Consider the following 113,745-nt stretch of genomic DNA (forward strand, 5'->3'; position numbering starts at 1 on the left):
GTCATCAGTGCCAGCAGGCCGCCGAGCGAATGGCCGACCACGGCCGGACGAACCAGCCCCTGCTCGACGATGTACCGTTCGATCTCCGCCGCCACCGACTCGAGCAACGGACCGGGCTGGGCATTGGCGAGCGGCGGAGCGCCGGCAAACCCGGCAACCTGGACCAGGTGATAGCGATAGCCGGGAACGGCGGCGACGGTTCCCGCCCAGACGTTGCGCGAAGTGGCCAGGCCGGGGATCAGCACTACATCCGGGCCCGACCCGGCGACGGTCACGGAAATGCGATCGGAAACGAACCTGCTCGGCGCCGGAAACAGGGTCGTGCACCCGCCGGTAAAGCTGGCTGCGGCGACTGCCCCGGCAGCCAGGAATAAGCGTCGGTCGATCATCGCGGAGCCCCCCGTTTCCGGCGGCCAGCCTATCGCATCCGAGACAGGGCGCAATGGCGCAGCGGCGGGTCGAACGCGCACTGCCCTTGCTGCGACCGAACTAGCCGCTACACCCGCGCCCATGCCATCGCCGGACCAGCGCCTGCGCTGATGCAGGATTCCCTGCATCTCCTGAAGACCCGGCGCTTCCTGCCCATCTTCGTCACCCAGTTCCTGGGCGCAGCGAACGACAACCTGTTCCGCACCGCCGCGGTGATGCTGGTGATATACGGCATTTATGGCGACGCCACGCAGGAGGCGACCTTCAGCGCCATTGCTGCCGCGCTGTTCATCCTGCCCTTCTTCCTGCTGTCCGCGCTGGCCGGGCAGCTCGCCGATGCCGGCGACAAGGCGCGCATCGTGCGCATCGTCAAGACGGCCGAGATTGCGATCATGGTCGTCGGCGCCGGCGGCCTGCTGCTGCAAAACGTGCCGCTATTGCTCGCCGCAGTCGGTGCGATGGGGGTCCATTCGACCTTTTTCGGGCCGATCAAATACGCCATCCTGCCGCAGCATCTGGCCGACAATGAAGTGCTTGGCGGAACCGGCCTGGTCGAAGCCGGCACCTACATCGCGATCCTTGGCGGGACGATCCTGGGCGGCATCCTGGTCGTGCAGGACAGCAGCGGCGATTTCCACGGCTTGTGGGCCGCGGTCGGCGTGCTCGTGGTGGCGCTTGCCGGCCGGTTGGCCGGCGGCATGGTCCCGCCGGCACCCCCCGATCCGGCGGCGCCGCCGCTGACCATGGACTGGCACATCGTCCGCGCCTCGATCGCCTTGGTCAGCGCCACCATGCACGTGCGCCGGCTGTTCCTCGCCATCCTGGCGATCAGCTTCTTCTGGGCGATGGGGACCGTCCTTGCCGCGCAATTCCCGCCGCTGGTGAAGAATAGCCTGGGCGCCGACCAGGCCGTTGCGACGCTGTTCCTCGCCATCTTCTCGGTCGGGGTCGCGATCGGCTCGGTCGCGGTCAATCACTTGCTCAAGGGTCAGGTCGCCGCCCGCTACGCCCCCGCCTCCGCGCTCGGCATGGGCCTGTTCGTCCTCGACCTGTTCCGGCGGGTCCACTTCTGGCCCTCGCCCGCCGGGGAACAACTGGTCGGGATCCAGCAATTCCTCGCCATGTCCAATGGGCCATGGGTGGTCGTCGACCTGCTTGGAGTCGCGATTGCCGGCGGCATGTTCGTCGTGCCGCTCTATGCCTTCCTGACCATCACCGTGCCCAAGGCGGAAACCGCGCGCACCATCGCCGCCAACAATATCGTCAATGCCGGCTTCATGGTCGCTGCGACCTTGGTGCTGGCCGCCGCCATCCAGTTCGGGGTGACCGTTGCCGACAGCCTGCTGATCGTCGCCATCGCCAGCATCGTCGCCGCCTGGCTCGGCTGGAAACTGCACCAGGCCTGCGATTAAGCGGCCGGGCCTCCCAGGCTCAGGCGAGAACGATCGAGATAAACAGGAAGCCCGACGCGAAGGTCGCGGCGAACAGCTTCAGGTCGTCGGAAAGACCGGCCCGCGGCTGGTCCTCCTCCGCCTCGGAAAGCCACGCCCGTCCGCGACCGAAGCCGCGGGCATGGCGATGCCTGGGCGCGCCAAACCGGCGCAGGGCGGCCATATTCGGCCGGGCGGAGCGAGTGTGCGGCAAGCGCATCGTGGATGTATTAATAGCCATTTAACCACGTTCAACGGCTTTATCGCGGAGCGGCTCCCGCCGTCCCAGGACGGGACGGGTGGAACTCCTCCGGCTCGCTTGGGTGCGGTTAGCGCTTGCGCCCAGTCCTGAACTTGAGCGTGAACGGGGCGATCGCGACCCCGTTGGCTCCGCTGAACTGGCTGGTCAGGAAGGTCGCTTCATAATTGGTGTTCGGCTGCAGCCGGACCTTCACCGTCAGCATGGTGCGGCTGGCGTCGAACGCCGGGCTGCTCAGCTCGGGCCAGGCGCCCATGTCGCCCGACCGCGGTTTCCAGCCCCAGCTTTGCCGCATCGGCCGGTCAAATCGGACGGTCATGGTGGTCGTCGCCGGATTGACGTTGACCGCCCCGTTTTTCGGACTGGATTCGACGACCTTGGGCCGCGACGCATCAAGCGCCGATTTCATCGTCGGCAGGCGCGCCGGCAGGGCCTGGAAATAATCGCGCAGCACCGGGTAGAATGACCTGATGTCGGGATAGCGGGCGCGGTCCCGCTCGTAATCGCCGAGCAGCTTGTAGAGGTCGTCGATCCACACGAAGCCAAGATTGCGCTGGGCGGCCAGCTCCCGCTCCGCCGCCGCCGGCCCGACCCGCTGCCCGCGGTAATGCGCGACGCCCGCGCGAATGATCGATTCATGGATGATGGTCGACCCTTCGCTATATCCCTGCGGCCCCATCTCGCCGCCGAAATTCTCAAGCAACGCGTCGCCGGCGGCCTTCAGGTCACGATCGTAATGTTCAAGGATCAGCGGCGTGACGTAGGAATGACCGAATTCATGGGCCAGAAGGTTGGCGACCCCGATCGGGAAGACCGGGAAACCGTCAACGTCCGTGTCCATCGCCGTGATGATCGAATAAAATTCCCGCTCCCCCGCAGGACCGAAGTAGCGCGATCCGTAATAGACTGTCCCGTTCCCGGGCGCGGGCACGATGAAGAATTGCTCCTTGCCGGTACCGCCATAGAAACGCTGGACCCAGTTCAGGTCAGCCTCGTCTTCGGCCAGGCTGCGCAGGCGGCGCTCGGCGGCCGCGTAGAGCGGCCGCTGCTCGACGAAGAAGCGGTGGAAGTCGGTGACCCGGGCGAAGTCGCGGGCCTTGGCGGCGAAGTCGCGCGCCGCTTCCGGCGTCCAGCGCTTGTCCATCTCCGACCGCTCCAGCGGCACCCGCTCGACCAGGTCCGGCAGCGGCCCGAACTGGATCGCAAGGTCGACCACCGCATTGTAGGCGACGCCGCGCGACGAGCGCAGGCCGGCGACCGCCTTGACCGCCGCATGATCCTTGAACGGCGCGAAGTGCTTGTCGATCGCCTTGGCGTAAGCTGGGACGAACCGGGTGCTATATTCGTCGGCCCCGGCCAGGCGGAAGATGGTCGCGAACAACTCGACCCGTTCGTCGGCCGCCACCGTCACGGGTAGCCTGGCCTCGGCAGCCGGCGCAGCTGGCGGCGCCGGCATGACCGGGGCCAGTGGGCTGATCGAACAGCCTGCCACGCAGCTCACGATCCCGACCAAAAGCCTCTGACGCCACTGCCTACCCATCTGCACCCTCCCGCAAGATGGCTAGACGGCTATCACCTGCTCAATCATCGGTCTAATGCACATGCGATGGGTGCATCATTCCAAAATCGCATGAGCGGCCTGACCGTTCGCCATGTTCGCGCCTTCCTGGAGGTTGCGGAGGTTAGCCATTTCGGGCGGGCGGCGGCGCGGCTCGACATCGCGCAGCCGTTGCTCAGCCAGATGATGCTTCGCCTGGAACAAGTGGTCGGCACGCAGCTCCTCGTCCGCCGCCCGGCGGTTCGCCTAACGCCCGCCGGCGAGATGTTCCTGCCCTATGCGCGCCGGGTGATCGAGGAACTGCAAAGCGGCGTCGAGGTCGCCAACAAGACCGGCGCGGGGGAGCTCGGTCACCTGCAGCTTGGCTTCCCGACCTTGCTTTCGCTCTCCTGGCTGCCGCAGGCGATCGCCGACTATCAGCGCGCCTATACGTCGGTTCAGGTCACCTATCTCGACCTGACCACGGCGGGCCAGTTGCAGGGCCTCCGCGCCGGCCTGATCGACGTTGGCTTAATTCGCCAGGACGGCAGCAGCAGCGGCGATCTGAAGATCATTCCAATCGACCGGGAGCCGTTGCTGCTGGCCGTAGCGCCGGGCCATCGGCTCGCGGATCAGGCGGTCATCGAGGCCCGCGACCTCGCTGCCGAACCGTTCATATTGTTTCCGCGAATGACCGCGCCGGCGTTGTTTGATTCGATCCTGGAAGACGCGCGGCGTGCCGGCGTGCAGTTGAACATCGCCCGCGAAGGGCGGGACTGGCTGGCGGTGCTTGGGCTGGTCCGCGCCGAGGCCGGAATTTCGTTCGTGCCGCAATCGCTCGGCACGCTTGGCCTATCCGGGCTCGTTACGCGCGAGGTGGCCGGGTTGGCCATGACGACGACGCTGTCGCTAGCCTATCTCAAGAGCAGCGAAAATCCGGTGGTCGAACGCTTCGTCGAGACGATGGCGGCGGCATCGCGCGCGCATTCGCCAGATACGGGAAAGCGGTAGGCGGATCGCGCTGTTGCACTGCGATCGACGGCTTCGCCGATCCCCCGGATCGGCTGCAGGCGGATCGCGCTACTCACCAGTCCCCCGGACTGGTTCCGCTGCGCGATGGTGCGGACGGTGGGAGTCGAACCCACACTCCCTATCGGGAAGAGGATTTTAAGTCCCCAGCGTCTACCGTTCCGCCACGTCCGCTTAAGCGACCGAGCGCAGCGTAACTGCGCGGAGAGATCGCGCAAGCCGGCCAGCGCGCGAAGCAGCGACTGACGTCAGGGGGCTCATCCCCATGACGACCTGCTTACTCCGCAGTCACTTCCTGTAAGTTCAGCCGCTCGCGCATTTCCTTACCCGGCTTGAAGTAGGGCACGCGCTTGGCGTCGACCTGCACGGCTTCGCCGGTGCGCGGGTTGCGGCCCAGGCGGGCATCGCGGCTGCGGGTCGAAAAAGCGCCGAACCCGCGCAGTTCGACTCGGCCGCCGCGCGACAGTTGCTCGGTGATCGAATCGAAAATTGCGCCGACGACGCCTTCGACCTCACGCTGGGTAAGGTCGGGAAAATCGTCGCACAGCTTCTGCACGAGTTCGGATCGAATCATCGTATCCCCCGGAAATTCAACACGAAATCCTGCCCTCCCCGGCAGGCAAGGTGGCCACGCTGTCATCAAACGCGTGGCCACGCAAGTGCCTACTTCTTTGCCGATTCTTTCTGCTTGAGCGCTTCGCCCAGGATATCGCCGAGCGAGGCACCGCTGTCGGACGAACCGTACTGCTGGACCGCCTGCTTTTCCTCGGCGATCTGCAGCGCCTTGATCGAGAAGTTCGGCTTCTTCGACCGGTCGAAACCGATCACCATCGCGTCGAACTTCTGGCCGACCTGGAAGCGTTCCGGACGCTGTTCGTCGCGGTCGCGGCCAAGGTCGGTGCGCTTGGCAAAGCCGGTCGGACCATCGTCGCCGACCTGCACGTCCAAGCCGCCGTCCTTGACGTCGAGAACGGTGACGGTGACGACATCGTTCTTCTTGACCGAACCGCCGGCGCCGACCGTGGTGACGCCAACGCCGCCACGCTCAAGCTGCTTGATGCCAAGCGAGATGCGCTCCTTTTCGACATCCACGTCGAGCACGACGGCTTTGACCGTCTCGCCCTTGTGGTGAAGGTTGAGCGCTTCCTCGCCCGACACGCCCCAGGCGATGTCCGACATGTGGACCATGCCGTCGACGTCGCCGGGAAGCCCGATGAACAGGCCGAACTCGGTCGAATTCTTGACTTCGCCCTCGACCTGGCTGCCGACCGGATGGGTGTCGGCGAATTCGGCCCAGGGGTTGGCCTGCGCCTGCTTGAGGCCCAGCGAGATGCGACGCTTCTCCTCGTCGACCTCGAGCACCTTGACGTCGACTTCCTGCGAAGTGCTGACGATCTTGCCCGGGTGGACGTTCTTCTTGGTCCAGCTCATCTCGGACACGTGGACCAGGCCTTCGATGCCCGGCTCCAGCTCCACGAAGGCGCCATATTCGGTGATGTTGGTCACCCGGCCGCTGAACGATCCGTCGATCGGATACTTGGCGGCGGCGCCTTCCCACGGATCGGTTTCAAGCTGCTTCATGCCCAGGCTGATGCGCTGCGTCTCGCGGTTGATGCGGACGATCTGCACCTTCACCGTGTCGCCGATGTTGATCACTTCCGACGGGTGGTTGACCCGCTTGTAGCTGATGTCGGTGACGTGCAGCAGGCCGTCGATCCCGCCGAGATCGACGAACGCACCGTAATCGGTGATGTTCTTGACCACGCCGTCGATGACCTGGCCCTCGGCCAGGCTCTGGATCAGGCCGCTGCGCTGTTCGGCGCGGGTTTCTTCCAGGATGGCGCGGCGCGACACGACGATGTTGCCGCGGCGGCGGTCCATCTTCAGGATCTGGAACGGCTGGGCCATGTCCATCAGCGGCCCGACGTCGCGGACCGGACGAATGTCGACCTGGCTGCCCGGAAGGAACGCCACTGCGCCGCCGAGGTCGACGGTGAAGCCACCCTTCACGCGGCCGAAGATGACGCCTTCGACGCGGTTGCCGGCTTCATGCTCCTTCTCGAGCGTGTCCCACGCGGCTTCGCGGCGGGCGCGGTCGCGCGACAGCATCGCTTCGCCCGAAGCATTCTCGACCCGGTCGACATAGACTTCGACTTCGTCGCCGACCTTCAATTCGGCCTTCTGGCCCGGCGCCGCGAATTCGCGCAGCGCAACGCGCCCTTCCGACTTCAACCCGACGTCGATCACTGCCAGATCGTTTTCGATCGCGGTGACCGTGCCCTTGACGACCTTGCCTTCGAAGGTTTCGTTTTCGCCGCCGAGGCTCTCGTTCAGGAGCGCCGCGAAATCGTCGCGGCTGGGGAATGCCGTAGTGGCCATAAGCTTGTAGATCTTTCCAAGTTCAAACGGGCCTGCCGCGTGACCTGCCACCATGGCGGGCCTTCACATGCGGACCTGGTTGCATGCACTGCCGCAGCGGCACCATGCCGAAGCGGCGTCCGGAAAAGTACGAAAGCCGCAACGCGAAAGGCGCGTCCGTGGACCGGCGGACTGCCGGAACCGAGACGCGCTCGCAAGTAAGCGGGCTTTCCGCGAGCGACCTTGGTACCCGCCGGACGGCGCCGCCTATACTGGTTGGGTGTTTATAGGGCAAGTTCTCGCGCCGGTACGGGAATGTTATGCAATGCTCATGAATGGTGATGAACTGTTGGCCGCGCTTCGCGCTTGGGGCCTGACGCTTCCCGGAGCGCACAAGAAATCGCCCTGGCCCGACCATGACGACCTGGCGGTCAAGGACAAGACCTTCGCCTATCTGCCCAAGCGAGGCGCGCCTTTCTCGCTGTCGTGCAAGCTGCCCTACACCGGCAGCGCAGCGCTCGAATTGCCGTTCGCGGAGCCGACTGGCTACGGCCTGGGCAAGAGCGGCTGGGTCAGCTTCAACCCCGGTCCGGACGCGCTCCCGACCTTGGACCAGCTCAAGGAATGGGTGGAGGAAAGCTACCGCGCGCAGGCCCCGCGCAGGCTCGTCAAGCAGCTCGACGAACGGGACGGCTAAAGCGCGCCGATAGGTTTTTTCCTATTGCGGCACAGGAACAAATAGGGAACAATGCGGCTGCTCGGAGTCGCACATGCTCGTTCTCGATCCTGCCCTGCTCATCGCCCTCGCCGCCCTTATCAGCAGCCTGTCGACCCTCGTCTGGGCCGTGCGCCGCAAGCCCTAGGGCGATTGAATTGGCCGCAGTGCCGCCCATTTGGGGTGAATGATCCCGCTTTCCGTCCTCGACCTCGCCCCGATCCCGGAAGGGAGCGATGCCGGCCGGTCGCTGCGCAACTCCGCCGACCTCGCCCGCAATGCCGAGCGGTTCGGCTACAAGCGCTTCTGGATGGCCGAGCATCATTCGATGCCGGGGATCGCCAGCGCCGCCACCTCGGTGGCGCTCGCCTATGTCGGCAGCCAGACCAGCAGCATCCGCATCGGCGCCGGCGGCATCATGCTGCCCAACCACGCGCCGTTGGTCATTGCCGAGGAGTTCGGCACGCTCGAAGCCCTCTTCCCCAATCGCGTCGACCTCGGCCTCGGCCGGGCGCCCGGCACCGACCAGGCCGCCGCCTATGCCCTCCGCCGCAACCTGGCGTCCGACGAGCATCAATTCCCCAACGACGTGCTGGAGCTCCAGGGATATTTCCGCGGCGGGAACGGCCGGGTCCGCGCCATCCCCGGCGAAGGCGCCGACATTCCCTTGTGGATCCTCGGCTCAAGCCTGTTCGGCGCGCAGCTCGCGGCGCAGCTCGGCCTGCCCTATGCCTTCGCGTCCCACTTCGCGCCGCAGATGATGATGGAGGCGATCAGTTACTATCGGGAGCGGTTCCAGCCGTCGGAGCAACTCGACAAGCCCTACGTCATGCTCGGCTTCAACGCCTTCGTCGCCGATACCGACGAGGAGGCGCAGTTGCTGGCGACTTCGGTGCAGCAGGCCTTTGTCGCCTTGCGTACCGGCCAGCTGATGCAGCTGCCGCCGCCCAGGGCCGGCTATGAAGAGACGCTGCCGCTGAACGCCCGCGCCATTCTACGCAGCGTCCTGTCCTGCTCGGCCATCGGTACCCCGGAAACGGCGCGGGAGCAGGTGCAGGCCTTCGTCGCGCGCACCGGCGCCGATGAACTGATGGTCACCGCGCAAATCTACGATCATCAAGCGCGGGTGCGCTCTTACGAGTTGTTGATGCAGGCGGTGCGTTAGCCGCGAAGCTGCAGCGATCGCGGCGCGGCCAGCCCGCCGTACCGCCGGTCGATCTTGCGCAACATTTCGCGGGCCGCATTCGGGCGCTTCTGCGCGAGCGCTTCCGCACTTTCCAGTTCGCCATCGATGCGCGCGTACAGGGCGTCGCGGCAGCGCCGAAGCTGCGCGCCCGGCTCACGGGGCCGGTCAAGGAAGGCGATCGCCTTGTCCAGCGACCGACCCGACATGACCTGATGCCCTTCGCCCCGCCGCCGCTCGACGAGGATCCGGCCGAGACAATGGCGGCGCAGGCTGGCGGCGGCCTGGTCCGCTGCATCCCGGTTGAAATCGTCGTCCCCGCCGCTGCTAAGGACGATCGCAGTGCGACTGAGGGCACGCTCGAACAGCGCCCGGCCTGGCAGCGAGACATGCTTCGACCCGATTGGGAAGGAACTGCCATCGGCAATGACGCCGGCGAAGATGTCCGGATAAGCGATCGCCATCTCCTCCGCGACGCGAGCGCCGCCGGAAAAGCCCCCGATCCACACGCGGTCCGGATCGACCGGGTAGCTGCGGACGACATGGGCCGCGCCGGTCAGCGCCAACGGGATGCGCCGTCCAAGCACCGACCGCTGATTCCCGCTCCGCGCCGCGGTGACGAAGATGACCCCGCGGTGCTGGAGCACTCCGGCCCATCCGGCCGGAAGCTCGGCTTCGTCCATGGGCGACACCCAGACTAGCAGGCCATAGCCTTTCGCCGGCTTGTTCGACTCGGGAAGGAAAAGCCCGAAGCGTTCGGCCCGGGGATCGATCGGGAATGCGTCGAGCGTAGCAGCGCGGTTCCTGCCGACCAGGTCCGCATAAGCGAACGGTGTCGACAGCCGCGCCAGCAGTTCCCCGTTCCTTGCCAGCGGCGTGTTTGCGGCGGTGGGGACGATGCGGAAACCGGCGCTGCCTTCGGCGGCCGCTGCGACAGCGCACAGAGCGGCCAGCGCACCGAAGGCTTTGAGCATCATTGGCCCAGGTTAAGTCTCGCGGTTGGCAGCGTCCACCTTGCCGGCCGCCCGAAGCCGGTCTTCCACCAACCGGATTGCGGCCGCGACCGCGGCTTCGCGGTCGAGGTCGCTGGTGTCGAGCAGGACTGCGTCCGGGGCCTGTTTCAGCGGCGCATTGTCGCGCCCGCTGTCGCGTTCGTCGCGCACCTTCAGGTCCAGCAGCACGTCCGCATAATGCGCCGGAAGGCCCCGCCCCATCAGTTCGCGGACCCTGCGCTGCGCCCGGACTTCCGGCGAGGCGGTGACGTACAGCTTGGCGTCGGCGTCGGGCGCGATGACAGTGCCGATGTCCCGGCCGTCGAGCACTGCTCCGCCATATTGCGCGGCAAACTCGCGCTGGCGGTCCAGCAAGGCGGCGCGCACCGACGGATAGGCCGAAATCGCCGACGCGATCTTGCCGACGGGCTCGCTTCGAAGCTCGGGATCGTCCGGGTTGACGCCAAGGTCTTCGCAGGCGCGCAGCGCCTCGAACTCGCTCGACGGATCGCCGCCCCAGCGCCACAGTTTGAGCGCCACCGCCCGGTAAAGCGCGCCGGTGTCCATGTGCGGCAGGCCGAAATGGTCGGCCAGCGCCCGGGCGATGGTGCCCTTGCCGCTCGCGGCCGGGCCGTCGACCGCGATCAGGATGCGCTGCTGCGCGCGCTCGTCATTTGCTGGCGTGCCGGTCAAGCGGCGCGCTTTGACAGCGCCATGGCCCTATGGCAAGGCGCCCGCCGCACGCTGCCGGCCTGCAAATTCCGGCGCGAAACATCCTGATTGGAGCAATGGACCAGATGGTCAAACCCGAATGGGGCTCGAAACGCACTTGTCCCAAATGTGCGACTCGCTTTTACGATCTCACCGCCGACGACCCGGTGCATTGCATCGAATGCGGCACCGAGTGGGTGCCCGAGCCGGTGCTCAAGTCGAAGCAGCCGCTTGCCTTTGAAGCCGCCGCGCCGGTTAAGGAAAAGGCCAAGGACGACGACCTTGAAGCCGAAGATCTGGCGATCGACGAAGACGAAGAGCCGAGCGCTGACGACGAAGTCGACCTCACGACCGACGACGACGACCTGGGCGTCGAAACCGGCGCCAAGGACGAAGACGTCTAGCCTCTTACCGGCGTCTGCGGGCCAGCGGTTCGCAGACGCTTTAAGCCCCGTTCGTCGGAGCGGGCTTGGCTCCGGCGATGCCTGGGCTATGGCGTCCCCACATCATTGGGGGTGCATGAATGTCGGTCGATTTTGACGGGGCGGCGCGATGAGCGCGCTTAGCGTTGATCAGGTAACCAAGCGCTTCGATCGCCTGACGGCGGTCGACGACCTCAGCTTCTCGGTTCCCGAAGGCCAGGTATTCGGCTTCCTCGGCGGCAATGGCGCCGGCAAGACCACCACCTTGCGGATGGTCCTGGACATCATTCGCCCGACGTCGGGCAAGATCAGCGTCCTCGGGCGCCCGCCGGGACGCGAGAACGCCCCCGCCATCGGCTTCCTGCCCGAAGAGCGCGGCCTTTACCGGCAGATGTCGGCGATCGACACCATCACCTATTTCGGCCGGCTCAAGGGCATGGCCACCGCCGATGCGCGCGCCGAAGGCCTGGCGCTGCTCGACCGCTTCGATCTTGGCGCCTTTGCTAAAAGCACCATCGACAAATTGTCCAAGGGCATGGCGCAAAAGGTCCAGCTGGCGACCGCCATCGTCAACCGGCCGCGCCTCTTGATCCTCGACGAGCCCTTCTCCGGCCTCGATCCCGTCAACCAGCGACTGCTTGAGGATGAGATTCGTCGCGCGGCCGACGGCGGCGCAACGGTCGTTTTCTCCACCCACGTGATGCAGCACGCCGAGCGGCTGTGCGACCGGCTGCTGTTGCTCGGCAAGGGCCGCAAGCGCTTCGAAGGGACGCTCGACGAAGCCCGCGCGCAATTGCCCGCGCGCCTCGCGGTCGTCGCTCGCAAGCCGCTGGATGGGATCGATGGGGTCCGCAGCTGCGAAGCGCGCGGCTGCGCCGTGGATGGCTGGCAGGAATATGAGGTCGAGCTGGAGCCGGGCGTCCGCTCCGGCGACATGCTCCAGCGCTTCAGCGAGGGCGGCGTCCCGCTGCGCCGGTTCGAGGAACGGCGGGTCAGCCTGCACGACGTTTTCCTGCACATTGTCGGCCCCGCGGAGGCGCGCTCATGAAGAACATCCTGATCATTGCCGCGCGTGAATTCCGGCAGATCGCCTCGATGCGCAGCTTCTGGCTGACGCTCCTGATCCTGCCGGTGGCGCTGGCGGCGGGGCCGCTCGCCTCGCGATTCCTTGAGGACAATGAGCCGGACCGGGTCATCATCGTCGACCGGACCGGCGGCGGCGAAGCGCGCTCGATCCAGCAGCGGTTCGCCGCCGACCAGGACCGCGCCACCCTGCAAAAGCTGTCCCGCTACGTGCGCCGCCACAAGCTGGAACAGGCCGATCCAGGCGCTGCATGGGCCGCGCACGACCGCTGGTACAGCGATGCCGACATCGCGCAGTTCCGAAGCTCCGGCGGGCTCGACGCCGCGCTGGCGAAAATCGAGCGCGTGAAGGCGCCGGACACCCCTGAATTCAAGGATCCCGACACCAGGTTCGAAGTCGTCGCCGCCCCCGTGGCGCTCGCCGCAACGCCCGACGAGCGCCTCGACGCGGCGGTGCAGGGCTACCTCAAGCCGGCCGGCAAGGACGCCAGGCCGATCGATTACGTGCTGATGATCCCGCGCGATTTCGGCGCCAGCCCGGTAGTGCGGCTGTGGGCACGAAGCGAAGCTCGGTCTGACTTCGTCACCGCCGTGCAGGATGTCCTCACCCGCGACCTGCGGGCCCGCTTCCTGCAGTCGCAGGGCGTCTCGGCGACCGCTGCCGAAGCTGCCGGGACCATCGCGCCGGCGCTGTCGATCTCGACTCCTCCGCCGGGCGGCGGCGCTCGCGAGGCGATGCTGGTCCGCTCCATCGTCCCGCTCGCCCTGTGCTACCTGCTGATGATGAGCCTGATGCTCTCGGGCAGCTGGATGCTCCAGGGCACGGTCGAGGAACGGTCGAACAAGCTGCTCGAAACGGTGCTCGCCTGCGCCAGCCCCGAACAATTGATGTACGGCAAGCTGCTCGGCACCATTGCCGTCGGCCTGTCGATGATCCTGTTCTGGGCGCTGTGCGCGATCGGCGCGGCCTACATGACGCATGGCGCGATCGCCGACATGATCCGCCCGGCGCTGGAGCCGCTGACCTCGCCCGGCACGATCCTGACGATGATCTACTTCTTCATCGTCGGCTACATCCTCCATTCGATCATCTTCCTGGCGATCGGGTCGATGAGCGAATCGATGCGTGAAGCGCAGGGTTATTTGATGCCGGTCCTGCTCGCCGTGCTGCTGCCGATCACCTTCCTGATGCAGGCCATCATTGCCGGCGGCGGCGGGATGATGATCAAGGTGCTGACCTGGGTCCCGTTCTGGAGCCCGTTTGCAGTGCTTGCCAGGCTCGGCACCGGCATTGCCGCATGGGAAGTGATCGGCAGCGGGCTCGTGCTCGCCGCCTTTACGGTGCTGATGATCGTCATGCTTGGCCGCCTGTTCCGGTCGAGCTTGCTGGCGCAAGGCCAGCGGCCGAACCTGAAGGAAGCGATCGCCCGGATGCGCCGGGGCGACGGGGAGGATCGCAAGCCCGCGCGCGCCAGCTAGCGGCAAGCGGAAATTTGGGGGTTTGCGCCGGGGCAACTTGTGCCTAAAGGCGCGGGAACGTCGTCCACGGATTGGGGCCTTAGCTCAGCTGGGAGAGCGCCTGCATGGCATGCAGGAGGTCAGCGGTTCGATCCCGCTAGGCTCCACCATTCCACTTCGCCCAACGCGACGTCGCCGCCCGGCCTTGCGCGCAGGTGAACATAATCCCGCAACCAATCGTTGGCTGGTGACCGGATAGTTTTCCGGCACAGGAGGTCGACCCGTGGCTCCGATCCATGCGCGCAACTTACATCCGATCCACCCTTTTCACGCTTTCCTGCTGGCGGGGTCGGCCCCCCTCTTAGTCGGCGCATTGCTGGCCGATTGGGCCTATTCCAGCAGTTTCGAGCTCCAGTGGAAGAACTTCGCGTCGTGGCTGCTGGTCGGGGGCTTGGTCCTGTCCGGCTTCGTCTTGCTCTGGGCGGTCGTCGACCTGCTGAGAACCGGGCTCCCGGGGCGTTCCGGCCTGCTCTATCCGGGCCTGCTGCTGGCAACCTGGGTGATCGGCCTCATCGACGCGCTGGAGCATGCCAAGGACGCATGGGCGAGCATGCCGGCCGCGCTGATCCTGTCGCTGGTCGTCGCCATCCTTGCGGCACTGTCGGCCTGGCTTGGCCTGCGAACCTTCAACCGGGAGGTATGGCCATGACGAAACGGGCATTCCTCGCGGCCGCGATCGCCGCCCTCCTCGCCGGTTGCGGCAGCGATCCCGCGCCTTCGCAATCCGGTCCTAACCCGCAGCTTCCGGAGCCGGAACGCGGGCTGTTGCCGTCGATGAAGATCGCCAACCCGACCGGATGGGGAGACCGCTTGCCAGTCGTCCCGGCAGGCTACCGGATTTCCGCCATCGCCAGCGACCTTGGCATCCCGCGGCAGATGCTGGTCCTGCCCAACGGCGACATCTTGGTTGCCGAGGGCCGCGGCGGCGGTGCGCCCAAGCTGGTGCCCAAGGACGTCATTGCCACCTTCATCAAGGCCAAGGGAACGACGCAGGTCAAAAGCGGCAATCGGCTGACCTTGCTGCGCGATGCCGATGGCGACGGCCGCTACGAAGGCCGCACCGTCTTCGCCGACGGGCTCAACGCCCCCTACGGCCTCGCGCTGATCGGCAACCGCCTGTACGTCGCCAACCAGGATTCGCTGGTCAGCTTCGACTATGCGGTCGGCCAGACCAAGGCGAGCGGACCGCCGGCCAAGGTCACCGACCTGCCCTCGCGGATCAACCACCACTGGACGAAGTCGCTGGCCGCCAGCCCTGACGGCCGCTTCCTCTATGTCGGCATCGGTTCGAACAGCAACATCACCGAACGCGGCCTGGATGTGGAGCAGGATCGGGCGATGATCTGGCAGGTCGACGCCGCCACCGGCGCCCACCGGCCCTTCGCAACCGGGATCCGCAATCCCACCGCCCTCACTTTCCAGCCGGGGACCGGCCAGTTGTGGGCCGCGGTGAACGAGCGGGACGAGATCGGGCCGAACCTGGTCCCCGACTATGTCACCTCGGTGAAAGAAGGGGCCTTCTACGGCTGGCCCTATGCCTATTGGGGCCCGAACGAAGACTTGCGGGTGCGGCCGCGCAAGCCGGAGATGGTCGCGAAGGCGATCCGGCCGGACTATGCGCTCGGCTCCCACGTCGCCGCGCTCGGCCTATCGTTCTCGAACCCCGCAGTGGGCGGGGCCTTCGCCGAGGGCCTGTTCGTCGGGGAGCATGGCAGTTGGAACCGCAAGACCCCGGTCGGTTACAAGGTCGTCTTCATCCCCTTCCGGGGCGGCCGCCCGTCCGGCGCGCCGATCGATTTCGCCACCGGCTTCATGGTCGACGGCAAGACTTTCGGCCGGCCGGTGGGCGTGACGGTCGACCCGCGCGGCGCGCTGCTGATCGCCGACGACCTGTCCAACACGATCTGGCGCGTGGTGCCGGAACGAACCGCCCGGCCCGCTGCTACGCCGGAAGCGCGGCTTCCAGCGCCGGCGTGACCCGGTCGACGGTGTAAGGCTTCTCGATCACCGGCACGTTGAGGAATTCCGCCGGTGGCGGTTCGACGTGGCCGCCGGTCGCGATCACGAACGGGATGCCCTTTTCACGCAGCTTGTGCGCGACCGGCCACGCCGTCTGGCCGTTAAGGTTGACGTCGAGGATGGCGAGCTCGAACCCGCCCTGTTCGATCTGGCTGAGGGCGTCGGCAACATTCTCGCACGATGCGTGGACGTTGTGTCCCAGCGACTCCAGGAAGTCCTCCAGCATCATCGCAATGAGCGGCTCGTCTTCGACGATCAGAATGCTACGCGACACGGACATCCTGCGTTCGAATAAACACGCGCGTGGAGCGAGCAAGTTTTATTTGCCAAAGACTTGGCGCGCCTATTCCGCCGCCGTCTCGGCCGCGTCCTGCAACGGCTTGGGCTCAAGCGCCTTGCGCGCCGCCTCCGCCAGCTCCTGGACCGAGAAAGGCTTGGGCAGGAAGGCGACGTTGTCGAGGTCGATCGACCGGCGCAGCTGCTCCTCGGCATAGCCGGACATGAACAGGATCGGCAGCTCCGGCCGGTCCTTGCGCGCTTCGCGGACCATGGTCGGCCCATCCATCATCGGCATCACCACGTCGCTGATCAAAAGGACGATGTCGTCGCCGCTGTGGCTCAGCACTTCCAGCGCTTCTTCGCCGTTGTTGGCGGTCATCACCGTATAGCCGTGGCGGGTGAGCGCCCGCTCGGCGACGGTGCGCACCATCGGCTCGTCCTCGACCAGCAGCACGGTGCCGCTGCCCCACAGTTCGTTGGGCTTCGGCTTGGCCACCGGCGCGGCCTTCGAAGCGTCGGCTTCGACCTGATGGACTGGCAAGTAAATGACGAAGCGGGTCCCTTCCCCAACCTTGGAATCGGCGAAGATGAACCCGCCCGATTGCTTGACGATGCCATAGACGGTGGACAGGCCAAGGCCGGTCCCCTTGCCGATTTCCTTGGTGGTGAAGAACGGTTCGAACACCTTGCCCAGCACCTTGGGCTCGATGCCGCAGCCGGTGTCGGTGACCGACAGCGCGCTATAGTCGGCGATCGGCAGGATGTCGGAGCCAAGCTCGGCCACCTGGTCGGACCGCACCGCATAGGTCTGGATGGTTAGCGTTCCGCCGCCATTCTCCACCATCGCGTCGCGGGCATTGACCGCCAGGTTGATGATGACCTGTTCAAGCTGCCCCGGGTCGGCCCGGATGGACCCAAGGTTGCGGCCGTGCTTGACGACCAGCTTGACCGTCTCGCCAAGCAACCGCTTCAACAGGTGCGAAACCTCCGCCACGACATCGGTCAGCTGCAGCACCTGCGGCCGCAGGGTCTGCTGGCGGGAGAAAGCGAGCAGCTGCCGAGTCAGGCCCGCCGCGCGGTTGGAATTGAGCTTGATCTGCTGGATGTCGTCATAGTCGCTGTCGCCCGGCGTATGGCGCATCAGCATCAGGTCGCAGTGGCCGATGATCGCGGTCAGGATGTTGTTGAAATCGTGGGCGACGCCGCCGGCAAGTTGGCCGACCGCTTGCATCTTGGTCGCCTGCGCGACCTGCCGCTTCAGCTTGGCTTCCTCGCTATTGTCTTTGAGCAGGAGAAGCACCGCCGCGTCGCCAAGCCCGCGCAGGCCGGCAATGGTCAGCGCGACCGGTTCCTTCGGGCTGCGCGCGAGCCGGATCGCAAGGTCGCCCGACATGGCCGGGCCGCGGGCGTTGCGCCGGACGGCGTCGGCCACCGCCGCTTTATCCTCCTTGACCACCATGTCGCCGGGATAGACAGGCCGCGCCCCGCTCTTCAGGCCGGCGGCGGCGCGGAAGGCGTCGTTCATCGTCAGGAAGCGCCCGTCCCGGTCGACCAGGGCAAGGCCGATCGGCAGGATGTCGAGCATCGACTGCAAGTGCGATGAGCTCGACAGCGGCAGCGAATCCGGGCTGTCGAACAGATAGAAAATGCCGTGGCCGTCGGGCGCGGGCGGATCGAGCGGGATGTGGACGGCCCGCAGCGGCCGCGCCGCTTCCCCTTCCGCGAGCAGCCGGATGTGGCCGTCGTCGTCCATGCTGACGAGGTTGCCGAACAGCGTTCCTGCTCCCGGATCGGCGCCGTCGAGCGCGCGCGTCACGAACGGGCGGTTGGCGGAGACGATCGCGCCTTCACCATCGGTCAGGGCGGCCAGGATCCCGGCGCGGCCGAGCTTCTCGCCAGTCGCGCCGCTAACCCGGCTTGCCGCTAGCGCGACCGGATCGTCGCTCTGGCGCCGCGGAAAGCGCCACAGCAAAAGGTCGCCGCGAGCGCCGATGCGCTCGACTTCGACCGCGACCGGCCCGGCGCTGGTCGCGATCCCCGCCGAACAGCCGGCGCCGTCGCGCCACGCCATCGACACCGCGACTCCAAGCGCCTGACGGGATTCGTCATCCACGGCCAGGCGCGACGGCGGCGGTCCGCCTTCGAACTTTTCGCGATAGGCGTCGTTGGCAAGCAGCAGGCTGCCCTGCGCGTCGCAGATGGCAATCGGGTCCTTGGCGAGCGCCAGGGTCGAGCCGACGACCGAAAAGTCCGGGACCGCCACCACCTGCCGCAAGTCGACTGCCGGAGTCCTGACCCCCGCCGCAGCGGCGGCAATCAAGCCAGCGATGGCCGCGGCGCTGACCAACGCGGCGGCAACCGGATAGCCGCCGAGCCAGAGCAGCGAGGCGATGCTGATCGCCGCCGCCGCGGCAATCGCCGGAAGCAGCCACGGCTCGGCCCGGCTTAGCGGCCGGTTACCGGTCCGTGGCAGCTCCGGTTGCAGCATCCCGTCCTCAGCGCCCCCTTTACCAGATGCGGACGCGGTCGGCCGGCGGCAGGTACAATTTCTGCCCCGGCTGTACAGTGAAGGCCGGGTACCAGGGGTCCATGTTGCGCACGATGTCGGTCCGCTGCGGCGACGGCGAGTGCGGATCGGTCAGCAGCCGCTGCAGCAGGTTGGCTTCGCGATAGTTGCGCCGCCACACCTGCGCCCAGCCCAGGTAGAACCTCTGGTCGCCGGTGGTGCCGTCGATGACCGGCGGCGCCTTCCCGCCGAGCGAGGCGATATAGGCGTCGTGGGCGACGGTAAGGCCGGCAAGGTCGGCGACGTTTTCGCCCATCGTCAGCTTGCCCTGCACATGCTTGCCCGGAAGCGGCTCGTACGCGTCATATTGCGCACCGAGCTTGTCGAGGCGGGCGCTGAACGCCTTGGTGTCACCCGGGGTCCACCAGTCGACCAGCCGGCCGGTCAGGTCGTACTTTGCGCCCTGGTCGTCGAAGTGGTGGCTAAGCTCGTGCCCGATGACCGCGCCGATGCCGCCGTAATTGACGGCCGGGTCGGCATGAGGATCGAAGAAGGGCGGCTGCAGGATCGACGCCGGGAAGACGATCTCGACCATGCCGAAGTTGGCATAGGCGTTCACCGTCATCGGGGTCATGCCCCATTCCCAGCGATAGATGGGCTTGCCCAGCTTGTTGACCTGGTATTCGTGGCCGAACTGGGCCGAGCGCATCGCGTTGCCGAGCGCGTCTGTGCGGTCGACGACCAACCCGCTCATGTCGCGCCAGCGGTCCGGATAGCCGATCTTGGGCGTGAAGGCCGCCAGCTTGGCGTGGGCCTTGACCTTGGTTTCCGGCGCCATCCACTCAAGCTGGTCGATCCGGCGGTCCATCGCCGCGATGACGTTCTTGACCAGCTGGTCGGCAGCCGCCTTGGTTTCCGGCGGGAAAAAGCGTTCGGCGTAAATCTTGCTGACGTCGTCACCAAGCGCCGAAACGGTGAAATCGACGCCGCGCTTCCACCGCTCTTCCTGCTGCGGCGTGCCACCCAGCGCCTGGCCGTAGAAGCTGAAGGTTTCCTTGTCGAAGGCCTGCGGCAGGTAGGCCGAATAGCCGTCGAGGGAGCGCACCATCAGCTGGTCCTTGAGCACCGCCAGGGGCGTGCTTCGGATCAGTGCCGCTTCCTTGGCGATTGCGCTCGGCTGGGCGACGATGACGCTATCGACGTCGACCCCGATGCCCTTGAACATAGCCGCAAAGTCGAAGCCTGGCGCACGGCGCTTCAACTGGGCCAGGGTCATCTTGTTATAGACCTTGTCCGCATCGCGGCTTTCCGCCTGGGTCCAGTGCCCGCGCGCGATTGCCGTTTCCAGCGCCAGGATCGCCTTCGCCCGAGCGGCAGCGTTCGGCTGGCCGGCGAGGTTCAGGACGTTGGTCAGGTGCTGCAGGTATTTGGCGCGCGTGTCGGCCAGCTTGGGATCGTTCGACAGATAATAATCGCGGTCGGGCATCCCCAGGCCGCTCTGGCTCATGAACAAAGCGTATTCTTCAGGGGACTTGTCGTCCTGGCCGACGCCGGCTCCGAACGGGCCGGAGATCGAAAGCCGGTTCGCCTGCGCGTAAAGGCCGGGAAGCTGGTCCTTGCTGCTGACTGCGGCGATCTGGCTCAGCCACGGCTGGAACGGCGCCAGGCCCTTCGCCTCGATCGAGCCGGTGTCCATGAAGGCAGCGTAAACCGCGCCGATACGGCTGTTGGGGTCCTTCGCCTGCTCTTCGATGATGGCCCGGGTCCGCTGCCGCGACAGGTCGTCGAGGACGGTGAACATGCCGTAATTGGATTTGTCGGCCGGAATCGGCGTGGTCTTCGCCCACGTGCCGTTGGCGAAATTGTAGAAGCTGTCGCCGGGGCGAACGCTGGTGTCCATGCCCGCGGTGTCGAAGCCGAAGGTGCCGTAGGTCGGCTTGGGCGCAGCGACGACGGGGGCTTCCGGCACGCCGGCTTCCTCGACCGGGGGCGCCGGCAGGACGATTGGCGCAGTGGCGGCGCAGCCGGCCAGGATGGTGCTTGCGGCGAATACGCTGAACAGTCGGATCATCAGAAGCTTTCCCTCGAAGGTGCGGAGCGGTGCGGCCACCAGCGGCCAAAGTTTACGGCGCGAAGGAGTAATACGCGCGAGGCCAACGCACAATCGTCTGGGCGTGCGCTCAACCGCGGTCGCGCAGCAACCGCTGCTTTTCGCGATTCCAGTCGCGTTCCTTGATCGTGTCGCGCTTGTCGTGGTCCTTCTTGCCCCGCGCCAGCGCCAGCTCGACCTTCGCTCGGCCGCGGCTGTTGAAGTAAACCGACAGCGGGACCAGCGTCAGCCCCTTGCGCGTGACCGCGCCGTTAAGCTTGTCGATCTCGCGCGACTTGAGCAGCAGCTTGCGTGCCCGGCGCGGCTGGTGGTTGAGCCGGTTGCCGTGGCTGTATTCGGGAATGTGGCTGTTGATCAGCCAGACCTCGTCGCCTTCGACCGCGGCGTAGCTTTCGGCGATCGATCCTTCGCCGAAGCGCAGCGACTTCACTTCCGTGCCGGTCAGCGCGATTCCGGTCTCGATCTTGTCCTCGACATAATAATCGTACCGCGCGCGCCGGTTCTCGGCGACGATCTTGGCTTTGTCGAACGGTGGTGGAAGCGGCTTGGCCATGGCGCCGCGCATAGAGAGCGGCGGGGGAAAGGAAAAGCGCTGCGGCCGGTCTCAGCGCCCGAGCGAGCAGGTGGTGTAGTCTGAAACCACTCCCCAGCCTTGGCGCGCATATACGGGGCGTCCTGCGGCCGTGGCCACCAAAGCCCCTTCGGTTGCGCCCCGCCTTACAGCTTCGGCCTGCAACCGGTCCACGAGCGCTGCGGCAAGGCCCCGGCCGCGATGCGCGTCATCCACCACCAGCCGGTCGATCACTGCAAGGCCGCCTTCGATCAGCAGGCCGGCGCGGCCAACCTCCACGCCGTCCGGGTCGTTGGCCATGGCTTTCCACCCCCAGTCTTCGTCGGCGAGCTCGATCCGATTTCCCGCGGGCGCACACGCTGCCTCCGCCCGGCGCAACTGCGCTGTCATGAAGAAACGCGGCGTGCCGAGGCGCCAAGCGGAGGGGATCAGCGCGCGGACCTCCGCCGCGCTGGCGCAAACCTTCACCTGGACGTTCGGATCGGCAATCGTCCGCGTCAGCGCGACGAGGCCGGGGCCGACCGAGCCGAAGACCCAGCGCTCGCTCTGTCCTGCCTCACCGACCCATGTCCGAAGCGCGTCGCCGTCCCAAACGGGCGGCTCCACATTGCGAGAACGCGACCACAAGCGGCACCATGTTTCGAGCAGGTGCGGCTCAACCGCCATTCCTGCTAGATCAGCCCGGCATGTTCGAGCGCGGCGTCCACCGCCCGCTTGGCGGCGTCGCTCGGCTCGGTCAGCGGCAACCGGAGGTCAGTTGGAAAATCCGTCCGCACCCGGCTGAGGGCATATTTGGCCGGCCCTGGCGAAGCGTCGGCGAACATCGCGGCATGGAGGGGGTAGAGCCTGTCCTGAAGCTCCAGCGCGCGGTCCCAGTCGCGCTCGGCGGTCGCTTTCTGGAAGTCGGCACAGAGGCGCGGCGCGACGTTGGCGGTGACCGAAATACAGCCGACCCCGCCCATTGCGTTGAAGCCCAGCGCCATGTCGTCGTTGCCGCTGAGCTGGCAGAAATCGGTGCCGCAGGCGAGCCGTTGCGCGGTGACCCGGGCAAGGTTGCCGGTGGCGTCCTTGATGCCGACGATCTTCTCATGGGCGGCGACCTTGGCCAGCGCCTCCACCGAGATATCGGCGACCGTCCGGCTGGGCACGTTATAGACGACGATCGGCAGCGGCGAGGCGTCGGCGATGGCCAGGAAATGCGCTTCCAGCCCGGCCTGGCTCGGTTTGTTGTAATAAGGCACGACGACCAGCGCGGCATCCGCACCGGCACCGGCGGCGGCGCGCGTCATCTCGATCGCGTGGGCGGTCGAATAGCTGCCGCAACCGGCGATCACCGGCACTCGCCCACCGGCCGCCTCGACCACGGCGGCGATGACCTCGCGATGCTCCTGGGCGGTCAGCGTCGCCACTTCGCCGGTGGTCCCGCACGGGACCAGGCCGCTCGAGCCCTCGCTCACTTGCCACTCGACGAATTCGCGGATCGTCCCGTTATCGACTCGTCCTGCCGCAAACGGCGTCACCAGGGCCGGTATCGAGCCGAAAAACATATATCGTTCCTTCACTTGGGGCGCTTCGGAGGACTTCGGGCCGCTCCTATTCAGCGAGTGATAAGGACGCGTAGTTCACTATGTCCAGCATGACACCAATCGCACGCTTGTTCCCGATCCTCCTGCTGTTCGCCACTTCGGCCTCGGCGCAGGCTGCTCAAACCTATGCGCCGGTCGCAGCATCGGTCGACGTCGGCCGTTCCTTCGCGGATTGGCGGCAGCTCCGGCAAAGCAGCGGCTACCAGTTCGCCGACTACGCCCGCTTCCTCATCTACAACCCCGGCTGGCCGGGCGAAGCAGCGATGCGCCGCAATGCCGAAAAGGCGATGCGCCCGGGTGAGAATAACGCCACTGTCCTCGCCTTTTTTCAGGCCGAAAAGCCGACCACCGGCACCGGCTGGGCGCGCTATGCCGATGCGCTCAGCGCCGCCGGCCGTGGCGCGGAAGCGATTGTCGCGGTCAAGGAAGCCTGGGCGTCTTCCGACCTTGGCGCCACCGACGCTGCTGCCATGCTGGCTCGCTTCGGCGGCTATCTGACTCCGCAGGAGCATAACCGCCGCGTCGACGCCCTGCTGTTCGACAAGAAGCCGGCCGACGCAGCGCCGTTGCTCGCCTGGACCACGCCCGACCGCCAGGCGGCGTTTTCCGCGCGGGTGGCGATGCAATCGCGCGCCGCCGATGCCGAATACCGCTTCCGCGCCGCCGCCCATCGCATCGGCAGCGATTCCGGCCTGCTGATGGACCGCCTGCGCTACCTTCGCGATGGCGGCAATGAGCAGATGGCGCGCTCGCTCGCCGCCCAGCCGCACAATTTCACCGACCGGCCGGCCGACGTCGAACGCTGGTACGAAATGCTGCTCTTGCTCGCCAACGGCGCTGCGGAAAGCCGCCAGTTCACCACCGCTTACAATATCGCGCGCCAGCTTGACGATGCGCTTCCGCTCGGCACGGACATGACCAGGCAGCCGCTCGGCGTTCGCGACGATTACACCAGCCTTGCCTGGCTCGCCGGCAGGATGGCGCTCGACCGGGTCAACAGCCCGACCAACGCGGTCGCCATGTTCGACCGCTACGCGCGTGGCGGCAAGTCGCTGCAAGTGCTGACCAAGGGGCATTATTGGGCGGCCCGCGCCGCGCTTGCGGCGGGCCAGCCTGCCGCGGCCAACGCCTACCTGCAAAGCGCCGGCGGCTACCCCGACCTGTTTTACGGCCAGCTCGCGCTCGAGCGGCTCGGCCGGGCAATCCCGCAGCCGAGCGCGCTTCCGACCGTCGCCGCGACCGACATCGCCCGCCGCACCTTGCCGTCGAGCCGGCTGCTCGCGGCCGCCCGTTATGCGATGCGCAACGGAAGCTCGGTCGAGCAGACGATGTTCATTCGCGCCTTTGCGGAGGGCCTCGACAGCTTCAGCGAGCGCGCCGTGGCAACGGAGCTGTCGCGCCAGCTTGGCCGGCCGGACATGGCGGTGTGGGTCGCCCGTTCGGCGCGCAACAACGGCGCCACCTTCTATTACCAGGACGCCTATCCGCGGCTTGGCACCGGCACCATCTATTCACCCTGGTCGCTCGCCCACGGGATCACCCGCCAGGAAAGCTCGTTCGAGCCCTATGCGGTCAGCCACGCCGGCGCGCGCGGGCTGATGCAGCTGATGCCCGGCACCGCTCGGGAGCAGGCGGGCAAGATGGGCATGGGCTACGACCCCAATCGGCTGATGAGCGACAAGGCCTATAACGTCATGCTCGGATCGGCTTACTTCCAGCGGATGCTGAACACCTGGAACGGCAGCGTCCCGCTGGCGGTGGCAAGCTACAACGCCGGCGCCGGCAACGTGCGCAAGTGGATCAACCGCTACGGCGACCCGCGCACCAACCAGGTCGACATCGTTTCCTGGATCGAGGCGATCCCGTTCAGCGAGACCAAGGGCTACGTCCAGCGCGTGGTCGAAAACAGCGTCGTCTACGACCAGCTCAACCCGCGGCCGCAGCAACGCACCGCGCTCCACGTTTCGCGCTATCTTGGGAAGTCGCACCCGGGCTAAGCGGCGCGGATGGCCGATCGTCCCCGCTTCATCACGCCCGAGGGCTTTGCGCGCATCCGGTCGGAATATGAGCAATTGTTCGGGATCGACCGGCCCAAGCTGGTCGAGACGATCTCCTGGGCGGCGGCCAACGGCGACCGGTCGGAAAATGGCGATTACATCTACGGCCGCAAGAAGCTGCGCGAGATCGACCGGCGCCTGGGTTATCTCGCGAAGGTGATGAAAGCCGCGAAGGTCGTCGATCCAGCATCGCAGGACACCGACCAGGTCCGCTTCGGCGCGACCGTCGAGCTTGCCGATGAAGACGACAATCGCCGCACGCTGTCCATTGTCGGCGACGATGAGGCCGACGCTTCGTCAGGCCGGATCGGTTGGAGCGCGCCGATCGCCCGCGCGCTGGTCGGCGCGAAAGTCGGCGACGAGAGGATCGTGCGCCTCCCCGCCGGCGAGAAAAGCTACGAGGTGATGGCGATCAGCTACCCGCCGGCGAACTAGGCTTGCGGTTTCGCGGGCGCGCCTTCGCCGACGATCTTGATCCCAAGCTCTTTCAGCTGCTTGGGAGTCACCGGGGCCGGGGCGTTCATCATCAAATCCTCGGCCTTCTGGTTCATCGGGAACAGCACGACCTCGCGGATGTTCGGCTCGCCGGCCAGCAGCATGACGATGCGGTCAATGCCGGGCGCCGATCCGCCGTGCGGCGGCGCGCCGAACTTGAAGGCACCGATCATGCCGGGGAAGTTCGTGTCCACTTCCTCGGCGGTGTAGCCGGCGATTTCGAACGCCTTGTACATGATGTCCGGCCGATGGTTGCGGATCGCGCCGGAGCTCAGCTCCACGCCGTTGCAGACGATGTCATACTGCCAGGCAAGGATGTCGAGCGGGTCCTTGCTCTCCAGCGCTTCAAGCCCCCCCTGCGGCATCGAGAAGGGGTTGTGCGAAAAGTCGACCTTCTTCGCCTCTTCGTCATATTCGTACATCGGGAAATCGACGATCCAGCAGAAGCGGAAGGCGTCTTTTTCAATCAGGTCGAGCTGCTCGGCGACCCGGGTTCGAGCCGCGCCGGCGAGCTTCGCGGCTTCGGCTTCCTTGCCCGCGGCGAAGAAGATGCCGTCATCGGGGCCAAGCCCCATCGCTTCGGCAAGCTTGTCCATGCCCTCGGTGCCGTGGTTCTTGGCAATGGGACCGCCCCACTCGCCGCCTTTGCGGGTCGCGTAGCCGAGGCCGGCAAAGCCTTCGCCGCGCGCCCACTCGTTCATCTCGTCGAAGAACTTGCGGCTCTTGTCGGCGGTGTTCGGGGCCGGAACCGCGCGGACTGCGGCACCCTTTTCGACCAGCCCGGCGAACAGGCCGAAGCCCGAACCGCGGAAATGCTCGCCGACGTCGCTGATCAGCAGCGGGTTGCGCAGGTCCGGCTTGTCGCTGCCGTACTTCAGCAGGGCTTCCTTGTAGGGAATGCGCACGAATTCGCCGGCCGGAGTGACCGCCTTGCCGTCCGCAAACTCCTCGAACACCCCGGCCAGGACCGGCTCGATCGCGTTGAAAACGTCGTCCTGCGTGACGAAGCTCATTTCGAAGTCGAGCTGATAGAATTCGCCCGGGCTTCGGTCGGCGCGCGCGTCCTCGTCGCGGAAGCAGGGCGCGATCTGGAAATAGCGGTCGAAGCCCGCGACCATGATCAATTGCTTGAACATCTGCGGCGCCTGCGGGAGCGCGTAGAACTTGCCCGGGTGCACTCGGCTGGGCACCAGGTAATCGCGCGCGCCCTCGGGGCTGCTGGCGGTCAGGATCGGGGTCTGGAACTCGGTGAACCCCTGCTCGACCATCCGCCGCCGGATCGATGCGATGACGTTGGACCGCAGCATGATGTTGGCGTGCAGCCGCTCGCGCCGAAGGTCGAGGTAACGGTATTTGAGGCGGATATCTTCGGGATACTCCGCCTCGCCCGCCACCGGCATCGGCAGCTCGGCGGCGTTCGATTGCACTTCAACCGAGTGGACGATGACCTCGATATCGCCTGTCGCAAGCTTCGGGTTGACCGCCCCGCCCTCGCGCCCGACGACTTCGCCGTCGATCGTGACCACCGATTCGACCCGCAGGGAATCGAGCAGCTTGAGCGCATCCGAGCCGGCGCGCGCGACAAGCTGGGTCAGCCCATAATGGTCGCGCAGGTCGATAAAGAGCACCCCGCCGTGATCGCGCTTGCGGTGGATCCAGCCCGACAGCCGCACCGTCTCGCCGACGTCGGAGGCGCGCAGTTGTGCGCAAGTATGGGTGCGGTAGGCGTGCATGGTCGCGGGTTGCTTCCGAGTGTCTGGAGGAGCGGGAAAATCGCGCCAGCGCTTCGCCATTCGCCTCACGCTTTGTCAAGCCGCGAGGGCGACGCTATGGCCCGCCCTTCCTTATGAAAATCCATCCCCTGATCACGACTACCGCCGAGCTTGAAGCTCTTGTCGGCCGCCTTGCGCAGCATCCGTTCGTCGCCGTCGACACCGAGTTCATGCGCGAAAACACCTATTGGCCCGACCTCTGCCTGATCCAGGTCGCAAGCCCGGACGAGGCGGCGGCAATCGACCCCAAGGCCGACATCGACCTGAAGCCACTGCTCGACCTGATGGTCGCTAATGAAGACGTGCTGAAAGTCTTCCACGCCGGCGGGCAGGACCTGGAAATCATCCACAACCTCACCGGCAAGACCCCCCATCCCTTGTTCGACACGCAGATTGCGGCGATGGCGCTCGGGCACGGCGAGCAGGTCGGTTACTCCAGCCTGATCGAATCGATGCTCGGCCATGCGCTCGACAAGGGCGCGCGCTTCACCGACTGGGGCCGCCGCCCGCTCGACAAGCGCCAGATCGATTATGCGATCGCCGACGTCACGCATCTCGCCAAGGTCTTCCCGCGCCTGGTCGAGAAATTGCGCAAGACCGGGCGCGGCGCCTGGCTCGACGAGGAAATGGAAAAGCTCGCCGACCCGTCAAGCTTCGCCTTCGAGGCCGAAGATGCGTGGAAGCGCCTGCGAGTCCCCAGCCGCAACGCCGCCGTGCTCGGCCGGCTCAAGGCCATCGCCGCCTGGCGCGAGACGGAGGCGCGGTCGAAGAACTTGCCGCGCGGCCGGATCGTCAAGGACGATACGCTGGGCGAACTCGCCGCCCACCCGCCCAAATCGCAGGACGACTTGGGCAAGATCCGCGGGCTTTCCGCGGGATGGCGAAGCAACGACATCGGCCAGCGGCTGATGCAGGCGATCGAGGCGTCGAGCCCGCTCGAGCCGGACGAAATGCCCGACCGCGAGCCGCGCCGCCCGGGCCTGACCAAGGACGGCGTGCTGGTCGCCGACCTGCTCAAGCTGCTGCTCAAGATCCGCTCCAAGGAAACCGGCGTCGCCTCCAAGCTGATCGCCCGGAGCGACGATCTGGAAGCGCTCGCTGCCGGAGTCCGCAAGGACATCAAGATCCTCAGCGGCTGGCGCTTCGAGGAATTCGGCCGCGACGCGCTCGACCTGGTCGAAGGCCGCCTTGGCTTCGCTGTCCAGAACGGCAAGCTGAAGATGAGCCGGCTGGTGCAGGAAGAGCCCAGCGAGACGGCCTGACTTATTTGTAAGCGCCCTCGCGCAGGTTGATCCTGTGCTCGACCCACATTTTCAGTGCGGCGAGCATCTGCGACCAGCCCATGCAATTGCCGTAACTGGCCTTGACCGCCGCATCGCTCGATCGCCAGCCGCGCTCTTCGACTTCGACCTTGGTGCGCCCGGGTCGGCCGTCGACGTCGCTGAAGCGCATCGTCACTTCGATCTGATATTCCGCTTCCGGGTCGTTGGCCTTCCATTCGAACACGATCCGCTCGTTGGCGACGACGTCGGTGACGTGGACCGGGAAAGCGCCGGGGAAATCGTGGAAGTCCCAGGTCACCGTCGCGCCTTTGGCCAGCCGCGCGCTGGCGCCGCCGGTCGTGAAATAAGCGGACAGTTCCTTCGGGTCGGCGACCGCTTCGAAGACCGTCTCGCGCGGCCGGTCGACGATGATGAAAACGCGAAAAGTCGGATCCATGGCGACTCGCTCCCTGCTTGATCGCTGGGGAGATATGTTATAGTTTCATAACATGTCAATTGAAACGCAGCACAACCAGGTGTTCCGGGCGTTGGCCTCGCCGCACCGGCGCGCCTTGCTTGACGCGTTACGCGACCAGCCGCTGACGACCGGCAATCTATGCGCCCAATTCCCGGAGCTGGACCGCTGTACCGTGATGCAGCATCTCAAGGTGCTGGAGCAGGCCGAACTGATCATCGCCGAGCGGCGCGGGCGGGAACGGTGGAACCACCTCAATCCCCTGCCCATCCATGCCATCCACGAACGCTGGATCGGGCCGCACGCCGAACGCGCCGTGGGGATGCTCGCGAAGCTCAAGCACGCCCTGGAACGCGACCGCCAACTTTCACCGGCCGAAACGACACGTTCAGCCTGACGCAACCGAAACGGTCGCAGGAGTGTTCCAACGCTACATCACAACGGGAGCGCGCTGCCTTGCGGCGCGAAAATCGTGCACAAAAAATTGATCCTCAGCCTCAGCGCCTTGGCGCTGGTTACCACGACGCCCGCCTGGGCCCAGCCGCGCGGCGACGAGCCGATCGCGGTCCCGCGCACGATCAAGCAGGGTATCGACTTCGTTTACGTCGATCCGAAAATGAGCACGGTTGCAAAGCGCAAGCAGCGGCCGCGCAACTGGCTGCAGCGATTGTTCAGCGTCGGCGACCAGAATCGCCGCGGCGCGCCCAACCCGATGTTCTTCCAGCTCGCTCAGGGCCTGCAGCAATATCAGGCGGTTTGGGGCCGGCTCCCGCAGAATAAGGTTGCCGCCGGGGCCACGTTGAAGCCGGGCCAGAAAGGCGCGCGCGTCAATGCCCTTCGCCAGCGGCTCGGGCTTCCGGCCGGCACGTACGACGACGTGCTGAAGAACCGGGTTTCAACCTATCAGCAGGTGCACGGCCTCGGGAAGCCGGACGGGATCGCCGGTAGGGCGACGATCGCCTCGCTCAATCGCGGCGCCAATTATTACGCCAAGCGCATCGCCATCAATATGGAGCGCGCTTACCGGCTGCCGACCACCGGCACGTTCGACCGTTATGTGGTCGTCGATTCGGGCGCCGCGACGGTCAGCCTGATGGACCGCGACCGGCCGGTCGACAGCATGAAGGCGATCGTCGGCTCGACCAAGACCAAGACGCCGATGATGGCGGTGCTGATGCGCAACGCCAAGGCCAATCCCTATTGGAACGTGCCGCCGGAACTGACCCGCAGCCTGACCGCGAAGAAGGTCAAGGAGCAGGGCCTCTCCTACTTCAAGAACTTCCATTACGAAGTGCTGTCCGACTGGTCGCCCAACGCGACGAAGGTCGATCCCAAGTCGATCGACTGGAAAGCGGTCGCTGCCGGGCGTCGCGAAGTACGCGTTCGCCAGTTGCCCGGACCGTGGAATTCGATGGGCGAGATGAAGTTCGAAATGCCCAACGATTTCGGCATCTACCTTCACGACACGCCCCATAAGGAGCTGTTCGCCAAGGACGAACGCCACCTGAGCAATGGGTGCGTGCGGCTTGAGGATTACCGCCGCTTCGCCGGCTGGGTGTTCGGCGGCGTCCCCGATGGCGGGATGGTCGACCACGTCTTCGAACTGCCGCGCCCGATTCCGGTCTACATGACCTATCTGACGGTGTCCGGCAGCCCGACCGGGGTCACTTTCCGCCCCGATCCCTACGGCTTCGACGACCTCGCAATGCCGCAGATGTTCGGCTGATCGCGAAAAGCTGCCAATGAACGAAGGGCCGGGCAGACAATGCCCGGCCCTTTCTTTTACCAACCGGCGCCCGCGCCTACAGTAATTTCGACCCGGCGGTTCTGCGGTTCGGCCACCTTGTCGCCCGCGTCGATCAGCGGCCTGCTTTCGCCGAACGCCTCGACGGTCATCACGCCGGCGGGAACGCCCTTGTCGTTCAGGTAGGCTCGAACGTTGTTGGCCATCCGCTGCGACAGGCCGACGTTGTAATCGGCCTCACGCGGGGTGTCGGTATGGCCGGAAATCATCACCTGCGTCTGGTCGCAGCCTTTGAACGCGCTCGCCACATTATCTAGGATCATCTTCGCCGACGCCGTCAGTTCATCGCTGTCCGGTTCAAAGAACACCATGTAGGGCCCGGCCTTGCACGGTGCCGCCGCGGCTGGCTGAACGGCAAAGATCGCCGCAAGTGCGGCGAACGTCAGCTTCACGTTTAGAATTTTCATCAATCCCCCACGAACCAGCGGGCATGCGGCCCGCGCAACACAAACTGCCGCGCGCACGGGCGAAGTCAATCTGGCCGCTGACGCACGCACTCGCTATGCGCACACCATGACCACACGCACCGGCGGCCAAATCCTTGTCGACCAGCTCAAGATCAATGGCTGCGACCGCATTTTCACCGTCCCGGGCGAAAGCTTCCTCGCCGTCCTCGACGCACTCCACGACGCGCCGGAGATCGACGTCGTCGTCTGCCGGCAGGAAGGCGGCGTCGCCTACATGGCGGACGCTGATGGCAAGATGACCGGCCGCCCCGGCGTAGCCTTCGTCACCCGCGGGCCGGGCGCGACCAACGCCAGCGCGGGCGTCCACGTCGCCTTCCAGGATTCCACGCCGATGATCCTGTTCGTCGGCGACCTCGACCGCGGCGACCGCGACCGCGAAGGCTTCCAGGAAATCGACTTCACCCAATTCTTCGGGCCCATCGCCAAGTGGGCGGCGCGGATCGACGATGCCCGGCGGATCCCGGAATATGTCGCCCGCGCCTGGCGCGTCGCCACCGCCGGTCGGCCCGGTCCGGTCGTGCTGGCACTTCCCGAGGACATGCTCCGCGACGAGGTCGACGTGCCCGACCGCCCAGCCGTCCCGCCGCTGGCCGAGGCGCCCGACCCCGGCGCGGTGCAGGCCTTGTTCGAGCTGGTCAAGGAATCGTGCGCGCCAATCGCCATCGTCGGCGGCGCCGACTGGAGCCCGCGCGCCGCCCACCATTTCGCCAACTTCGCCTGCCGCCACGGCATACCCGTCGCCGCCGCCTTCCGCCGCCAGGATGCGATCGACAATGATTGCTCGGTCTATGCCGGGCAGCTCGGCTACGGCCCTAACCCGAAGCTGCAACAGCGGGTGCGCGACGCCGACCTCATCATCGCGGTCGGCGCCCGCCTCGGCGAATCCACCACGGACGGCTACAAGCTGATCGCGCCCGACCATCCCGGCCAGACGCTGGTACACGTCCATCCCGACCCCAATGAGCTCGGCCACGTCTATCATGCCGACCTGCCTATCTGCGCCGACATGGGCGAGTTCGCCGAGATGCTCGCCGGCTGGGCCGAGCCCGACCTCGTCAAGTTCAGCGCCGGCGAGGAAGCGCACCGCGAGTGGCTGGAATGGTCGGAGCCCAAGGCGCGCGAGGGCGTGGCGCTCGACCTTGGTCCGTGCGTCGCTGCAATGCGGGAGAAGCTTCCGCACAACACAATCATCTGCAACGGCGCCGGCAACTTCTCCGGCTGGTGGCACCGCTATTGGCGCTACGGCGTGACTCCGACCCAGCTCGCGCCGACCTCAGGATCCATGGGCTACGGCCTTCCCGCTTCCGTCGCCGCCGCCTTGCGTTTCAAGGATCGGCCGGTCGTCTGCGTCGCCGGCGACGGCGATTTCCTTATGAACGGGCAGGAGCTTGCAACCGCGGCGCAATATGGCGCCGACCTGCTCGTCATCCTCGTCGACAATTCGAGCTACGGCACCATCCGGATGCACCAGGAACGCGAATATCCCGACCGCATCTCGGCGACCGCACTCAAAAGCCCGGACTTCGCTGCACTGGCCCGAGCCTATGGCGGCTGGTCCGAGACAGTCGAGCGTACCGAGGATTTCGCCCCCGCGCTCGACCGGGCGATGGAGCAGCGCGGAATCCGCCTGATCCACTGCAGGACCGACGTCGAAGTGATCAGCAACGCGACGACGATTTCGGCGCTCCGCGAGCGCTCCTGATCAGTTGATCGCGGCTTCCTCCGCGGCGCGGAACAGCCGTTCGTTCAGCTCCGCCGCAAGCTCCGGCCGCTCGCCCCACAAGCGGATTGGCCGGCCGAGCGTATCGAGCCGATAGAATTCGGCGCTGGCCAGTTCGCGCAGCGGGATCGCCGGATTTCCAATCGCCGCTATCTGGTGCGCCGGGAGCGCCAGATGCGACGGCAGCTCGTCAGCAAACTTCCCCAACAATTGATTTCGGCCTCGGTTACGCGCCATCGCTTACTTCCTTGTATACACTAGGAATTTATCGCGACGGCCTAACGCGGCCTTTCGATTCGCATTAACTTAAATTGGGTCCGATCTGGCAGTCATCGCCCCGCTTTCGACTCCGTCTCGGAAATGCTTGGTCTAGTCCTCGCTCCACCCTTCCCTGCCGATCAGCGGCACGAAGCGCACCGGGCAGAGTTCATCCTCGACGATGCGCCCCTCTGCAGTGCGCGTCACCCGCACCAGCGTCTGCCCGGCCGCCGCTGCTCCGATCGGCATGACGAGGCGACCGCCGGGTGCAAGCTGCTCGAGCAGCGGCTCGGGTATGTGGCTCCCGCTCGCCGCGGCGAAGATGGCGTCGAAGGGCGCTGCTTCCGGCCAACCAAGCGTGCCGTCACCCGCGGCAATGTGGGCGTTGTTGTAGCCAAGCCGGCGCAGCCGGTCGCGCGCCAAGTCCGCAAGCTCAGGGTGCCGCTCGATCGCGAACACCTCGCCGGCGATTTGGCTGAGGATCGCCGTGGCATAGCCCGAGCCGGCACCGACCTCGATCACGCGGTCGCCCGCTTTCACGCCCGCCGCCTCGATCATCAGCGCCACGATATAGGGCTGCGAAATCGTCTGCCCGCACTCGATCGGCAGGGGGTGGTCGTCATAGGCACGAGCCGCCTGCTCGATTGAGACGAACAGTTCGCGCGGAACCTCCCGGAACGCATCGAGGATGCGCGTATCCTCGATCCCGCGATCGGCGATCTGCCTTTGGACCATTGCCTCGCGAAGGGCCGCGAAATCGTGCACCGGCGAAAAACGCTCGCGGGCCGGAACCGTTGCTAGATCAGCCCCGCCAGTGGGCTGCTCGGGTCGGCGTAGCGGCGCTTGGGCATCCGCCCGGCCAGATACGCCTGCCGCCCGGCCTCGACGGCATTCTTCATTGCCCGCGCCATCAGCACCGGGTCCTTGGCCTCGGCGATGGCGGTGTTCATCAGCACGCCGTCGCAGCCCAGCTCCATTGCCTGCGCGGCATCGCTGGCCGTGCCGACTCCGGCGTCGACCAGCACCGGCACGCCGGCGCCTTCGACGATCAGCCGGATCGTGACCCGGTTCTGGATTCCCAGCCCCGACCCGATCGGCGCGCCCAGCGGCATGATCGCCACCGCGCCGGCTTCCTCAAGCTGCTTCGCGGCGATCGGATCGTCGACGCAATAGACCATCGGCTCGAAGCCTTCCCTGACCAGCACTTCGGTGGCTTTCAGCGTCTCGCGCATGTCGGGGTACAGCGTGCGCGCTTCCCCCAGCACCTCCAGCTTGACCAGGGTCCATCCCCCCGCCTCGCGCGCCAGCCGGAGCGTTCGGATCGCGTCGTCGGCAGTGAAGCAGCCGGCGGTGTTGGGCAGGTACATGACCTTTTTCGGGTCGATGAAATCGGTCAGCATCGGCTGCGACGGGTCGGCGACATTCACGCGCCGCACCGCAACGGTGACGATCTCCGCGCCGCTCGCCTCGACCGCGGCGGCATTCTCCTCGAAGCTCTTATATTTGCCGGTGCCGACGATCAGCCGCGAGCTGAAGTTGCGCCCGGCGACGGTCCAGCTGTCCGCTTTCACTTCGCTTGCCGCATTCACTTCAACCTCCTCCGACGAAATGGACGATCTCGAACGCGTCGCCCTCGTTCACCGCGACGTCGCCCAGCGTCGATCGCGGGACGATCTCCCGGTTCCGCTCGACCGCGACTCGCTCGGGCGCGATGCCGAGCGCGCTTAGCATCGCTGCGATCGTGCATCCGGGCGCGATCCGGTGCGTTTGTCCGTTCACCTGCACGGTGAGCGATTGTGACGAAGCCGTTGCAGTCATGTCTGCGGCTCATATAGAGGCGCGTCGAGCCGACGCCACCCGCCGGCAACCCATCAGGTTTCGAATTCAACAGGGGATTTGCATGGCCGAACCGAAACAAGGCGGCGCAGCCACGAGCGCGATGCGCGTCGATTCCGCGCTGGTGCGTGAACTTGCCGAGCTCCTCAATCAGAACGAGCTGACCGAAATCGAGGTCGAGGACGGCGATCGCAAGATCAAGGTCAAGCGCGAAGCGCCGGCGGTGATTGCCGGTCCGTCGGCGCCCACTTTCGCGTCCGCGCCGATGGCTTCGCCGGCTCCACAGGCGCCGGCTGAAGGGGCAAGCTCCTCCGCCTCGTCGCAGGACCAGTCGGTCGCGGGCGAACCGGTCAAGTCCCCGATGGTCGGCACCGCCTTCCTGTCGCCCGAGCCCGGGGCCAAGCGCTTCGTCAGCATTGGCGACAGCGTCAAGGCCGGCGACACGCTGCTGATCGTCGAGGCGATGAAGGTGATGAACCCGATCACCGCGCCGTCGGCCGGCACCGTCAAGCAGGTGCTGATCGAGGACGGCCAGCCGGTCGAGTTCGACCAGGTGCTGGTGGTGATCGGCTAACCCATGCCAATCAAGAAACTGCTGATCGCCAACCGCGGCGAAATCGCGCTGCGCATTCACCGTGCCTGCCATGAAATGGGCATCAAGACGGTGGCGGTGCACTCGACCGCCGACGCCGACGCAATGCACGTCCGGCTGGCGGACGAGACGGTGTGCATCGGCCCGCCCGCCGCGACCGATTCCTATCTCAACATCCCCAACATCATTTCGGCTGCCGAGGTCGTCCACGCCGACGCCATCCATCCGGGCTACGGCTTCCTGTCCGAAAACGCGCAGTTCGCGGAGATCGTCGAGCTTCACAACATCGTCTGGGTCGGGCCCAAGCCCGAGCATATCCGCACCATGGGCGACAAGATCGAGGCGAAGCGGACCGCCGCCAAGCTCGGCCTGCCACTCGTTCCCGGCTCACCCGGCCCGCTGGAAAGCATTGCCGAAGCGCAGGCTATGGCGCGCGAGATCGGCTATCCGGTGCTGATCAAGGCCGCATCCGGCGGCGGCGGCCGCGGCATGAAGGTCGTGCCGTCCGAAGACCAGCTCGAAAGCCTGATGAGCCAAGCCGCGTCCGAGGCTCGCGCGGCCTTCGGCGACGACACCGTCTACATGGAAAAATACCTGTCCGACCCGCGCCACATCGAATTCCAGGTGTTCGGCGATGGCGAGGGCAATGCCATCCACCTGGGCGAGCGCGACTGCTCGCTGCAGCGCCGACATCAGAAGGTGCTGGAGGAAGCGCCCTCCCCGGTCATCACGCCCGAAGAGCGCGAGCGCATGGGCGAGATCGTCCGCAACGCGATGGCCGAAATGGGCTATCGCGGCGCCGGCACCATCGAGTTCCTCTACGAGAACGGCGAATTCTACTTCATCGAGATGAACACCCGGCTGCAGGTCGAGCATCCGGTGACCGAGATGATCAGCGGCATCGACCTGGTGCGCGAGCAGATTCGGGTCGCGCAGGGCGACGGGCTGTCCTGCAAGCAGGAAGATATCCGCCTCCACGGTCACGCGATCGAATGCCGGATCAACGCCGAGGATCCGCAAACCTTCGCGCCGTCGCCAGGGCTGGTGAAGAACTATGTCGCGCCGGGCGGAATGCACGTGCGCGTCGATAGTGGCCTTTATACCGGCTATCGGGTGCCGCCTTACTATGACAGCATGATCGGCAAGCTGATCGTCTACGGGACGACTCGCGAACGCTGCATCATGCGGCTTCGCCGTGCGCTTGAGGAGTTCGTGGTGGAGGGCATGAAGACGACCGTCCCGCTGCACCAGGCGATCGTTCGCGACCCTGAATTCCTGGCCGGCGACTATACCATCAAGTGGCTGGAGCGGTGGCTGGAATCCGAAGATCGCCAGGCCTCCGGGGAGCAGCCGCCTCGCGCGTGAGCAGCGATAGCGAGGCCGGATTGGCGACGGAGGGATTAGACCCCGTCCGGCACTCCCACTGGCTGTTTGCCAGCGTCCTGATTTTTCTCGGCTATTTGGTGCCGGCGGTGATGGGCAGCGAATGGTCGTTGCGGACCGGCGTCGCGCCGCCGATCTGGCCCGCCGCCGGGATTGCGGTGGCCGGCCTGTCGATCGCCGGCCTGCGCTTCTGGCCCGCGGTCGGGCTTGCAATGCTGGCGACGCTCCAGCTGACCAGCAACACGCATTCCTTCGCCGCCGACCTTGCACTGTCCCTCAGCAAGGCGGCAGCGGCCGTTGCCGGGGCGACCGTCCTGCGCCGCGTTTCCGGCGCTGCCCGGCCGAGGCTTCGGCAGCTCCGCGACCTTGCGGCGCTGCTTGCGGCAGGGATCGCGGCGGCGTTGGTTTCAGGCCTGTCGGCCGCCACCATATTCACGCTCGAAGGCGCGGTTCCCGCGACCTTTGGCGGGACTTTGACCTTCCTGCTGAATTGGACGCTCGGCGACGTCCTTGGCATCCTCATCTTCGGCGCCTTCGTCCTGGCCTGGGAAGCAGGCGGCCAAAGGCTTGGACGCAAGGACTGGGTGCATCTCGCGGCTATCCTCGCGGCGACCGCACTCGTTACCTGGCTCGTCTATTTCGCCGAGGCGCGAGTCCGCGCCTTCTACCTTTATCCGATCCTGATCTGGGCGGCATTCAACCTGCGGACGATCGGCGCGACCTCCAGCCTGGCGGTCATGGCGATCCTCGCCGTGGCCGGGACGGCAAGCGGCTTCGGTCCGTTCGCGCAGGAAAATCCGGCCGCGGGCATGCTTCTGGTCCAGCAATTCCTGGCGATCGCCGCGGCAATGACCTTGTTCGTCGCCGCGGTCAGCGAGGAACGCCGCACCCGTGCCCTGAACGAAACCGAACGGGCGGAAGCCCTGGCCGCAAGCCGCCTGGCCGAACTCAATTCCCTCTACGAAAGCGCGCCGATCGGCCTTGCCTTTTTCAGCCGGGATTACCGCTACCTGCGCATCAATCAGGAACTTGCCGGGATCAACGGCATCGCCGCGGAAGCGCATATCGGCCGGACCATCCGCGACATCGTGCAAGTCGATGCGGAGAGCGTCGAGCAAGTCATCGACCGTGTCTTCGCCACCGGCGAGTCGGTCCGCGACGTCGAGATCAAAGGCGAAACCCCGCTCCGCCCCGGCGTCACGCGCCACTGGCTGACCGGGTTCTACCCGATTTTGGACGAGGCTGCGGAGGTCCAGGCCGTCGGCATCTGGGTCGTGGAAATCAGCGAACGCAAGGCGGCGGAGGAGCGCGAACGGCTGCTTGCCCGCGAAGTCGACCACCGCGCCAAGAATTTGCTCGCGGTGGTCCAGTCGGTCGTCTTGCTGACCAAGGCCGACACCGTCGAATCGCTGCAGCAAGGCGTCGTCGGCCGGATCCAGTCGCTCGGGCGGGCGCACAGCCTGCTCGCCGAATCGCGCTGGGAAGGCGTCGACCTGGCGCAATTGGTGCGCGAAGAAATGGCCCCGTTCGCCGACAGCCAGGCGCAGCAGGTCGAAACCGATGGCCCATCGATGTTGCTCAAGCCCGCGGCGGCCCAGTCGCTGGCCCTCGTCCTGCACGAGCTTGCGACCAACGCGGCCAAATATGGCGCATTGTCCGTGCCTTCCGGCCGGCTGACGATCCGCTGGGGCCCGACCGAGCCCCCCGAGCCCGTGCTCCAGCTGCTATGGGAAGAAAGCGCCGGCCCCGCGGTCGCCGTCCCCACAGCGTCCGGTTTCGGCTCGCGCATCATCCGCACCAGCATCGAACGGCAGTTGCGCGGGACTTCCGAAACGCAGTGGGACCCGGACGGGATGAAATTCGCGATGCGGATCTCGCTCGACGTGGCGACTCGGACTGCCGAATAAGGGCTCAACCCATCGCCTGCTCGCGCGTTGTCGCCCGGTGACGAGGCGCACGCAATGAGCAGTTACCAGGCCACGGACCGGAACGGCAGGTGGAAGGCGATCGCCGCGGTCGCGGCCGTCCACGCGCTGCTCGGCGCGGTCATCCTCAGCGGCCTCAACGTCCGCCTCGTGCACCAGGCGGTTGAGCGCATGTCGACCTTCGACGTGATCGTTCCGAAACCGCCGCCGCCTCCACCCCCTCCGCCGTCCAAGGAACAGCCCAGGCCAAAGCCGTCATCGGCCGGCGCGCCGGAAAAGAAGCCCTCGCCCTCGCCCGTCGTCGTCCCGGAACCCCGGATCCCGATCCCCACCAGCAACCCGGTCGTCGCCGCCAACATCGCCGGCACGGGCAGCGCGCGATCGGGCGGTGGCGGCGGCAACGGCAATGGCAATGGCAATGGCGGCGCTGGTAACGGGGCCGGCAACGGCGGCGGCCTCCCCGCCAGGCTGATCCGCAACCTGACTCGGGGCGATTATCGCGCGGTGACCGGTGGCCGGCTGGCGTCCGGATCGGCGGCACTGGCGCTTCGCGTCGATGCGCGCGGCCAGGTCGCCGGCTGCCAGCTGATCGAATCGAGCGGGGACCCCTTCATCGATGGCGGGCTATGCGGCCTCGCGCGCCAGCGGCTGCGCTTCGACCCAGCCCGCGACCCTTCCGGCAGGCCGGTCCCCTATTCGACCAATTATCGGGCTGTCTGGCGCGTTCGATGAGCGCCGCCGCGGGCTAGTTTCCCGCCCGGACCCCGCCGCCGTGGATCTGGGCCAGGCGCTCCGCGTCCCAGCCGTACACGTCGTTGAAGTACGTGATGGTCGATCCGGTCGGCTCGGCCGTCATGTAGGTGACATAGACCGGCACCGGCCGATCCAGCGGCACCGGCAGTTCCGGGTCGCTCGACGCCGTCGTCAGCTCGTGCCCGAACAGCCACTCGCCGAAGCGCGCCGCATCCTCCAGCCGGATGCAGCCGCCGCTGAACAGGCGCGTGTCTTCGGTCAGCAACTGCTTGTCCGGCGTGTCGTGCAGGTAGACGCCATAGGGGTTGGGGAAGTTGAATTTCACCTTGCCCAGCGAATTGCCGCGGAAGGGCAACTGGCGAACCCGCACCTCGACCTTGCCGTCGGCCACGCCCTGCCAGTCGATCGTCGCCGGATCGACCGGGCTGGCGTCCGGCGACCAGTCGGACAGCACTTCATAATGATGCTGCTTGAGATATTTGGCGCCGGACTTGACGACGAACGGCGCGATCCGCTCCGCCGCAAGGTCGGGCGGGACGTTCCAATAAGGGTTGAGGTTGGCGAGCCGGATCGACGACGCCAGCATCGGCGTCCGGCTGTTGTCCTTTTGCTTGCCGACCACGACCCGCATCGAATCGACGAGCTTGCCGCCGTCGAACATGTCCAGCCGCTGCGCCGCCGCATTGACCACCACGAAGCGGTCGGTGCGGCCGGGCAGCACCCGGGCGCGGGCAAGGTTGAGCTGAAGCATTTCGCGCTTGTCGGGATCGGCATTGGCGATCAGCGCCTGGCGAAGCTGCGCGTAAGCCGGGTTCATCCAGCGCATTTCGCGGATGAAGGTCGGCAGGGACGGCGCGGCCGCGGCCATCGACAGGAGGGTCCGGGCCGGCGGTGCGACCGGGCGCAGCGACGGATCGAAGAACTCCATGCCCGCCGCCGGCGCGGCGCGCAGGTCGCGGGCGTAATCGACATAGGCGCGGCTAAGCAGCAATTCGGCGTCGCGCGCCGCCCTGGCCGCGACCTTGCGCTTGGGCGATTGCGCCGCCTGCAAAGCGCCGGCCAGCGCTGGCGAGCGATATCTGGCGGGATTGAGGCCATCGGCCTGCGCGGACGCAAGCAAGCCGAGCAGCGCCTGCCCGGCGGCATTGGGCCGTCCGCTCTCAGTCCACACGGGCGCGCCCGCGCGGGCCGCGTAAAATTCGTTGATTGAGGCATCGGCCGGCTGCGCTTGCGCCGGCTGGGCCGCGAAGGCGGGGGTCGATGCCAGGCCAAACGGCGCCGTTGCAAGCAATGCTGCAACGACGCCGCTTAGTCTTGAAAGGTTGCGCACCGGCACGAAGCCGGTGCGCATGTTACGCTTACTGGTCACTGGCGTGGCGCAATTAACCGCGCTCGCCGCTGCGAACCGGGGTGCTGTACGCCGGGGTCGTCGTGGTCGCCGGGGCGCCCTGGTAGTAACGGCCCTGGTACATGTAACCGTCGACCTGGCCGTCGTTGTTGCTGTCGTGCCAGACGGCGCCGGCAAGACCGCCGACGGCGGCGCCGACGACCGCGCCGGTCAGGACGCTGACGCCCGGGATGAGCGCGCCGGCAACCGCGCCGGCAGCAGCGCCGATGCCCGCACCGGTGGCGACACGGCCAAGCGTGTTGTCATAACCAGCCGGGGTGCCGGCATAATATTGGTTGTTGTACTGATAGCCGTCGACATAGCCGTCGTTGTTGGAATCGGCCCAGATCGCGCCGGACAGGCCACCGATCGCCGCACCGGCAATCGCGCCTTCGGCGACGCTGACACCCGGGATCACCGCGCCGACAGCAGCGCCGCCCAGAGCGCCGACACCGGCGTTACGGGCAAGGTTCGGATTGTTGGCGCAGGCGCCAAGCGACAGTGCACTCGCCGCAACGGCGGCCAAAAGAGCTTTTTTCATAGTGAATTCTCCCGTTCATTGATCAATCGGACGTGCTCCGCAGGCGCAAATTTCACCGCGCGGGGAGGATGCATGTCACGGCCCAGAAACGACGCGGCACAAATAACGTTCCGGGTTCGCGACAATCCCGGACGGCCTGCCGCGCTTGCGCAACGGCTTGGCGTTGACGGTCGCTAAGGGCTAAACCCTGTCCCTATGATGAATCGTTCCACACCAGCAACGATATTCCACAACCCGGCCTGCGGCACGTCGCGCAAGACGCTCGAGATCCTGCGCGATGCCGGGGCCGACGTGCAGGTCAGGGAGTATCTCAAGGACCCCCCGACCCGCGAAGAATTGAAGGCGTTATACGCCGCCGCGGGACTGTCCGCGCGCGAGGGACTGCGCGCCAAGGAGCCGCTGGCCGAAGACCTCGGCCTGACCGCACCGGATATCGACGACGACACCATTTTGGACGCGATGATCCGGCACCCGATCCTGATCAACCGCCCGCTCGTTAAGACCGCGAAGGGCGTGCGCCTGTGTCGCCCGCAGGAAAAGGTTCGGGAGATTCTCTGACTTTCGGCTGACAAGGCGCGAGCCAGCGGCGATACTGACGCCATGACGGCGCTCGACCCTCGCTTGCTCCTGCAAGGCTATGCGATGGGCATTTTCCCGATGGCCGACGGGCGCGACGCGGCGGAGCTGTTCTGGGTCGAACCGCGCAGCCGGGCGATCATTCCGCTCGACGGCTTCCACGTTTCCCGGTCGCTACGCCGGACGGTCACCGCCGATCGCTTCACCGTCACGCGCGACCGGGATTTTGCCGGCGTCCTGCTCGCCTGCGCCGACCGCCCGGAAACCTGGATCAACGCCGATATCGAGCGCGCCATGCTTGCGCTTCATCGGCTCGGCCATGCCCATTCGGTGGAGGTGTGGTCGGGCGACTCGCTGGTCGGCGGGCTCTATGGCGTGAAGCTCGGCCGCGCTTTCTTCGGCGAAAGCATGTTCAGCCGGCGCACCGACGCATCGAAAGTGGCGCTGGCCTGGCTCGTCGCCCGGCTTCGGGTGGGCGGCTTCACCCTGCTGGACTGCCAGTTCATGACCGACCACCTCGAATCGCTCGGGGCGGTCAGCGTGCCGCGCGACGATTATGTGTCGTCGTTGTCCGCCGCGCTTGGCGATGGTCCCGGCGATTTCTTCGCGCTCGACGCGTTGCTCGAAGCCTCCGCCTCGGGCACCGGAGTGCCGCCGGGGAAAGTCATCGCGCAGCTTTTGGGCCAGACGTCATAGACGGGGTGCTGGACGACGTTCAGCGACGGCGTCTCCTTGTACAGCCAGCCTGAAAAGACGCGGTCCCACTTCGTGTCGCGGCGCTGCACGTCGACCTGGACGAAGGCGCCGGTCAGTTTCTCCGCTTCCCACGGCGCCGACGCCTCGCAGGCGCGCAGGCGGACGATGACGTCCTTGAACCGGACGGCCTGCCCCGGCTTCAAGGTCAGGTCGCGGACGATCCCGTTGCGCTTGTTGAGCAGGCCAAGAACCGCCACCCGCTCGGCCATCGGGGTCACGTCCTGCGCCGCGCCGGTCCGCGCCGCAGCCTGCGGCTGCGCCTGGCCCTGCTTCTGGGCGGCGGGCTTGTCCTGCTTGCCGCAAGCGCTCAGGCCGACGGCGAGCGCAAGCATCGGTGCCAGCGTAAGGACGGCGCTTCGGCGCACAGTTATTCCGGGATCCAGGGCTTGTAGTCGCCGGTCGAGGCGGGCCTGATCTTGCCGCTGCCAAGCGCGCCGTCGGGCCGGAAGGCGGCCATCGTCCCGGTCGCATTGGGAACCGGCGCGCGCTCGAACGCCCGCTTTGGCGGCAACGCCTGTTCCGGAAGCGCCTCGATGGTGCCCTTTAGCCACGCCTGCCATTGCGGCGGCACGCGGCTGCCGTCGTTGGCGCCGTCGTAGATGACCCAGCGGCGTCCCGGGTGCTTGCTATGCTGGTAATAGACGTTGCCGGCGTCGTCGCGGCCGACCTCGTCGCCGTGGCGCCAGGTGAACAGCTTTGTTCCCCAGGTCGCGCCGTTCCACCAGGTGAAGGTTCTGGACCAAAATCCCATGCCGCGCGCCTTGCCCCGCGGTTCGCCAAATCGCAAGCGCCCTAAGGGGCCGACCACTCCACCTTGTCGCCTTCGCGGATGCCTAGTTCGGCCGCGCGGCCGCCGGGAATCTCGAGCACCGCGGAAACCAGCTCATTGGCCGGCACCGCCGTCTCGTCGAGCGGCACCGCGGTGACGATCCGGGCGATGGTGCGGTCGGGGCGGACGAAAATCATGTCGAGCGGGATCAGCGTGTTGCGCATCCAGAAGGACGCCGGTTCCGGCGGGTCGTAGGGGAAAATCATGCCCCGGTCCGGCGCCAGCGACTGGCGGTGCATCAGCCCCTGCGCCTGCTGTTCGGGAGTGCTCGCCACTTCGACCACGAAGCGATGCACGCCGTTGGCCGCGGTAACGGTCAGCGGAATCTGTTGCAGGCCTGCTTCCGAAAGCCCGAGCGGTTGTCCGGAATCGCCGCTCGGCCCGTTGGGGGCACAGGCCCCGACCGCCAGCGCAAAGCCGATCGTCATCGCCGCCCGCTTAATCACGGCAGCCGCAATTCGACGGCGGTTAGTCCCTTCGCGCTCTCGGCGATCCGCGCCTCGAGCAATTGTCCCTGCTGCAATTCACCCACTCCGCACTGCCTTGCCGTTTCCATATGCACGAACACGTCCTGGGCATCGACCCCGACTCGAACGACAAAGCCATAACCTTTGTTGCGGTTGAACCATTTGACTTCGACGGTCTCGAATTCGCCTGCCTGGCCGGCAAGCGCGTGCCGGTCGGCACGGTCGGTTGCGGCGGGCACCCGCCGAGGCAGCGGCGGCGCCGCGGCGGCGGCGTCGATGGACAACACCTTGCGCGCCTGCAGCCCCCGTTCCAGCCGCTGCGGAATGCACTCGACGACCGCGCCTTCGGGCAGGCTCCTTCGGCCATGCTCGCGAAGGACGGTGAAATGGATCAGGATGTCGCCGTCCACCGCATCACTGACCAGGAAGCCGAAGCCGCGCGTCGCATCGAACCATTTAACCTGCGCGCGCACGGGCGGGAGATCGCCTGGCTCGGGCGCCGAAGCGGGCGCCGGGGCCGGGGCCGGTGAAATTTCGGGTTGTGGCGCGCTGGGGTTCGGCAACCGCATGCTCTTTAACATTTGTTAGCTCGCCGCTTAAACGACTCCGGCCAGCCCCACTACCGCTTTTCGACGAGCGCTTCGAGATCGACGTTTGCGCCCGGCTCCATGGCGACGATGGCCCGCGACAGCGCGAACGAATGCCCGGCCCGGATCATCGCCGCGATTGCCCGTTCCCGCTCCTCGCGCGCCTTTGCGTCGGCGGCGAAGGGGCCAAGCCGGCGGCGGCGGGCGAAGCGCAGCGCGGCCTCGACCCGTTCGCTGTCGGCAAGGGCGATCGCGTCGACCGAATCGTCGTCGCCGACACCGGCCGCGTGCAGGCTTTGCTGCACCCTCTGCTTGCCATAGCCTCGGCTGCTCAACGCCCTGGTCTTGGCCATCGCGAAGGCCGCGTCGTCGATATAGCCAAGGTCCGCGAGCCGCTCCACGATCGCTTCCAGCGGCGGGCCGCCGTCGCCGCCCCAGCCGCGCTGCCGGACCTTGCGCTGCAAATAGCCATGCAATTTCGCGCGGGTCGTCGCGAACCGCCCGACGTAGCGCAGCGCGAGTTCGTCCAGCCGTCCGGCGTCGAGGGGCGGGCGCGGCTTTTGGGGACGGTCGGCGGCCATGCGCCGTTTTTGTGCCACACTCCCCCCCCATCACAAAACCGCCCGACCGTTCCGAGGCTGGATCGCGGGCGCCCGTGCAACAAAAAGCTGGAATTGGTGGCGTGCTCGACCGGAACTCAACGATTGTAGCCGATCTCGCCCCTGCGGGCGGAACGCCGACCGTGGATTCGCAGCCGCGGCGCATCGCTGACTTTGAAACCTTGGGGCAAGCGCTTGATTACGCCGCGCAAGGTCGCCGCGGCCTCAATTTCCACGACGCGCGCGGGACCTTGATCCGCGCTTATCCCTATGCCGAGCTGCGCGACGATGCCTTGCTCGCGGCCCGCCGCTTTGTCGGTCTTGGGCTCGAGCCCGGCGACCGCGTCGCGCTGGTTGCCGAAACCGGCGCCGAATTCGCAGCAGCCTTCTTTGGCGCGATCTACGCCGGCCTGTGGCCGGTGCCGCTGCCCTTGCCGACCAGCTTCGGCGGCCGTGAGGCTTACGTCGAACAGCTCAAGGTGATGCTTGGCAGCAGCGACCCGCAGCTGTTCCTCTTCCCCGAAGAGCTTGCACCCTACGCCGGCGACGCCGCCGCGCAGCTCGGCATCGCCGCGCGCAGCTGGGAAACGCTCGACCAGCTGGAACCCAGCGACGCCCCGCTTCCCGTCTCCGGGCCGGACGACATCGGCTACCTGCAATATTCCAGCGGCTCGACCCGCTTCCCGCACGGCGTCGCCGTCACCCATCGCGGCCTGCTCGACAACCTGCGCGCGCACGGCATCGGCCTGAAGCTGGAGCCCGCCGACCGGGTCGTCTCCTGGCTGCCCTGGTATCACGACATGGGCCTGGTCGGCTGCCTGCTGTCGCCGGTCGCAAACCAGATGTCGGTCGATTATCTGAAGACCGAGGATTTCGCCCGCCGGCCGCTCGCCTGGCTCGACCTCATCACCCGCAACCCGGGCCACACGCTCAGTTATTCGCCGACCTTCGGCTATGACATTTGCGCGCGGCGCACCTCGTCGCTGACGCGCGCGTCGGAACGCTTCGACCTGTCGCGCTGGCGGATCGCCGGCAACGGCGCCGACATGATCCGCCCCGACGTGATGCAGGCGTTCGTCGATACGTTTGCCGAGGCCGGCTTCGAAGCTTCCAGCTTCTGCCCCAGCTATGGCCTTGCCGAAGCCACGCTCGCCGTATCGCTGATGCCGCCGGGCGAGGGCATCCGCATGGAGCTGGTCGAGGAATCGGAGCTTTCGGGCGGCGAGGACAGCGGCCCCGGCCGGCCCAAGCGCTACCGCGCCATCGTCAATTGCGGCAAGCCGGTCGAAGGCATGGACGTCGAAGTCCGCGGCCCTGGCGGCGAGCTGCTCGGCGACCGCTCGATCGGCAAGATCCACGTCCGCGGCCAATCGATCATGGTCGGCTATTTCCGCGACGAGGAATCGACCAGCGCCTGCCTGTCCGCCGACGGTTGGCTCGACACCGGCGACATGGGCTATTTGTCGTCCGGCTACATCTACATCGTCGGCCGCGCCAAGGACATGATCATCATCAACGGCCGCAATTACTGGCCGCAGGATATCGAATGGGCGGTCGAGCAATTGCCCGGCTTCAAGTCCGGCGACATCGCCGCTTTCGCAATCACCGGACCGTCGGGCGAGGAAACGCCGGCCGTGCTGGTCCACTGCCGCATTTCCGATCCCCAGGAGCGCGGCCGCCTGCGCGACGACATCCGCCAGCGGGTGCACGCCATCACCGGCATTAGCCCGGTGGTCGAGCTGGTCCCGCCGCGCACCCTGCCCCGCACCAGCTCGGGCAAGCTGTCGCGGACCAAGGCCCGCTCGCTCTATCTGTCCGGCGAGATCCAGCCCTACGACATCGCGGCTTGAGCAGCGGAACGCTGCCGGCGTGCGCCCAGCGACAGGACCGACGTCACGGATTCACTCCGTAACGGCCGCCGCCGGAACCAACCGGCATTGAATCCGCTTCGTGCCGGCGATGGAACAAGAAATCGTCCCGATGCACCTGTGGACCCAGCTTGCGGTTTCCGCCGGCTTCGTCCTTCTCATGGTACTGATCCACGGCCTGGGGCTGCTGGGGATCGGCAAGATCCCGACGTTCGAGGAAAAGCGGCTCGAGCGGCACAAGATGGATTTCAGCGCACTGCTGATGCTCGCCTCGACCGGCGTCCTCCTGTTCCTGCTCCATTTCATCGAAATCTTCGTCTTCGCCGTATTTTACGTGGTCATGGAAACCGGCGTCCCGACCTTCGCCGACGCGCTCTATTTCTCGGCCAGCGCCTATGCGACGCTCGGCGCGACCGAACATGTGCCCGAACGCTGGCGGCTGATCGGCGCGTTCGAAGCGGTAATCGGCTTCGTCCTCATCGGCTGGTCCACCGCCTTCGTCGCCAGGATGATGGACAAGCTGCAAGCCTGAGCCGCCGAGCACAGCGAAGCTGCGTGAGAGCCGGCGAAGGCCGGACGGCCTGCGAGCGCAGCACGACAGGACCGACGGCGCGGATTCACTCCGCGCCGGTCTCCCACGCCCCTTGCGAAGCGCAGGTCGCCGGTCTAACTCGCCCACGGCCTAGGGGTATAGCTCAGTTGGTAGAGCATCGGTCTCCAAAACCGAGGGTCGTGGGTTCGAGTCCCCCTGCCCCTGCCACGTCTTGAGCGCCCGAGCACAGCGAAGCTGTGGCGACGTCACGGGATTTACTCCCGTGACAGCTTCACCGCCCATCCCTTGAATGGCGGCCGACACCGCGCTAGATGCAACTCGGTCGAGGTCTGGCGGGAACCCCCGCGGACCTCGTTTTTCTATCCGCGAAGCGAGAACGACAGTGGCAAAGGTCTCTCCAGGCGAATTCGTTCGGCAGGTCCGGGTCGAGGGCATCCAGAAGGTCCATTGGCCGACGATGCAGGAAACCCGGCGCACGGCGATCATGGTGCTGTTCATGACGCTTCTGCTCGCCGGCTTCTTCCTCCTCACCGACAGCACGTTCAGCGCGATCGTGCAGTTCCTGCTCAAGCAGCTCGGCTAACCAGCCGCCAGAAATACGAAGGCACACCAACCCATGTCCCGCTGGTACATCATCCACGCTTATTCCGGCTTTGAGAACAAGGTGAAGGAATCGATCCTGGCCGAGGCCGGGCGCCTTGGCCTGGAACCGCACGTCGAAGCGGTCGAGGTTCCGACCGAAAAGGTCACCGAGGTCCGCCGCGGCAAGAAGATCACCAGCGACCGCAAGTTCTTCCCCGGCTACGTACTCGCCAAGCTGACCATGAGCGATCAGGTCTACCACCTCGTCAAGAACACGCCCAAGGTCACCGGCTTCCTCGGCCCCAACGGCAAGCCGCAGCCGATCAGCGAAGCCGAAGCCGCGCGCATCCTTTCCACCAAGGAAGAAATGGCGACCGCCGCGCCCAAGCAGCAGATCAAGGTCGATTATGAGATCGGCGATGCGGTCAAGGTCCTCGACGGCCCGTTCGCAAGCTTCAACGGAGTCGTCGAAGAGTTGGACTTCGACCGTGGACGCGTGAAGGTCTCGGTGAGCATCTTCGGCCGTGCAACGCCGGTGGAGCTGGAATTCGAACAGGTTGAGCGCGTCAAATAGCGCCGAGCGCAGCGAAGCGATTGCGGAGCAATCGTTAGCTGTGTCGAAGAGACGCTATTGACCCGGCCGGCGGGGCAGCCGGTCAGGCCGGCTGAGCCCGTCCGACGGCATCAGGCCGCCCTGATGCCCTTCTCCTCCCCTCCCCGTTCGTCCCGAGCGTAGTCGAGGGACCGTCCTTCCCTTTCGTCACTTGCTCGTGCACGATGCCCAAATGGCCACCGGCGAAAAGTTCGAACGTCACCGCCAACCCTGGCGAACCGACGAGATCCAGAAACTCCACCAGCTAGCCGCCAAAGGCATGAGCCTCCGCGCGATAGCGAAAGCGCTGACGCGGAGCGAGGAGAGCACGCGGGATCGGGCGAAGGCGGACGGGCTAAAGATCGAGAAGCTGCGTTAGCGCTTCCTGTTTCGGACCAGCTGATTAGGGTGCTCCCGAACAGGGGGACTAAGTGTTCGAACAGACCTTCAAGAATATAGACGACGTTCTCTGGAAAGAGGCGGGCTGCACGACCGAACTGGATTATGTCGAGCAAACCAGCTGGCTCCTTTTTCTCAAGTATCTCGACGACTTGGAAAGGGAGCGGGCGCTTCAGGCTGAGCTTGCCGGGCGCGCCGACACGCAGATCATCGACAACGCGCATCGCTGGGGCGTCTGGGCGGCTCCCAAGGATGCAAGCGGCAAGATCGACCACAATCGTGCCAAGACCGGCGACGACCTGATCGACTACGTCAACCGCGAGCTTTTTCCATATCTCCAGGGCTTTCGCGGGCGGGCCGAGCCGAACACGATCGAGTATAAGATCGGTGAGGTCTTCGCCGAGCTGAAGAACAAGTTCACCAGCGGCTATTCGCTGCGCGACGCGCTCGATCTGGTCGACCAGCTGCGGTTCGGCAGCGTCTCCGAAAAACATGAGCTGTCGGAGCTTTACGAAGCCAAAATCCGCAAGATGGGGAACGCCGGGCGCAACGGCGGCGAATATTATACGCCGCGCCCGCTGATCCGGGCGATGATTAAGGTGGTCGACCCAAAAATCGGCGATACGATTTATGATGGCGCTTGTGGTTCGGCCGGCTTCCTATGTGAGGCATTCGATTATCTTAAAGCCAAAGCGCAATCGACCGGCGACCGCGAGACACTTCAAACCCGCACCTTCTACGGCAAGGAAAAGAAGAGCCTCGCCTACGTCATCGGCGTGATGAACATGATCCTGCACGGGATCGACGCGCCCAATATCGTCCACACCAATACGCTGGGCGAGAACGTCCTCGACATTCAAGAAAAGGACCGGTTCGACGTCGTGCTGGCCAACCCGCCGTTCGGCGGCAAGGAACGGCCTGAAATCCAGCAGAACTTCCCGATCAAGACCGGCGAAACCGCCTATCTGTTCCTGCAGCATTTCATCCGCTCGCTGAAGGCGGGTGGGCGCGGTGCGGTGGTGATCAAGAACACCTTCCTCAGCAACACCGACAATGCCAGCGTCGCGCTGCGCAAGGAATTGCTGGAAACCTGCAACCTCCACACCGTTCTCGACATGCCTCAGGGCACGTTTCAGGGGGCGGGCGTGAAGACGGTGGTGCTGTTCTTCGACAAGGGGGAGGCGACGCGGAATATCTATTATTACCGGCTCGATCCCGGCCGGACGATGGGCAAGACCAGTCCGCTGAACGATGCCGATATGGCGGATTTCGTGGCGAAACAGGCGGAGTTTGCGGCTGCGCCGAACTGCTGGAGTGTGGCGGCGGACAGCATCGATCCGGCGACCTTCGACCTTACCGTGCGCAACCCCAACGCGCCAGAAGCCGAGGCACTGCGGAGCCCAGCGGAGATTCTCGACGAAATAGCGCGTCTCGATGCCGAGAGCGCCGAGGTGCTGGCGCGGGTCAGGGAATTGCTGTGACGGGCTGGCGCACGCAACGACTTGCAGATGTTATACTCGACATCAAAGATGGAGGGACACCGTCTCGCTCCAACCCTTCTTACTTTGGCGGCGCTATCACTTGGTGCGTCGTCAAGGACATTCAGCCGGAGATTCACGCTTCAGCAGAATACCTTACGCCGTCGGGTCTCGCGAACTGTTCGGCGAAAGTTTGGCCTATCGGCTCGGTCATCATTTCACTGGGGGCCACAATCGGCGAGATTGGAATTGCGAAAGTTCCCGTCGCCACAAAGCAGGGCTTGGCAGGGATTGTCCCTAACCCAGAACGCGTCACCAGTGAGTTTCTTGCGTATGCTTTGCATGAGCAAGTTAATACGATCCGCGCTATGGCGCGAGGTGCTACGATTAAGGAAGTACGTCCCAAACGACTTGCCGACGAGCTCCTGATCCATACGCCACCCCTCGATGAGCAGCGGCGGATTGTGGCCGTGTTGGATGAGGCCTTCGCCGCCATCGCCACCGCAACCGCCAACGCCGAAAGGAACCTCGCCAATGCGCGGCTAAGCGGACGGCTCGCTCTAGAGAGCCTACTATCTCGGCTTGTTGCCGAATGCGATGAGGTTGAAATCAGAGAGTTAGCCGAGATCGAGTCAGGCGCAGGCTTTCCTGATCGGTTTCAAGGCAAAGCGGACGAAGCAATTCCGTTCTTCAAGGTCGGGGACATGAACACGCCCGGCAACGAAACCATCATGACCGCAGCGAACCATACAATCTCTGAGATTACCCGTTCCCAACTGCGAGCGCGGGTCTTTCCGGTAGGTAGCGTGCTCTTCCCGAAGGTCGGGGGGGCAATCGCAACAGACAAGAAGCGTCTCGTCGGCGTACCTTGCTGCGTCGACAATAACGTTATGGGTATCATCCCGAACCCAGAAAAACTTGACGCTACGTTATTGTTGCAACTGATGGTCAACAAACCTCTGAAAGAGTTCTCTAACGATGCCGGGCTCCCCTCGATTCGCAAAAGCACCGTTGCGGCTTGGCGAGTGCGAGTGCCCAAGGAGCTGGAAACTCAAAAGCTTTTGGCAGAGCGTTTGACGGATATCGCGGCGGCGGTAAGCGACCTCACTGAAAAGTATGGGCGGAAGTTGCACTCATTGAATGAACTGAAACAATCCCTCCTCCACCGCGCCTTCTCCGGCGAATTGTCCGAGCGAGAACCCATCCCCGCATGAACGAAGCCGAGACTCGCGCCGAGCTGATCGATCCCGCGTTCCATGCCGCCGGCTGGGGCGTGGTGGCGGACAGCCGGACTCGGCGGGAAGTGATCGCGCCGGGGCGGATCATGGGCGGCGGCAAGCGCGCGGCGGCGAAGTCGGCCGATTATGTCCTGACCTATCGCAACACCAAGCTGGCGGTGGTTGAGGCCAAGGCAGCCACGAAGAGCTACACTGAGGGCGTCGGGCAGGCGAAGGATTATGCCCAGTGCCTGCAAACCCGCTTTGCCTTCGCCACAAATGGTAAAGACATCTGGCGGATCGACCTGAAGACCGGCTCGGAAGGGATGGTCGAAATCTGGCCGACACCTGACGAATTGTGGGCCGACACATTCGCCGAAGCCAACCTGTGGCGTGACCGGTTCGCGGCGGTGCCGCTGCAGACCGACGGGCGGTTCGAGCCCCGCTATTACCAATATAACGCGATCCAGAAGGCGCTCGATGCGATCGCGAGCGGCAAGGACCGTATCCTGCTCACCCTCGCCACCGGTACTGGCAAGACGGTCATTGCCTTCCAGCTGGCGTGGAAGCTGTTCCACGCGCGATGGAACATTCAGGATTGGAAAAGCGACGGCACGCCCACGCGGCGGCCGCGCATCCTGTTCCTTGCCGATCGTAACATATTGGCAGACCAGGCCTACAACAGCTTCGGCGCGTTCGAAGATAATGCGCTGGTTCGCATCCGCCCTGATCTGATCCGAAAGCGCGGCAGCGTGCCGAAAAACGGCAGCATCTTCTTCACCATCTTCCAGTCCGTGATGACCGACACCGGAAGCGAGGAAGAGCCGGCCTTCAACTATCAGGACTATCCGCCCGACTTCTTCGATTGCGTAATCATCGACGAATGCCACCGCGCCGGGGCCAAGGACGGCAGCGAATGGCGGGCGATCCTCGAATATTTCGCGCCGGCGGTGCAGATCGGCCTCACCGCCACGCCCAAACGCAGGGACAATGTCGATACCTACGCCTATTTCGGCGAGCCGGTTTACACCTATTCGCTGAAGCAGGGCATCGAGGACGGCTATCTAACGCCGTTCAAGGTGCAGCAGATCGGCACCACGATCGACGATTATCTCTACACGCCGGACGACGAAATCCTTTCCGGCGAGGTGGTCGAGGGCAAGCGCTACAAGGAGTCGGACTTCAACAAGTCGATCTTCATCCGTGAGCGCGAAGCCTATCGCGTGAAGACGTTCATGGACATGATCGACCAGAAGCAAAAGACGCTCGTCTTCTGCGCGACGCAGGAACATGCCGGGCTGATCCGCGACCTGATTAATCAGGTGAAGACCAGCACCAACCCGAACTACTGCGTTCGTGTGACCGCCAACGACGGCGCGCTCGGCGAACAGCACCTCCGGACCTTCCAGGATAACGACAAGACCGTCCCGACGATCCTCACTACCAGCCAGAAGCTTTCGACCGGCGTCGACGCCCGGAACGTCCGCAACATCGTCCTGCTCCGCCCTGTCAATTCGATGATCGAGTTCAAGCAGATCGTTGGGCGCGGAACCCGCCTTTTCGACGGCAAGGACTATTTCACGATTTACGATTTCGTGAAGGCGTACGAGCACTTCAACGATCCCGAATGGGACGGGGAGCCGCTCGAGCCACCCGCGAAACCCGCGCCTGGCGAACTGAATCCCGACGACCCTGCACCGCCTGCCGATCCCGACGAGTTAGCACCGAAACGCGAGATGCTTGTCGTAAAGCTGGCCGACGGGAAGGAACGCAAGTTTCAGCACATGAGTGCGACCACTTTCTGGGGTCCAAACGGCAAACCCGTTTCCGCCTCGCAGTTTGTCGAGGCGCTCTTCGGCGTGTTACCCGAGCTGTTCCAGAACGAAGCCGAGCTTCGCCGCATCTGGGGCGACCCCGACACCCGCAAAAAGCTGCTTGGCGGCCTCGCAGAGCGTGGCTTCACGCGTGACCAGCTGGAGAACGTTCGCACCATTATTGACGCCGAGGCGAGCGACCTGTTCGACGTCTTGGCCTATGTTGCCTATTTGCGTGCGCCGGAAACGCGCATGGAACGCGTCGCGTCGAAGCGGTTCGATATTCTAAACGGAATGCCGGACGCGCAGCAGGAATTTCTCGATTTCGTGCTTTCGCAATATGTTGCCGAAGGGGAGGACGAGCTCGATCTTGAAAAGCTGCCTACACTTCTCAACGTGAAGTACGGCAGCGCCTCAGATGGACTCAAGCGCCTCGGCGCGACTGTGACGGAAGTGCAGTCGGCCTTTAGAGGTTTCCAGGGTAAGCTCTACGCAAAGCAACCCCGACAATAAGCTGTCCTACAGCCCCCCTCTTCTGCCACGCTTCCGCGATGGCGCCACCCCGTTCACGCTTGCTCCAGGCGCCGCCTGTCCGCCGTCGCCGACCCTCCGCATCCCCGCTTAAAGTCACGAAAAAGCTGCACGACCGCGTGACTTTAGTGACTTTAAGGGCCCTTCTCACCCGTGCGCTTCTGGGTCATGACGCGCGCTTCGAGAATCGATCCGGGGGGAGTTCAATCGTGAACCGAATGCTCGCTGGCCTCGCCGCCGCCGCCTTCGCCGTCACCGCTTTCGCCGCTGCGCCGGCCGGGGCCGCTGCTCCTGCCGGGGCTGCCGCGTCGCTGGCCAAGGTCGACGGCGACCGTTTCACCGTCGTCATGCCGGGCTCGCCCGAGCGCATTTCGAACACGGTCGAAATCGGCGCCGGCACGGTGGCGACGCAGGCCTATACGGTGACGGAGGACGGCGTGATCTATTCGATCAGCACCGCCGATTACCCCGCCGCCGTCGTGGCCAAGCGGCCGGTCGAGGATATCCTCGACGAAGCCCGCAACGGGCTGACGAACCAGCTCAAGGGCACGGTCAAATCGGAAATCCCGATCCGCATCGGCACCCCGAAGGGCGGCCAGCCGGGGCGCGAGTTCATGATCGCGTCCGACAATGGCGAGCTGAAGGCGCGGGCGGCAGTAATCGGCAACCGGCTGTACACCTTGCTGGTGCTGTACAACCCGGCGGTCGGGGCGCCGAACCGCGACGCCTTCCTCACTTCGCTGAAGCTGAAGCCGTAGCGCGACGCCCTTCCCTTCGGCGACCGCCTGCGCTAAAGGCGCCGCCTTCCGGACAATCGGAAACCGTTGCGGGAGGCTGGCCCCTGGGCTGGCCGCTGGAACCGCTAAACTTGAGCCGTTTGCCGAGATGTATCGAAGGCAAACCACAAAAGAGTGAGTTAAATGGCTAAGAAAATTACCGGCTATATCAAGCTGCAGGTGCCCGCGGGCACCGCCAACCCGTCGCCGCCGATCGGGCCGGCGCTGGGTCAGCGCGGCGTCAACATCATGGAATTCTGCAAGGCGTTCAACGCCGCCACGCAGGAGCTTGAAAAGGGCGCGCCGATCCCGACCGTGATCACCGTCTATGCGGACCGCAGCTTCTCGTTCGCGACCAAGACCCCGCCGGCTTCGTTCCTGCTGAAGAAAGCGGCGAACCTGAAGTCGGGCTCGAAGGAGCCGGGCAAGGTGTCCGCGGGCACCATCAAGCGCTCGAAGCTGTCGGAAATCGCGGAGGTCAAGATGAAGGACCTCAACGCCAACGACATCGAATCGGCGACCAAGATCATCGAAGGCTCCGCCCGCGCGATGGGCCTCCAGGTTGTGGAGGGCTAAGGACATGGCAAAGCTGACCAAGAAGCAGAAGTCGCTGGCCGGCGCGGTCGACCGCGAAAAGCTGTACGGCGTCGATGAAGCGATCGCGCTGGTGAAGTCCAACGCCACCGCCAAGTTCGACGAGACAGTCGAAGTCGCGCTCAACCTGGGCGTCGACCCGCGTCACGCCGACCAGATGGTGCGCGGCGTCGTCTCGCTGCCCAAGGGCACTGGCAAGGACGTCCGGGTCGCGGTGTTCGCCAAGGGCGACAAGGCCGACGAAGCCCGTGCCGCCGGCGCCGAAGTCGTCGGTGCGGAAGACCTGATGCAGGAAATCCAGGACGGCAAGAGCGACTTCGACCGCGTCATCGCCACGCCCGACATGATGGGTGTCGTCGGCCGCCTCGGCAAGGTGCTCGGCCCCAAGGGCATGATGCCGAACCCGAAGCTCGGCACCGTCACGCCGAACGTCGGCGAAGCGGTCAAGGCCGCCAAGTCGGGCCAGGTCGAATTCCGCGTCGAAAAGGCAGGCATCATCCATGCCGGCATCGGCAAGGCGAGCTTCCCGGAAGCCGACATCCGCGCCAACTTCGACGCCTTCGTCGACGCCATCGTCAAGGCCAAGCCGACCGGCTCGAAGGGCAAATATGTTAAGAAGGTCGCCGTCAGCTCCTCGATGGGGCCGGGCGTAAAGGTCGCGCTGGAAGAAATCCCGGGCGTCTAAGCCGAGCTGCCGACCGCAGTGACGGCGGCGCGCCAAGGCGCGGCGCCGGAGCAGCGGGAGAGCTAGCGAGGCTCGGCCGACCTGCCCTGAAAGGGACAGGATCGACGGCACGGGATTTACTCCCGTGACGGCCACGACAAGAGAAAGGGCCGGAGCGCTAGTCGCCCCGGCCCTTTTCGATTCTACTTGCGCGCCGAGGCGGTCGCGAGGTCGAGCTGGTCGGCCTCCACCAGCTCCACGTTCGGGCGGATTGCCCGCAGCTTGTCGATGAACTTCGCGGCATCGCCGACGATGACAATGCTGATGTTCTCCGGCTTGACGATCTGCGCCATCGACGCCGTCGCCCCCGCACCCGTCACCGCCGCGACGCGGTCCGGATAGGCAAGCACTTCCGTCGGCTCGAGGCCGCGCAGCAGCGCGCTTGCCACCTGGCCGTTGAAGCCGGCGCTGGTCTGCATCGACCGCTGGTAGCTTCCGGTCAGCAGCGTCTTGCGGTTTTCCACCTGCTTCGCATCGAGCGGTTGCGCGCCGATCCGCTGGAGCTCGTCGAGGAAGATCTTGGCGACCTCCGCGGCGCTTTCATTCTTGGTCTGGGCCGAGGCGACCAACGTGCCGACGTCCCGCTGCGCCGAAAGCCCGCTATAAGCACCGTAGCTGAGCGCGCGCTTGACCCGGATTTCCTCGAACAAGCGCCCGGTCGACGTTCCGCCGAGCACCGAATTGGCCAGCAGCGCGTCGTAATAGGCGCGGTCGGCGCGGGACAGGCCGCGGGCGACGGCATAGACCGCCGCCTGGCCGGAGCCGGGCAGGTTGACGACCAGCGTCCGCGCCGGAAGCGCCGACCCGGCAAGCGCCTGCGGCTGGGCCGGGGCCGATCCGGCCACCTTCCAGTCGCCGAACGCCGATTCCGCGATCTTCCGCGCTTCGGCCGCGTCGATGCCGCCGGACACGAGCACGGTCGTCAGTTCCGGCCGCCACCATGCCTGACGGAAGGCGAGCAGGTCGCCGCGGGTCAGCCCGGCCAGGCTTGCCGGCGTGCCGCCGCCGATCGAGCCGTAAGGGGCATTGCCGTAGACCACCGGGTTGACCAGCATTCCCGCCAGCGCTCCGGGCTCCTTGAGGGAGATGCTCAGGCCATCGAGCGCGCGCTTGCGCTCACGGGCAAAGTCCTCCTCCGGGAAGCTCGCGTTGCGGACGATGTCCGACAGCACTTCGCTGGCCTGCCCAAGCGTCGCCGCCGGCGCGGTCAGCGAGATATAGGTGCCGTCGGTGGCCGCCGAGGCCGAGAGCGAGGCGCCGAGGCGCTCAAGCCGGGCGGCAATCTGGTCGGCGCTTTGCGTCGCCGTCCCCTTGCTGGCGATCGCCGCGGCAAGGTTGGCCAGACCAGCCTTGGCGCGCGGGTCGGTCGCCGAGCCGGCGCCGATCAGCACCGTCATTGTCGTCAACGGCACGTTGCCGGTGCGCGCGGAAATGAAGCGGATGCCGTTGCCGAGACGTTCGTCGGTGACTTGCGGGGCAACGTAGGCGACCCGTTCGCCCGGCCCGGGCAGCGGATCCCGATCGGCTTCGGCGCGAAGCTGGTTGGGCTTGCCGGTTGCCGCCGGCGGCGTGCTGAACTTTGGCAGCGGGGTCGGGTTCGCCCAACCCTTTGGATCGCCGTCGCCCTTCACGTAGCGAAGCTGGATCCGCTTGGCGGGGCTAAGGTAGGTCTTCGCCACCCGAAGCACGTCGGCCGGAGTCACTCGCGCGATCGCGGCCAGGCGCTTGTCCGCATGGCGCGGATCGCCAGTGCGGACGTAAGCTTCGCCGAGTTCGAATGCGCGGCCCGAAAAGGTCTCCCGCTCCGCCAGGGAACCGGCCAGCAGTTCGTTCTTAGCTTCCATCACTTCGGCTGCGGTCGGCGGCGTAGTGCGCAACCGGGCAAGCGCCTTGTCGAGCTCGGTCGCAACGACGGCCTGGTCCTTCCCGCCGGCGACAAAGCCGTAAACGGAAAGCACGCTCTGCTCTTCGATCGTATAGAGACCGGTCCCCGCCTCGGTGGTGAGGCCCGGCTTCACCAGCGCGGCGTCCAGCCGATTATTGTCGCCGGCGGACAGGATCGCGTCGAGAACCTCGAGCGCCGCCATGTCGGGGTGGGCCGCCGCGGGCAGCCGGAATGCGCTTCCGACCAGCGGCAGCGGGACGTTGGGCCCGGTGGCGGTGACCGTGCGCGGCTTGACCGGCGTGTCCTTGGTCCGGATCGCCAGCGGGATTGCCCGCGCCCGACGCGGAATGTTGGCGAAATAACGGTCGATCAGAGCGTTCAGCTCGGCCGGCTTGAAGTTGCCGGACACGATTAGAGTCGCCGTATCCGGACCATAGAAAGCCTGGTGGAAGGCGCGCGCGTCCTCCAGCGTTGCATTGTCGAGATCCTGGATGCTGCCGATGGTCGGCCGCCGGTGGGGCAAGACGTTGAAGATGTTCTCGCCGATCGCGAAGTTGAAGAACCGGCCGTAGGGGGGTGCCAGCACGCGTTGGCGAAGCTCCTCCTTGACCACTCCGCGCTCGGTTTCGAACACTTCCTTGTCGACGACCGGGCGCGCCATCCGCTCGGCGTGGGTCCACAACATCCGCTCGAGATATTCGGCGGGCACGATCTCGTAATAATTGGTCCGGTCGTACCAGGTCGAAGCGTTGCGGGTGCCGCCGATGTCGTCGACCATCCCGTTGATCGCATTGTAGGGCATGTTGACCGTCTTGCGGCTCAGGATGTGCTCGAACAGGTGCGCAAAACCGGAGCGGCCGGCGGGATCGTGCTTCGATCCGACCTCATACCACATCGACACCATCACGTTGGGCGTCGAGGTGTCGCGGATCGCGATGACCTTCAGCCCATTCTTCAGCGAGCGCTGGGTGAATTGGGTCGGCGGGACCTTGGGCGTCGTCGCCGCGGCCGGGGCGGCAACGGCGATTGCAGGCCAGGCCGTGCCGCTCATCGAAACCGCAAGGAAGCAGGAAATCAGGCAGGTCGATCGCATTCGAAAACCCCTCTTGGAAGCGTGCGTCACCGTGGGACACGGGCACGGTCCAGGCAACCGGCATTCGACCAGCGGCCGGGCATTTGGCGTGGAACTCGTCACCGCGCCCCGCGCTCTGCCTTGCGAAGCAGGAGATTCACATGCCCGACACCCGCCAAGCCACTTTGTACCGAATGGTCTTGCCCGAACATACGTGCCCGTTCGGCGTGCGCGCCAAGGCGCTGCTCGACGAAAGCGGCTTCGAGGTCGAAGATAATACCTTGGAGACCCGCGAAGCGGTCGACGCCTTCAAGGCGGAGCATGGGGTGATGACGACGCCGCAGGTCTTCATCGACGGGGAGCGGATCGGGGGCAGCGACGATCTGGAGCAGTATCTCGCGCGCAACCGCGAAGGCTAAGCCGACCCCGTCTGTGGCCCAATTACAACAGTACTGACTCAAAACCGAAACCGGCCGCAACCTTCACCCTGCGGCTTGGTTAAGGCGGCATCCAATCAACACACGAAGGAACTAACCAGATGCGCAAGTATCTTCTTGCTGCCGTCGCGGCGGCCGCCGTCGTCGCAACCCCGGCCTTTGCCCAGAGCGGCCCTTATGCCGGCATCGAAGGCGGCGTCCTGTTCCCGCAGGACAGCAATGTCGACGCCCAGGTCGACTTCATCGACCCGACGCTGCCGAACGTCGACTACAACGACGTCCTCGATCTCGATTACAAGCGCGGCTACGACATCGATGCCATCGTCGGCTACGATTTCGGCGCGTTCCGCGTTGAGGGCGAACTTGGTTACAAGCGCGCCAAGACCGACAAGGTCGAGTTCGACGAAGAATTCATCGACGATTATTTCGATGCCACCGGCGAAGACCTTGAAGGCATCGACACCGACGTCGACGGCCGCATCAGCGTCAAGTCGCTGATGCTGAACGGCCTCGCCGACTTCGATGCCGGCGGAGCCCGCTTGTACGCCGGTGCCGGTATCGGCCGCGCCAAGCTGAAGCTGCTTGGCGACAGCGACAGCGCCTGGGCCTACCAGCTCATCGCCGGCGCTGCCGTCCCGATCGCCAACAACGTCGAGGCAGGCCTGAAGTATCGCTACTTCCGCACCGGCAAGGTGAACTTCAGCGACAACGGTGACTTCACCGATGCGGACGTGCTGTTCCAGAGCAACTCGAAGTTCCAGTCGCACAGCTTGCTGGCGAGCCTGATCTTCAACTTCGGCGCTCCGACGGTTGCTGCCCCGATGGTTGCGGCCCCGGTGGTCGAAGCCCCGGCTCCGGTTGCTCCGGCCACCCAGACCTGTGCCAACGGCACGGTGATCCTGGCCACCGACATGTGCCCGATGCCGCCGGCTCCGCCGATGGCTCCGCAGGCTGGCGAGCGCGGCTAAGCCGAGCTTCCGCCTAACGACGGACGACAATGGCCCGGGCGGAGCACCAGCTTCGCCCGGGCTTTCGTTTGTCCGGCAAAGACTTGATTGAAATGGCCATTGCGCTATAGGCGCGCCTTCGCGTTAGCCTTGGCTCTCGCACCGTCCGAGACAGTTGCTGGGGGCTTCCCCCTTAATCCGCAACCGAGACGGGGACAGGAATCAGACCGCGGGCCCGGCCCGCTGTCGTGCGTTGCATCTGCGGCGCCGCCGATCCCAACCCCACGGACAATTGCTGCCCACGCAGGGAAACTTGCACGGGCGTTTGTTGAACCTCGCTTGGGCCTTGCCCGGGCGAAATTCTGGAGTTGGCATGGATCGTTCGCAAAAATCCGATCTGGTCGACCAGCTGAAGCAAGTCTTCACCGAGACGAGCGTGGTGGTTGTCACCCGCAATCTCGGCCTTTCCGTCGCGCAATCGACGGATCTGCGACTGAAGATGCGTGACGCCGGCGCACAGTTCAAAGTTGCGAAGAACCGGCTGGCGCTGATTGCGCTCGAGGATACGCGCTACAAGCCGATCGGGGACCTGCTGAAGGGCCCGACCGCGCTTGCGACCTCGATCGACCCCGTCGCGGCTGCCAAGGTGGCAGTCGACTTCGCCAAGACGAACGACAAGTTCGAAATCCTTGGCGGCGCGATGGGCGACACGCTGCTCGACCTCAACGGGATCAAGGCCCTGGCCTCGCTTCCGTCGCTCGACGAGCTTCGTGGCACTCTCATCGGTCTCATCCAGGCGCCGGCGACCAAGATCGCCCGCACCGTTAGTGAGCCGGGTGCCCAGCTGGCCCGCGTCTTCGGCGCTTATGGCGCAAAACAAGCCGCGTAAGTTCGCTTACCCATCAACGCACGACACATGGGGCATGAAGCCCCGCACAGGAGTATAAAATGGCTGACATCAATGCGCTGGTTGACCAGCTTTCCGAACTGACCGTCCTCGAGGCCGCTGACCTCGCCAAGGCGCTTGAAGAAAAGTGGGGCGTTTCCGCCGCTGCCGCGGTTGCGGTTGCCGGCCCGGCCGGCGGCGGCGCTGCCGCTCCGGCTGCCGAAGAGAAGACCGAATTCGACGTCATCCTCACCGGCGACGGCGGCAAGAAGATCAACGTGATCAAGGAAGTCCGCGCGATCACCGGCCTGGGCCTGGGCGAAGCCAAGGCGCTGGTCGAAAGCGCGCCGAAGGCCGTCAAGGAAGGCATCGGCAAGGACGAAGCCGAAAAGATCAAGAAGCAGATCGAAGAAGCCGGCGGCACCGTCGAGCTCAAGTAAGCTTCAAAAGACGAGTTTCGCGGATGTCTTGAAGCGTCCGTGGAAGGGAGGGCGGCTCTTCGGGGTCGCCCTTTTCGTTTGTGCGGCCGAGCGCCTAGCCGAAGATCGACAGGTCGAGCGGCTCGCTCGGCCCGAACCAGATGACATGCTCGCTATGGTCGGCGCGGTCGTCGCCGGTGCTGGCATGGGCGAAGACGGTCAGCCCGCCGCGGTTCAGGACCAGCCACTGGGCAACTTCGCCGAAGCGATCCGGCGGTACCGTCATCTGGACGCTGCCGCGCGGATGCGGGCCGACTGGCCGGAGGTGGTAATGGCCGACCGGAAGCCCGAAGCGGTCTTGCGCCGCCGTGCCGAGCGCCTTGGCCGCTTCGACCTCGTCCGCATCGAAATAGATGTGCGCGTGGAAGTCCCGGATCATCGCCCGGCCATAGCAGATTCCCGCGCCGCTTTCGCCAAACCAAAAAATAACGGCAGCGAAATGGAGCCGTTCGCACCGAGCCGCGTTCCATTCATCCGGACGACAGGAGAAACTGACATGGTTCGTAAAGTGATGACTGTGGTCGCGATTGGCGCTTCGCTCGCTCTCGCGGCTTGCAACACCGTTCGCGGTGCTGCGGCGGACGTAAATTCGGCAGCTAACGCGGTCGACAACGCCGTCTAATCGAGGCCATGGTCATCTCGCCATTCAAAGGGAGGGTGACCATGGTACGAAACGTTCTGACTGTCGCGCTGGTTGGCGCTGCACTGGCCTTGGCCGCGTGCAACACCGTCCGCGGGGCCGCCGCCGATATCAATTCGGCAGCGAACTGCACCGAGAACGCGATTAACGGCGGCTACTGCAAGTAAGCAGTCCGCCGGGAACGAAAAAAAGCCCCGCCAGCGCGAGCCGGCGGGGCTTATTTTTTGCCTTATCCGGCCGGCCTATTCGGCCAGGTAATCGCCAGCGTCGGCATCGGTGCCCTGGCCGCTGGTGACCACTTCGCCGAGCGGATCGTCGCCGGTACCGGCGTCGTCGCGCGGGCTCCGCGCCAGTTCGGCCGCACGCAGCTCTTCAGCCGAGTCCGGCGCGATCAGCGCTTCCGCCATGCGGCGCTGGGCCGCCCGAAGCGCAGTGTCGCGCGACGAGGCTGCAACGCGCAGGCGGTTCATGCCCGCACCCGTGCCCGCCGGGATCAGGCGGCCGACGATCACATTCTCCTTGAGGCCGTTCAGGGTATCGATCTTGCCCTGCACCGACGCTTCGGTGAGGACTCGGGTCGTTTCCTGGAACGAGGCGGCCGAGATGAAGCTGCGGGTCTGCAGCGACGCCTTGGTGATGCCCAGCAGGACCGGCTTGCCTTCGGCCTTGGCCTTGTTCTTCGGCAAGGCGGCGTTGACTTCGTCCATCTCCTCACGGTCGACCTGCTCGCCCGGAAGCAAGGTGGTGTCGCCGCCGTTGGTGATCTCGACCTTTTGCAGCATCTGGCGAACGATCACCTCGATGTGCTTGTCGTTGATCTTCACGCCCTGGAGCCGGTAAACTTCCTGGATTTCGGCAACCAGATATTCGGCCAGCGCAACGACGCCCAGCACTTCCAGGATGTCGTGCGGATCGGGTGAGCCGCCGACAAGGTTGTCGCCGCGCTTCACGAAATCGCCTTCCTGGACGTCGATCACCTTCGACTTCGGCACCAGATACTCGACTGGATCGCCGCCATCCTCCGGAACGATCGCGATCTTCCGCTTGGCCTTGTAGTCGCGCATGAACGTCACGCGGCCCGAGACCTTGGCGATGATCGCATTCTCCTTCGGCTTGCGCGCTTCGAACAGCTCGGCAACGCGCGGCAGACCGCCGGTGATGTCACGCGTACGCGCGGCTTCCCGCGGCATGCGCGCCAGCACTTCGCCGGCTTCGACCGTCTGGCCGTCGTCGACGGCGATGACCGCGCCTGGCGGAAGCCGGTAAACGCCCGCATCGTCCGCATCCTTGCCCGTCAGGGTCAGGCGCGGCTGCAGGTTTTCCTTCTTCGACTTGGCGTTGTCCTCGGTCACGACGCGCTGCGAAATACCGGTGGACTCGTCGGTCTGCTCGGACAGCGTCCGGTTATCGATGATGTCCTGGTACTTCACGGTGCCCGCGCGCTCGGTGATCACCGGGCTGTAGGCCGGATCCCACTCCGCAATACGGTCGCCGCGGGAGACGATGTGACCCGTCTCGCACAGCAGGTGCGCACCGTAAGGAACGCGGTGAGTCGAAAGCTCGCGGCCGTCCATGTCGAGGATCGCGACTTCGCCCGAACGGGACAGCGAACGGTGCTGGCCGCGCGGATCGAGGATCGTCGGCATGTCGCGAAGCTCGATCGTGCCGTCAACCGGCGCTTCGAGGTTCGACTGCTCGTTGAGCTGCGCCGCGCCGCCGATGTGGAAGGTCCGCATCGTCAGCTGGGTGCCCGGCTCGCCGATCGACTGGGCGGCGATGACGCCGACCGCTTCACCGATGTTGACCGGGGTACCGCGGGCAAGGTCGCGACCGTAGCACTTGCCGCACACGCCCTGCTTGGACGCGCACACCAACGGCGAGCGGATCTTGATCCCCTGCAGCCCGATCTCCTCGATCCGGGCGACCATCGGCTCGTCAAGCAACGTGCCTTCCGGAATGACGACTTCGCCGGACTTGGCATCGACGACATCCTCGGCCGTTGTGCGGCCCAGAACGCGGTCGCCAAGCGAGGCAATGACCGCGCCGCCCTGGACGATGGCGCGCATTTCGAGCGCCCGCTCGGTGCCGCAATCCTCCTCGACGATGACGGCATCCTGCGACACGTCGACCAGGCGGCGGGTCAGGTAACCCGAGTTCGCCGTCTTGAGCGCCGTATCGGCCAGGCCCTTGCGGGCGCCGTGGGTCGAGTTGAAGTATTCAAGGACGGTCAGGCCTTCCTTGAAGTTCGAGATGATCGGCGTTTCGATGATCTCGCCCGACGGCTTGGCCATCAGGCCGCGCATGCCGGCAAGCTGCTTGATCTGCGCTTGGCTGCCACGCGCCCCGGAATGGGCCATCATGTAGATCGAGTTGATGTCGGCTTCGCGTCCGTCGTCGTTCTTTTTGACGGACGAGATTTCCTTCATCATCGCCGAAGCGACCTGGTCGCCGCAACGCGACCAGGCGTCGATCACCTTGTTGTACTTTTCCTGCTGGGTGATCAGGCCGTCCTGATACTGCTGCTCGTAATCCTTCACGAGCGCGCGGGTATCGTCGACCAGCTTCACCTTCTCGCCCGGGATGACCATGTCGTCCTTGCCGAACGAGATGCCGGCGGCGAACGCGTGGCGGAAGCCGAGCTGCATGATCGCGTCGGCGAACAGAACCGTCTCCTTCTGGCCGGTGTGGCGATAGACGATGTCGATGACGTCGCCGATTTCCTTCTTGGTCAGCAGGCGGTTGACCGTTTCGAACGGCACCTTGTGGCTCTTCGGCAGGGTCTCGCCGAGGAGCATCCGGCCAGCGGTCGTTTCGAACCGCTTCATGTAGGTCTTGCCCTCCTCGTCCGTCTGCGGGACTCGGCTGGTGATCTTGGTGTGCAGCGTGACGGCGCCGGCGGCGATGGCCTGGTGGACCTCGGCCATGTCGCCAAGCATCATGCCTTCGCCCGGCTCACCCTCTTTCTCGATCGAGAGGTAATAGAGGCCAAGCACCATGTCCTGCGACGGAACGATGATCGGCTTGCCGTTGGCGGGCGAGAGGATGTTGTTGGTGCTCATCATCAAGACGCGCGCTTCCAGCTGGGCCTCGAGGCTCAGCGGGACGTGCACGGCCATCTGGTCGCCGTCGAAGTCGGCGTTGAAGGCAGCGCAGACCAGCGGGTGAAGCTGGATCGCCTTGCCCTCGATCAGCACCGGCTCGAACGCCTGGATGCCCAAACGGTGAAGCGTCGGCGCGCGGTTCAGGAGAACCGGATGCTCGCGGATCACCTCGTCGAGGATATCCCAGACTTCCTTGCGCTCTTTCTCGACCCACTTCTTGGCCTGCTTCAAGGTCATCGACAGACCCTTGGCGTCAAGGCGCGAGTAGATGAACGGCTTGAACAGCTCGAGCGCCATTTTCTTCGGCAGGCCGCACTGGTGGAGCTTGAGCTCCGGACCGGTGACGATGACCGAACGACCCGAATAATCGACGCGCTTGCCAAGCAGGTTCTGGCGGAAGCGGCCCTGCTTGCCCTTGAGCATGTCGGACAGCGACTTGAGCGGGCGCTTGTTGGCACCAGTGATGGTGCGGCCACGGCGGCCGTTGTCGAACAACGCATCGACCGCTTCCTGGAGCATGCGCTTTTCGTTGCGGACGATGATGTCCGGCGCGCGCAGCTCCATCAGGCGCTTCAGGCGATTGTTGCGGTTGATGACCCGGCGGTACAGGTCGTTGAGATCGGACGTCGCGAAGCGACCGCCGTCCAGCGGCACCAACGGACGAAGCTCCGGCGGGATGACCGGGACGACTTCCAGAATCATCCATTCCGGGCGGTTGCCGGATTCAAGGAAGCTCTCGACGACCTTGAGGCGTTTGATGATCTTCTTGGGCTTGAGCTCCGACTTAGTCGTCTCAAGCTCTTCGAGCAGCGCCTTCTTCTCGCCTTCGAGGTCGAGGTCCATGAGCATGATGCGGACGGCCTCGGCGCCGATGCCGGCGGAGAAGGCGTCCTCGCCATATTCGTCCTGCGCCTCGAGCAGCTCGTCCTCGGTCAGCAGCTGGAACTTCTCGAGCGGGGTCAGGCCCGGCTCGATGACCACATAGCTTTCGAAGTAGAGCACGCGCTCAAGCTGCTTGAGCTGCATGTCGAGCAGCAGGCCGATGCGGCTCGGAAGCGACTTCAGGAACCAGATGTGCGCGACCGGGGCAGCCAGCTCGATATGGCCCATGCGCTCGCGCCGGACCTTCGAGACGGTGACTTCAACGCCGCACTTTTCGCAGACGATGCCCTTGTATTTCATGCGCTTGTACTTGCCGCACAGGCATTCGTAATCCTTGATCGGACCGAAGATGCGGGCACAGAACAGGCCGTCACGCTCGGGCTTGAACGTGCGGTAGTTGATGGTTTCCGGCTTCTTGATCTCGCCGAACGACCAGCTGCGGATCTTGTCCGGGGACGCGATACCGATCTTGATCTGGTCGAACGTCTCCGGCTTGGCGATCGGATTGGCGAATGGGGTCAGTTCGTTCATCTTTTCTCTTCCTCAATCCCCTCCCACACGGTGGGAGGGGCAGGTCTGAATCGGGTTCGGCTTATTCGGCTGCGATTGCCGGCGGGTCGTTCTCGTCGGCGACGCTGTCGAGTTCGACGTTAAGGCCGAGCGACCGCATTTCCTTGACGAGCACGTTGAAGCTTTCCGGAATGCCGGCCTCGAACGTGTCGTCTCCCTTGACGATCGCTTCGTACACCTTGGTGCGGCCGACCACGTCGTCGGACTTCACCGTCAGCATTTCCTGCAGCGTGTAGGCGGCGCCGTACGCCTGCAGCGCCCACACCTCCATCTCGCCGAAGCGCTGGCCGCCGAACTGCGCCTTACCGCCCAGCGGCTGCTGGGTGACGAGGCTGTACGGCCCGATCGAACGTGCGTGGATCTTGTCGTCCACAAGGTGGTGAAGCTTGAGCATGTAGATGTAGCCCACGGTCACCTGGCGATCGAACGGGTTGCCGGTGCGGCCGTCGAACAAGGTCACCTGACCCGAACGGTGAAGGCCGGCCATTTCGAGCATGTCGCCGACATCCGGTTCGCGCGCGCCGTCGAACACCGGCGTGCCCATCGGCAGGCCGCCGACCAGGTTGCGGGCAAGCTCCATCACGCCATCGTCGTCGCGCGCGTCGATGTCGGCGTCATAGTTCGGACCGTACATGGACTTGAGCTTGGCCCGGACGGTCTGAATGTCCTTGCCGGCAATGTCCTTGCCGCGGTCATGGATCCCCTCGAGCATCTCCTGGATCTGCTGGCCGAGCCCGCGGGCCGCCCAACCGAGGTGCGTTTCGAAGATCTGCCCGACGTTCATGCGCGACGGCACGCCCAGCGGGTTCAGCACGATGTCGACCGGGGTCCCGTCCTCCAGGAACGGCATGTCCTCGTTTGGCAAAATGCGGCTGATCACGCCCTTGTTGCCGTGCCGGCCGGCCATCTTGTCGCCCGGCTGCAGCTTGCGCTTCACCGCGACGAACACCTTGACCATCTTCAGCACGCCCGGCGGCAGCTCATCGCCCCGCTCGAGCTTCTCGACGCGGTCCTCAAGGCGACGGCGAATGACGTTGACCGCCTCGTCGTACTGGCCCTTGAGCGCTTCGATGTCCGACTGGCGGCTGTCATCCTTAACGGCGATCTTCCACCAGTCGTGGCGGTCGACGCCTTCCAGGGTCGCTTCGTCGAGGGTGGCGCCCTTCTTGATGCCCTTCGGCGCCGCGGTCGCGACCTGCCCGTTGAGCATTTCGCGGAGGCGGGCGAAGGTCGCGCGGTTGAGGATCGCACGCTCGTCGTCGGCGTCCTTCTTCAACCGCTCCTTCTCTTCCGTCTGGATGGCGCGGGTACGGTCGTCGATGTCGATGCCGTGACGGTTGAACACGCGCACTTCGACGACGGTGCCGGCAACGCCCGGCGGCAGTCGAAGCGAGGTATCGCGAACGTCCGAGGCCTTTTCACCGAAGATCGCGCGGAGGAGCTTTTCCTCCGGCGTCATCGGGCTTTCGCCCTTCGGCGTGATCTTCCCGCACAGAATGTCGCCCGGCTCAACCTCGGCACCGATGTAGATGATGCCCGCTTCGTCGAGGTTGCGGAGTGCTTCCTCGCCGACGTTGGGAATGTCGCGGGTGATGTCTTCCGGCCCAAGCTTGGTGTCGCGGGCCATGACTTCGAATTCCTCGATGTGGATCGAGGTGAAGACGTCGTCCTTGACGATGCGTTCGCTGATGAGGATCGAATCCTCATAGTTGTAGCCGTTCCACGGCATGAACGCGACGAGCACGTTGCGGCCGAGCGCGAGCTCGCCGAACTGGGTCGACGGGCCGTCGGCGATGATCTGCCCGGCAGCGACCGATTCACCGACCTTCACCAGCGGGCGCTGGTTGATGCAGGTGTTCTGGTTCGACCGCTGGAACTTCATCAGCGTGTAGATGTCGACGCCGGACTCGCCCGGCTTCAGGTCGACGCCGGTTGCACGAACGACGATACGCGCGGCATCCACCTGGTCGACGACGCCCGAACGGCGCGCGGCAATCGCGGCGCCGGAGTCGCGGGCAACCGTTTCTTCCATGCCGGTGCCGACCAGCGGCGCTTCCGCCTGCAGCAGCGGAACCGCCTGGCGCTGCATGTTCGATCCCATCAGCGCGCGGTTGGCGTCATCGTTCTCAAGGAACGGGATGAGCGACGCGGCGACCGACACCAGCTGCTTCGGACTGACGTCCATCAGCGTGATCTGGTCACGCGGCGCCATCAGGAAGTCGCCGTTGCGACGCGACGAGACGATCTCTTCGCCGAAGCTGCCGTCCTTGGTCAGTTCCGCGTTGGCCTGCGCGATCGTGTGCTTGGCCTCTTCCATCGCCGACAGATAGACGACCTCTTCGGTCACCTTGTTGTCGACCACGCGGCGGTACGGGGTTTCGATGAAGCCGTACTTGTTCACCCGGCTGAAGCTGGCGAGCGAGTTGATCAGGCCGATGTTCGGCCCTTCCGGAGTCTCGATCGGGCAGATCCGGCCGTAGTGGGTCGGGTGAACGTCGCGAACTTCGAAGCCGGCGCGTTCGCGGGTGAGACCGCCCGGCCCGAGGGCCGAAACGCGGCGCTTGTGCGTGACTTCGGACAGCGGGTTGGTCTGGTCCATGAACTGCGACAGCTGCGAGGAGCCGAAGAATTCGCGCACCGCGGCGACCGCCGGCTTGGCGTTGATCAGGTCGTTCGGCATCACCGTCGACACGTCGACGCTGCTCATCCGCTCCTTGACCGCGCGCTCCATGCGCAGCAGCCCGACGCGATACTGGTTTTCCAGCAGTTCGCCGACCGAGCGGACGCGGCGGTTGGCAAGGTTGTCGATGTCGTCGATCTCGCCCTTGCCGTCCTTCAGGTTCACCAGTTCCTGGACGACCGCGATGATGTCTTCGCGGCGCAGGGTGGTGACCGTGTCCTCGACGTCGAGGCCAAGGCGCATGTTAAGCTTCACGCGGCCCACGGCGCTGAGGTCGTAGCGTTCGGAATCGAAGAACAGGCCGTAGAACAAGGCATCGGCCGTCTCGCGCGTCGGCGGCTCGCCGGGGCGCATGACGCGATAGATGTCGGACAAAGCGCTATCGCCATCTTCCGACTTGTCGGCCTTGAGCGTGTTGCGGATCCACGGACCCGTGTTGACGTAATCGATGTCCAGCAGCTCGAGCGTCTTGACGCCGGCGGCATCCAGCTTCTCGAGATTTTCCGGAGTCACTTCGTCACCGGCTTCGACGTAGATCTCGCCCGTCTTCTCGTTGATCAGGTCGTAGGCGGAGAAGCGGCCGAAGATTTCCTCGGTCGGGATGACCAGGTCCTTGAGGCCATCCTTGGCGACCTGGTTGGCGCGGCGCGGCGTGATCTTCTCGCCGGCCTTGAAGATGATCTCGCCGGTCTTGGCGTCGGCGATGTCGTGCAGCGGCTTCTGCCCGCGCCAGGCTTCCGGCGTGTACGGGATCTGCCAGCCGTTCTTGCCGCGGCCGTAGGTCACCGTCTTGTAGAAGGTGTTGAGGATTTCCTCGCTCGACAGGCCAAGCGCGTGCAGCAGCGCGGTGACCGGCAGCTTGCGCTTGCGGTCGATGCGGACGTTGACGATGTCCTTGGCGTCGAACTCGAAGTCGAGCCAGCTGCCGCGGTACGGGATCACGCGGGCGGCGAAGAGATACTTGCCGCTGGCGTGAGTCTTGCCGCGGTCGTGGTCGAACAGGACGCCCGGCGAACGGTGCATCTGGCTGACGATTACGCGCTCGGTGCCGTTGATGATGAAGGTGCCGTTCATGGTCATGAGCGGCATGTCGCCCATGTAAACGTCCTGCTCCTTGATATCGATGACGGACTTGGCCTCGGTATCCGGATCGATTTCAAAGGTGGTCAGGCGCAGGGTCACGCGCATCGGCGCGGCATAGGTCAGCCCGCGCTGGCGGCACTCGTCGGTGTCGTACTTCGGCGGCTCGAGCTCATAGCGGTCGAAGTCGAGGTGCGCGGTGCCGGCGAAGTCCTCGATCGGGAATACCGACCGAAGCGTCTTCTCGAGCCCGGAAACATAGCCGATCGCCGGGTCGGAGCGAAGGAACTGCTCGTAGCTTTCCCGCTGAACCTCGATCAGGTTCGGCATCTCCGAAATTTCGTGGATGTTGCCGAAAATCTTGCGGATTCGCCGCGAGTTGGTCTTCGCCCCACTGGATTTCTTGTGGGGTGCGTCGATCGCTTTGGTGGCCATGTGCTTCCCTGCGCTGAGCGGGCGCGCAGTTGCGCTCCCGCGGAATCTATCCGGCGATTGCCGGCTGTGTGGAGCGCCGCCCCGTAACCCTCTCCAATGCGTGCGACCCGTGCGCCGTTCGGGCCCTGTCCCGGAGAGGACGGGAAAAGCCCCGGGCGCACGTCACCGTGCGGCGGAGCCGGTTATTTATTGGATGAAGCGGATATAAGCATTTCCTACAGCCGCGCAAGAGCGCCGCGGCAGGTTAAACCGCGACCGGAGCCGAGATCGCCGGGTGCGGGTCGTAGCCTTCGAAGGCGAAGTCGTCCGATTCATAGCCATCGATGGCCTGGCCACGGTCCTTAAGGACCAGCTTCGGCAGCGGCCGCTGGTCCCGGGAAAGCTGCAGCCGCACCTGGTCCATGTGGTTGGAATAGATGTGGCAATCGCCGCCGGTCCAGACGAACACGCCCGGCTCCAGCCCGCACTCGCGCGCGAGCATGTGGGTAAGCAAGGCGTAGCTGGCGATGTTGAACGGCACGCCCAGGAACATGTCGGCGCTGCGCTGGTAGAGTTGCAGGTTGAGCCGGCCGGCCGCGACCTGCGTCTGGAACAGGCAATGGCAGGGCGCCAGCGCCATCCGCTCGATCTCGCCAGGGTTCCAGGCGGTGACGATCTGCCGACGCGACGAAGGATCGGCCTTGATCAGCGCGATCAGGCCCTTGATCTGGTCGATGTGGCGGCCGTCCGCCGCTTCCCAGTCGCGCCATTGCTTGCCGTAGACTGGGCCAAGGTCGCCGTTCTCGTCGGCCCATTCGTCCCAGATGCTGACCTTGCGGTCCTTGAGCCAGCCGATGTTGGTATCCCCGCGCAGGAACCACAGCAGTTCGACGATGATCGATCGCAAGTGCAGCTTCTTCGTCGTGACCAGCGGGAACCCCTGCGACAGGTCGAAGCGCATTTGCGCCCCGAAATAGGTCAGCGTGCCGGTGCCCGTGCGATCCGCCTGCGGAACGCCTTCGTCGAGAATCGTCTGCAAGAGCGCGTGATATTGCTGCATGGCGGGTTGGTAACGCGCGCCGTCGCCCGCTCCAAGCCCGGCCAACCACTCCATTGTGGATGATCTGTCCGCACCGAAGTGGACTCGTCTTCAATAGCTCGGAAACCCTGCCCGCCTTAGGTCGATGCAATGCTTCACCAGCGTGCCGAATTTCCCCTCAAGCTCGACGGCCTCGACGCGGCCCGAAGCTTCTTCGCCGGCTGCCTTGCCGATGCCGACCCGACGCTCGAAAGCCTGTGGGTCGCCCATCTCGACGATCAGGCCCGGTGCCTTCACGTGTCCCGCCATCACGGCGATGAAAGCAGCGCCGAAATCCCGTTCCGGGCAATCCTGGCCGACGCGATCAGGCACGGCAGCAGCGGAATCGTCCTGGCCCACAACCACCCCAGCGGCGACCCGCGGCCGAGCGACAGCGACCGTCGATCGACCCGCCGCCTGGCCTGCGCCGCGGAAGCGATCGATTGCGCGGTGGTCGATCACCTGGTGTTCGGCGGGACCGGCTGCTCAAGCTTCCGCCGGATGGGCCTACTTTGAAGGCTCGCAGGGCTTGATCGCCCCCGGCTGCGGGCGGTCGCCGACAGCCGAAAAGGACGCGAAATACGTGCCGTCTTCGGTCACCGGCGCGGTTTGCAGGAGCTTGTAGCCGACCGCCGCAAATTCGCATTGCAGCAGGGACAGCGGCGTTCCGTGCCGGTTGGTCGGGCGGCTCGCATCGACGACGATGACCTGGCCGTCGGGCTTCAGGCTGTCGCGCAGGTGCCACAGGAATTCGTAGGGCGAGGCGACCTCGTGATACATGTGCACAAGGAAGATGCGGTCGAACGACCTGACGGGAAGCCGCGGGTCTTCCGGAGTGCCAAGCGTCACCGCGACATTGTCGAGATTCTCGCGCTGAATCCGCTCGGCCAGGCGTTCGCGGACCTCGGGCACGATGTCTTCGGCCAGAACGCGCCCGCGCCGGCCGACGATCGGCGACAGGCGCACGGCAAAATAACCCTCGCCCGAGCCCACGTCCGCCACCGACATGCCCGGAGTCACGCCGGCCAGTTCGACCACCTTGGCGAATTCGCCCTGCCGGTCGCGAACGTCCTCGGTCGAAAAGGAATCGCCCACAATCGCAGCGACGGGCCGGTGCGCCTTGGGGAAACGATTGGCATCGTCCGACTGCCGGCACGAAGCGACCGCCGCCAGCAGGACAACGGCCGAAAGCTTAATCGACGTCTTCAACTTCGACCTTTTCGCCGGTGACCCGCTGCGACAGCGCCGCGGCCATGAACCGGTCGAGTTCGCCGTCCAGCACGTCGCCGGGGGCGGTCGAGGTGACGCCGGTGCGAAGGTCCTTCACTAGCTGGTACGGCTGCAGCACGTAGCTTCGGATCTGGTGGCCCCAGCCAATGTCGGTCTTGGCAGCATTGGCGGCGCTGGCCTCGGCCTCGCGCTTCTGCAGCTCCGCCTCATACAGGCGCGCCTTGAGCTGCTTGTAGGCGGAGGCGCGGTTCTTGTGCTGCGATCGCTCGTTCTGGCAGGCGACGACGATTCCCGTCGGCAAGTGCGTGATCCGGACCGCGCTGTCGGTCGTGTTGACGTGCTGGCCGCCGGCACCCGACGCTCGGTAGGTGTCAATCCGAAGCTCCGCCTCGTTGATCTCAATGTCGATGTCGTCATCGACCTCCGGATAGACCCAGACGCTGGAAAAGCTGGTGTGGCGACGCGCGTTGGAATCGTACGGGCTGATGCGCACCAGCCGGTGCACCCCGCTTTCGGTCTTCAGGTTGCCGTACGCATTCTCGCCCTTGACCAGCAAAGTCGCGGACTTGATCCCGGCCTGCTCGCCCGAATGGTGATCGACCAGCTCCACCTTCATCCCGTGCCGCTCGCCCCAGCGGGTGTACATGCGCTGCAGCATTTCGGCCCAATCCTGGCTTTCGGTGCCGCCGGCGCCGGCGTTGACCTCGACATAGGCGTTATTCGCATCGGCCTCGCCTGCCAGCAGCGCCGCGACCTTGTCGCGTTCGGCCCGCTCGGCGAGATCCGCAAGACTGGTCACCGCGTCGTCGACCAGTCCATCGTCGCCCTCGGCTTCGGCCATTTCCATCAGCTCGACGGTGTCGGCCAGCTCGCGCTCGATCGCTCGGGTGGCGCCCATCGCCTCCTCCAGCCGCCGGCGCTCGCGCATGACCTCCTGCGCCGCCTTGGGGTCATCCCAGAGCGTGGAATCCTCGACCTTGGCGTTCAGCTCCTGCAACCGCTTCTCGGCGCGGTCCCAGTCGAGGAACCGGCGCAGCAGCGCGGTCGCGGCGTTGATCTGGTCGATATGGGCTTGCGCTTCGGCGCGCATCGGAAACGCTTTCGTTCTTTGTGGTTCAGCGCGGGCTAGGAGTCGCCATTGGATTTGGCAACGGGCGCTGCCAGGCGGGGACGTCCCGCTGCGCCGGCTGGTCAGCCGGGGGCGAGGCCTGGGCGCGGGGGCGCCGCCGCTGGCTCGCGGCGCGCAGCGCAGGCACGACAGCTTCCGCCTCGTCTTCCTCATCAGCGCCGCGACGGAAGCTTCGGCGCGGCTCGGTCTGCGGCTGGAACGCCTCCCAAATGACCGAGGCCTTCGGGTCCTCGGTGGTCGGGAACGTCCCGAACACCCGGCGGCCGGTGCCCCGATCGACCCGCACCCAGCGGATGCCCGCGGGGGCGACGAACGGCACCTTCGGCTGGTCCTTCAGCGCGGTCTTCGCCCAATTCTTGAACACCGGCGCGGCGACCCGGCCGCCCTGGGCATAGCCGCCGAGGCTGCGCGGACGGTCGTAGCCGAGATAGACGCCGGCGACGATTTCGGGCGTGCCGCCGACGAACCACACATTGGTCGGCCCGCTCGTCGTGCCGGTCTTGCCAAATAATGGCCGGTCGAGGTCGCGAAGCACCGTCGCGGTGCCGCGTTCAACGACGCCTTCCATGATGTGCACCATCTGGAACGCGGCCATCGGGTCCAGCAGCTGGCGGGTGCGCGACGGCGGCCGCGGCATTGCTTGCCCGTTCCAGTCCGGCGCGTTGCAGCCCTGCATGATCGCGCACCGGTTGTCGGACCGATAGATGATCTTGCCGTTCCGGTCCTGCACGTAATCGATCATCGTCGGGGTCACGGCGCGGCCGTGGTTGGCGAGCACCGCATAAGCGTTGACGAGCCTGGCGACGGTGGTCTCGCCGGCACCCAGCGCGATCGACAGATAATTAGGGAAGTCGCCGACGCCCAGCTTGCGGGCCGTATCGGTCACCTTCGCCATGCCCACCTGGGAAGCGGCGCGGACGGTCATTAGGTTGCGCGACTGCTCGACGCCCCAGCGCATAGTTTTCGCGCCGGCATAGCTGCGGTCGAAATTGACGAAGCATTTGTTGCCGAGCCCGGCCCCCTGGAAGACGCAGAAGGGCGCATCGACGATGATCGACGCCGGGGTCAGCCCATTTTCGAGCGCGGTTTCGTAAACGATCGGCTTGAAAGACGAGCCGGGTTGGCGAAGCGCCTGCGTCGCCCGGTTATAGCTCGACCCGACGACGTCGAAACCGCCCTGCATCGCAAGCACCCGGCCAGTGCGGACTTCCTCCGCCAGGAAACCGCCCGACACTTCGGGGATCGAGCGCAACGCGAAGCTGCCGCCACTATCCTTGACGATGATGATCATGCCGGGCCGAAGGTAGCCAAAGGCGGGGCCGCCGACCCCGCGCTTGGGCTGCGAAGCGGCCGACGCGAGGAGCGTCCCGGTCTTGCCGTTGGCAAAGCCGATCTGCGCCGAGCCGCCGGACTTCGACAATACGACCGCCTTTCTCCAGTCCGGGAAACCAACGCCGATGGGCGTACGGTCGAGTTGGCCCACCCAGTCCTTCGACATGTCCAGGCTCAGGCCCAGGTCGCGCCAGCCACGGCCGCCGTCGAAATTGGCCAGCGCCTCACGCAGCGAATCCGCCGCCGCCTCCTGCATCGCCGGGACGACCGAGGTGCGCACCCAAAGGCCGCCGGCGTAGAGGCTGTTCGGACCGTCCTCCGCTTTTTCGCCGAAGCGCTTGAGCAGCTCGCGGCGGACGTCCTCCATGTAATAGCCGCCCATGTCGCGGAACTTGTCGCCGCCGCCGTAGCGGATGGTGCCCAGCGGCATTGCCGCCGCGGCGCGCCATTGCGCTTCGGTGATCTTGTCGTTGCGGGCCATTTCGCGAAGGACGTAGTTGCGGCGGTCGAGGGCGCGCTGGGTGGCGCGTTCCGGGTCGTAATTGGCCGGCGCCTTGGGCAGCACGGCCAGATAGGCCGCTTCGGGCAGGGTCAGCTCGCCGACGTCCTTATCGAAGTAGGCGCGCGCTGCCGCCTGCACGCCGTAAGCGTTCCGGCCGAGGAAAATCTGGTTGAGGTAAAGCTGGAGGATTTCCTCCTTCGACAGCACCGATTCCAGGCGGAAGGCGAGGATCGCCTCGCGCGCCTTGCGGCCGATGCTGTAGCTATTGTCCTGAAGCAGCGCCTTGGCGACCTGCTGGGTGATGGTCGATCCGCCCTTCGACCGGCCGCCGCCGGTGACGCTTTTGGCGATATATTCGCCGACCGCGCCGAACAGCCCCGGATAATCGATTCCGCCATGGCTGAAGAAGGTCTTGTCCTCGGCCGAGATGAAGGCGTCGCGGACCAGCGGCGGGATTTCGTCGAAGGTCAGGTTGACGCGCCGTTCGCGGGCGAAGGTCTGCACCGGGTCGCCATCGTAGCTGCGCACCTTGGTCGGAAGCGGCGGTTCGTAGGCAAGCAGGGTCTGCGAGGTCGGCAGCCCGCTGGCGATATACAGCCACAAAGCCGCGCCGATCAGGAACAGCGCGCCGAACGCCAGCGCCGATCGCCGCACCCAGCGGCGGCGGAATGGGCCATCGACGAAGCCGTGCACTCGCGCGTTGAACGCAACGAGGTCGGGCAGTGGCAAGTTGGCGGGCGACAAACGATCAAACTTCACGGCGGCTGCCGTCTAGCCGCTCTTGACCATCGCTGGAAGCGCTAACGCAGCGATCGTGCCGCGACGTCGGCTTCGATGGTCCTGGCAAGGGCGGCAACGATCTTTGCCCGCTGTTCCGGGGAGCGGAGCAGCGCCTCATCCTCGGCATTGCTGATATAGCCGGCTTCGAACAGCACCGCGGGAACGCCGGCGCTTCGAAGGACCCGGAAATCCGCAAAGCGATGCGGCTGCGGGCGAAGCAAGATCTTCCCGCTGGCATTGCGAACCAGCCGTTCCGCAAGCTCGGCCGAGGCGCTCATCTGGCTGCGCAGCGCCAGGTCGGACAGGATGGCGCGCACCGACCCATCCCCGCCGGACGGCAAGTCCGAACCCGCGTTCACGGCTTCGGCAAGGCGCGCGGCCTCCGCATCCGAAGCGATTTCGGACAGGGAATAAACGCTGGCGCCTCGAGCCAATGGATTCGGCGCGCTGTCGATGTGCAGCGACACATAAAGGCTGGCGTTGAGGCGGCGGGCGAGTTCGGCCCGCTGTTCGAGCGCCAGGTGGCGGTCGTCATCGCGGGTCAGCGCGACGCGCACGCGGCCGGACCGAGCGAGCAGGTCGCGCAATTCGCGGGCAAGCTGGAGCGTCAGTTCCTTTTCGCGGATATCGCCCGAAAGGCCCGATGCGCCGGGATCTTCGCCGCCATGGCCGGGATCGATCAACACGATCGGGCGGCCGGGCACCTTGGCTTCGGTAATCGAAACCGCGGGCGACGGCGGCGCCAGGCGGAAGGTCACGCTGTCGCGCAGCGGTTCCCCCGAAGGCGGGGCCGACAGCGCGATCCCGCCGAAGACCGCGAGTGCGGCAAGCGCAAGCGCGGCGCCGCCGCCCACGAGGATGCGGGAAACGTTCGGGTCGGTCGCTCTTGGCCCCCTGGCTGCCATGACGCCTTTTATCACGCTGTTATGGTTAACAGCCAATTATCTTCTGAATGCCGCCTCCGCCGGAACCCGCGCCGAGGATTTGCCGTTCGCGCGACATGGCCTTTCGGAGGTAACGCATGACTGTCTTTCGCAAATACGCCTACGCTTGGATTACCGTCGCATTCTTCCTCATTTCGCTGGCGCTCCACTGGCTGTTCGGCTGGTACGCCTTCGCCGACTCGGCACGGGAACACGGGCAAGCGCCGGACGTCTCCGCTTACCTCGTGGAAATGGGCCGCGACACGTTCGAGAATTGGCAGTCCGAGTTCCTGCAGCTGCTTTGGCAGGTCGTCGGCCTTGCGTACTTCCTTTACGTCGGATCGCCTTCATCGAAGGAGAATGACGACCGCATCGAAGCCAAGGTCGATGCACTGATGCGGATGGTCGGCGGCGAGAATGCGCAGGAGGTCATCGGCAAGCTCGACTATCATTTCGCCCGCAAGGACGGCGTCGAGCCGCACAAGCATGGCGAAGCCTATGTTCATAGCGCCGGCCTGGACGTCCCGCCACGGCGCTAGAAAGGTTGGGGGCTGACGATCCTCGATCGGCCCGCTCGCGTTCAGGTTGCGGACGCCCCGGTGCAATGCTAACCCCCGACCGTCCACCGGCTCCAATGCCGGGGGAACGCGCCGCGGCCTCCCTGGCACGCGGCCTTTCACAGGTTGACGCTGCATGATGCCAGTCCACGTCCTTCGCCAGCTCCGTTATGGGCAGGCGGACGTGTCTCCGGTCCGAATTTCCGGGATGGCGCGCGCAGCAGAGGCACGTTTCACCACATCCGCCAGGCGCCCCGGCCAATTGCCGAACTCGCTGGCCACTGCAATCGCGCGACCGCCCTCCCCGACGTGGAGCCGGCGCGCACGGAGAATTCACAATGTCCATGCGCATGCTGATCGATGCGCGCCACCCGGAGGAAACCCGGGTCGCGGTCGTCAAAGGGAACCGGATCGAGGAGTTTGACTTCGAATCCGCCGAGCACAAACAGCTCAAAGGCAACATCTACCTAGCCAAGGTTACGCGGGTCGAGCCGTCGCTCCAGGCGGCGTTCATCGATTACGGCGGCAATCGCCACGGCTTCCTCGCTTTCAGCGAGATCCATCCGGATTATTACCAGATCCCGAAGGCGGATCGCGAAGCCTTGCTGCGCGAAGAAGCCGAGCATGCGGCCGAGGAAGAGCGGCTGCGCGCGCAGGAGGACGACCTCGAGCCGATCGACGGTCACCATGACGAAGCGGACTATGACGTCCCGGAAGAGCCCGAAGGCAATGGCGAGTCAGAGGAAAACGGCAGCGAGGCGCCAAGCGAGGCCGGCACCGGCTCCAGCCGATCGCCGGTCGATGAATCGGCGGCGGACGAGCTTCGCCGCAAGCGCCAGAACCTGCGCCGCCGCTACAAGATCCAGGACGTCATCCAGCGCCGCCAGGTGCTGCTGGTCCAGGTCGTCAAGGAAGAGCGCGGCAACAAGGGCGCTGCGCTGACCACGTACCTCAGCCTTGCCGGCCGCTATTGCGTGCTGATGCCCAACACGTCGCACGGCGGCGGCATCAGCCGGAAGATTTCGAACGGCGCCGACCGCAAGCGGTTGAAGTCGATCATGGGCGACCTCAACCTGCCCAAGACGATGGGCCTGATCGTGCGCACCGCCGGCCTGTCGCGCACCAAGACCGAGATCAAGCGCGACTTCGACTATCTCGCCCGCCTGTGGGACGAGATCCGCGAGAAGACGCTGAAAAGCAGCGCGCCGGCTCTGGTCTATCGCGACAGCGACCTGATCAAGCGCGCCATCCGCGACCTTTACAATCGCGACATCGACGAGGTGATCGTCGAGGGCGAGGACGGCTATAAGGCAGCGCGCGGCTTCATGAAGCTGCTGATGCCGAGCCACGTGAAGCGCGTGCAGCTGCACAGCGAAAGCACGCCGCTGTTCCAGCGCTCGGGCGTCGAAGACCAGTTGTCGGCGATGTACCAGCCGGTCGTCCAGCTGAAGTCCGGCGGCTATCTGGTCATCAACCCGACCGAGGCCTTGGTGTCGATCGACATCAACTCGGGCCGGTCGACCCGCGAACATAATATCGAGCAAACCGCCTTCGCGACGAACCTTGAGGCCGCGGCCGAGATCGCGCGCCAATTGCGGCTTCGCGACATGGCCGGCCTGGTCGTCATCGACTTCATCGACATGGAACAGAACAGCCATGTCCGCAAAGTCGAGAAAGCGATGAAGGACGCGCTGAAGAACGACCGCGCGCGAATCCAGGTCGGGCGCATCAGCAGCTTCGGCCTGATGGAAATGAGCCGGCAGCGCCTGCGCACCGGCGTGCTTGAAGCGTCCACCCGCGCCTGCCCGCACTGCGAAGGCACCGGGCTGATGCGCACGGCGTCATCGTCGGGCCTATCGGCGCTTCGGATCATCGAGGACGAGGCCGCGCGCGGCCGTGGCGACAAGATCCTGCTGCGCGCCGGACGCGAAGCCGCGATCTACCTGCTCAACAAGAAGCGGGCGGAGCTTGCCGACATCGAGCATCGGTACGGCGTTTCGATCGAAGTGACGATCGATGAGACTTTCGAAGGCGCGCGGATGACGGTCGAAAGCTCCGGCGGCAAGCCGCAGCCGCGCCAGGCCATCGTAGCCCCGGTCCAGCCGGAACTGGACGACTTCGATGACCTCGACGAAACCGAAGACGAGGAACCTGAAGGAGAGGATGACGATTCCGGCGACGCCGAACCGCGCCGCCGCCAGTCATCCGAACAGCAGCAACCGCGCGAAGACGGCAATGGCCGCAAGCGCCGCCGCCGCCGCCGTGGCGGCCGCGGTCGTCGCCGCACCGAGGAGCAGGCTGAAGGCGGCGAGTCCTATTCGCCCGAGCAGGCGGACCAGGGCGAGCAGCCGCAACAGGCCGAGCGGGCCGAACCGCCCGAACAACCGGCGCAACCCTCGACCGGCGAGGAATCGGAACGGCCCAAGCGCCGCCGGCGCCGCGGCAAGGCCGCCGAAGAAACGGTCGACGTCCAGCCCGACAGTTCGCCGATGATCGAAACCCCGGTCGATGAGGAAGCGCCGATTGCGCCGGTGGAGGCCGCGCCCGAAGCGCAGCCCAAGAAGCGCACGCGCCGCAAGAAGGCCGACGAAGCGGCGCCAGCCGCATCGACGGAGGACGCAGTGAAAGCGGTCGTGGCCGAACCTGCTGCGCCCGAAGCGCTGCCGGCCGAGAGCGGCGAGGACGCCAAGCCCAAGCGCCGGTCGCGCGCGAAGAAGCCCGTCGCCGAAGCGGAAGCGCCGGGCGAAGCTGCTCCGCCGCCGGCTGCCGACAATGACGAGCAGGATGGCGGCGAGCCGCGGCGCGGCGGCTGGTGGCAGCGCACATTCGGCTAAGCGGTCATCAGCCGTTCAGCAGGCTGGTGTGAAGGCCGGGGCATGACTTCGCGCTTGTCCCGGTTCGTCCGGTTGCTGATGGCGACGTTGCTCCTGGCGTTCGCGGCTGCCCGGCCGGCGAATGCCCAGGATGCGACGGTCCTTCGCGACAGCGAGACGGAGCTGCTGTTCCGGGACGCTTCCGCACCATTGATCCGCGCCGCCGGCCTTTCCCCCAAGAGCGTCGACGTCGTCCTGCTCAACGATCCCGAAATCAACGCGTTCGTGGCCACCGGGCAGCGCGTTTACATCCAGTCCGGCCTGATCGCTGCGACCGACAACGTCAGCGAGCTTCAGGGCGTGATCGCCCATGAGCTCGGCCACGTCGCCGGCGGCCACTCGATCCGGCTCAACCAGGGCGTCAGCCAGGCGTCGACCCTGTCGATTGCGACCATGGTGCTTGGCGCGCTGGCGATGGCGGCAGGCGCCGGGACCGCCGGCATGGGCATTTTGATGGCCGGCAACCAGGTGGCGATGAGCAGGCTGCTCGCCTTCTCCCGCACCCAGGAAAGCACTGCCGACCAGGCCGGCGCCAAATACCTGTCCGGCGCAGGGATCAGCGGCAAGGGCATCATCAGCTTCTTCGGCAAGCTGCAGAACCAGGAATACCGGCTCGCGATCTATGCCAAGGATAGCTATGATCGGACCCACCCGCTTTCGAACGAACGGGTCTCCGCCCTGACCCAGACCCTGAAAGCCGACCCCGCCTGGGACCGGCCCACCGATCCCGAGCTCGAAGCGCGCTTCCAGCGGGTCAAGGCCAAGCTGCTGGGCTTCGTCAATCCGAAGCAGGCGACAATCAAATATCCTGAAAAGGACCAGAGCGTTCCCGCCCACTACGCCCGCGCTTACGCCTATCACTTGAGCGGCTATCCCGACAAAGCGCTGGCTGAAACCAACGCCTTGCTGGCGACCGCGCCGCACGACCCCTTCTACCTGGAGCTAAAGGGCCAGATCCTGTTGGAATCGGGCAAGCCGGCGGAAGCGATTGCGCCGCTTCGCGAGGCCACCGAGCGTTCGGGGGAGATGCCGCTGATCGCCGCGATGCTCGGCCATGCGCTGATCGCCACGGAAAAGCCGGGCAACACCGCCGAGGCGAAGCAGGTGCTGAAGGCGGCCGTCAACCGCGACAACCAGAACCCGTTCGCCTGGTACCAGCTCGGCATGATCTACGATCGCGAAGGCGACCAGCCGCGCGCCGCACTTGCGACTGCGGAGCGCAACAACCTTGAAGGCAATCCCAAGCTGGCGTTGGCAAGCGCGGAGATGGCGCTGCGCGGCATTCCCGCCGGATCGCCGGACTATCTTCGCGCGCAGGATATCGCCATGGTCTCGCGGGCCGAGTTGAAGAAAAAGAAAAAGGGCAAGAACGACTCGTGAGCGAAGTCAAAGCGCCGTCAGGGGGCGGCTTGGGAACCGCGATCGCGGGCGGAGCGATCGGGGCGGCAATCATGGCCGCAGTCTTGCTGATCGCCGTTCCGCAACTGCTTAGCAGCCGCATCGTCCGCGCCGGGATATTGTCCGACCCGCAAGTGCTGGTCGACGGTTCCGAAGCGCTCCGCGACCTGCAATATGCGCCAACCCTGGCCGAACATCGCGCGGCGCTCGAGCGACCGTTCGGGACATCGTGGAAGGGGTCGGCCAAGCCCGACGTAACCCTCGTCGAATTCTTCGATTACGCCTGTCCCTATTGCAAGGCGAGCAACCCGCACATCGACCGGCTGGTCCGGGAAGACCCGAACCTGCGCGTTGTCTATCGCGAGCTTCCGATCCTTGGGCCCGAGAGCGTCAATGCCGCGCGCCTGTCGCTGACCGCGTCGCAGGCGGGCCGTTTCAACCAGTTCCACGACGCCCTGTGGGAGGCTGGACGCCCGGCCCCGGCGACGATCGCCACGGCCGCCAACGCCGCCGGCATCCCGGTCAATGCCAAGGTCAGCCCGGAAGTTGAGGCGGAGCTGCGCACCAACTTCAGCTTGGCGAGCGCGCTCGGAGCGACCGGCACGCCCTTGTTCATCGTCGGCAATCGCGTGCTCAACAGCGCGGTCGGCTATGACGCGCTCAAGCAAGCCGTCGCCGACGCGCGGAAGAAGAGTTAGGCCCACTCGCCGTGATTCGGGCTTTGGCGGTTTTCGGGCTGGTCGCGATGATGTCGCCATCCGCCGCGAATGCCCAATGGCTGACCCAGGACGGGGACGAGGCAACCGATAGCAGCGGCAATCGGACGTACACGACGCCCGGCGGAGCGGAGGTGGTCGCGGCCAAGTTGCTTGCGGGGATGCGGTTGGAGCAACGCCAGCGCGACCTCTGCTGGGAATTGGGGTGCCTGGTCATCGTCAACGCCTCGAAGGTTCACCAGGTCGAGGGATTTTACGTCGGTGAGCAGCGCCGAGGCCGCGCTTCCTGGAGCCAGAACCAGTTTGGCAAGCCGTTGCTGCCGCGCCGGGCCACCTTCCGCTTCAAGATGAACGGCCGGGATTGCGAGCGGCCGGTCCGCTTCGTGTTTCGCGACTCACGAACCCGTGAGCGCATCGAAGTCCTGGACCGGGTGAACTTCTGTCCGACTCCGCACGTCGATTCCCTGCTGAAGCTGAACGTGTTTCGGCCGAACGTAATTATCGAGTGAGGCAGGCTAGTCCGCGCGCGGCGGCGCGTGGATCGACCCGATGATGCAGCCGGCCAGCTTGACCAGCTCCGGGTGGGCAATCGTCGGCCGGTCGCTGCCCGCGTCTCGAAGGCTGATGCGCACCAGATAGCTGCGCAGCGGGTCCGGCCCGACGCAGCGGACCTGGTGGTCGGCGCTCCGCCACTCGGGATCGAAGGCTATCACCGCGACTTCAGCGCCATGGTGCTTGAGGTGTGCCGCTGGATCGACGCACTTCAGGCTCCTGATGCATTTGCTGCCGACGCCGACGCTTTGAAGCTTGTTGAGGTAGGCACTGAGATAGCCTCGCTCCGCGAGCCGGCGAACGGCCGTCGTCAGCGCAGCCTTGGTGCTAAGGTCCTTGCTCGCGACGATCAGCAGCGGCTGCACCGGCACGGGCGGCGGCATTGCGGCGGCGCTCGATACGCCTGCCAGCGTCACCGCGACCGGTACTGCGACTTTCCACATAGGCTTACTCCTGGCCTGCGCCCTTGAACCCCTGGGCGACGACATACCACTCACTCGAATCCTTGCGGCTGGCCGGCGGCTTGGCGTGCTTGACCGAAGTGAAGTGCCGCTTGAGCTCGGCGACGAGGTGGTTGTCGGCGCCGCCGGCAAGCACTTTGGCCACGTAAGCGCCGCCCGGTCGAAGCATTTGCGCGGCGAATTCTAACCCCGCCTCGACTAGCCCCATCGTTCGCAGGTGATCGGTCTGCGGATGGCCTACGGTGTTCGCCGCCATGTCGGAAAGGACCAGGTCGGCCGGCCCGCCCAGCGCTTCGCGCAGCCGGTCGGGGCGGCGTCGTCCATGAAATCCATCTGCAGGATTTCGACGCCGGGGATCGGCTCGGTGGGAAGCAGGTCGATTCCGGCAATCCGCGCTTCTGGGGCACGGCGGCGCACGACCTGGCTCCAGCCGCCGGGCGCAATACCAAGGTCGATCACCGCCTTCGCGCCCTTCAACAGCTTGAAGCGGTCGTCGAGTTCGAGCAGCTTGTAGGCGGCGCGGCTGCGGTAGTTTTCCGCTTTCGCGCGGCGCACGTAGGGATCGTTAAGTTGCCGCTCCAGCCAGCGGGTCGAAGATGCGGTTCGGCGCCGCGCGGTCTTGACGCGCTGGCGCGGCCCGCTGCCCCCGGTCACAGGACGTGGCCGTCGCGCGCCATCAGCGAGCGCAGGATGCCCTCGCGAATGCCGCGGTCGGCGATGCCCAGGTTGGCTGCCGGCCAGATTTCCAGGATCGCCTCAAGAATCGCGCAGCCGGCGACGACCAGGTCGGCACGCTCCGCGCCGATGCACGGCAGGCTGGCCCGCTCTTCGAAGCTCATCTCGGCGATCATCGTACTGATCTCATGCATCGCCGCGATCGGCACATGCAGCCCGTCGACCGCGCGGCGGTCGTACATCGGCAGCGCCAGGTGGACGCTGGCGAGCGTCGTTACCGTCCCGCTGGTGCCCAGCAGGCGGATGTCGTCGCGCTCGCGCGGCAGCGTGGAAGCGAAGGATTCGAACGAGCGGCGGGCACGTTCACGCATCCGGCGATAGGCCAGCAGCCGGTCATCGCCTTCGATCGCTTCACGCCCTTCGCTTTCCGTCAGCGAGACCACGCCCCACGGCGCGCTCCACCAGCTACGGATCTTGGGTATGCCCTCGACATGGTCGACCAGCACCAGCTCGGTCGATCCCCCGCCGATATCGAAGATCAGCGCGGGGCCATCGCCGGGTTCGAGCAGCTTGTGGCAGCCGAGCATGGCCAGCCGCGCTTCCTCCGCCGGCGGGATGACTTCCAGGACAATTCCCGTCTCTTCGCGAACGCGATTGACGAAGGCGCGTCCATTGGCAGCGCGGCGGCAGGCTTCGGTCGCGACCGAACGGGCCAGCGACACGTTGCGGCGGCGAAGCTTGTCCGCGCACACCGCGAGCGCGGCCACGGCGCGGTCCATTGCATGATCGGCCAGCCGGCCGGTCTGGGACAGGCCTTCGCCAAGGCGCACGATCCGCGAAAAGGCGTCGATGACGGTAAAGCCCTCATCGCTCGGGCGAGCGATCAGCAATCGGCAATTGTTGGTGCCAAGGTCGACGGCGGCGTAGGTGTGCCGCGTCTGAACGCGGTGCTCGCCGCCTGGATGCGGCATTTCGGCGGTGGCCGGCCCTGGCCGGAAGGCCGGCGCCGGCGCGTTGGCGGCAATTTGCGCCATTTTTATCGCCCGTTCATATGCTCCACCGCCGGTTGGTCCGACGGCTGACTTGCGGCGAATGTAAGCCTGAATGCGTCGTCAGGGCAAGTTTGCGGGCTCGGAGCCGCCCGCGCGGCGTTGACAGTCGCCGCTCCAAGTCCCTATTTCGCCGCGCCGCATAGCCTTCCGGCCGGCAATGCCCCGTCGTCTAATGGTAAGACTACGGACTCTGACTCCGTCAATTGAGGTTCGAATCCTCACGGGGCATCCATTCCATCCGTTCGTCGGCTTGTCGAAGCGTCACTTGCGGCCAGTGTATTAGGCGACTAGGCCACCCGCGAATATTCGGGGGACGTAGTCAATGCTGGAAATCGCGAACCTGTCGCACACCTACGCCAACGGCACGGTGGCACTGGATGACGTGAGCCTTTCGATTCCGCGCGGGATGTTCGGCCTGCTCGGCCCCAACGGTGCCGGCAAGTCGACCTTGATGCGCACTGTCGCCACTCTGCAGGAGCCGACGGCGGGAAGCATCCGCTTCGGCGACATCGATGTGCTTGCACAGCCGCAGGCGCTGCGCCGCCGGCTTGGCTACCTGCCGCAGGATTTCGGCGTTTATCCGCGGGTTTCCGCCTATGCGATGCTTGACCAGGTCGCGGTGTTGAAGGGCGTCACCGGCAAGGGTGAACGCAAGGCGGTGGTCGAAACCCTGCTTAACCAGACCAACCTGTGGGCGGTGCGCGACAAGTCTATCGCTGGGTTCTCCGGCGGCATGCGCCAGCGCTTCGGCATTGCCCAAGCACTGATCGGCAACCCCGAACTGATCATCGTCGACGAACCGACCGCCGGCCTCGACCCGGAAGAGCGCAACCGCTTCCTCAACCTGCTCGCCGCGATCGGCGACAACGTCGTCGTCATCCTGTCGACCCACATCGTCGACGACGTCGCCGACTTGTGCCCGCGCATGGCGGTGCTGGCCAACGGCCGGCTGCAGCTTGAAGGCAAGCCCACCGACCTGATCGCGTCGACCCGCGGCAAGGTGTGGCGCAAGGCCATCGCGCATTCGGAGCTGGAGCAATATCAGCAAAGCCACGAGGTGATTTCGACCCGCCTGTTCGCTGGCCAGACCATCGTTCACGTGCTTTCGGACAACAAGCCGGCCGGGTTTGAACCGGTCGAAGGCGGGCTTGAGGACGTTTACTTCTCGACCCTGTCCACCCTCCGCCGCGCAGCCTGAGGGAAGCGAACATGATCCCCGGCATCATTCGCTTCGAGATCCGCTACCAGCTGCGCAACCCGGTCTTCTGGGTCGCCGCCGCAATCTTCCTCCTGCTCGGCTTCGGCCTGACGGCAAGCGCGAACGTCAGCATCGGCACGCCCGGCGGCGTCCACAAGAATGCCGCCAACGCGATCGCTTCGGCGACCGCCATCTTCTCGCTGTTCTACGTGTTCGTCGTGACCGCTTTCGTTGCCAACGCGATCATCCGCGACGACGCGAGCGGCTTTTCGCCCATCGTGAGGGCGACCGCGGTGACGCCCCGGCAAATCGTTGCCGGACGCTTCATCGGCGGTTTGCTGATCGCCTGGCTGGGCTATCTGGCCTTGCCGCTCGGGCTGCTGTTGGGATCGTCGATGCCATGGGTCGATCCGGAGACGGTCGGGCCGCAGGTTTTCGCATATTACGGCTGGCCGCTGCTCATTTTCGCGTTGCCGAACATCTTGTTCCTGTGCGCTGCGCTGTTCGCGCTCGCCACCCTTCTCCGGTCGATGATGGCGGCGTACATCGGCGCGATCATCCTGGTGATGGGCTATTTGGCCGTGACCAGCATCCTTGCCCCCAAGGTGGAATATCGCGACGCCGTCGCCAGGTGGGACCCGCTTGGCGCCGGAGCGATCGAGCGAGCGACCTTTTACTGGACTCAAAGCGAGCTCAACAGCCGGCTGATCGACCTTAGCGGCACCATCCTGTTCAACCGCGTGTGGACGCTGGCGCTCGCCGCGGTTTTCCTGGCCGTGACCTTCTGGCGCTTCACCATGACCGAGCGCGCGCCGTCGCGCCGCCGCCTTCGCAAGCTTGCCCGCCAGGAGCGCCGTTCGGCCGTCGCCGCCGCGGTTGCGCCTGTGCTCGGCGGCGAACGGGTGACCGCCAGCGACCTCACGCCATCGCGCTCGACTCAGTTCCTCACCCGGCTTCGGGTAGAAGTGCGGCAGGTGCTGACCAGCCCAGGACTCATCGTCCTGTTGCTGTTGTCCGTGGTATTCACCGGGATCAGCCTGTGGCTGTCGCAGTCGCGCTACGGAACGTCGGATTTCCCGACGGTCGCGGCGACGATCTCCAACGTGGAAGGCGGGTCGGGCCTGTTCCTGCTGATGATCGCCGCATTCTTTGGCGGGGAGCTGGTCTGGCGCGAGCGCGACCGCAAGCTCAACGAGCTGATCGATTCCACCGCTGCCCCAAGCTGGATCATCACCGTCCCGAAGATCCTCGCCATTTTCCTCGTCCTGCTGCTGGTGAACCTGGCTGGGGCGCTGACCGGCATCGTCTATCAACTGACCGAAGGTGCGAAGGTCATCGGTCTGTCGGACTATGTCACCTGGCTGATCGTGCCGGTCGCCCTCGACGCCCTGCTGATCGCCGTCCTGGCGGTCTTCGTCCAGGTACTCAGCCCTAACAAATATGTCGGGTGGGGAATCTTGTTCGTCTGGTTCGTGTCGGGGATCTTCCTGAACAACCTCGGCTACGGAAACCCGCTCTACACCTACGGGCGGACGCCGCAGGTTCCGCTGAGCGACTTTGTCGGCGCCGGCAGTTTCTGGATCGGCGCCTGGGTCCTGCGCATGTACTGGTTCTTCTTCGCAGTCGTGCTCGCGGTCCTGGCGCACCTGCTGTGGCCGCGCGGCACCGACCTTGCGGTGCGCGCCCGTGTCCGCCGCCTGCCGCGCATGGCGAGCACCCCCGCGCTGGTCATCGTCGGCATCGCCGGAGTATTGATGGCGGCGACCGGCGCCTACGCTTATTACAACATGAAGGTGCTCAACCGGTACCAGACCAGCGACGAAGCGGAAAAGTTCGTCGCCGACTATGAGCGCAAATATCTGAAATACGAAAAGCTGCCGCAGCCCGCGGTGACCAAGGTCGCCCTCGACGTGCAGCTATATCCCAAGCAGAAAATGCTGGTCACCGACGGCGCCTATGCGTTGGTCAACACGGGCACGACCCCGATCAGCGACATCCATGTCCGCAAGAGCGACCAGGATGCCGAGTGGCTGAAGCTGGATATCGCCGGCGCCAAGCTTGCAAGCGACGATGAAAAGTTCGGGTACCGGATCTATCGCCTGGCCAAGCCGCTGGCGCCGGGTGCATCGACGATGCTGCGCTTCAAGTCGCGAATTTGGCACCGGGGCTTTCGCGCCGGCTCGCCCGCCACGGATGTCATCGAGAATGGCACGTTTGCGAACAATTTCGACTTTGCGCCGGTCATCGGGATGGATCGCACCAGCCTGCTTCGGGATCGGATCAAGCGCCGCCGCCAGGGCCTGCCGGCTGAACTTCGCACCGCCAAGCTTGAAGACATGAACGGCGCGCGGCGGAGTTATTTCGGGGTCAGCTGGGTGATGTCCGACATCACGGTGACCACGGATGCCGACCAAACGCCGATCGCACCCGGCAACCAGGTGTCCGATACAGTCAAGGACGGGCGGCGCACGGCCCGGTTCGTCAGCCCGGCGCCGATCCTCAATTTCTTCTCGATCCAGTCGGCAAGGTACAAGGTCGCTACGCTCAACCACAATGGGCTGAAGCTGTCGGTCTATTACCACCCGGACCACGATTGGAACGTCGACAAGATGCTCAAGGCGATGGCGAAGTCGCTCGATTACTACCGCGCGAACTTCGGCCCGTATCAGTTCAACTACGCCCGAATCATCGAATTCCCAGGCTATCGCAGCTTCGCGCAGGCGTTCGCCGGGACGATGCCTTATTCGGAATCGATCGGCTTCAACGCCAACACCAACGATCCCGACAAGATCGACTTCACGACCTATGTCGTCGCGCACGAAATGGGGCACCAATATTGGGCGCACCAGGTCGTCGGCGGCGACATGCAGGGCGCCACGAGCATGAGCGAGACGCTGGCCCAATATTCGGCGCTGATGACGATGAAGCAGATCTACGGCCCGGATAAGATTCGCCGGTTCCTGAAGTACGAGCTCGACAATTACCTGCGCAGCCGTGCCGGTGAAGCGGTCGAGGAACTGCCGCTCGAGCGCGTCGAAAACCAGGATTACATCCATTATCGCAAGGGCGCCCTTGCCATGTACCTGCTGCAGGAGCGGCTGGGCGAGGATGCAGTGAACCGCGCCCTGTCCCGTTTCCTCGACGCCTGGCGCTTCAAGGGTCCGCCCTACCCGCGCTCGCTCGACATGATCGCCGAGTTCCGCAAGGAGGCGAAGACACCCGAACAACAGCGGTTGATCAGCGACCTGTTCAGCAAGATCACGGTTTACGACCTGAAGGTGGTGGATGCGAAGACGCGGCACAGCGGCGATGGCTGGACCACGACGCTGACGCTTGCTGGCGAGAAGGCATACGCCAATGGCAAGGGCGAGGAGACGAAGGCCAAGCTGGACGAGCAGGTCGAAATCGGGCTGTTCACCGCGCGGCCGGGCCTCGGCGCTTTCTCCGCCAAGGACGTGATCGTCATAGAGCGGCAGCGGCTGCACAACGGCAATCAGCAAGTCGTCGTGAAGTCGAAGGTGAAGCCGGCGTTCGCGGGCGTCGATCCGTATAACTTCTTCATCGACCGCAACAGCGACGACAATGTGAAGGCCGTCACGGCCAGTTGATCCCGGGCGGGAGAGGTGCAGCGCCTCTCCCGCTTGCTTTCGACGGCCGAACGGCTACCCGCGCCAGCCATGCCTTACGAACAGCACAAGCGCGTACTCGTCACCGGCGGCGCCGGCTTCCTCGGCTCGCATCTATGCGAGCGATTGCTGGAAAGCGGTCACGAAGTGCTGTGCGTCGACAATCTCTTCACCGGCACCCGCCGAAACATCGCGCACCTGCTCGACAACCCGAATTTCGAGTTCATGCGCCACGACGTCACCTTCCCGCTCTATGTGGAGGTCGACGCAATCTACAATCTCGCCTGCCCGGCTTCGCCGATCCACTACCAGCACGACCCGATCCAGACGACGAAGACCAGCGTGCATGGCGCGATCAATATGCTGGGCCTCGCCAAACGGCTGAACGTGCCGATCCTGCAGGCGTCGACCAGCGAAGTGTACGGCGATCCCGAAATGCACCCGCAGACCGAGGATTACTGGGGCCACGTCAACCCGATCGGGCAGCGCAGTTGCTACGACGAAGGCAAGCGGTGCGCCGAAACCCTCTTCTTCGATTACCACCGCCAGCTGGGCCTGAGCATCAAGGTGGCGCGCATCTTCAACACCTACGGCCCGCGGATGCACCCCAACGACGGCCGTGTCGTGTCGAACTTCATCGTCCATGCGCTGCAGGGCAAGCCAATCACCGTCTATGGCGACGGCAGCCAGACGCGCAGCTTCTGCTACGTCGACGATTTGATCGACGGGCTGATCCGGCTGATGAACTCACCCAAGGAAATCACCGGCCCGATCAACCTTGGCAACCCCAACGAGATGACGGTGCGGGAGCTTGCCGACAAGGTCATCGGCAAGACGGGGACCAACCAACCGGTCGAATATCTGGAGCTTCCCTCCGACGACCCGCGCCAGCGCCAGCCCGACATTACCCGGGCGCGCGAGCAGTTGGGCTGGGAGCCGCGGATGCCGCTCGATGAGGGCCTCGACAAGACGATCGCTTACTTCCGGAAACTGGGTGTCGCGGACACTGCAGCCGACGCCTAGAGCGCCGAGATCCAATGTTCGAAGCGAGTCCGCAGCGACGGCCGTGAGGGGATGAAGCCGGGCGTATCCGCCTTCGCTTCGTCATCTCCATACATTTTGAGATTGAGCGGCAACTTCATGCGCAACGCCTCGCGCCCCCGCAACTTGTCTTCCGCCAGCGACAGCGCGCGGTGCACGTCCTCGGCGGTGAACGGCTTGGTCAGGCAGCCGAGCGCCAGGTCCGGCATCGGGAAGCTTGGCGCCTTCCCGCTGACGAACAGGCAGGGCACATCGAGCTGCTGGAGCCGCGCCGCCACGGCAAAGCCGGTCGAGCCGTTGGCAAGGTGAAGATCGACGAGGGCGATGTGCGGCTGGTGCCGTTCGGCGGCGTCGATCGCGGTATCCGCATCCTCGGCGGTGGCGACGACATAATATCGGGGGTTATCCTCGACCAGATATTTGATCGTTGTGGCAAGCTGGACGTCGTCCTCGACGACTAGGATTTTCAACACCTTGGTCTCTCCAAGCGGCCGCTGCGGGCCACGGGAGGAGGCTGCGCCAAACAAGGTTCGGCGCGAATCCCCTCTAAACGGGATTTACGCCGAACCGAGCGATAGGAGAGTCAGGGCGTCGATTAGGCGCGGTAGAAGATGTGCGTGCCGATCTTATTGACGCGGGTGAGGCGGCGGCCCCACGACGGCGCGACATAATCGGCATGGTACCAAAGCACGTCGTTCGACAGCGTCGGGATGGCGTTGCTGACCGCCAACCGGGTCACCGCAACGGCCTTGCGCCAGCTATTGGAATTCATGTCGGTGTAGGGAAATTCGCCGGTCCGCGGATTGACGAACGAGAACTGCCACGGCTGCTTCACCGCGCCACACCAACTGGCAGGATACTTGCCCGACGCGGCACGGTTCATGATCACACGGGCGACGGCAAGCTGGCCTTCGACCGATTCACCGCGAGCTTCGTGATAGACGGCAACCGCGATGCAATTGGCCTGCTCGTCGAGAGCCGGGCCGCTGGCGTTGGCGTAACGCTCCACCAGCGAAACGGGCGGCCAGCCGTTGGCATAGAGCCAGGCGGCCTCGCGAGCGATTTCCGGCTTGGCGGTAAGCGTCCCGGCCGGCGGCTTCGAGTGGCCGGCCAGGACCGTGGTGAGCGCGGCAGAAACGGTCGCCGCACCGCTCGTCACGGCCTTGCCAATGGCGGCCACGACCGGCGGGGTCGACTTACCCAGCGGCGTCGCCGTGGTGTCGATCGATCCGGCGTTGACCGCGGTCGTTGCCGAAACCGCCTGCACTGCCTGCGCCGACGCGTCGGTCGGGGTCAGCACGAGTGCAAAGAAACCCAGTACCGCGGACGCGCCGCGGCTCCCCAGAAGTTTGCCCAATTCGCTCTCTCTATATTGGCGGTCGACTTGAACCCCGGCGCGTCGCGCCTCGCTGGCCATGTGTCTTCCGTCTTGCCCGGGCCTTCGCGTCTAACGCGCTGTCGGCCTCGCTCTTAATTTCTGAAGCCCAGATATGTTAACTTATTGGAAGATCAAAGCTTCTCGCGATGAACGGAGCCAGCGAAGCGGTGGGCGGCGGAACGGAATTGATTGTCTGCGTTTCATCGCCCCAGCCACTCGGCTAACCGCACTAACCGCGATGGAGCGGAAGTCGCAGTTTGGCCGAAAAGCCGCCTTTTCGCCGATTACCGAGAATCAGCTTGCCCCCATGCCGGGCAGCGACCGCGGCAACGATGGCAAGGCCAAGGCCGCTGCCGCCGGTCGTTTCGCTTCGGGACGGTTCCAGCCGCCGGAACGGCTCGACGATCCCGCCAAGCGCGTCGGCGGGCACACCGGGGCCGTTGTCGCGCACCTCGACCGTCGCGCCATCGCCGTCTGTCGCAAGCCGCAGTTCCGCGCCGTCGCCGTAGCGCACGGCGTTGTCGACGAGGTTCTCGATCGCACCGCGGAGCCCCTGCGGATCCCCAAGCACGATGGCAGCGGGAACGGTCCCAAAGACGCGCACCGGCAACCCCCGGGCGACGAAATCCTCTGCGATATCCCGGACCAGGTCATGCAGGGCGATCACCTGCCGCTCGACCGCAGCCGAGGCGCCGCGCGCATAGTCAAGCAACTGGCGGGTCATGGTGCTCACGCGCTCGACATCGTCGATGATCCGGGTCCGCAGCGGCTCCGCGACCGATTCCGCCCGGATTCGAATTCCGGTCAGCGGAGTTTTCAGATCGTGCGCGATGGCGGCGAACATTCGAGTCCGCTCTTCCGCCTCTGCGGCCAGGCGCTGGTGCATCGTCTGCATCGCGCTAGCAACGGCCCGAACTTCGGGCGGACCGCCCATCGGAACCGCCAAGGGCGACGCCAGCTGGATTCCGTCCGCGGCAGCGGCAAGTTCACGGATCGGTCGGACGAGGCGCCGCGCGACCCACCAGCCGATTGGCGCCAGCAGGCAGGCGCTCAGCAGGAACGCCATCAGCATCCGCTGCCGCCACGGTTCCATGAACGGCCGGCGCGGGCTCGCGACCAGCCACTGCCCGTCGGGCTGGCGAACGGCGGCGACAAATAGAGGCAGCGGCGCATCGGCGGCGACCGTCGCGACGCTGCCCGAACGGAGGACGAACCCGCCGGGGCGTGCATCGACGACGGTGTCCTGCCCGGCGATGGTCATCACGGTCTGGCCGTCCGCAGCCGCGACCTGCCCGGGTTGCTCCAGCCACGACGCCCAGGTTGTCGATTTTCCGCCAAGCGCCTTGCCGAGGGCCGAGGACACCAACGTGCTTTCGGCGCCCGGCGGGCGGTCAACCGAAGCGCGAATGTCGATGCCGAGATCGCGTGCTCGCTCCGGCCTGGCCAGGGCTGCCGCAACGTCGCGCACGGTCATCCGACGCGGCTCCGGCGAGGGCGTCAGCAGAACCACCGCGAAACTCGTCGCCAGCACGATCAGGAGCGCGCCCAGCAACAGGCCGCCGACCTGCGCGCCAAGCGGCCAATTTCGAGTCACAGCCGGCGCACCGCGGCGCGGAACCGATAGCCGTCGCCGCGAAGCGTTTCGATCAGCGCGGCGCCGCCCGGTGCAGCGCTCTCCAGCTTGCGCCGCAACCGGCTGACCGCCAGGTCGATGGCGCGGTCGAACGGCTCCGCGGAGCCATCGCGGGCAAGGTCGATCAACAGCTGCCGCGTAAGCAATCGCCCCGGCCGCTCGACGAAGGCGCGGAGCAGCCGAAAATCCCCGGCTGTAAGCGCGACTTCGGCCCCGCCCGGCGCAATCAGGCGCCGCTCTTCGAGGTCCAGGCGCCAGCCGTCGAATGCGAGGCGTGCCGGCTCCTCGCCTAAGCTCGGCGTGCGCCGAAGCAGCGCCTTAATTCGCGCCAGCAATTCGCGCGGGTCGAAGGGCTTGGCCAGATAATCGGAAGCGCCGAGCTCGAGCCCGACGATCCGGTCGGTCACGTCACCGAGCGCGCTCAGCATCAGCACCGGCGGCGAACCGGCCGGCAACCGGCGGCAAATCTGCAGCCCGTCCTCGCCGGGCATCATCACGTCGAGAATGACGAGGTCGAATGCGGTGCGCGCCAGCGCCGCGTCGAGCGCCGCCGCGCCGTCCGCGGCCTCCACGCAATAATCGTGGGCCTGGAGATAGGAGGCGATCGCGTCGCGAACGCTGTCGTCGTCGTCGACCACCAGGATTTTCGCTTGTGCGGGCACCGTCGCGCTATCGCCCCCGAGTGTATCGCGTTGATGTCCGCGCGGCCCATCTCGACACATGGCCGAAACACTCCCGGTACAATGGGCGTCCAAGTTGCGCGGCATAGCTGACGGAGTGAAGCACATGCGGCGATTGACAGCCATCATCCTTGTGGGCGCAGTCCAGTGGGCGACCCCCGCGTCCGCGCAGGCGCCCTTGCTGAAGGACGAGCCCTTCTTGCGCACCTGCGCGGCGAAGGGGAAGTTTCTATGGGGCCGATCGCTGTGCGCGCCGGTGGTGGTGATCGACCCCGCGACCAGCGAATATCAGGCCTCTAAGCCGGCGCCCGGGCCGCTACCCCCCAACCGCGCCAATTCCTCGCTCGAATGGGGTGGCGAAACCTGGGTCATGGTCCTCGCCCCGCTTCCCCAAGCGGAGGCAAGCCGGACCGCGCTGCTGTTCCACGAAGCCTTTCATGTCCACGCGAAGGCCCTGGGATTTGGCGGCGCGAGCAAGATGGCGGCCCATCTCGACGACGCGGTTGGTCGCTACCTCATCCGCCTGGAATGGAACGCCTTGGCCAAGGCCCTAGGTTCGAAGGGCGCCGCACGGCGGCGGCACATCGCGCAGGCCTTGGCCTTTCGCGCGCAGCGCTTGCGTTCGGACCGCGCCGCCGCCGAGTCCGAGCGCGACCAGATGCGAAGCGAAGGGTTGGCCAACTACACCGGGATCCGCCTGTCCGGCGAACCAGCCGAGCTGGCGCTCAAGGAATTGCGCGGAGGCGCCGAGAGGCCGTCGCTAAGCCGCACCTTCGCTTATGTCAGCGGCCCGGCCTGGGGCCTGCTGCTGGACGATTTGCGGCTCGGCTGGCGCAGGCAGCTGGACAGCGGCGCCGACCTTCCCGACCTGATGCCGGTCAAGGCTGCGCGCACCCAGGACCGCGCCGCCTATGGAGGCGCGGACATCTGGGCGCAGGAATATGCGAAAAGCGCTGCCCGGACCGCCCAGCTCAACCGGGCGCTCGCCGCGACGGCGCCGGGCCGCGCCCTCGCCCTCCCGCTGCGCCAGGCGGGCTTCGATTTCGACCCGAACGGAGTCAGCGTCGCGCCGGATGGGTCGACGATCTACCGATCACTCACCCTGCGCGACCGGTTCGGGTCGATCACTGTTCGCGGCGGCTACATCCGCGTCCTCGCCGACTTCAGCATGGCTTATGCTTCGCTTCCGCTCGAAGCAGGCGCGCTGACGCTCGCCCCCGGCTGGCAACTGGTGGATCGGCCCGACGGCGGCGCCAGGCTGGTCGAGGCCAAACCCTAGCGCCGGGCACTTTCGTGCTGGCACGTCTGAGGCTAGGCGTCGGCGATGGCATATTGGCTGATGAAATCGGAGCCTTCGAGCTACAGCTGGGACCAGCTTGTCGCCGATGGCGCGACCGAGTGGGATGGCGTGCGCAACAATGCGGCGCGGCTTCACCTCAAGGCGATGAAGACCGGGGACGAGGCCTTTTTCTATCACAGCATGAGCGACAAGGCGGTCGTCGGGATCATGCGTATCGTCCGCGAGGCGCAGCCCGACCCGAAAGACCAGGACTGGGTCTGCGTGCGGGTCGAGCCGGTGCGGCCGCTGGGTCCGGTCACGCTGGCGGCGATCAAGGCGGAGCCGTCGCTGGCGAAGATGGAGCTGATCCGCCAGTCGCGCTTGTCGGTCGCTCCGGTCAGGGCGGAAGAATGGCGCAAGATCATCGACATGGCCGAGGGCGCCTGACCCAGCTACCTCACCGGCTTTAGGCCAGCCGCGGGAACCGACGCCCACTCCGCGCGGTTTCCAGTTCCATATGGCAACGATTTTTCAGTGGCCGGCAAAAGCCGACAACCCCGACATAATGAGCGATGCGGTTCAGCAAGAGCTGGCCCAGTGGAACCACGACCGGTTGGAACCCGCCTTTCCGGCAACGGACTGGGACGCCGCGATCGACCGCGAGGCGCGGATGCTTCGCCTAGAGGGCCGCTTCATTGAGGCGTTGCGCGACGAAATCCGCGGCCGTGCAGCGACCGCCCCGCGCGACCCGGATGGCTTCATCGCCTGGTTCGAAGACCTCACGGATACCGGTCCAGGACAAGGCGATGCCTTGTTCCCGTGGCTCGCCGAAACGGCGTCGCTTGACGAGATGCGCTGGTTCCTGACGCAGGAAGCGGCGGGCGAAGCAGGTTTCGACGACCTCACGGCGCTGACTCAGGTCAAGCTCCCGCCGCGGGTCAAGCTGGAGCTGGCGCGCAATTACTGGGACGAAATGGGCCGCGGCAATCCCAAGGGGATGCATGGGCCGATGCTCGACCGCCTGGTCGACGCGCTGGGGCTTGAGCCCACCATCGAAGGCACGGCGGGCGAAAGCCTGGCGCTGGCCAATGCGATGACGGCGATGGCGACCCGCCGCGACTATGCCTGGCATTCGGTCGGCGCACTTGGCGCGATCGAACTGACCGCTCCGGAACGCTCGGCCGCGGTCGCCGCAGGTCTCAAGCGGCTGGGCCAGCCGCCCAAGGTACGCACCTATTTCGACCTCCATGCGACGCTCGACATCAAGCATAGCGAGGCTTGGAACGCGGAAGCGATCGCACCCGCCGTCGCCGAGGACCCGCGCCGCGCCGTCGCCATTGCCGAGGGGGCGCTGATCCGCCTGACCTGCGGGGCGCGCTGCTTCGAGCGATATCGCCGCGACTTGTGGTGACCCCGCTTGGGGAGCTTCTGGAGCGGCTCCGGCAGCGCGATTACCAGTTCACCGCAATAACGCCGCTGACGCATCGGCGCGTGCTTGAGCGACCGTGGGACGGTCCCGCGACCTTGCGCGACATCTTCGGCTGGAGCCGGCCATTCGATCGGCAGCATTTGCCCGCCGACCTGCTGGAGCTGCTCGAACAGGCTGGAGCGCTCGGCGAAACCAGCGGAAAGTTGGGGAGCAAGGTCCGCGTCGCCAGCTTAGACGCCGACCTGTTCGTCCACTCCGCATTCCCGACCGAGCGCGCGGATTCGGTCTTTTTCGGCCCTGACACCTATCGCTTCGCGCGCTTCCTGAAGTCGGCCATCCCGGCCTTGCCCACCCTTGCGACGAGCATCGTCGACATGGGCGCCGGCAGCGGTGCCGGAGGGATCGTCGCAGCGCGGCTGCTGCGGGGCGCCCGTCTGACGCTTGTCGACGTCAATCCGGCCGCGCTGGAACTCGCCGCCGTCAACGCTGCCGCGGCTGGGATCGATGCCCAGCTCGTCGAAAGCGACCGGATTCCGCCCGCCGATCTCGTCGTTGCCAACCCGCCCTACCTGATCGATCCCGCCAAGCGCGCATACCGCGATGGGGGTGACCTGCTGGGCGGCGCGGTCGCGCTCGAATGGGCACGGCAGGCGATCGCCAACGGCTCGACGATGCTGCTCTACACCGGCGCGGCCTTCACCGCCGACGCCGCCCCGCTGATCGAAGCACTGGCTCAGGATTGCGCCGCCGCGGGCGCTTCGCTGACGGTGGAAGATCTTGATCCGGACGTGTTTGGCGAAGAGCTTGACCAGCCCGCTTATGCCGACGTCGAGCGGATAGCCGCGATCGGCGCCGTCATCCGCCCCGCCGCTGCGACCCGCAACTAGAAGGGAAAATACATCTGGATGGCGACAACCGCGGCCGCCCAGGTGATCAGGTTCAGCGGAATCCCCACCTTGATGAAGTCGAGGTAGCTGTATCCGCCCATCTGATAGACGAGGACGTTCGTCTGGTAACCGAACGGAGTCGCGAAGGCGGCGCTTGCGGCGATCATCACCGCGACCAGGAACGGGCGCGGGCTGACGGAGAAGGCTTCCGCAATCGACACCGCAATCGGCGTGAACAGCACGGCGACCGTTGCATTCGAGAGCACTTCGGTCGCGAACAAGGTCACGCCGTAAAGAATGACCAGCGCCAGCAGCGGGCTCATCCCGTCCATCGACCCGATCAGGATTTTGGTCGCGGCATTGGCGAGCCCGGTTTCGTCGAGCGCAATGCCAAGCACGACCATGCCGGCGATGAGCATTAGCACTTCGGGACGAAGCCCTTGATAGGCCTGGTCGGCGGTGATTACCCGCAACAGGATCAGCAGCACCGCCCCGGCGAAGGCGCAAGCGGCAATCGGCGCCACGTTAAACGTCGCCAAAGTGACGACCGCGAGGAACACCAGCGACGAAATCAGCGCCGCGCCGGGGCGAAGCTTGGTCTGCTTGGCGAACGGTTGCGCGGTGCCGACCAGCCCACCGGCAAGGCCCGGCTCGCGGAAATCCTCGACCTGCCGGGTCGCTTCCTCGGTGTCCTCTTCCGAATTGACGGGACCGGCCTTCACCAGCCGCTTGCTGAACAGGAACAGGTAGATCCCGCCGACGATGGCGACGATCAGCCCCACCGGCGTGATCTCAAAAATCCCGAAACGCGGCTGGCCGGCGACGGCAGCCATGTCGTTGACCAGCAGGTTGGTCGAGGTGCCGATCAACGTGCAACAGCCGCCCAGGACCGCGGCGTAGGACAGCGGGATCAGATAGCATTTGGGCGATTTGCCAAGCGACTTCGCAACGTCCCGGACGACTGGCGCGCTAAGAACGACGATCGGTGTATTGTTGAGCAGCGATGACGCGGCGCCGGCGATGACGATCAGCACCCACAGCCCGGCGGTGCCGATCCTTCGGCAAAGCGCGGTCACGCGGTGGATCGCTTCGTCCAGCAGGCCGGCCAGCTCCATCGCGTAGGCAATGACGAACAGCGACGCCAGGGCTACGATCGCCGGGCTGGCGAACGCGCTTTGCACTTCGACCGGGCGAACCACGCCGGTCATCAGCAGGAAGGCAGCCCCGGTCAAAGCCACGACATCGGCGCGGACCTTGTCCCAGATCAACGCCCCGACGACCGCAAGCAGCACCAACAAGGTGATAATCTGGCTGATCGTCATGCGGGCCCTATGGGGCGTTGCCGACAGTGGACGCAAGTTTCAGGGCGGCCGATGTCGCTATTGAGCCCATTCATGCTAACGTTCGCCGATGCGGTTCTTCGACAAGCGGCTGGCCGGGTGGGCGACGTTGGCGGCTGCGCTGGCAATCGCCGGATGCCAGCAGCCGACCGACGAGCAACCGCGCCAGAATGCGGTCGAGGCACCGCCGCCAAGTTCGCCCTTGCCCGCGGTCGAACCGCCAATGGACCGGGCCGGGCTTCTCGCAAGAGTCGCCCAGGCGGCGAGCGCCGCCGCGCTCGGCCAGGACGACCGCGCCGGTCAGCGTGAGCTCGACGGGCAAGCGGTCGAATTGCGCCTTCGCTTTGGCTGCAAGGCCGACCTAGGAACGGCCGGCGCGAAGGCCTTCTCGATTCGTTTCGACGAAGCCGACCGGACCTTGCGGCTCCGCGCAGCACCGACCCTGACCCTTGACGACCCGGTCGTCGCGGGAGCGGCGGGCGACGGGGTCGAAGCCGTGGAAGGGTTCTGGTTGCCGCGGCCGTGGCTGCTGGCGGCAAGCTGTCCAATGGTTTCACCGCAATCGCCGGAGCCAGCGGCGGTGGATTCGACCCTGGACGAAGCGAAACAAAAGCCGGCGGCCCGGGAATCGAAGCCGGCTGCGGCTCCCCCGGCCTTCCAGCGGATCGGGATCGGCCGGTTCTTCACCGACCGGGACTCGCGGATGGGGCGGCGTGACGGCCGCGCCTACGAAGCCGTCAGCATCCTCGCGGCCGACAATTCGCCGTCGGAACTGGGGTATGATCTGGTGCTCGCCGGGCGCCTTCGCCAGGGACCCGACGGCCGGGTAATCCTCTGCCGGCCGGTCAGCGCCAACGCACCGCCCGACTGCATCGTGTCGGCCGACATCGACCATGTCGCGGTCGAAGACCCGCGCACCCGGACCGTCCTGGCGAACTGGAGCAACTGACGTCTAGCGGAAGTCGACCACCCAGCTGGCGACAATCAATGCGACCGCGCCGATCGACACCGCTGCCGCCAACAATTTGAGGTTCATCGCCTTCGCCGCCATGATGACGTGGGCGCTGCGCTTTTTCATGACTGCCGCCGCTCGCCGCTCGGCCGCGACAATGACGACGATCGCCAGCATCAGGAAACCGGAAGCAATGCTCCGCGGGACCCAGCCAGGTTCGATCTTCTGGTACAAGGCGAGGAAGCCGACGCCCAGCGCGACGCAGGCCAGGCTCGTTCGCATCCATCCGGCGAAGGTTCGCTCATTGGCCAGGATGGTGCGGTCCTCCGCGAGCTCAGTCCGCGAGGGATTTTCGACTTCATCTTCCCGGTCCATGTCCTGGATAACGCGTTGCCCGCGGTCCCGTGCCGCTTTTCGTGGCCAAGCTTCCTTGCGGGCGGTCCATAACCCCGGCTAGAGGGCCTCATGCTCCCAGGACAAGCTGCCGCCCACCCGTGACCGCATCGGACCACGACCTGCTGGAATTTGCTGCGGCAAGTTTGCCTTCGGTTTGGGCGCTCGAGTTGCTGCTTTTGCTGAAATCGGAAGCGCGGACGTGGGGGACCGATGAATTGGTGTCGCACCTGCGTGCAAGCGACCTCGTCGTTGCAAATGCGCTCGACGCCCTGGTCGCTGCCGGACTGGTCTCAATGGACCCGAATGGTGCTCGATATTTGCCGATCGGCGGCAATGCCGCGAGCAACGTCGACGGCCTCGAAAGCCTCTACCGGGCCCGGCCGAACGCGGTTCGTCGAGCGATAGTCTCGGCGAAGCGGAGCAATGCGACGGCCTTTGCCGACGCGTTCAAGCTGAAGAAGGACTAGGCATGGGGGAGCTATTTCCGACTGTCGTCTATTTGCTCTGCCTGCTGACCAGCGCGGCTTGCGCATGGCTGCTTGGCCGCGGCTATGCGCGAAGCGGGATGCGGCTGCTGCTCTGGAGCTGCATCTGCTTCGTGTTGCTGGCGGCGAATAACCTGGTGCTGGTCGTCGACCTGCTGCTGTTGCCGCAACTCGACCTGCGCATTGTCCGCGTGTCATTTGCAGTCGCCGCCGGCGCCGCGCTGATCTGGGGCTTTGTCTGGGAAAACGCCGATGAATGACGTGCTGACGGTGTACCAGTTCCTCGCCGGCGCTGCCGCGTTCGGCTTCCTGATGTGCGGCCTGCTGTTCCTCCGCTTCTGGCGGCGCACGGGCGATTCGCTGTTCGTCGCCTTCGCTTTGGCCTTCGCACTGCTCGGCACCGGCCAGACGATCCAGGCGCTCGCCAACCTGCCCACCGAGGAACGCGGCGCGATCTACCTGTTCCGGCTGCTGGCCTTCCTGCTGATCCTGTTCGCGATCTTCAGGAAAAACCGGGCGTCGCGCGCCTGACCTGATCGCCGCCGCGGATGGAGCCTAGGCGGCTTCCATCTTCCGGGCGTTGCGCTTGCGTTCGTGCGGGTCGAGGAAGCGCTTGCGGATGCGGATGACCTTGGGGGTCACCTCGACCAGCTCGTCGTCCTGAATGTAAGCGATTGCCTGCTCCAGAGTCATACGGCGCGGCGGGGTCAGGCGAATGCCTTCGTCCTTGGGGCCGCTGGCGCGGAAGTTGGTGAGCTGCTTCGACTTTAAGGGGTTGACCTCAAGGTCGTGGATTTTCGCGTTCTCACCGATGACCATGCCTTCGTAAAGGTCGTCGCCGGGCGAGATGAAGAGGATGCCGCGATCTTCCAGCGCGTTCAGCGCGTAAGCGACCGCCTTGCCCTTTTCCATCGAGATAAGGACGCCGTTCTGGCGGCCGGTGATCTGGCCTTTGTAGGGACCGTACTTCTCGAACAATCGGTTCATGATGCCGGTGCCGCGCGTGTCGGACAGGAATTCGCCGTGATAGCCGATCAGCCCGCGCGAGGGCGCGGAGAAGGTTAGGCGCGTCTTGCCGCCGCCGGACGGGCGCATGTCGGTCATCTCCGCCTTGCGCACCGCCATCTTGTCGATAACCGTCCCGCTGAATTCGTCGTCGACGTCGATGACGACGGTTTCATAGGGCTCCTCGCGGCCGTTGGGGCCGTCGCGGAACAGCACGCGCGGGCGGCTGATCGACAATTCGAAGCCTTCGCGGCGGAGGGTCTCGATCACCACGCCAAGCTGCAGCTCACCACGGCCGGCGACTTCGTAGCTGTCGTTGTCCGCCGCGACCGAGACCCGGATCGCGACATTGCCTTCGGCCTCGCGCTCCAGGCGTTCACGGATGACTCGGCTTTGCACCTTGTCGCCGTCGCGGCCCGCATAGGGACTGTCGTTGACCGAAAAGCTCATCGCCAGCGTCGGCGGATCGATCGGGCGGGCGTGCAGCGGCTCGGTCACCGACGGCTCGGCAAAGGTGTTGGACACCGTCGCCTTGATCAGTCCGGCAATGGCGACGATCTCGCCCGCTTCGGCACTTTCGACCGGCACGCGCTCGAGCCCGCGGAAGGCGAAGACCTTGGTCGCGCGGCCTTCCTCGACGACGTTGCCGTCGACGTCGATCGCTTTGATCGGCATGTTGGTGGTCAGCGTGCCGCTTTCGATTCGGCCGGTCAGGATACGTCCCAGGAAGGCATCGCGATCAAGCAACGTCGCGAGCATCTTGAACTCGGCCTTGGGGTCGAGCCCCGGCGCCGGCACGTGGCTGACGATGGTTTCGAACATCGGCGTCAGGTCGCCGTCACGGACGGTATCTTCCTTGCCCGCATAACCGGCGCGGCCCGAGGCGTAGAGCACGGGGAAGTCGAGCTGCTCGTCGCTCGCCTCGAGGTTGAGGAACAGCTCGAACACTTCGTCCAGCACTTCGGCCGGGCGCGCGTCGGGGCGGTCGATTTTGTTGACGACGACGATCGGCTTGAGGCCGAGCGCAAGCGCCTTGCCGGTGACGAATTTGGTCTGCGGCATCGGGCCTTCGGCGGCGTCGACGAGCAGGATGACGCCGTCGACCATGGAAAGGATGCGTTCGACCTCGGCCCCGAAATCGGCGTGGCCGGGCGTGTCGACGATGTTGATGTGGATGGTCTCGCCACCCGGCGGAGTCCACTCGACCGAGGTGCACTTGGCGAGAATGGTGATCCCGCGCTCTTTCTCCAGGTCGTTGGAATCCATCGCCCGCTCTTCGACGCGCTGGTTGTCGCGGAAGGTGCCGGACTGGCGGAAAAGCTGATCGACGAGGGTCGTCTTGCCATGATCGACGTGCGCGATAATCGCGACGTTGCGCAGGTTCATTGATTTTTCCTGGAAAAAGTAAGCGGCGCCCCTAGCCCAGAATCGCCGATGCTGCAACGCAGCAGGGCGCCCGGGCTAGAGCCCGCGTTCGAGGATCTCGATGGCGCGTTCTACGGCGCGGAGTTCGCTTTGGGCGAGGCGGGCCAGCTTTTCGGTCAGCGCGCCGCTGGGATCGCCGCCTTCGGCAAGCTTGTCGCGGCCGCTGTCCGTCAGCCGCAGCGCCAGGCGGCGACGATGGTCCGGATCGGGCTGTCGTTCGACCAGGCCGGCGCGCACCATCGTGTCGACCGAGCGGCTTACCGCCGGAGCGCCGCGGCCAAGGGCGTCGGCGACCTCGTTCAAGGTCGCCGGTTCACGCTCCACGATTGCGTTGAGCAGCTTGCGGCGCGCGGTATCGGCGCGCTCGGCGGGTCCGTCGGGAAGCCAGCGCTGCGCCGCCCGAGCGAAGCGGGACGCCAGCGCGGCGGGCGAGTGCGGGTTCAAGAACACTTGCTGCATCGCAAGTGTTTGAACATCAGCACAGTTGCTTGTGTCAAGTTGCATTCGCCTTTGCGACGCAAAACCGGATTGCGTCGCCGCTTCGCTCCCCGCATTGACGAGGCGTGCAGCCACGACCGCGCCCGCCCCTGCCCCGTACCGTGTGGGTACTCGGCTTCGTAAGCCTGCTGACCGACCTTTCGAGCGAAATCTACCATTCGCTGCTGCCGGTGTTCGTCACTGTGACGCTTGGGCTGCCGGCGGCGGCGCTCGGCGCCATCGACGGCGTTGCCGAAGCGACCGCGTCGTTCGGCAAACTCGCTTCGGGCCGGCTTTCCGACCGAAGCCGCCGCCGTAAGCCGTGGATCCTCGCCGGCTACGGCCTTGCCGCTTTGTCCAAGCCCCTGTTCGCAATTGCGGCCAGCGGGGCCGCGGTGATGATCGCCCGCTTTTCGGACCGCGTCGGCAAGGGCATCCGCGGCTCCCCGCGCGATGCGATGATCGCCGACGAGACGCCGCCGGAAATCCGCGGCCGCGCCTTTGGCTTGCGGCAGGCGCTGGACACCGTCGGCGCCGTGATTGCACCGCTGGCCGCAATCGCGCTGATGTTCCTGCTGGCCGGCAACATCCGGCTGGTCTTCTGGATCGCGGCGATTCCGGCTGCCGCTTCGGTCCTGCTGATCGTGATTGCCTTGCGCGAGCCCGAGCACCGGTCCGCAAGCGGCGGCGCAAAAAGCTTCTTCGGCGGCTTCCGCGAGCTTCGGCCCGCGACCGTGCGGCTGCTCGCCATCGGCTTCCTGTTCATGCTCGCCCGCTTTTCCGAGAGCTTCCTGATCCTTCGCGGGATGGAGCTGGGGTTGTCGGCCGCACTCTCGCCGCTTGCGCTGGTCGGGTTCAACGTCGGTTTCCTGGCGCTTGCCTATCCTGCCGGCGCGCTTAGCGACCATTGGTCGCCGCGCGGGATTTTGCTCGCCGGGATCGGCCTGCTGGTCGCCGGCAATCTGGTGCTGGCCGGCGACTGGGGCCTGGCCGGGCTGGGTGTCGGCGTCCTGCTGTGGGGCGCGCACATGGCTTTGACCCAAGGCATTTTCGCGCGGATGATCGCCGACAGCGCGCCGGAACACTTAAGGGGCACCAGCTTCGGCGCCTTCTACTTCGTCACCGGAGTCGCGACCCTGCTCGCAAGCGTCGGCGCCGGGCTCTTGTGGGACCGCGAAGGCGCCGCGACGACGTTCATCGTCAGCGCCATTCTCGCCGCAATTGCCGGCGCGATGCTTAGCGTTCTTCCCACTCCGTCTGGCCGCCCTGCCCGATAACCACCGGTTCGTGGTGCGGCGGCTGGAACGGCGGCATCCGCCCGGCCGAGGCGGCCTTGTCGATGAACTGGTGCTTCATCGCCGCGAGGAAGTGGATGACAATCAGTGCGATGAGCGCGAAGGCGGCCAGCTCGTGCGCCTCGCCGGCCAGTTCGCCAATCGACTTCGGCACGCCCGGCAGCACCGGCAGCGGCACTCCGCCGATCAGCGGCGTGGTCGGCCCGGTCGCGCGCGCCGACACCGCGATCAACCCACCGACGGGAAGCGCCAGCAGCAGGATGTAGAACAAGCGATGGTTCCACACCGCCGCGAACCGCTCCCACCGTGACAAGTCGTCGGGGAGCGGGGGCGGCGGGTTACTGATCCGGTAGGTCAGCCGCGCCAGCGTGAGCAGCAGGATCACCGCGCCCGTGGTCTTGTGCCACGTAAACAGGTTGCCGCGCGCCGCGCCCTCGGCGGCGCCGAAGCTGAACCCAAGCCAGATCTGGAGCAGGACGAGCACCACCGTCACCCAGTGGAAGGCGACGGCCACGTTCGAATAGCGCCGCACGGGCACCGCATGAGGGGCGGTATCGGTCATCCTGTCCATCGCGTGATCTCCTGCCGATGCAGGCGATGAACGTCGCGCCGCCGCGAAAGGTTCGCGCCCGCCCTAGCCGCGGGTAAACTTCGATCCGTCGGCTGCCTTGTCGAGCAGCAGTTTCGAGAAGCTGAAGTCCGGCTTCATTCGCTCTTCCTGGCGCTTCAAACCATCGACGATCTTGGTCAGCCCCTCCGCGTCGGCCCAGTGCATCGGTCCGCCGCGATAGACCGGCCAGCCGTAACCATAGACCCACACCACATCGATGTCGGACGCGCGCTGGGCCATGCCTTCCTCCAGGATCTTCGCGCCTTCGTTGACCATCGGGTAGAGCGTGCGCTCGACGATTTCCTGGTCGGTGATCTCGCGGCGCTCGACGCCCTTTTCAGCGGCGAACTTCTCGATGATCTCCTGCACCACCGGCGACGGGCTCGGACGGCGCTTCTCGTCATAGTCGTAGAAACCGGCACCCTTTTTCTGGCCCCAACGCTCGATCGAGCAGAGCGCGTCGCGCAGGCTTTCGATGCGGTTGGGGTCGCGATGCCAGCCGATGTCCACGCCGGCGAGGTCGGCCATCTGGAACGGGCCCATCGGCATCCCGAACTCGACGTGCACCCGGTCAACCTGTTCGGGCGTCGCACCTTCAAGCAGCAGCTTCATCGCTTCCACCTGGCGCGGCATCAGCATCCGGTTGCCGATGAAACCGTGACAGACTCCGGCGACGACCGCGACCTTCTTGATCCGCTTGGCCAGTTGCATCGCGGTCAGCAGCACATCTGGCGCGGTCTTTGCGCCGCGCACGACTTCCAGCAGCTTCATCACGTTGGCCGGGGAGAAGAAGTGGAGGCCCACGACGTCCTGCGGGCGCGAGGTAGAGGCGGCGATCTCATCGATGTTGAGATAGCTGGTGTTGGACGCGAGGATGGCGCCTGGCTTGGCGATCTTGTCGAGGCGGCCGAACACCTCCTTCTTAACGTCCATATTCTCATAAACTGCCTCGATGATGAGGTCGCATTCGGCAAGCGCATCGAAATCGAGCGTCGGGTTGAGCAGACCCATCGCCCTTTCGACCTGTTCGGGCGTGAACCGGCCCCTCGCAGCGCTCGATTCGTAATTCTTGCGCATCACGCCGGCGCCGCGGTCGAGCGCTTCCTGTCCCATTTCGACGATGGTCACGGGGATTCCGGCGGAAAGGAAATTCATCGAGATTCCGCCGCCCATCGTCCCGGCGCCGATTACGCCGACGCGCTTGATGTCGCGCGGCCGGGTGTCCTCAGGGATATCGTCGATCTTCGCCGCTTTGCGCTCCGCGAAGAAGAAATATTGCTGGGCCTTGGCCTGCCCGCCGCTCATCAGCTCCATGAACAGCTTGCGTTCGTCGAGCACACCCTCGGCATAAGGCTTTTGCGTCGCGATCCGCACCGCTTCGATGTTCTTCATCGGCGCGTCGAAGCCGCGGAACTTGCGGCCGTTGGCCTTGAGGAACTCGTCGAACACCGAGGGGTCGATATTCTCGACCCGATCCTGCCGCTCCGAGGCCTTGCGGATCGGTCGGACGCCTTTCACTTCTTCCGCGTAAGCGACGGCATGCTGGATCAGATCGCCTTCGACCAGCCGGTCGACCAACCCGCATTCCTGCGCTTCCCTGGCACCGATCGGCGCTCCGGTGGCGCACATCCGCAGCGCCTTTTCGACGCCGGCGACGCGGGGCAGCCGCTGCGTCCCGCCAGCGCCCGGAAGCAGGCCGAGCTTGACCTCCGGCGTGCCAAGCTTCGCCGTCGGGTCGGCAACCCGGTAATGGCAGCTCAGCGCAACCTCGAGCCCGCCGCCGAGCGCCGTCCCGTGGATCGCCGCGACCACCGGCTTGGTGCAAGCTTCGATCTGGTCGACGACCTGCGGCAGCATCGGCTGCTGGAATGCCTTGGGCGTGCCGAATTCGGCGACGTCGGCGCCGGCGAAAAATGTCTGGCCTTCGCAGGCGATCACGACGGCATTGACGCCATCGTCCGCCTCCGCCTGCTCGATCGCCGCCACCAATCCCTCCCGCACCGCCGCGGAAAGTGCGTTCACCGGCGGGTTGTTCGACAGGATGATCAGCACGTCGCCATGCTTGCGGGTCGAAATCGGGTTGGTCATCGGTCCTCCGTGTCAGGCCGAGGTTCGGCCGTAATCCTGGATTGAAAAGGGGTGCGAGGCGGAAAGTCCGCCGTCGACGGCGATCGCCTGCCCATTGACGTAACTGGCTGCGTCGGACGCCAGGAACAGCGCGACCGCGGCGATTTCGTCGGGCTGGCCGCCGCGCTTCATCGGGTTGAGGCGGCCGATTTTGCTTTCTCGTCCGGTCGAGCGCGCCCATTCGTACATCGGCGCGGTCATGCCGGTTTCGATCAGGCCGGGGCAGATGGCGTTTACCCGGACGTTGGCGCCGGCAAGCTGGGTCGCGGCGACTTTCACGAGACTGATCAGCCCAGCCTTTGAAGCGGAGTAAGCGGCCCCGCCCGCCCCCGCGCGAAGGCCGGCGACGGAAGCGGTGCAGACGATCGACCCGCCGCCGCGCGCCTTCATGTGCGGCGCGGCATATTTGATCGCCAGGAACGGCCCGATCAGGTTGACGCGCAGGATTTCCTGCCAGTCGTCCGCCGATTGTTCGAAAATGCCCGCCATGCCCCCGGAAATGCCGGCGTTGGCGAAGACGATGTCGATCCCGCCATGTTCGGCGAGGGCGCGCTCGACCAGCGCTTCGACCTCGCTTTCAGACCCGGCATCGACAATGCTGACGCCATCAGCCTCCATCGCGTCGGTGGCGACGACAATCGCCCCCTCGCGGCGAAACAGCTCGGCCGCGGCCTTGCCAATGCCGGAGGCGGCACCGGTGACGATTGCGACTTTATTGTCGAGCAGGCCCAAGCTTCACCTCGCGAGTGACCCGGGCCTAAAGCACGGCGCGCGCTTGCGGAAGCCTCGTCAGGCGTCGATCAGGAAACGACGCTCGCGCCGGACCGGAAGGTTCAGCTCCCGCTGCACCGGCTCCGGATCGACCTCGTCCATCCGCCGCCAGCCGTCCCGGCCCAGCCGTTCGAGCGGTCGGAACGTGGTCTTGTAGGCCATTCGCTGCGAGCCTTCGACCCAATAGCCGAGGTAGACATAGGGCAGGCCCGCGCGGGCGGCGCGGATGATGTGGTCGAGGATGATGAAGGTGCCCAGCCCCTTGCGCGCGTCCGGGCCGACATCGAAGAAGCTGTAGATCATCGACAGGCCGTCCGCCTGATGGTCCGACAGGCAGGCGCCGACCAGCTTGCCGGGGACGCCATCGACCGACGGCTCGCGATATTCGATGACGAAGGTCCGCACCGGCGTCTGCTCGATCATGTCGGCGAAGTCGCCTTCGTCCATGTCGGCCATGCCGCCGCCCGGATGGCGGACCGCCAGATACTTCCGAAGCAGCGCATATTGCTCTTCCGTGGTCCACGGCTTGCAGGCGCTGACTTCCAGGTCGCCATGCTTGCGAAGCAACTTGCGGTGGGTCGCCGACGCCTCGAACTCAGACGCCAAGACCCGGACGGAGACGCAGGCGCTGCAATCGATGCAGCTTGGGCGGTAGGCGACGGACTGGCTACGGCGAAAGCCGATCCGTCCAAGCGCCTCGTTCAGCTCGGCAGCGCTTCGGCCCGAAAGCTCCGTGAACACCTTCCGCTCCACCTTGCCCGGAAGGTACGGGCACGGCGACGGATTGGTGACAAAGAATTTCGGAAATCGAAAAGGTGCGCTCACCTGCCCTCACTCGTGGTTACGAAGACCTTTATGCTGCTGGTAAACGCCGATGAAAAGACTTGGTCGCGCCAAACCACACGGACTTGCGACGAGTGTCCTCGAACGGGACAGCCAATCAGTCGAGCGAGGCGCGATCGACGATGAAGCCGGCCGATTCCAGCATTTCGACAACCGCGTCGATGGCGTTGGAATCCTTGGCCTCGCACTCGACCTCGATGACGGTGTCCTTGGCCGGAAGCGCGTTGAAGATGCGGCTGTGGCGGATTTCCAGGATGTTGACGCCGGCTTCGTGAAACTGGGCAGTGATCTTGGCGAGCGCCCCCGGCTGGTCCTGGGCGGCGACTCGAAGCCGGGCGATCCGGCCGGCGCGCACCAAGTCGCGGACGAGCACGTTCGCCAGCAGGTGGGTGTCGATGTTGCCGCCGCACAGGATGGTCGCGACCTTTTTCCCGCGAAAGCGCGCCTTGTCGCCCAGCATTGCCGCAAGGCCCGCAGCGCCCGCGCCCTCGACCACCGTTTTCTCGATCCCGACCAACATCGCCACCGCGCGCTCGATCAGCCGCTCCGGCACCAGCATCACGTCGTCGACCAGTTCCTTCAGGATCCGCGAGGTGAGCGCGCCCGGCGCCTTGACCGCAATCCCTTCCGCCAGCGTGTCGCCGCCGAGCGGCAACGTGCAGCCATCGATGGCGCATTTCATCGACGGGTAAAGCTCGGCCTCGACGCCGATCAGCTCGATCCCGGGCTTGAGCGCGCGCGCGGCAATCGAGATCCCGCTCATCAGGCCGCCGCCGCCGATCGGGACGACGATGGTGTCGAGGTCGGGCGCTTCGTCCAGCATTTCGATGCCAAGCGACCCCGCACCGGCGATGATGTCCGGATCGTCGAATGGGTGGACGAAGACCAGCCCCTCGGCCGCCTCCATCTCCCGAGCCCGCGCATAGGCGTCGTCGAACATCGCGCCGTGCAGGATGACGCGCGCGCCATGGCCTTCCGTCTGGCTCACTTTGATCGTCGGCGTCGGCCTTGGCATGACGATGGTCGCCGGGATGCCGAGCCGTTTGGCGTGATAGGCGACCGCCTGCGCATGATTGCCCGCCGACGCCGCAATGACACCGCGCGCGCGCTCGTCCGCGGTCAGCTGCAGCAGCTTGTTGAGCGCGCCGCGTTCCTTGTAGGCCGCGGTGAACTGGAGATTCTCGAACTTCAGCCAGACTTCCGCCCCGATAATCTCGGACAGGGTGCGGCTGACCAGCATCGGCGTGCGCACGACGGATCCGCGGATGCGCTCCGCGGCGGCGCGGATATCGTCGATCGTCGGGGTTGCAGTCATCGCGGCGCGGCGTAGCGCTTCCGCAAGTGCGGAACAATGCTATGCGCAGCCCATGAACAAGACCTTCTTCGCGCTTGCGGCGGCGCTCCTGTCCTCGGCCGCGCAGGCCGACACGCTGATCGATAACGTCAACGGCATCCAGATCGGCGCCGACGGCAAGCTGCAGCGGTTCAAGGCCATCGTCATCGGCGACGACGGCAAGGTCCGGCAGTTGCTCGAACATCCCGAACTCGTGCGGCTGGCGAACATCACCCGCCACGTCGACGGCGGCGGGAAGACCTTGCTCCCCGGCCTGATCGACGCCCACGGCCATGTCTTCGCGCTTGGCTATGCGGCGCTGACCCTGGACCTTGTCGGGACTAGCTCGGTCCAGGACCTGCAGGGGCGGCTGAAGGCCTATGCAGCGGGCAAGCGCAATGGCTGGATCGTCGGGCGCGGCTGGAACCAGGAGTTGTGGCCGGACCAGCGGTTCCCGACTGCCGCCGATCTCGACGCGGTGGTTGGCGACCGCCCGGTCGTGCTGGAACGAGTCGATGGGCATGCGGTCGTCGCCAACACGGCCGCCCTCAAGGCAGCGGGAATCACCGCCGCGACCAAAAATCCGGTCGGCGGGAAGATCGAGCGCGACGCGAACGGGCAAGCGACCGGCCTCCTGATCGATTCGGCCAGTGCCTTGGTCAGCGCGAAGGTGCCTGCCCCGACCGAAGCGGAGCGCGAGCGCGCACTTGCCGAGGCGCAAAAGGCGATGCTTGCCGTCGGGCTCACTGCAGCGGCCGACATGGGGATGTCGGTGCCGGAATGGGGCACGATCCATCA

At 65.6% G+C, this 113,745-nt stretch carries 106 protein-coding genes, 4 tRNA genes and 2 pseudogenes (2 of these 112 only partly in view); 59 read left to right on the forward strand and 53 right to left on the reverse strand.

What is annotated here, in order from left to right; all coding sequences use genetic code 11:
• A protein-coding gene (locus G7078_RS09175) for an alpha/beta fold hydrolase (RefSeq protein WP_166095305.1) crosses the window boundary here: on the reverse strand, window positions 1-389 show its 5' portion. The gene continues 499 nt to the left of window position 1, outside the view; 389 of the gene's 888 nt are visible here — the first part of the coding sequence; its start codon is at window positions 387-389; the stop codon falls past the left edge of the window.
• Window positions 390-539: 150 nt separating this feature from the next.
• Between G7078_RS09175 and G7078_RS09180 the strand changes: the two genes are divergently transcribed.
• Entirely contained in the window at window positions 540-1,841 is a 1,302-nt protein-coding gene (locus G7078_RS09180) for an MFS transporter (protein WP_166095307.1), read from the forward strand.
• Between the two features lie 19 nt (window positions 1,842-1,860).
• Here the strand turns inward: G7078_RS09180 and G7078_RS09185 are convergent, their stop codons facing one another.
• A complete protein-coding gene (locus G7078_RS09185; RefSeq protein WP_166095310.1) occupies window positions 1,861-2,079 on the reverse strand; it encodes a hypothetical protein in 219 nt (72 codons plus the stop codon).
• 109 nt (window positions 2,080-2,188) lie between these two features.
• A complete protein-coding gene (locus G7078_RS09190) occupies window positions 2,189-3,619 on the reverse strand; it encodes a DUF4932 domain-containing protein (protein ID WP_166095311.1) in 1,431 nt (476 codons plus the stop codon).
• Between the two features lie 129 nt (window positions 3,620-3,748).
• On the opposite strand from G7078_RS09190, the gene G7078_RS09195 reads away from it, so the two are divergent.
• The gene (locus tag G7078_RS09195) at window positions 3,749-4,666 is read left to right on the forward strand and encodes a LysR family transcriptional regulator (RefSeq protein WP_166095313.1); all 918 of its coding nucleotides are present in this window, start codon (window positions 3,749-3,751) and stop codon (window positions 4,664-4,666) included.
• 106 nt (window positions 4,667-4,772) lie between these two features.
• Here the strand turns inward: G7078_RS09195 and G7078_RS09200 are convergent.
• From G7078_RS09200 to rpsA, 3 genes are all read right to left on the reverse strand, one after another.
• Window positions 4,773-4,858: transfer RNA gene (locus tag G7078_RS09200), tRNA-Leu, on the reverse strand.
• A 103-nt stretch (window positions 4,859-4,961) separates the two neighbouring features.
• Window positions 4,962-5,258: an integration host factor subunit beta gene (locus tag G7078_RS09205; RefSeq protein ID WP_166095315.1), complete on the reverse strand. Its 297-nt coding sequence runs from the start codon at window positions 5,256-5,258 to the stop codon at window positions 4,962-4,964.
• Between the two features lie 89 nt (window positions 5,259-5,347).
• Entirely contained in the window at window positions 5,348-7,063 is a 1,716-nt protein-coding gene (gene rpsA / locus G7078_RS09210; protein ID WP_166095318.1) for a 30S ribosomal protein S1, read from the reverse strand.
• Window positions 7,064-7,373: 310 nt separating this feature from the next.
• Here rpsA and G7078_RS09215 point away from each other — a divergent pair, with 310 nt between their 5' ends.
• The gene (locus G7078_RS09215) at window positions 7,374-7,739 is read left to right on the forward strand and encodes an MmcQ/YjbR family DNA-binding protein (RefSeq protein ID WP_206367444.1); all 366 of its coding nucleotides are present in this window, start codon (window positions 7,374-7,376) and stop codon (window positions 7,737-7,739) included.
• A gap of 205 nt (window positions 7,740-7,944) precedes the next feature.
• Entirely contained in the window at window positions 7,945-8,922 is a 978-nt protein-coding gene (locus G7078_RS09220) for an LLM class flavin-dependent oxidoreductase (protein ID WP_166095322.1), read from the forward strand.
• Here the strand turns inward: G7078_RS09220 and G7078_RS09225 are convergent.
• Together G7078_RS09225 and cmk are read right to left on the reverse strand one after the other, a co-directional pair.
• Window positions 8,919-9,917, reverse strand: a complete 999-nt coding sequence (locus G7078_RS09225) for a PHB depolymerase family esterase (protein ID WP_166095324.1) — start codon at window positions 9,915-9,917, stop codon at window positions 8,919-8,921. The two genes, G7078_RS09220 and G7078_RS09225, sit on opposite strands and share 4 nt — an antisense overlap.
• A gap of 9 nt (window positions 9,918-9,926) precedes the next feature.
• Window positions 9,927-10,583, reverse strand: a complete 657-nt coding sequence (gene cmk / locus G7078_RS09230) for a (d)CMP kinase (RefSeq protein WP_166096315.1) — start codon at window positions 10,581-10,583, stop codon at window positions 9,927-9,929.
• Between the two features lie 146 nt (window positions 10,584-10,729).
• On the opposite strand from cmk, the gene G7078_RS09235 reads away from it, so the two are divergent.
• The 6 genes from G7078_RS09235 to G7078_RS09260 all read left to right on the forward strand — a co-directional run bounded on the left by G7078_RS09235 (window position 10,730) and on the right by G7078_RS09260 (window position 15,643).
• A complete protein-coding gene (locus G7078_RS09235; RefSeq protein WP_166096316.1) occupies window positions 10,730-11,047 on the forward strand; it encodes a TIGR02300 family protein in 318 nt (105 codons plus the stop codon).
• Window positions 11,048-11,195: 148 nt separating this feature from the next.
• Window positions 11,196-12,113, forward strand: coding sequence for an ABC transporter ATP-binding protein (locus G7078_RS09240; protein WP_166095327.1), 918 nt, complete (start codon window positions 11,196-11,198; stop codon window positions 12,111-12,113).
• Complete coding sequence (locus G7078_RS09245) at window positions 12,110-13,627, forward strand: ABC transporter permease (protein ID WP_166095330.1); 1,518 nt, start codon at window positions 12,110-12,112, stop codon at window positions 13,625-13,627. The genes G7078_RS09240 and G7078_RS09245 overlap by 4 nt, the downstream gene beginning before the upstream one ends.
• 73 nt (window positions 13,628-13,700) lie before the next feature.
• Window positions 13,701-13,776 (forward strand) — tRNA-Ala (locus G7078_RS09250).
• 113 nt (window positions 13,777-13,889) lie between these two features.
• Window positions 13,890-14,315, forward strand: coding sequence for a DUF2231 domain-containing protein (locus G7078_RS09255; RefSeq protein ID WP_166095332.1), 426 nt, complete (start codon window positions 13,890-13,892; stop codon window positions 14,313-14,315).
• Window positions 14,312-15,643: a PQQ-dependent sugar dehydrogenase gene (locus tag G7078_RS09260; RefSeq protein ID WP_166095335.1), complete on the forward strand. Its 1,332-nt coding sequence runs from the start codon at window positions 14,312-14,314 to the stop codon at window positions 15,641-15,643. The genes G7078_RS09255 and G7078_RS09260 overlap by 4 nt, the downstream gene beginning before the upstream one ends.
• On the opposite strand, the gene G7078_RS09265 is transcribed toward G7078_RS09260, so the two are convergent.
• From G7078_RS09265 to dapA, 6 genes are all read right to left on the reverse strand, one after another.
• On the reverse strand, window positions 15,609-15,965 hold the full coding sequence (locus tag G7078_RS09265) for a response regulator (protein ID WP_166095337.1): 357 nt from the start codon (window positions 15,963-15,965) through the stop codon (window positions 15,609-15,611). The genes G7078_RS09260 and G7078_RS09265 overlap by 35 nt on opposite strands.
• 63 nt (window positions 15,966-16,028) lie before the next feature.
• On the reverse strand, window positions 16,029-18,452 hold the full coding sequence (locus G7078_RS09270; RefSeq protein ID WP_166095339.1) for a hybrid sensor histidine kinase/response regulator: 2,424 nt from the start codon (window positions 18,450-18,452) through the stop codon (window positions 16,029-16,031).
• Window positions 18,453-18,471: 19 nt separating this feature from the next.
• Complete coding sequence (locus G7078_RS09275; protein WP_166095342.1) at window positions 18,472-20,541, reverse strand: M13 family metallopeptidase; 2,070 nt, start codon at window positions 20,539-20,541, stop codon at window positions 18,472-18,474.
• 109 nt (window positions 20,542-20,650) lie between these two features.
• A complete protein-coding gene (gene smpB, locus G7078_RS09280; RefSeq protein ID WP_166095344.1) occupies window positions 20,651-21,133 on the reverse strand; it encodes an SsrA-binding protein SmpB in 483 nt (160 codons plus the stop codon).
• A 51-nt stretch (window positions 21,134-21,184) separates the two neighbouring features.
• The gene (locus G7078_RS09285; RefSeq protein WP_166095346.1) at window positions 21,185-21,817 is read right to left on the reverse strand and encodes a GNAT family N-acetyltransferase; all 633 of its coding nucleotides are present in this window, start codon (window positions 21,815-21,817) and stop codon (window positions 21,185-21,187) included.
• A 5-nt stretch (window positions 21,818-21,822) separates the two neighbouring features.
• Window positions 21,823-22,698, reverse strand: a complete 876-nt coding sequence (dapA, locus tag G7078_RS09290) for a 4-hydroxy-tetrahydrodipicolinate synthase (protein WP_166095348.1) — start codon at window positions 22,696-22,698, stop codon at window positions 21,823-21,825.
• Between the two features lie 89 nt (window positions 22,699-22,787).
• On the opposite strand from dapA, the gene G7078_RS09295 reads away from it, so the two are divergent.
• Together G7078_RS09295 and greB are read left to right on the forward strand one after the other, a co-directional pair.
• Window positions 22,788-24,734, forward strand: coding sequence for a lytic transglycosylase domain-containing protein (locus tag G7078_RS09295; RefSeq protein WP_166095351.1), 1,947 nt, complete (start codon window positions 22,788-22,790; stop codon window positions 24,732-24,734).
• Between the two features lie 9 nt (window positions 24,735-24,743).
• Window positions 24,744-25,229 carry a transcription elongation factor GreB gene (greB, locus tag G7078_RS09300; protein WP_166095352.1) on the forward strand — a complete coding sequence of 162 codons (486 nt, stop codon included), beginning with the start codon at window positions 24,744-24,746 and terminating at the stop codon, window positions 25,227-25,229.
• Here the strand turns inward: greB and aspS are convergent.
• The gene (gene aspS / locus G7078_RS09305) at window positions 25,226-27,022 is read right to left on the reverse strand and encodes an aspartate--tRNA ligase (protein WP_166095355.1); all 1,797 of its coding nucleotides are present in this window, start codon (window positions 27,020-27,022) and stop codon (window positions 25,226-25,228) included. The genes greB and aspS overlap by 4 nt on opposite strands.
• Window positions 27,023-27,135: 113 nt before the next feature.
• Between aspS and rnd the strand changes: the two genes are divergently transcribed.
• Window positions 27,136-28,323: a ribonuclease D gene (rnd, locus tag G7078_RS09310; RefSeq protein ID WP_166095357.1), complete on the forward strand. Its 1,188-nt coding sequence runs from the start codon at window positions 27,136-27,138 to the stop codon at window positions 28,321-28,323.
• Between the two features lies 1 nt (window position 28,324).
• Here rnd and G7078_RS09315 read toward each other — a convergent pair whose 3' ends face one another.
• Window positions 28,325-28,780: an SRPBCC domain-containing protein gene (locus G7078_RS09315; protein ID WP_166095359.1), complete on the reverse strand. Its 456-nt coding sequence runs from the start codon at window positions 28,778-28,780 to the stop codon at window positions 28,325-28,327.
• Between the two features lie 52 nt (window positions 28,781-28,832).
• On the opposite strand from G7078_RS09315, the gene G7078_RS09320 reads away from it, so the two are divergent.
• Together G7078_RS09320 and G7078_RS09325 are read left to right on the forward strand one after the other, a co-directional pair.
• Entirely contained in the window at window positions 28,833-29,195 is a 363-nt protein-coding gene (locus G7078_RS09320) for an ArsR/SmtB family transcription factor (protein WP_166095362.1), read from the forward strand.
• Between the two features lie 75 nt (window positions 29,196-29,270).
• Complete coding sequence (locus tag G7078_RS09325; protein WP_166095364.1) at window positions 29,271-30,524, forward strand: L,D-transpeptidase family protein; 1,254 nt, start codon at window positions 29,271-29,273, stop codon at window positions 30,522-30,524.
• Between the two features lie 56 nt (window positions 30,525-30,580).
• Here the strand turns inward: G7078_RS09325 and G7078_RS09330 are convergent, their stop codons facing one another.
• On the reverse strand, window positions 30,581-31,009 hold the full coding sequence (locus tag G7078_RS09330; RefSeq protein ID WP_166095365.1) for an OmpA family protein: 429 nt from the start codon (window positions 31,007-31,009) through the stop codon (window positions 30,581-30,583).
• Window positions 31,010-31,115: 106 nt separating this feature from the next.
• On the opposite strand from G7078_RS09330, the gene G7078_RS09335 reads away from it, so the two are divergent.
• Window positions 31,116-32,771, forward strand: coding sequence for a thiamine pyrophosphate-binding protein (locus G7078_RS09335; RefSeq protein WP_166095368.1), 1,656 nt, complete (start codon window positions 31,116-31,118; stop codon window positions 32,769-32,771).
• On the opposite strand, the gene G7078_RS09340 is transcribed toward G7078_RS09335, so the two are convergent.
• The 4 genes from G7078_RS09340 to thiS all read right to left on the reverse strand — a co-directional run bounded on the left by G7078_RS09340 (window position 32,772) and on the right by thiS (window position 34,865).
• Complete coding sequence (locus tag G7078_RS09340; protein ID WP_166095370.1) at window positions 32,772-32,996, reverse strand: hypothetical protein; 225 nt, start codon at window positions 32,994-32,996, stop codon at window positions 32,772-32,774.
• Window positions 32,997-33,158: 162 nt separating this feature from the next.
• The gene (locus G7078_RS09345) at window positions 33,159-33,812 is read right to left on the reverse strand and encodes a protein-L-isoaspartate(D-aspartate) O-methyltransferase (RefSeq protein WP_246166344.1); all 654 of its coding nucleotides are present in this window, start codon (window positions 33,810-33,812) and stop codon (window positions 33,159-33,161) included.
• A 32-nt stretch (window positions 33,813-33,844) separates the two neighbouring features.
• The gene (locus G7078_RS09350) at window positions 33,845-34,636 is read right to left on the reverse strand and encodes a thiazole synthase (protein WP_246166346.1); all 792 of its coding nucleotides are present in this window, start codon (window positions 34,634-34,636) and stop codon (window positions 33,845-33,847) included.
• 1 nt (window position 34,637) lies between these two features.
• A complete protein-coding gene (gene thiS / locus G7078_RS11025; protein ID WP_166095372.1) occupies window positions 34,638-34,865 on the reverse strand; it encodes a sulfur carrier protein ThiS in 228 nt (75 codons plus the stop codon).
• An 82-nt stretch (window positions 34,866-34,947) separates the two neighbouring features.
• Between thiS and accB the strand changes: the two genes are divergently transcribed.
• The 4 genes from accB to G7078_RS09375 are packed head-to-tail and all read left to right on the forward strand — an operon-like array spanning window position 34,948 to window position 39,515.
• Window positions 34,948-35,457, forward strand: a complete 510-nt coding sequence (accB, locus tag G7078_RS09360) for an acetyl-CoA carboxylase biotin carboxyl carrier protein (RefSeq protein ID WP_246166348.1) — start codon at window positions 34,948-34,950, stop codon at window positions 35,455-35,457.
• Window positions 35,458-35,460: 3 nt separating this feature from the next.
• Complete coding sequence (accC, locus tag G7078_RS09365) at window positions 35,461-36,840, forward strand: acetyl-CoA carboxylase biotin carboxylase subunit (RefSeq protein WP_166095374.1); 1,380 nt, start codon at window positions 35,461-35,463, stop codon at window positions 36,838-36,840.
• The gene (locus G7078_RS09370; RefSeq protein ID WP_166095376.1) at window positions 36,837-38,765 is read left to right on the forward strand and encodes an MASE1 domain-containing protein; all 1,929 of its coding nucleotides are present in this window, start codon (window positions 36,837-36,839) and stop codon (window positions 38,763-38,765) included. Before accC ends, G7078_RS09370 begins: the two co-directional genes overlap by 4 nt.
• A 54-nt stretch (window positions 38,766-38,819) precedes the next feature.
• A complete protein-coding gene (locus G7078_RS09375; protein ID WP_166095378.1) occupies window positions 38,820-39,515 on the forward strand; it encodes a hypothetical protein in 696 nt (231 codons plus the stop codon).
• A 13-nt stretch (window positions 39,516-39,528) separates the two neighbouring features.
• Here G7078_RS09375 and G7078_RS09380 read toward each other — a convergent pair whose 3' ends face one another.
• Both G7078_RS09380 and G7078_RS09385 read right to left on the reverse strand, forming a co-directional pair.
• Entirely contained in the window at window positions 39,529-40,905 is a 1,377-nt protein-coding gene (locus G7078_RS09380) for a L,D-transpeptidase scaffold domain-containing protein (protein ID WP_166095380.1), read from the reverse strand.
• A gap of 13 nt (window positions 40,906-40,918) precedes the next feature.
• Window positions 40,919-41,464, reverse strand: a complete 546-nt coding sequence (locus tag G7078_RS09385) for a YMGG-like glycine zipper-containing protein (RefSeq protein ID WP_166091722.1) — start codon at window positions 41,462-41,464, stop codon at window positions 40,919-40,921.
• Window positions 41,465-41,659: 195 nt separating this feature from the next.
• On the opposite strand from G7078_RS09385, the gene arsC reads away from it, so the two are divergent.
• Together arsC and aat are read left to right on the forward strand one after the other, a co-directional pair.
• Window positions 41,660-42,022 carry an arsenate reductase (glutaredoxin) gene (arsC, locus tag G7078_RS09390; RefSeq protein WP_246166349.1) on the forward strand — a complete coding sequence of 121 codons (363 nt, stop codon included), beginning with the start codon at window positions 41,660-41,662 and terminating at the stop codon, window positions 42,020-42,022.
• A 42-nt stretch (window positions 42,023-42,064) separates the two neighbouring features.
• Window positions 42,065-42,736, forward strand: coding sequence for a leucyl/phenylalanyl-tRNA--protein transferase (gene aat, locus G7078_RS09395; RefSeq protein ID WP_166095381.1), 672 nt, complete (start codon window positions 42,065-42,067; stop codon window positions 42,734-42,736).
• Between the two features lie 35 nt (window positions 42,737-42,771).
• Here aat and G7078_RS09400 read toward each other — a convergent pair.
• From G7078_RS09400 to G7078_RS09420, 5 genes and pseudogenes are all read right to left on the reverse strand, one after another.
• Window positions 42,772-43,128 (reverse strand): annotated as a pseudogene (locus G7078_RS09400) (DUF2155 domain-containing protein); the annotation flags it as partial.
• Window positions 43,129-43,163: 35 nt separating this feature from the next.
• Complete coding sequence (locus tag G7078_RS09405) at window positions 43,164-43,547, reverse strand: NADH:ubiquinone oxidoreductase subunit NDUFA12 (protein WP_166095383.1); 384 nt, start codon at window positions 43,545-43,547, stop codon at window positions 43,164-43,166.
• Window positions 43,548-43,588: 41 nt separating this feature from the next.
• Window positions 43,589-44,053: a DUF192 domain-containing protein gene (locus tag G7078_RS09410; RefSeq protein WP_166095386.1), complete on the reverse strand. Its 465-nt coding sequence runs from the start codon at window positions 44,051-44,053 to the stop codon at window positions 43,589-43,591.
• Window positions 44,054-44,067: 14 nt separating this feature from the next.
• The gene (locus G7078_RS09415; RefSeq protein ID WP_246166350.1) at window positions 44,068-44,565 is read right to left on the reverse strand and encodes a cold-shock protein; all 498 of its coding nucleotides are present in this window, start codon (window positions 44,563-44,565) and stop codon (window positions 44,068-44,070) included.
• Between the two features lie 146 nt (window positions 44,566-44,711).
• Entirely contained in the window at window positions 44,712-45,278 is a 567-nt protein-coding gene (locus G7078_RS09420) for a regulatory protein RecX (RefSeq protein WP_343037791.1), read from the reverse strand.
• Window positions 45,279-45,421: 143 nt separating this feature from the next.
• Here G7078_RS09420 and G7078_RS09425 point away from each other — a divergent pair, with 143 nt between their 5' ends.
• The 12 genes from G7078_RS09425 (at window position 45,422) to rplA (ending at window position 56,367) form a co-directional block, all read left to right on the forward strand.
• Window positions 45,422-47,128, forward strand: coding sequence for a fatty acyl-AMP ligase (locus tag G7078_RS09425; RefSeq protein WP_246166352.1), 1,707 nt, complete (start codon window positions 45,422-45,424; stop codon window positions 47,126-47,128).
• A gap of 109 nt (window positions 47,129-47,237) precedes the next feature.
• Complete coding sequence (locus tag G7078_RS09430; protein ID WP_166095391.1) at window positions 47,238-47,678, forward strand: two pore domain potassium channel family protein; 441 nt, start codon at window positions 47,238-47,240, stop codon at window positions 47,676-47,678.
• A 152-nt stretch (window positions 47,679-47,830) separates the two neighbouring features.
• Window positions 47,831-47,906, forward strand: a tRNA-Trp gene (locus G7078_RS09435).
• Window positions 47,907-48,081: 175 nt separating this feature from the next.
• Window positions 48,082-48,282, forward strand: a complete 201-nt coding sequence (gene secE, locus G7078_RS09440; protein WP_166095393.1) for a preprotein translocase subunit SecE — start codon at window positions 48,082-48,084, stop codon at window positions 48,280-48,282.
• Window positions 48,283-48,315: 33 nt separating this feature from the next.
• Window positions 48,316-48,855 carry a transcription termination/antitermination protein NusG gene (gene nusG, locus G7078_RS09445; RefSeq protein WP_166095396.1) on the forward strand — a complete coding sequence of 180 codons (540 nt, stop codon included), beginning with the start codon at window positions 48,316-48,318 and terminating at the stop codon, window positions 48,853-48,855.
• Between the two features lie 211 nt (window positions 48,856-49,066).
• Window positions 49,067-49,252, forward strand: coding sequence for a hypothetical protein (locus G7078_RS09450; protein ID WP_166096325.1), 186 nt, complete (start codon window positions 49,067-49,069; stop codon window positions 49,250-49,252).
• Between the two features lie 52 nt (window positions 49,253-49,304).
• The gene (locus G7078_RS09455; RefSeq protein WP_166095398.1) at window positions 49,305-50,753 is read left to right on the forward strand and encodes a class I SAM-dependent DNA methyltransferase; all 1,449 of its coding nucleotides are present in this window, start codon (window positions 49,305-49,307) and stop codon (window positions 50,751-50,753) included.
• Entirely contained in the window at window positions 50,750-51,964 is a 1,215-nt protein-coding gene (locus G7078_RS09460) for a restriction endonuclease subunit S (protein ID WP_166095400.1), read from the forward strand. The genes G7078_RS09455 and G7078_RS09460 overlap by 4 nt, the downstream gene beginning before the upstream one ends.
• Entirely contained in the window at window positions 51,961-54,294 is a 2,334-nt protein-coding gene (hsdR, locus tag G7078_RS09465; RefSeq protein WP_166095402.1) for an EcoAI/FtnUII family type I restriction enzme subunit R, read from the forward strand. Before G7078_RS09460 ends, hsdR begins: the two co-directional genes overlap by 4 nt.
• A 227-nt stretch (window positions 54,295-54,521) precedes the next feature.
• Window positions 54,522-55,070: a hypothetical protein gene (locus G7078_RS09470; protein ID WP_166095405.1), complete on the forward strand. Its 549-nt coding sequence runs from the start codon at window positions 54,522-54,524 to the stop codon at window positions 55,068-55,070.
• Between the two features lie 162 nt (window positions 55,071-55,232).
• Window positions 55,233-55,664: a 50S ribosomal protein L11 gene (gene rplK / locus G7078_RS09475; protein ID WP_166095407.1), complete on the forward strand. Its 432-nt coding sequence runs from the start codon at window positions 55,233-55,235 to the stop codon at window positions 55,662-55,664.
• A 4-nt stretch (window positions 55,665-55,668) separates the two neighbouring features.
• The gene (rplA, locus tag G7078_RS09480) at window positions 55,669-56,367 is read left to right on the forward strand and encodes a 50S ribosomal protein L1 (protein WP_166095409.1); all 699 of its coding nucleotides are present in this window, start codon (window positions 55,669-55,671) and stop codon (window positions 56,365-56,367) included.
• A 182-nt stretch (window positions 56,368-56,549) separates the two neighbouring features.
• Here rplA and G7078_RS09485 read toward each other — a convergent pair whose 3' ends face one another.
• Window positions 56,550-59,384: a M16 family metallopeptidase gene (locus tag G7078_RS09485; RefSeq protein WP_166095411.1), complete on the reverse strand. Its 2,835-nt coding sequence runs from the start codon at window positions 59,382-59,384 to the stop codon at window positions 56,550-56,552.
• Between the two features lie 140 nt (window positions 59,385-59,524).
• Between G7078_RS09485 and G7078_RS09490 the strand changes: the two genes are divergently transcribed.
• The 4 genes from G7078_RS09490 (at window position 59,525) to rplL (ending at window position 62,073) form a co-directional block, all read left to right on the forward strand.
• Window positions 59,525-59,782 (forward strand): glutaredoxin domain-containing protein, encoded by a 258-nt coding sequence (locus tag G7078_RS09490; RefSeq protein ID WP_166095413.1) that lies wholly within the window; start codon window positions 59,525-59,527, stop codon window positions 59,780-59,782.
• Window positions 59,783-59,901: 119 nt separating this feature from the next.
• On the forward strand, window positions 59,902-60,768 hold the full coding sequence (locus G7078_RS09495; protein WP_166095415.1) for an outer membrane protein: 867 nt from the start codon (window positions 59,902-59,904) through the stop codon (window positions 60,766-60,768).
• 352 nt (window positions 60,769-61,120) lie between these two features.
• The gene (rplJ, locus tag G7078_RS09500) at window positions 61,121-61,636 is read left to right on the forward strand and encodes a 50S ribosomal protein L10 (protein WP_166095417.1); all 516 of its coding nucleotides are present in this window, start codon (window positions 61,121-61,123) and stop codon (window positions 61,634-61,636) included.
• Between the two features lie 59 nt (window positions 61,637-61,695).
• Complete coding sequence (gene rplL, locus G7078_RS09505; RefSeq protein ID WP_166095419.1) at window positions 61,696-62,073, forward strand: 50S ribosomal protein L7/L12; 378 nt, start codon at window positions 61,696-61,698, stop codon at window positions 62,071-62,073.
• A gap of 94 nt (window positions 62,074-62,167) precedes the next feature.
• Here the strand turns inward: rplL and G7078_RS09510 are convergent, their stop codons facing one another.
• Window positions 62,168-62,491, reverse strand: a complete 324-nt coding sequence (locus G7078_RS09510) for a DOPA 4,5-dioxygenase family protein (protein WP_166095422.1) — start codon at window positions 62,489-62,491, stop codon at window positions 62,168-62,170.
• A gap of 284 nt (window positions 62,492-62,775) precedes the next feature.
• Here G7078_RS09510 and G7078_RS09515 point away from each other — a divergent pair, with 284 nt between their 5' ends.
• Window positions 62,776-62,919 carry an entericidin EcnA/B family protein gene (locus G7078_RS09515; RefSeq protein WP_166095424.1) on the forward strand — a complete coding sequence of 48 codons (144 nt, stop codon included), beginning with the start codon at window positions 62,776-62,778 and terminating at the stop codon, window positions 62,917-62,919.
• Window positions 62,920-62,994: 75 nt separating this feature from the next.
• Here the strand turns inward: G7078_RS09515 and rpoC are convergent, their stop codons facing one another.
• The 3 genes from rpoC to G7078_RS09530 all read right to left on the reverse strand — a co-directional run bounded on the left by rpoC (window position 62,995) and on the right by G7078_RS09530 (window position 72,539).
• Complete coding sequence (gene rpoC, locus G7078_RS09520) at window positions 62,995-67,266, reverse strand: DNA-directed RNA polymerase subunit beta' (RefSeq protein WP_166095426.1); 4,272 nt, start codon at window positions 67,264-67,266, stop codon at window positions 62,995-62,997.
• Between the two features lie 61 nt (window positions 67,267-67,327).
• Entirely contained in the window at window positions 67,328-71,500 is a 4,173-nt protein-coding gene (rpoB, locus tag G7078_RS09525) for a DNA-directed RNA polymerase subunit beta (protein ID WP_166095428.1), read from the reverse strand.
• A 244-nt stretch (window positions 71,501-71,744) separates the two neighbouring features.
• Window positions 71,745-72,539, reverse strand: coding sequence for a thymidylate synthase (locus G7078_RS09530; RefSeq protein WP_166096326.1), 795 nt, complete (start codon window positions 72,537-72,539; stop codon window positions 71,745-71,747).
• A 129-nt stretch (window positions 72,540-72,668) separates the two neighbouring features.
• Here G7078_RS09530 and G7078_RS09535 point away from each other — a divergent pair, with 129 nt between their 5' ends.
• Window positions 72,669-73,073 carry a JAB domain-containing protein gene (locus tag G7078_RS09535; protein ID WP_166095430.1) on the forward strand — a complete coding sequence of 135 codons (405 nt, stop codon included), beginning with the start codon at window positions 72,669-72,671 and terminating at the stop codon, window positions 73,071-73,073.
• Here the strand turns inward: G7078_RS09535 and G7078_RS09540 are convergent.
• The 4 genes from G7078_RS09540 to G7078_RS09555 form a co-directional block, all read right to left on the reverse strand.
• The gene (locus G7078_RS09540) at window positions 73,065-73,766 is read right to left on the reverse strand and encodes a class I SAM-dependent methyltransferase (protein ID WP_166095432.1); all 702 of its coding nucleotides are present in this window, start codon (window positions 73,764-73,766) and stop codon (window positions 73,065-73,067) included. The genes G7078_RS09535 and G7078_RS09540 overlap by 9 nt on opposite strands.
• Window positions 73,750-74,877, reverse strand: a complete 1,128-nt coding sequence (prfB, locus tag G7078_RS09545) for a peptide chain release factor 2 (RefSeq protein ID WP_166095434.1) — start codon at window positions 74,875-74,877, stop codon at window positions 73,750-73,752. Before prfB ends, G7078_RS09540 begins: the two co-directional genes overlap by 17 nt.
• Before the next feature lie 25 nt (window positions 74,878-74,902).
• Window positions 74,903-77,473, reverse strand: a complete 2,571-nt coding sequence (locus G7078_RS09550; protein WP_425505269.1) for a penicillin-binding protein 1A — start codon at window positions 77,471-77,473, stop codon at window positions 74,903-74,905.
• 77 nt (window positions 77,474-77,550) lie between these two features.
• Window positions 77,551-78,435 carry an N-acetylmuramoyl-L-alanine amidase family protein gene (locus tag G7078_RS09555; RefSeq protein ID WP_166095437.1) on the reverse strand — a complete coding sequence of 295 codons (885 nt, stop codon included), beginning with the start codon at window positions 78,433-78,435 and terminating at the stop codon, window positions 77,551-77,553.
• Between the two features lie 116 nt (window positions 78,436-78,551).
• Here G7078_RS09555 and G7078_RS09560 point away from each other — a divergent pair, with 116 nt between their 5' ends.
• The 5 genes from G7078_RS09560 (at window position 78,552) to G7078_RS09580 (ending at window position 84,506) form a co-directional block, all read left to right on the forward strand.
• Window positions 78,552-78,992 carry a DUF6766 family protein gene (locus G7078_RS09560; RefSeq protein WP_166095439.1) on the forward strand — a complete coding sequence of 147 codons (441 nt, stop codon included), beginning with the start codon at window positions 78,552-78,554 and terminating at the stop codon, window positions 78,990-78,992.
• Between the two features lie 356 nt (window positions 78,993-79,348).
• Window positions 79,349-81,844, forward strand: a complete 2,496-nt coding sequence (locus G7078_RS09565; RefSeq protein ID WP_206367445.1) for an Rne/Rng family ribonuclease — start codon at window positions 79,349-79,351, stop codon at window positions 81,842-81,844.
• A 42-nt stretch (window positions 81,845-81,886) separates the two neighbouring features.
• Window positions 81,887-83,263, forward strand: a complete 1,377-nt coding sequence (locus G7078_RS09570) for a M48 family metalloprotease (protein WP_206367446.1) — start codon at window positions 81,887-81,889, stop codon at window positions 83,261-83,263.
• A 71-nt stretch (window positions 83,264-83,334) separates the two neighbouring features.
• Complete coding sequence (locus tag G7078_RS09575) at window positions 83,335-83,979, forward strand: DsbA family protein (protein WP_166095441.1); 645 nt, start codon at window positions 83,335-83,337, stop codon at window positions 83,977-83,979.
• An 11-nt stretch (window positions 83,980-83,990) separates the two neighbouring features.
• Entirely contained in the window at window positions 83,991-84,506 is a 516-nt protein-coding gene (locus G7078_RS09580; protein WP_166095443.1) for a hypothetical protein, read from the forward strand.
• A gap of 6 nt (window positions 84,507-84,512) precedes the next feature.
• Here G7078_RS09580 and G7078_RS09585 read toward each other — a convergent pair whose 3' ends face one another.
• The 3 genes and pseudogenes from G7078_RS09585 to G7078_RS09595 all read right to left on the reverse strand — a co-directional run bounded on the left by G7078_RS09585 (window position 84,513) and on the right by G7078_RS09595 (window position 86,719).
• On the reverse strand, window positions 84,513-84,992 hold the full coding sequence (locus G7078_RS09585; protein ID WP_166095444.1) for a hypothetical protein: 480 nt from the start codon (window positions 84,990-84,992) through the stop codon (window positions 84,513-84,515).
• A 4-nt stretch (window positions 84,993-84,996) separates the two neighbouring features.
• Window positions 84,997-85,664 (reverse strand): annotated as a pseudogene (locus G7078_RS09590) (RlmE family RNA methyltransferase).
• Complete coding sequence (locus G7078_RS09595; RefSeq protein WP_166095446.1) at window positions 85,661-86,719, reverse strand: Ppx/GppA phosphatase family protein; 1,059 nt, start codon at window positions 86,717-86,719, stop codon at window positions 85,661-85,663. The pseudogene G7078_RS09590 and the gene G7078_RS09595 overlap by 4 nt, the downstream one beginning before the upstream one ends.
• A 176-nt stretch (window positions 86,720-86,895) precedes the next feature.
• On the opposite strand from G7078_RS09595, the gene G7078_RS09600 reads away from it, so the two are divergent.
• From G7078_RS09600 to G7078_RS09615, 4 genes are all read left to right on the forward strand, one after another.
• A tRNA-Gln gene (locus tag G7078_RS09600) sits at window positions 86,896-86,969 on the forward strand.
• A gap of 90 nt (window positions 86,970-87,059) precedes the next feature.
• The gene (locus G7078_RS09605) at window positions 87,060-87,935 is read left to right on the forward strand and encodes an ABC transporter ATP-binding protein (protein ID WP_166095448.1); all 876 of its coding nucleotides are present in this window, start codon (window positions 87,060-87,062) and stop codon (window positions 87,933-87,935) included.
• 11 nt (window positions 87,936-87,946) lie between these two features.
• On the forward strand, window positions 87,947-91,543 hold the full coding sequence (locus G7078_RS09610; protein ID WP_166095450.1) for a M1 family aminopeptidase: 3,597 nt from the start codon (window positions 87,947-87,949) through the stop codon (window positions 91,541-91,543).
• Between the two features lie 69 nt (window positions 91,544-91,612).
• Entirely contained in the window at window positions 91,613-92,584 is a 972-nt protein-coding gene (locus G7078_RS09615) for a UDP-glucuronic acid decarboxylase family protein (protein ID WP_166095452.1), read from the forward strand.
• Here the strand turns inward: G7078_RS09615 and G7078_RS09620 are convergent.
• The 4 genes from G7078_RS09620 to G7078_RS09635 form a co-directional block, all read right to left on the reverse strand.
• A complete protein-coding gene (locus G7078_RS09620) occupies window positions 92,581-93,075 on the reverse strand; it encodes a response regulator (protein ID WP_166095454.1) in 495 nt (164 codons plus the stop codon). The two genes, G7078_RS09615 and G7078_RS09620, sit on opposite strands and share 4 nt — an antisense overlap.
• Window positions 93,076-93,197: 122 nt before the next feature.
• On the reverse strand, window positions 93,198-94,019 hold the full coding sequence (locus G7078_RS09625) for a cell wall hydrolase (protein WP_166095456.1): 822 nt from the start codon (window positions 94,017-94,019) through the stop codon (window positions 93,198-93,200).
• 190 nt (window positions 94,020-94,209) lie between these two features.
• Entirely contained in the window at window positions 94,210-95,574 is a 1,365-nt protein-coding gene (locus G7078_RS09630) for a HAMP domain-containing sensor histidine kinase (protein WP_166095459.1), read from the reverse strand.
• On the reverse strand, window positions 95,571-96,275 hold the full coding sequence (locus G7078_RS09635) for a response regulator (protein ID WP_166095462.1): 705 nt from the start codon (window positions 96,273-96,275) through the stop codon (window positions 95,571-95,573). Before G7078_RS09635 ends, G7078_RS09630 begins: the two co-directional genes overlap by 4 nt.
• Window positions 96,276-96,399: 124 nt before the next feature.
• Between G7078_RS09635 and G7078_RS09640 the strand changes: the two genes are divergently transcribed.
• The 4 genes from G7078_RS09640 (at window position 96,400) to G7078_RS09655 (ending at window position 99,888) form a co-directional block, all read left to right on the forward strand.
• Entirely contained in the window at window positions 96,400-97,572 is a 1,173-nt protein-coding gene (locus G7078_RS09640; RefSeq protein WP_166095464.1) for a hypothetical protein, read from the forward strand.
• Window positions 97,573-97,617: 45 nt separating this feature from the next.
• Window positions 97,618-98,019, forward strand: coding sequence for an EVE domain-containing protein (locus G7078_RS09645; protein WP_166095467.1), 402 nt, complete (start codon window positions 97,618-97,620; stop codon window positions 98,017-98,019).
• Between the two features lie 70 nt (window positions 98,020-98,089).
• Window positions 98,090-98,983 (forward strand): iron-containing redox enzyme family protein, encoded by an 894-nt coding sequence (locus G7078_RS09650; RefSeq protein WP_166095469.1) that lies wholly within the window; start codon window positions 98,090-98,092, stop codon window positions 98,981-98,983.
• Complete coding sequence (locus tag G7078_RS09655; RefSeq protein ID WP_166095472.1) at window positions 98,977-99,888, forward strand: methyltransferase; 912 nt, start codon at window positions 98,977-98,979, stop codon at window positions 99,886-99,888. The genes G7078_RS09650 and G7078_RS09655 overlap by 7 nt, the downstream gene beginning before the upstream one ends.
• Here G7078_RS09655 and G7078_RS09660 read toward each other — a convergent pair.
• Entirely contained in the window at window positions 99,885-101,210 is a 1,326-nt protein-coding gene (locus G7078_RS09660; RefSeq protein WP_166095475.1) for an SLC13 family permease, read from the reverse strand. The genes G7078_RS09655 and G7078_RS09660 overlap by 4 nt on opposite strands.
• An 88-nt stretch (window positions 101,211-101,298) precedes the next feature.
• Here G7078_RS09660 and G7078_RS09665 point away from each other — a divergent pair, with 88 nt between their 5' ends.
• The gene (locus G7078_RS09665; RefSeq protein ID WP_166095477.1) at window positions 101,299-102,177 is read left to right on the forward strand and encodes a hypothetical protein; all 879 of its coding nucleotides are present in this window, start codon (window positions 101,299-101,301) and stop codon (window positions 102,175-102,177) included.
• A gap of 3 nt (window positions 102,178-102,180) precedes the next feature.
• On the opposite strand, the gene G7078_RS09670 is transcribed toward G7078_RS09665, so the two are convergent.
• Entirely contained in the window at window positions 102,181-102,555 is a 375-nt protein-coding gene (locus tag G7078_RS09670; protein ID WP_166095479.1) for a YidH family protein, read from the reverse strand.
• Window positions 102,556-102,674: 119 nt separating this feature from the next.
• Between G7078_RS09670 and G7078_RS09675 the strand changes: the two genes are divergently transcribed.
• Genes G7078_RS09675 through G7078_RS09685 form a run of 3 tightly spaced genes read left to right on the forward strand, consistent with a single transcriptional unit; the run spans window position 102,675 to window position 103,592 of the window.
• The gene (locus G7078_RS09675) at window positions 102,675-103,043 is read left to right on the forward strand and encodes a hypothetical protein (RefSeq protein WP_166095481.1); all 369 of its coding nucleotides are present in this window, start codon (window positions 102,675-102,677) and stop codon (window positions 103,041-103,043) included.
• A 2-nt stretch (window positions 103,044-103,045) separates the two neighbouring features.
• Window positions 103,046-103,321, forward strand: a complete 276-nt coding sequence (locus G7078_RS09680; protein ID WP_166095484.1) for a DUF5985 family protein — start codon at window positions 103,046-103,048, stop codon at window positions 103,319-103,321.
• Window positions 103,314-103,592 (forward strand): DUF5985 family protein, encoded by a 279-nt coding sequence (locus G7078_RS09685; protein ID WP_246166353.1) that lies wholly within the window; start codon window positions 103,314-103,316, stop codon window positions 103,590-103,592. Before G7078_RS09680 ends, G7078_RS09685 begins: the two co-directional genes overlap by 8 nt.
• Before the next feature lie 24 nt (window positions 103,593-103,616).
• On the opposite strand, the gene typA is transcribed toward G7078_RS09685, so the two are convergent.
• Together typA and G7078_RS09695 are read right to left on the reverse strand one after the other, a co-directional pair.
• The gene (typA, locus tag G7078_RS09690; RefSeq protein WP_166095486.1) at window positions 103,617-105,452 is read right to left on the reverse strand and encodes a translational GTPase TypA; all 1,836 of its coding nucleotides are present in this window, start codon (window positions 105,450-105,452) and stop codon (window positions 103,617-103,619) included.
• 75 nt (window positions 105,453-105,527) lie between these two features.
• Complete coding sequence (locus tag G7078_RS09695) at window positions 105,528-105,950, reverse strand: MarR family winged helix-turn-helix transcriptional regulator (RefSeq protein WP_166095488.1); 423 nt, start codon at window positions 105,948-105,950, stop codon at window positions 105,528-105,530.
• Between the two features lie 140 nt (window positions 105,951-106,090).
• Between G7078_RS09695 and G7078_RS09700 the strand changes: the two genes are divergently transcribed.
• Window positions 106,091-107,245, forward strand: a complete 1,155-nt coding sequence (locus G7078_RS09700) for an MFS transporter (RefSeq protein ID WP_206367448.1) — start codon at window positions 106,091-106,093, stop codon at window positions 107,243-107,245.
• On the opposite strand, the gene G7078_RS09705 is transcribed toward G7078_RS09700, so the two are convergent.
• From G7078_RS09705 to G7078_RS09725, 5 genes are all read right to left on the reverse strand, one after another.
• The gene (locus G7078_RS09705) at window positions 107,205-107,834 is read right to left on the reverse strand and encodes a cytochrome b (protein ID WP_166095493.1); all 630 of its coding nucleotides are present in this window, start codon (window positions 107,832-107,834) and stop codon (window positions 107,205-107,207) included. The two genes, G7078_RS09700 and G7078_RS09705, sit on opposite strands and share 41 nt — an antisense overlap.
• 63 nt (window positions 107,835-107,897) lie before the next feature.
• The gene (locus G7078_RS09710) at window positions 107,898-109,961 is read right to left on the reverse strand and encodes a 3-hydroxyacyl-CoA dehydrogenase NAD-binding domain-containing protein (protein ID WP_166095496.1); all 2,064 of its coding nucleotides are present in this window, start codon (window positions 109,959-109,961) and stop codon (window positions 107,898-107,900) included.
• A 12-nt stretch (window positions 109,962-109,973) separates the two neighbouring features.
• Window positions 109,974-110,732 carry an SDR family NAD(P)-dependent oxidoreductase gene (locus tag G7078_RS09715; RefSeq protein WP_166095498.1) on the reverse strand — a complete coding sequence of 253 codons (759 nt, stop codon included), beginning with the start codon at window positions 110,730-110,732 and terminating at the stop codon, window positions 109,974-109,976.
• Between the two features lie 57 nt (window positions 110,733-110,789).
• Window positions 110,790-111,596: an arginyltransferase gene (locus G7078_RS09720; protein WP_166095500.1), complete on the reverse strand. Its 807-nt coding sequence runs from the start codon at window positions 111,594-111,596 to the stop codon at window positions 110,790-110,792.
• Between the two features lie 115 nt (window positions 111,597-111,711).
• A complete protein-coding gene (locus G7078_RS09725) occupies window positions 111,712-112,929 on the reverse strand; it encodes a threonine ammonia-lyase (RefSeq protein ID WP_166095503.1) in 1,218 nt (405 codons plus the stop codon).
• A 52-nt stretch (window positions 112,930-112,981) separates the two neighbouring features.
• Here G7078_RS09725 and G7078_RS09730 point away from each other — a divergent pair, with 52 nt between their 5' ends.
• On the forward strand, window positions 112,982-113,745 hold the beginning of the coding sequence (locus G7078_RS09730; RefSeq protein WP_166095506.1) for an amidohydrolase. 904 nt of this gene lie beyond the right edge of the window; 764 of the gene's 1,668 nt are visible here — the first part of the coding sequence; its start codon is at window positions 112,982-112,984; the stop codon falls past the right edge of the window.

Source organism: Sphingomonas sinipercae, assembly GCF_011302055.1.
Taxonomy (GTDB): Bacteria; Pseudomonadota; Alphaproteobacteria; order Sphingomonadales; family Sphingomonadaceae; genus Sphingomicrobium; species Sphingomicrobium sinipercae.

Coding starts and splice junctions, on each gene's coding strand:
- G7078_RS09180 (WP_166095307.1), top strand. CDS start 540: ATGCAGGATTCCCTGCATCTCCTGAAGACCCGGCGCTTCCTGCCCATC.
- G7078_RS09185 (WP_166095310.1), bottom strand. CDS start 2,079: ATGCGCTTGCCGCACACTCGCTCCGCCCGGCCGAATATGGCCGCCCTG.
- G7078_RS09195 (WP_166095313.1), top strand. CDS start 3,749: ATGAGCGGCCTGACCGTTCGCCATGTTCGCGCCTTCCTGGAGGTTGCG.
- G7078_RS09205 (WP_166095315.1), bottom strand. CDS start 5,258: ATGATTCGATCCGAACTCGTGCAGAAGCTGTGCGACGATTTTCCCGAC.
- rpsA (WP_166095318.1), bottom strand. CDS start 7,063: ATGGCCACTACGGCATTCCCCAGCCGCGACGATTTCGCGGCGCTCCTG.
- G7078_RS09215 (WP_206367444.1), top strand. CDS start 7,374: ATGAATGGTGATGAACTGTTGGCCGCGCTTCGCGCTTGGGGCCTGACG.
- G7078_RS09220 (WP_166095322.1), top strand. CDS start 7,945: ATGATCCCGCTTTCCGTCCTCGACCTCGCCCCGATCCCGGAAGGGAGC.
- G7078_RS09225 (WP_166095324.1), bottom strand. CDS start 9,917: ATGATGCTCAAAGCCTTCGGTGCGCTGGCCGCTCTGTGCGCTGTCGCA.
- G7078_RS09235 (WP_166096316.1), top strand. CDS start 10,730: ATGGTCAAACCCGAATGGGGCTCGAAACGCACTTGTCCCAAATGTGCG.
- G7078_RS09240 (WP_166095327.1), top strand. CDS start 11,196: ATGAGCGCGCTTAGCGTTGATCAGGTAACCAAGCGCTTCGATCGCCTG.
- G7078_RS09245 (WP_166095330.1), top strand. CDS start 12,110: ATGAAGAACATCCTGATCATTGCCGCGCGTGAATTCCGGCAGATCGCC.
- G7078_RS09260 (WP_166095335.1), top strand. CDS start 14,312: ATGACGAAACGGGCATTCCTCGCGGCCGCGATCGCCGCCCTCCTCGCC.
- G7078_RS09265 (WP_166095337.1), bottom strand. CDS start 15,965: ATGTCCGTGTCGCGTAGCATTCTGATCGTCGAAGACGAGCCGCTCATT.
- G7078_RS09270 (WP_166095339.1), bottom strand. CDS start 18,452: ATGCTGCAACCGGAGCTGCCACGGACCGGTAACCGGCCGCTAAGCCGG.
- G7078_RS09275 (WP_166095342.1), bottom strand. CDS start 20,541: ATGATCCGACTGTTCAGCGTATTCGCCGCAAGCACCATCCTGGCCGGC.
- smpB (WP_166095344.1), bottom strand. CDS start 21,133: ATGGCCAAGCCGCTTCCACCACCGTTCGACAAAGCCAAGATCGTCGCC.
- G7078_RS09285 (WP_166095346.1), bottom strand. CDS start 21,817: ATGGCGGTTGAGCCGCACCTGCTCGAAACATGGTGCCGCTTGTGGTCG.
- dapA (WP_166095348.1), bottom strand. CDS start 22,698: ATGTTTTTCGGCTCGATACCGGCCCTGGTGACGCCGTTTGCGGCAGGA.
- G7078_RS09295 (WP_166095351.1), top strand. CDS start 22,788: ATGACACCAATCGCACGCTTGTTCCCGATCCTCCTGCTGTTCGCCACT.
- greB (WP_166095352.1), top strand. CDS start 24,744: ATGGCCGATCGTCCCCGCTTCATCACGCCCGAGGGCTTTGCGCGCATC.
- aspS (WP_166095355.1), bottom strand. CDS start 27,022: ATGCACGCCTACCGCACCCATACTTGCGCACAACTGCGCGCCTCCGAC.
- rnd (WP_166095357.1), top strand. CDS start 27,136: ATGAAAATCCATCCCCTGATCACGACTACCGCCGAGCTTGAAGCTCTT.
- G7078_RS09315 (WP_166095359.1), bottom strand. CDS start 28,780: ATGGATCCGACTTTTCGCGTTTTCATCATCGTCGACCGGCCGCGCGAG.
- G7078_RS09320 (WP_166095362.1), top strand. CDS start 28,833: ATGTCAATTGAAACGCAGCACAACCAGGTGTTCCGGGCGTTGGCCTCG.
- G7078_RS09330 (WP_166095365.1), bottom strand. CDS start 31,009: ATGAAAATTCTAAACGTGAAGCTGACGTTCGCCGCACTTGCGGCGATC.
- G7078_RS09335 (WP_166095368.1), top strand. CDS start 31,116: ATGACCACACGCACCGGCGGCCAAATCCTTGTCGACCAGCTCAAGATC.
- thiS (WP_166095372.1), bottom strand. CDS start 34,865: ATGACTGCAACGGCTTCGTCACAATCGCTCACCGTGCAGGTGAACGGA.
- accB (WP_246166348.1), top strand. CDS start 34,948: ATGGCCGAACCGAAACAAGGCGGCGCAGCCACGAGCGCGATGCGCGTC.
- accC (WP_166095374.1), top strand. CDS start 35,461: ATGCCAATCAAGAAACTGCTGATCGCCAACCGCGGCGAAATCGCGCTG.
- G7078_RS09375 (WP_166095378.1), top strand. CDS start 38,820: ATGAGCAGTTACCAGGCCACGGACCGGAACGGCAGGTGGAAGGCGATC.
- G7078_RS09385 (WP_166091722.1), bottom strand. CDS start 41,464: ATGAAAAAAGCTCTTTTGGCCGCCGTTGCGGCGAGTGCACTGTCGCTT.
- arsC (WP_246166349.1), top strand. CDS start 41,660: ATGATGAATCGTTCCACACCAGCAACGATATTCCACAACCCGGCCTGC.
- aat (WP_166095381.1), top strand. CDS start 42,065: ATGACGGCGCTCGACCCTCGCTTGCTCCTGCAAGGCTATGCGATGGGC.
- G7078_RS09405 (WP_166095383.1), bottom strand. CDS start 43,547: ATGGGATTTTGGTCCAGAACCTTCACCTGGTGGAACGGCGCGACCTGG.
- G7078_RS09410 (WP_166095386.1), bottom strand. CDS start 44,053: ATGACGATCGGCTTTGCGCTGGCGGTCGGGGCCTGTGCCCCCAACGGG.
- G7078_RS09430 (WP_166095391.1), top strand. CDS start 47,238: ATGGAACAAGAAATCGTCCCGATGCACCTGTGGACCCAGCTTGCGGTT.
- nusG (WP_166095396.1), top strand. CDS start 48,316: ATGTCCCGCTGGTACATCATCCACGCTTATTCCGGCTTTGAGAACAAG.
- G7078_RS09450 (WP_166096325.1), top strand. CDS start 49,067: ATGGCCACCGGCGAAAAGTTCGAACGTCACCGCCAACCCTGGCGAACC.
- hsdR (WP_166095402.1), top strand. CDS start 51,961: ATGAACGAAGCCGAGACTCGCGCCGAGCTGATCGATCCCGCGTTCCAT.
- rplK (WP_166095407.1), top strand. CDS start 55,233: ATGGCTAAGAAAATTACCGGCTATATCAAGCTGCAGGTGCCCGCGGGC.
- rplA (WP_166095409.1), top strand. CDS start 55,669: ATGGCAAAGCTGACCAAGAAGCAGAAGTCGCTGGCCGGCGCGGTCGAC.
- G7078_RS09485 (WP_166095411.1), bottom strand. CDS start 59,384: ATGCGATCGACCTGCCTGATTTCCTGCTTCCTTGCGGTTTCGATGAGC.
- G7078_RS09490 (WP_166095413.1), top strand. CDS start 59,525: ATGCCCGACACCCGCCAAGCCACTTTGTACCGAATGGTCTTGCCCGAA.
- G7078_RS09495 (WP_166095415.1), top strand. CDS start 59,902: ATGCGCAAGTATCTTCTTGCTGCCGTCGCGGCGGCCGCCGTCGTCGCA.
- rplJ (WP_166095417.1), top strand. CDS start 61,121: ATGGATCGTTCGCAAAAATCCGATCTGGTCGACCAGCTGAAGCAAGTC.
- rplL (WP_166095419.1), top strand. CDS start 61,696: ATGGCTGACATCAATGCGCTGGTTGACCAGCTTTCCGAACTGACCGTC.
- G7078_RS09510 (WP_166095422.1), bottom strand. CDS start 62,491: ATGATCCGGGACTTCCACGCGCACATCTATTTCGATGCGGACGAGGTC.
- G7078_RS09515 (WP_166095424.1), top strand. CDS start 62,776: ATGGTACGAAACGTTCTGACTGTCGCGCTGGTTGGCGCTGCACTGGCC.
- rpoC (WP_166095426.1), bottom strand. CDS start 67,266: ATGAACGAACTGACCCCATTCGCCAATCCGATCGCCAAGCCGGAGACG.
- rpoB (WP_166095428.1), bottom strand. CDS start 71,500: ATGGCCACCAAAGCGATCGACGCACCCCACAAGAAATCCAGTGGGGCG.
- G7078_RS09530 (WP_166096326.1), bottom strand. CDS start 72,539: ATGCAGCAATATCACGCGCTCTTGCAGACGATTCTCGACGAAGGCGTT.
- G7078_RS09535 (WP_166095430.1), top strand. CDS start 72,669: ATGCTTCACCAGCGTGCCGAATTTCCCCTCAAGCTCGACGGCCTCGAC.
- prfB (WP_166095434.1), bottom strand. CDS start 74,877: ATGCGCGCCGAAGCGCAAGCCCATATCGACCAGATCAACGCCGCGACC.
- G7078_RS09555 (WP_166095437.1), bottom strand. CDS start 78,435: ATGGCAGCCAGGGGGCCAAGAGCGACCGACCCGAACGTTTCCCGCATC.
- G7078_RS09560 (WP_166095439.1), top strand. CDS start 78,552: ATGACTGTCTTTCGCAAATACGCCTACGCTTGGATTACCGTCGCATTC.
- G7078_RS09565 (WP_206367445.1), top strand. CDS start 79,349: ATGTCCATGCGCATGCTGATCGATGCGCGCCACCCGGAGGAAACCCGG.
- G7078_RS09570 (WP_206367446.1), top strand. CDS start 81,887: ATGACTTCGCGCTTGTCCCGGTTCGTCCGGTTGCTGATGGCGACGTTG.
- G7078_RS09575 (WP_166095441.1), top strand. CDS start 83,335: ATGGCCGCAGTCTTGCTGATCGCCGTTCCGCAACTGCTTAGCAGCCGC.
- G7078_RS09585 (WP_166095444.1), bottom strand. CDS start 84,992: ATGTGGAAAGTCGCAGTACCGGTCGCGGTGACGCTGGCAGGCGTATCG.
- G7078_RS09595 (WP_166095446.1), bottom strand. CDS start 86,719: ATGGCGCAAATTGCCGCCAACGCGCCGGCGCCGGCCTTCCGGCCAGGG.
- G7078_RS09605 (WP_166095448.1), top strand. CDS start 87,060: ATGCTGGAAATCGCGAACCTGTCGCACACCTACGCCAACGGCACGGTG.
- G7078_RS09610 (WP_166095450.1), top strand. CDS start 87,947: ATGATCCCCGGCATCATTCGCTTCGAGATCCGCTACCAGCTGCGCAAC.
- G7078_RS09615 (WP_166095452.1), top strand. CDS start 91,613: ATGCCTTACGAACAGCACAAGCGCGTACTCGTCACCGGCGGCGCCGGC.
- G7078_RS09625 (WP_166095456.1), bottom strand. CDS start 94,019: ATGGCCAGCGAGGCGCGACGCGCCGGGGTTCAAGTCGACCGCCAATAT.
- G7078_RS09640 (WP_166095464.1), top strand. CDS start 96,400: ATGCGGCGATTGACAGCCATCATCCTTGTGGGCGCAGTCCAGTGGGCG.
- G7078_RS09645 (WP_166095467.1), top strand. CDS start 97,618: ATGGCATATTGGCTGATGAAATCGGAGCCTTCGAGCTACAGCTGGGAC.
- G7078_RS09650 (WP_166095469.1), top strand. CDS start 98,090: ATGGCAACGATTTTTCAGTGGCCGGCAAAAGCCGACAACCCCGACATA.
- G7078_RS09660 (WP_166095475.1), bottom strand. CDS start 101,210: ATGACGATCAGCCAGATTATCACCTTGTTGGTGCTGCTTGCGGTCGTC.
- G7078_RS09665 (WP_166095477.1), top strand. CDS start 101,299: ATGCGGTTCTTCGACAAGCGGCTGGCCGGGTGGGCGACGTTGGCGGCT.
- G7078_RS09670 (WP_166095479.1), bottom strand. CDS start 102,555: ATGGACCGGGAAGATGAAGTCGAAAATCCCTCGCGGACTGAGCTCGCG.
- G7078_RS09680 (WP_166095484.1), top strand. CDS start 103,046: ATGGGGGAGCTATTTCCGACTGTCGTCTATTTGCTCTGCCTGCTGACC.
- G7078_RS09685 (WP_246166353.1), top strand. CDS start 103,314: ATGAATGACGTGCTGACGGTGTACCAGTTCCTCGCCGGCGCTGCCGCG.
- typA (WP_166095486.1), bottom strand. CDS start 105,452: ATGAACCTGCGCAACGTCGCGATTATCGCGCACGTCGATCATGGCAAG.
- G7078_RS09695 (WP_166095488.1), bottom strand. CDS start 105,950: ATGCAGCAAGTGTTCTTGAACCCGCACTCGCCCGCCGCGCTGGCGTCC.
- G7078_RS09705 (WP_166095493.1), bottom strand. CDS start 107,834: ATGGACAGGATGACCGATACCGCCCCTCATGCGGTGCCCGTGCGGCGC.
- G7078_RS09710 (WP_166095496.1), bottom strand. CDS start 109,961: ATGACCAACCCGATTTCGACCCGCAAGCATGGCGACGTGCTGATCATC.
- G7078_RS09725 (WP_166095503.1), bottom strand. CDS start 112,929: ATGACTGCAACCCCGACGATCGACGATATCCGCGCCGCCGCGGAGCGC.